Source organism: Pseudomonas sp. BP6 (genome assembly GCF_017875935.1).
Lineage (GTDB): Bacteria > Pseudomonadota > Gammaproteobacteria > Pseudomonadales > Pseudomonadaceae > Aquipseudomonas > Aquipseudomonas putida_Y.
In genome coordinates, this window is sequence record NZ_JAGINI010000001.1 from 4,941,763 (window position 1) to 5,057,105 (window position 115,343).

At 61.5% G+C, this 115,343-nt stretch carries 95 protein-coding genes, 1 tRNA gene and 7 pseudogenes (2 of these 103 only partly in view); 44 read left to right on the forward strand and 59 right to left on the reverse strand.

Features of this window, described 5'->3' with window-relative positions:
• The 7 genes from J3A98_RS22505 to bioB all read right to left on the reverse strand — a co-directional run.
• A protein-coding gene (locus J3A98_RS22505) for an acyl-CoA dehydrogenase C-terminal domain-containing protein (protein WP_209968558.1) crosses the window boundary here: on the reverse strand, positions 1 to 1,487 show its 5' portion. Its footprint begins 319 nt before the window's first position; 1,487 of the gene's 1,806 nt are visible here — the first part of the coding sequence; it begins with the start codon at positions 1,485 to 1,487; its stop codon lies off the left edge, out of view.
• Between the two features lie 288 nt (positions 1,488 to 1,775).
• Entirely contained in the window at positions 1,776 to 2,072 is a 297-nt protein-coding gene (locus J3A98_RS22510) for a hypothetical protein (protein WP_049587144.1), read from the reverse strand.
• Positions 2,073 to 2,284: 212 nt separating this feature from the next.
• Complete coding sequence (gene bioD, locus J3A98_RS22515; RefSeq protein WP_176683527.1) at positions 2,285 to 2,965, reverse strand: dethiobiotin synthase; 681 nt, start codon at positions 2,963 to 2,965, stop codon at positions 2,285 to 2,287.
• A 10-nt stretch (positions 2,966 to 2,975) separates the two neighbouring features.
• Entirely contained in the window at positions 2,976 to 3,794 is an 819-nt protein-coding gene (gene bioC / locus J3A98_RS22520) for a malonyl-ACP O-methyltransferase BioC (RefSeq protein ID WP_209968562.1), read from the reverse strand.
• Complete coding sequence (locus J3A98_RS22525) at positions 3,787 to 4,518, reverse strand: alpha/beta fold hydrolase (RefSeq protein ID WP_209968566.1); 732 nt, start codon at positions 4,516 to 4,518, stop codon at positions 3,787 to 3,789. Before J3A98_RS22525 ends, bioC begins: the two co-directional genes overlap by 8 nt.
• The gene (gene bioF, locus J3A98_RS22530) at positions 4,511 to 5,683 is read right to left on the reverse strand and encodes an 8-amino-7-oxononanoate synthase (RefSeq protein ID WP_014755112.1); all 1,173 of its coding nucleotides are present in this window, start codon (positions 5,681 to 5,683) and stop codon (positions 4,511 to 4,513) included. Before bioF ends, J3A98_RS22525 begins: the two co-directional genes overlap by 8 nt.
• Before the next feature lies 1 nt (position 5,684).
• Positions 5,685 to 6,743, reverse strand: coding sequence for a biotin synthase BioB (gene bioB, locus J3A98_RS22535; protein WP_014589423.1), 1,059 nt, complete (start codon positions 6,741 to 6,743; stop codon positions 5,685 to 5,687).
• 89 nt (positions 6,744 to 6,832) lie between these two features.
• Between bioB and J3A98_RS22540 the strand changes: the two genes are divergently transcribed.
• The 4 genes from J3A98_RS22540 to rarD all read left to right on the forward strand — a co-directional run bounded on the left by J3A98_RS22540 (position 6,833) and on the right by rarD (position 10,406).
• Entirely contained in the window at positions 6,833 to 7,564 is a 732-nt protein-coding gene (locus J3A98_RS22540; protein ID WP_209968569.1) for a ComF family protein, read from the forward strand.
• A 49-nt stretch (positions 7,565 to 7,613) separates the two neighbouring features.
• Positions 7,614 to 8,378, forward strand: a complete 765-nt coding sequence (locus J3A98_RS22545) for a TOBE domain-containing protein (RefSeq protein WP_209968572.1) — start codon at positions 7,614 to 7,616, stop codon at positions 8,376 to 8,378.
• Between the two features lie 101 nt (positions 8,379 to 8,479).
• Positions 8,480 to 9,454, forward strand: coding sequence for a serine/threonine protein kinase (locus tag J3A98_RS22550; protein WP_176683533.1), 975 nt, complete (start codon positions 8,480 to 8,482; stop codon positions 9,452 to 9,454).
• 64 nt (positions 9,455 to 9,518) lie between these two features.
• A complete protein-coding gene (gene rarD, locus J3A98_RS22555) occupies positions 9,519 to 10,406 on the forward strand; it encodes an EamA family transporter RarD (protein WP_209968575.1) in 888 nt (295 codons plus the stop codon).
• A gap of 248 nt (positions 10,407 to 10,654) precedes the next feature.
• Here the strand turns inward: rarD and J3A98_RS22560 are convergent, their stop codons facing one another.
• Positions 10,655 to 11,173: an ACT domain-containing protein gene (locus J3A98_RS22560; protein WP_010951709.1), complete on the reverse strand. Its 519-nt coding sequence runs from the start codon at positions 11,171 to 11,173 to the stop codon at positions 10,655 to 10,657.
• A 449-nt stretch (positions 11,174 to 11,622) separates the two neighbouring features.
• On the opposite strand from J3A98_RS22560, the gene J3A98_RS22565 reads away from it, so the two are divergent.
• On the forward strand, positions 11,623 to 13,800 hold the full coding sequence (locus J3A98_RS22565; RefSeq protein ID WP_209968580.1) for a malate synthase G: 2,178 nt from the start codon (positions 11,623 to 11,625) through the stop codon (positions 13,798 to 13,800).
• A gap of 44 nt (positions 13,801 to 13,844) precedes the next feature.
• On the opposite strand, the gene J3A98_RS22570 is transcribed toward J3A98_RS22565, so the two are convergent.
• On the reverse strand, positions 13,845 to 14,390 hold the full coding sequence (locus J3A98_RS22570; RefSeq protein ID WP_209968583.1) for a response regulator: 546 nt from the start codon (positions 14,388 to 14,390) through the stop codon (positions 13,845 to 13,847).
• Positions 14,391 to 14,506: 116 nt separating this feature from the next.
• On the opposite strand from J3A98_RS22570, the gene J3A98_RS22575 reads away from it, so the two are divergent.
• The 8 genes from J3A98_RS22575 (at position 14,507) to J3A98_RS22610 (ending at position 26,989) form a co-directional block, all read left to right on the forward strand.
• The gene (locus J3A98_RS22575) at positions 14,507 to 16,444 is read left to right on the forward strand and encodes a putative nucleotidyltransferase substrate binding domain-containing protein (RefSeq protein ID WP_209968586.1); all 1,938 of its coding nucleotides are present in this window, start codon (positions 14,507 to 14,509) and stop codon (positions 16,442 to 16,444) included.
• Complete coding sequence (locus J3A98_RS22580) at positions 16,441 to 17,151, forward strand: 3'-5' exonuclease (RefSeq protein ID WP_209968589.1); 711 nt, start codon at positions 16,441 to 16,443, stop codon at positions 17,149 to 17,151. The genes J3A98_RS22575 and J3A98_RS22580 overlap by 4 nt, the downstream gene beginning before the upstream one ends.
• A gap of 147 nt (positions 17,152 to 17,298) precedes the next feature.
• A complete protein-coding gene (locus J3A98_RS22585) occupies positions 17,299 to 17,817 on the forward strand; it encodes an RNA polymerase sigma factor (protein ID WP_209968592.1) in 519 nt (172 codons plus the stop codon).
• On the forward strand, positions 17,814 to 18,770 hold the full coding sequence (locus J3A98_RS22590) for a FecR family protein (RefSeq protein ID WP_176683540.1): 957 nt from the start codon (positions 17,814 to 17,816) through the stop codon (positions 18,768 to 18,770). The genes J3A98_RS22585 and J3A98_RS22590 overlap by 4 nt, the downstream gene beginning before the upstream one ends.
• Positions 18,771 to 20,352: 1,582 nt before the next feature.
• Positions 20,353 to 22,785: a TonB-dependent siderophore receptor gene (locus tag J3A98_RS22595; RefSeq protein ID WP_209968595.1), complete on the forward strand. Its 2,433-nt coding sequence runs from the start codon at positions 20,353 to 20,355 to the stop codon at positions 22,783 to 22,785.
• A gap of 56 nt (positions 22,786 to 22,841) precedes the next feature.
• On the forward strand, positions 22,842 to 23,954 hold the full coding sequence (locus tag J3A98_RS22600; RefSeq protein ID WP_209968599.1) for a PepSY-associated TM helix domain-containing protein: 1,113 nt from the start codon (positions 22,842 to 22,844) through the stop codon (positions 23,952 to 23,954).
• A complete protein-coding gene (locus tag J3A98_RS22605; protein WP_011953272.1) occupies positions 23,951 to 24,136 on the forward strand; it encodes a hypothetical protein in 186 nt (61 codons plus the stop codon). The genes J3A98_RS22600 and J3A98_RS22605 overlap by 4 nt, the downstream gene beginning before the upstream one ends.
• A 66-nt stretch (positions 24,137 to 24,202) precedes the next feature.
• Positions 24,203 to 26,989, forward strand: coding sequence for a DUF6543 domain-containing protein (locus J3A98_RS22610; RefSeq protein WP_209968603.1), 2,787 nt, complete (start codon positions 24,203 to 24,205; stop codon positions 26,987 to 26,989).
• An 18-nt stretch (positions 26,990 to 27,007) separates the two neighbouring features.
• Here the strand turns inward: J3A98_RS22610 and J3A98_RS22615 are convergent, their stop codons facing one another.
• The 8 genes from J3A98_RS22615 to glnE form a co-directional block, all read right to left on the reverse strand.
• The gene (locus J3A98_RS22615; protein ID WP_209968606.1) at positions 27,008 to 28,450 is read right to left on the reverse strand and encodes a lipopolysaccharide kinase InaA family protein; all 1,443 of its coding nucleotides are present in this window, start codon (positions 28,448 to 28,450) and stop codon (positions 27,008 to 27,010) included.
• Complete coding sequence (locus J3A98_RS22620) at positions 28,450 to 29,202, reverse strand: lipopolysaccharide kinase InaA family protein (protein ID WP_176683546.1); 753 nt, start codon at positions 29,200 to 29,202, stop codon at positions 28,450 to 28,452. Before J3A98_RS22620 ends, J3A98_RS22615 begins: the two co-directional genes overlap by 1 nt.
• Entirely contained in the window at positions 29,199 to 29,933 is a 735-nt protein-coding gene (locus J3A98_RS22625; RefSeq protein WP_176683547.1) for a lipopolysaccharide kinase InaA family protein, read from the reverse strand. Before J3A98_RS22625 ends, J3A98_RS22620 begins: the two co-directional genes overlap by 4 nt.
• On the reverse strand, positions 29,933 to 30,739 hold the full coding sequence (rfaP, locus tag J3A98_RS22630; RefSeq protein WP_176683548.1) for a lipopolysaccharide core heptose(I) kinase RfaP: 807 nt from the start codon (positions 30,737 to 30,739) through the stop codon (positions 29,933 to 29,935). Before rfaP ends, J3A98_RS22625 begins: the two co-directional genes overlap by 1 nt.
• Positions 30,736 to 31,860 carry a glycosyltransferase family 4 protein gene (locus J3A98_RS22635; protein ID WP_209968608.1) on the reverse strand — a complete coding sequence of 375 codons (1,125 nt, stop codon included), beginning with the start codon at positions 31,858 to 31,860 and terminating at the stop codon, positions 30,736 to 30,738. Before J3A98_RS22635 ends, rfaP begins: the two co-directional genes overlap by 4 nt.
• Complete coding sequence (gene waaC, locus J3A98_RS22640) at positions 31,860 to 32,918, reverse strand: lipopolysaccharide heptosyltransferase I (protein WP_176683550.1); 1,059 nt, start codon at positions 32,916 to 32,918, stop codon at positions 31,860 to 31,862. Before waaC ends, J3A98_RS22635 begins: the two co-directional genes overlap by 1 nt.
• A complete protein-coding gene (gene waaF / locus J3A98_RS22645) occupies positions 32,919 to 33,968 on the reverse strand; it encodes a lipopolysaccharide heptosyltransferase II (RefSeq protein ID WP_176683551.1) in 1,050 nt (349 codons plus the stop codon). It lies immediately after the preceding gene.
• Positions 33,969 to 34,170: 202 nt separating this feature from the next.
• Complete coding sequence (gene glnE, locus J3A98_RS22650) at positions 34,171 to 37,104, reverse strand: bifunctional [glutamate--ammonia ligase]-adenylyl-L-tyrosine phosphorylase/[glutamate--ammonia-ligase] adenylyltransferase (RefSeq protein ID WP_209968612.1); 2,934 nt, start codon at positions 37,102 to 37,104, stop codon at positions 34,171 to 34,173.
• 383 nt (positions 37,105 to 37,487) lie between these two features.
• Here glnE and aceE point away from each other — a divergent pair, with 383 nt between their 5' ends.
• The 5 genes from aceE (at position 37,488) to J3A98_RS22675 (ending at position 46,230) form a co-directional block, all read left to right on the forward strand.
• Entirely contained in the window at positions 37,488 to 40,133 is a 2,646-nt protein-coding gene (gene aceE / locus J3A98_RS22655; RefSeq protein WP_003255651.1) for a pyruvate dehydrogenase (acetyl-transferring), homodimeric type, read from the forward strand.
• A 13-nt stretch (positions 40,134 to 40,146) separates the two neighbouring features.
• A complete protein-coding gene (aceF, locus tag J3A98_RS22660) occupies positions 40,147 to 41,790 on the forward strand; it encodes a dihydrolipoyllysine-residue acetyltransferase (RefSeq protein ID WP_209968615.1) in 1,644 nt (547 codons plus the stop codon).
• A 285-nt stretch (positions 41,791 to 42,075) separates the two neighbouring features.
• A complete protein-coding gene (locus J3A98_RS22665; RefSeq protein ID WP_209968619.1) occupies positions 42,076 to 44,766 on the forward strand; it encodes an EAL domain-containing protein in 2,691 nt (896 codons plus the stop codon).
• Between the two features lie 168 nt (positions 44,767 to 44,934).
• Positions 44,935 to 45,603 (forward strand): peptide-methionine (S)-S-oxide reductase MsrA, encoded by a 669-nt coding sequence (gene msrA, locus J3A98_RS22670; protein WP_010951691.1) that lies wholly within the window; start codon positions 44,935 to 44,937, stop codon positions 45,601 to 45,603.
• A 3-nt stretch (positions 45,604 to 45,606) separates the two neighbouring features.
• A complete protein-coding gene (locus J3A98_RS22675) occupies positions 45,607 to 46,230 on the forward strand; it encodes a glutathione S-transferase (protein ID WP_176683555.1) in 624 nt (207 codons plus the stop codon).
• Positions 46,231 to 46,396: 166 nt separating this feature from the next.
• Here the strand turns inward: J3A98_RS22675 and creD are convergent, their stop codons facing one another.
• The 4 genes from creD to J3A98_RS22695 all read right to left on the reverse strand — a co-directional run bounded on the left by creD (position 46,397) and on the right by J3A98_RS22695 (position 50,597).
• Positions 46,397 to 47,725 (reverse strand): cell envelope integrity protein CreD, encoded by a 1,329-nt coding sequence (creD, locus tag J3A98_RS22680; RefSeq protein WP_209968622.1) that lies wholly within the window; start codon positions 47,723 to 47,725, stop codon positions 46,397 to 46,399.
• A 107-nt stretch (positions 47,726 to 47,832) separates the two neighbouring features.
• Complete coding sequence (gene creC, locus J3A98_RS22685) at positions 47,833 to 49,269, reverse strand: two-component system sensor histidine kinase CreC (RefSeq protein WP_209968625.1); 1,437 nt, start codon at positions 49,267 to 49,269, stop codon at positions 47,833 to 47,835.
• Positions 49,269 to 49,949: a two-component system response regulator CreB gene (creB, locus tag J3A98_RS22690; protein WP_209968628.1), complete on the reverse strand. Its 681-nt coding sequence runs from the start codon at positions 49,947 to 49,949 to the stop codon at positions 49,269 to 49,271. The genes creC and creB overlap by 1 nt, the downstream gene beginning before the upstream one ends.
• 147 nt (positions 49,950 to 50,096) lie before the next feature.
• Positions 50,097 to 50,597, reverse strand: coding sequence for an ATP-dependent zinc protease (locus J3A98_RS22695; RefSeq protein ID WP_176683559.1), 501 nt, complete (start codon positions 50,595 to 50,597; stop codon positions 50,097 to 50,099).
• Between the two features lie 182 nt (positions 50,598 to 50,779).
• Here J3A98_RS22695 and J3A98_RS22700 point away from each other — a divergent pair, with 182 nt between their 5' ends.
• Both J3A98_RS22700 and J3A98_RS22705 read left to right on the forward strand, forming a co-directional pair.
• Positions 50,780 to 51,667, forward strand: coding sequence for an acyltransferase (locus tag J3A98_RS22700; protein ID WP_076402456.1), 888 nt, complete (start codon positions 50,780 to 50,782; stop codon positions 51,665 to 51,667).
• A gap of 211 nt (positions 51,668 to 51,878) precedes the next feature.
• On the forward strand, positions 51,879 to 52,628 hold the full coding sequence (locus J3A98_RS22705; RefSeq protein WP_209969935.1) for an RHS repeat-associated core domain-containing protein: 750 nt from the start codon (positions 51,879 to 51,881) through the stop codon (positions 52,626 to 52,628).
• Between the two features lie 20 nt (positions 52,629 to 52,648).
• On the opposite strand, the gene J3A98_RS22710 is transcribed toward J3A98_RS22705, so the two are convergent.
• On the reverse strand, positions 52,649 to 53,224 hold the full coding sequence (locus J3A98_RS22710) for a DUF2780 domain-containing protein (protein WP_209968631.1): 576 nt from the start codon (positions 53,222 to 53,224) through the stop codon (positions 52,649 to 52,651).
• Positions 53,225 to 53,417: 193 nt separating this feature from the next.
• On the opposite strand from J3A98_RS22710, the gene J3A98_RS22715 reads away from it, so the two are divergent.
• Positions 53,418 to 54,341 carry an RHS repeat-associated core domain-containing protein gene (locus J3A98_RS22715; RefSeq protein ID WP_348635632.1) on the forward strand — a complete coding sequence of 308 codons (924 nt, stop codon included), beginning with the start codon at positions 53,418 to 53,420 and terminating at the stop codon, positions 54,339 to 54,341.
• A 209-nt stretch (positions 54,342 to 54,550) separates the two neighbouring features.
• On the opposite strand, the pseudogene J3A98_RS22720 reads toward J3A98_RS22715, so the two are convergent.
• Positions 54,551 to 54,817: pseudogene (locus tag J3A98_RS22720) on the reverse strand (formaldehyde dehydrogenase, glutathione-independent); the annotation flags it as partial.
• 237 nt (positions 54,818 to 55,054) lie between these two features.
• Between J3A98_RS22720 and J3A98_RS22725 the strand changes: the two are divergent.
• Entirely contained in the window at positions 55,055 to 56,029 is a 975-nt protein-coding gene (locus J3A98_RS22725; protein WP_209968634.1) for an RHS repeat-associated core domain-containing protein, read from the forward strand.
• Between the two features lie 53 nt (positions 56,030 to 56,082).
• On the opposite strand, the gene fdhA is transcribed toward J3A98_RS22725, so the two are convergent.
• The 7 genes from fdhA to J3A98_RS22760 form a co-directional block, all read right to left on the reverse strand.
• Positions 56,083 to 57,282, reverse strand: a complete 1,200-nt coding sequence (gene fdhA, locus J3A98_RS22730; RefSeq protein ID WP_011953256.1) for a formaldehyde dehydrogenase, glutathione-independent — start codon at positions 57,280 to 57,282, stop codon at positions 56,083 to 56,085.
• A gap of 301 nt (positions 57,283 to 57,583) precedes the next feature.
• On the reverse strand, positions 57,584 to 58,441 hold the full coding sequence (gene purU / locus J3A98_RS22735; RefSeq protein ID WP_016714526.1) for a formyltetrahydrofolate deformylase: 858 nt from the start codon (positions 58,439 to 58,441) through the stop codon (positions 57,584 to 57,586).
• Between the two features lie 12 nt (positions 58,442 to 58,453).
• Complete coding sequence (gene soxG / locus J3A98_RS22740) at positions 58,454 to 59,086, reverse strand: sarcosine oxidase subunit gamma family protein (RefSeq protein WP_014589391.1); 633 nt, start codon at positions 59,084 to 59,086, stop codon at positions 58,454 to 58,456.
• A gap of 170 nt (positions 59,087 to 59,256) precedes the next feature.
• Positions 59,257 to 62,271, reverse strand: coding sequence for a sarcosine oxidase subunit alpha (locus tag J3A98_RS22745; RefSeq protein ID WP_209968638.1), 3,015 nt, complete (start codon positions 62,269 to 62,271; stop codon positions 59,257 to 59,259).
• Complete coding sequence (locus tag J3A98_RS22750; protein ID WP_103443359.1) at positions 62,268 to 62,603, reverse strand: sarcosine oxidase subunit delta; 336 nt, start codon at positions 62,601 to 62,603, stop codon at positions 62,268 to 62,270. Before J3A98_RS22750 ends, J3A98_RS22745 begins: the two co-directional genes overlap by 4 nt.
• Before the next feature lie 14 nt (positions 62,604 to 62,617).
• Positions 62,618 to 63,868, reverse strand: a complete 1,251-nt coding sequence (locus J3A98_RS22755; protein ID WP_003255680.1) for a sarcosine oxidase subunit beta family protein — start codon at positions 63,866 to 63,868, stop codon at positions 62,618 to 62,620.
• A gap of 15 nt (positions 63,869 to 63,883) precedes the next feature.
• The gene (locus J3A98_RS22760; protein ID WP_021782655.1) at positions 63,884 to 65,137 is read right to left on the reverse strand and encodes a serine hydroxymethyltransferase; all 1,254 of its coding nucleotides are present in this window, start codon (positions 65,135 to 65,137) and stop codon (positions 63,884 to 63,886) included.
• Between the two features lie 324 nt (positions 65,138 to 65,461).
• On the opposite strand from J3A98_RS22760, the gene J3A98_RS22765 reads away from it, so the two are divergent.
• Positions 65,462 to 66,502, forward strand: a complete 1,041-nt coding sequence (locus J3A98_RS22765) for a low specificity L-threonine aldolase (RefSeq protein ID WP_176683563.1) — start codon at positions 65,462 to 65,464, stop codon at positions 66,500 to 66,502.
• A gap of 34 nt (positions 66,503 to 66,536) precedes the next feature.
• Here J3A98_RS22765 and mcpH read toward each other — a convergent pair whose 3' ends face one another.
• The 8 genes and pseudogenes from mcpH to J3A98_RS22805 all read right to left on the reverse strand — a co-directional run bounded on the left by mcpH (position 66,537) and on the right by J3A98_RS22805 (position 70,044).
• Positions 66,537 to 68,474 (reverse strand): methyl-accepting chemotaxis protein McpH, encoded by a 1,938-nt coding sequence (gene mcpH, locus J3A98_RS22770; protein ID WP_209968641.1) that lies wholly within the window; start codon positions 68,472 to 68,474, stop codon positions 66,537 to 66,539.
• A 180-nt stretch (positions 68,475 to 68,654) separates the two neighbouring features.
• Positions 68,655 to 68,735: pseudogene (locus J3A98_RS22775) on the reverse strand (cell division protein ZapA); the annotation flags it as partial.
• 91 nt (positions 68,736 to 68,826) lie between these two features.
• A pseudogene (locus tag J3A98_RS22780) lies at positions 68,827 to 68,907 on the reverse strand (cell division protein ZapA); the annotation flags it as partial.
• Between the two features lie 91 nt (positions 68,908 to 68,998).
• Positions 68,999 to 69,079: pseudogene (locus J3A98_RS22785) on the reverse strand (cell division protein ZapA); the annotation flags it as partial.
• Positions 69,080 to 69,170: 91 nt separating this feature from the next.
• A pseudogene (locus tag J3A98_RS22790) lies at positions 69,171 to 69,251 on the reverse strand (cell division protein ZapA); the annotation flags it as partial.
• A gap of 91 nt (positions 69,252 to 69,342) precedes the next feature.
• Positions 69,343 to 69,423: pseudogene (locus J3A98_RS22795) on the reverse strand (cell division protein ZapA); the annotation flags it as partial.
• A 91-nt stretch (positions 69,424 to 69,514) separates the two neighbouring features.
• Entirely contained in the window at positions 69,515 to 69,817 is a 303-nt protein-coding gene (locus J3A98_RS22800) for a cell division protein ZapA (RefSeq protein WP_003255684.1), read from the reverse strand.
• The gene (locus J3A98_RS22805; RefSeq protein ID WP_003255686.1) at positions 69,814 to 70,044 is read right to left on the reverse strand and encodes a hypothetical protein; all 231 of its coding nucleotides are present in this window, start codon (positions 70,042 to 70,044) and stop codon (positions 69,814 to 69,816) included. Before J3A98_RS22805 ends, J3A98_RS22800 begins: the two co-directional genes overlap by 4 nt.
• A gap of 266 nt (positions 70,045 to 70,310) precedes the next feature.
• On the opposite strand from J3A98_RS22805, the gene J3A98_RS22810 reads away from it, so the two are divergent.
• Positions 70,311 to 71,936, forward strand: coding sequence for a methyl-accepting chemotaxis protein (locus J3A98_RS22810; RefSeq protein WP_176683565.1), 1,626 nt, complete (start codon positions 70,311 to 70,313; stop codon positions 71,934 to 71,936).
• A 108-nt stretch (positions 71,937 to 72,044) separates the two neighbouring features.
• On the opposite strand, the gene gbcB is transcribed toward J3A98_RS22810, so the two are convergent.
• On the reverse strand, positions 72,045 to 73,145 hold the full coding sequence (gene gbcB, locus J3A98_RS22815) for a hybrid-cluster NAD(P)-dependent oxidoreductase (RefSeq protein WP_209968644.1): 1,101 nt from the start codon (positions 73,143 to 73,145) through the stop codon (positions 72,045 to 72,047).
• Between the two features lie 295 nt (positions 73,146 to 73,440).
• Here gbcB and gbcA point away from each other — a divergent pair, with 295 nt between their 5' ends.
• On the forward strand, positions 73,441 to 74,733 hold the full coding sequence (gbcA, locus tag J3A98_RS22820; protein ID WP_021782651.1) for a glycine-betaine demethylase subunit GbcA: 1,293 nt from the start codon (positions 73,441 to 73,443) through the stop codon (positions 74,731 to 74,733).
• A 62-nt stretch (positions 74,734 to 74,795) separates the two neighbouring features.
• Here gbcA and J3A98_RS27215 read toward each other — a convergent pair whose 3' ends face one another.
• From J3A98_RS27215 to J3A98_RS22855, 7 genes are all read right to left on the reverse strand, one after another.
• On the reverse strand, positions 74,796 to 75,572 hold the full coding sequence (locus tag J3A98_RS27215; protein ID WP_209968648.1) for an RHS repeat-associated core domain-containing protein: 777 nt from the start codon (positions 75,570 to 75,572) through the stop codon (positions 74,796 to 74,798).
• Positions 75,573 to 76,218: 646 nt separating this feature from the next.
• Positions 76,219 to 76,989 carry an electron transfer flavoprotein subunit beta gene (locus J3A98_RS22830; RefSeq protein WP_003255694.1) on the reverse strand — a complete coding sequence of 257 codons (771 nt, stop codon included), beginning with the start codon at positions 76,987 to 76,989 and terminating at the stop codon, positions 76,219 to 76,221.
• Between the two features lie 10 nt (positions 76,990 to 76,999).
• Positions 77,000 to 78,232, reverse strand: a complete 1,233-nt coding sequence (locus tag J3A98_RS22835) for an electron transfer flavoprotein subunit alpha/FixB family protein (protein ID WP_021782650.1) — start codon at positions 78,230 to 78,232, stop codon at positions 77,000 to 77,002.
• Positions 78,232 to 80,184, reverse strand: coding sequence for a dimethylglycine demethylation protein DgcB (gene dgcB, locus J3A98_RS22840; RefSeq protein WP_021782649.1), 1,953 nt, complete (start codon positions 80,182 to 80,184; stop codon positions 78,232 to 78,234). Before dgcB ends, J3A98_RS22835 begins: the two co-directional genes overlap by 1 nt.
• 179 nt (positions 80,185 to 80,363) lie before the next feature.
• Entirely contained in the window at positions 80,364 to 82,424 is a 2,061-nt protein-coding gene (dgcA, locus tag J3A98_RS22845) for an NADH:flavin oxidoreductase (RefSeq protein ID WP_209968652.1), read from the reverse strand.
• Between the two features lie 15 nt (positions 82,425 to 82,439).
• A complete protein-coding gene (locus tag J3A98_RS22850) occupies positions 82,440 to 82,970 on the reverse strand; it encodes a DUF5943 domain-containing protein (protein WP_003255698.1) in 531 nt (176 codons plus the stop codon).
• Between the two features lie 76 nt (positions 82,971 to 83,046).
• The gene (locus J3A98_RS22855; RefSeq protein ID WP_209968655.1) at positions 83,047 to 84,024 is read right to left on the reverse strand and encodes a dipeptidase; all 978 of its coding nucleotides are present in this window, start codon (positions 84,022 to 84,024) and stop codon (positions 83,047 to 83,049) included.
• 285 nt (positions 84,025 to 84,309) lie between these two features.
• Here J3A98_RS22855 and J3A98_RS22860 point away from each other — a divergent pair, with 285 nt between their 5' ends.
• The 3 genes from J3A98_RS22860 to J3A98_RS22870 all read left to right on the forward strand — a co-directional run bounded on the left by J3A98_RS22860 (position 84,310) and on the right by J3A98_RS22870 (position 86,248).
• A complete protein-coding gene (locus J3A98_RS22860) occupies positions 84,310 to 84,726 on the forward strand; it encodes a lysozyme inhibitor LprI family protein (RefSeq protein WP_209968659.1) in 417 nt (138 codons plus the stop codon).
• Between the two features lie 138 nt (positions 84,727 to 84,864).
• The gene (locus tag J3A98_RS22865) at positions 84,865 to 85,557 is read left to right on the forward strand and encodes a hypothetical protein (RefSeq protein WP_020193117.1); all 693 of its coding nucleotides are present in this window, start codon (positions 84,865 to 84,867) and stop codon (positions 85,555 to 85,557) included.
• Between the two features lie 73 nt (positions 85,558 to 85,630).
• Entirely contained in the window at positions 85,631 to 86,248 is a 618-nt protein-coding gene (locus J3A98_RS22870; RefSeq protein WP_176683572.1) for a hypothetical protein, read from the forward strand.
• A gap of 3 nt (positions 86,249 to 86,251) precedes the next feature.
• Here J3A98_RS22870 and J3A98_RS22875 read toward each other — a convergent pair whose 3' ends face one another.
• On the reverse strand, positions 86,252 to 87,199 hold the full coding sequence (locus J3A98_RS22875; protein WP_209968662.1) for a GlxA family transcriptional regulator: 948 nt from the start codon (positions 87,197 to 87,199) through the stop codon (positions 86,252 to 86,254).
• A gap of 145 nt (positions 87,200 to 87,344) precedes the next feature.
• Between J3A98_RS22875 and choX the strand changes: the two genes are divergently transcribed.
• The 4 genes from choX to J3A98_RS22895 all read left to right on the forward strand — a co-directional run bounded on the left by choX (position 87,345) and on the right by J3A98_RS22895 (position 90,910).
• A complete protein-coding gene (choX, locus tag J3A98_RS22880) occupies positions 87,345 to 88,289 on the forward strand; it encodes a choline ABC transporter substrate-binding protein (protein ID WP_209968666.1) in 945 nt (314 codons plus the stop codon).
• A 123-nt stretch (positions 88,290 to 88,412) separates the two neighbouring features.
• Positions 88,413 to 89,297: a 3-keto-5-aminohexanoate cleavage protein gene (locus J3A98_RS22885; RefSeq protein ID WP_209968670.1), complete on the forward strand. Its 885-nt coding sequence runs from the start codon at positions 88,413 to 88,415 to the stop codon at positions 89,295 to 89,297.
• Between the two features lie 166 nt (positions 89,298 to 89,463).
• The gene (locus J3A98_RS22890; protein WP_209968674.1) at positions 89,464 to 90,429 is read left to right on the forward strand and encodes an L-carnitine dehydrogenase; all 966 of its coding nucleotides are present in this window, start codon (positions 89,464 to 89,466) and stop codon (positions 90,427 to 90,429) included.
• A gap of 10 nt (positions 90,430 to 90,439) precedes the next feature.
• Positions 90,440 to 90,910, forward strand: coding sequence for a thioesterase family protein (locus J3A98_RS22895; protein WP_016497612.1), 471 nt, complete (start codon positions 90,440 to 90,442; stop codon positions 90,908 to 90,910).
• Positions 90,911 to 91,000: 90 nt separating this feature from the next.
• Here J3A98_RS22895 and J3A98_RS22900 read toward each other — a convergent pair whose 3' ends face one another.
• Positions 91,001 to 92,581, reverse strand: a complete 1,581-nt coding sequence (locus J3A98_RS22900) for a zinc-dependent metalloprotease family protein (RefSeq protein WP_209968678.1) — start codon at positions 92,579 to 92,581, stop codon at positions 91,001 to 91,003.
• Between the two features lie 301 nt (positions 92,582 to 92,882).
• The gene (locus J3A98_RS27025) at positions 92,883 to 94,817 is read right to left on the reverse strand and encodes a zinc-dependent metalloprotease family protein (protein WP_245354973.1); all 1,935 of its coding nucleotides are present in this window, start codon (positions 94,815 to 94,817) and stop codon (positions 92,883 to 92,885) included.
• Positions 94,818 to 95,156: 339 nt separating this feature from the next.
• Here J3A98_RS27025 and J3A98_RS22910 point away from each other — a divergent pair, with 339 nt between their 5' ends.
• Entirely contained in the window at positions 95,157 to 95,414 is a 258-nt protein-coding gene (locus J3A98_RS22910) for a hypothetical protein (protein ID WP_003255717.1), read from the forward strand.
• A 119-nt stretch (positions 95,415 to 95,533) separates the two neighbouring features.
• On the opposite strand, the gene J3A98_RS22915 is transcribed toward J3A98_RS22910, so the two are convergent.
• A complete protein-coding gene (locus J3A98_RS22915) occupies positions 95,534 to 96,640 on the reverse strand; it encodes a GlxA family transcriptional regulator (RefSeq protein ID WP_209968682.1) in 1,107 nt (368 codons plus the stop codon).
• Between the two features lie 501 nt (positions 96,641 to 97,141).
• The gene (locus tag J3A98_RS22920; protein ID WP_176683578.1) at positions 97,142 to 98,518 is read right to left on the reverse strand and encodes an L-serine ammonia-lyase; all 1,377 of its coding nucleotides are present in this window, start codon (positions 98,516 to 98,518) and stop codon (positions 97,142 to 97,144) included.
• A 453-nt stretch (positions 98,519 to 98,971) separates the two neighbouring features.
• Between J3A98_RS22920 and J3A98_RS22925 the strand changes: the two genes are divergently transcribed.
• From J3A98_RS22925 to choV, 3 genes are all read left to right on the forward strand, one after another.
• A complete protein-coding gene (locus J3A98_RS22925; protein ID WP_176683579.1) occupies positions 98,972 to 99,919 on the forward strand; it encodes a choline ABC transporter substrate-binding protein in 948 nt (315 codons plus the stop codon).
• A gap of 81 nt (positions 99,920 to 100,000) precedes the next feature.
• Positions 100,001 to 100,849 (forward strand): choline ABC transporter permease subunit, encoded by an 849-nt coding sequence (choW, locus tag J3A98_RS22930; RefSeq protein ID WP_176683648.1) that lies wholly within the window; start codon positions 100,001 to 100,003, stop codon positions 100,847 to 100,849.
• Positions 100,846 to 102,024 carry a choline ABC transporter ATP-binding protein gene (gene choV, locus J3A98_RS22935; RefSeq protein ID WP_209968686.1) on the forward strand — a complete coding sequence of 393 codons (1,179 nt, stop codon included), beginning with the start codon at positions 100,846 to 100,848 and terminating at the stop codon, positions 102,022 to 102,024. The genes choW and choV overlap by 4 nt, the downstream gene beginning before the upstream one ends.
• Positions 102,025 to 102,141: 117 nt before the next feature.
• On the opposite strand, the gene hisF is transcribed toward choV, so the two are convergent.
• From hisF to J3A98_RS22965, 6 genes and pseudogenes are all read right to left on the reverse strand, one after another.
• A complete protein-coding gene (gene hisF, locus J3A98_RS22940) occupies positions 102,142 to 102,912 on the reverse strand; it encodes an imidazole glycerol phosphate synthase subunit HisF (RefSeq protein ID WP_176683581.1) in 771 nt (256 codons plus the stop codon).
• Positions 102,913 to 102,922: 10 nt separating this feature from the next.
• Positions 102,923 to 103,660 (reverse strand): 1-(5-phosphoribosyl)-5-[(5-phosphoribosylamino)methylideneamino]imidazole-4-carboxamide isomerase, encoded by a 738-nt coding sequence (gene hisA / locus J3A98_RS22945; protein WP_003255731.1) that lies wholly within the window; start codon positions 103,658 to 103,660, stop codon positions 102,923 to 102,925.
• Positions 103,661 to 103,687: 27 nt separating this feature from the next.
• The gene (locus J3A98_RS22950) at positions 103,688 to 103,948 is read right to left on the reverse strand and encodes a DUF2164 domain-containing protein (RefSeq protein ID WP_021782634.1); all 261 of its coding nucleotides are present in this window, start codon (positions 103,946 to 103,948) and stop codon (positions 103,688 to 103,690) included.
• Positions 103,949 to 104,587: an imidazole glycerol phosphate synthase subunit HisH gene (hisH, locus tag J3A98_RS22955; protein WP_176683582.1), complete on the reverse strand. Its 639-nt coding sequence runs from the start codon at positions 104,585 to 104,587 to the stop codon at positions 103,949 to 103,951.
• Complete coding sequence (hisB, locus tag J3A98_RS22960; RefSeq protein WP_003255736.1) at positions 104,588 to 105,181, reverse strand: imidazoleglycerol-phosphate dehydratase HisB; 594 nt, start codon at positions 105,179 to 105,181, stop codon at positions 104,588 to 104,590. It lies immediately after the preceding gene.
• 185 nt (positions 105,182 to 105,366) lie between these two features.
• A pseudogene (locus J3A98_RS22965) lies at positions 105,367 to 107,027 on the reverse strand (OFA family MFS transporter).
• Between J3A98_RS22965 and J3A98_RS22970 the strand changes: the two are divergent.
• The 5 genes from J3A98_RS22970 to J3A98_RS22990 all read left to right on the forward strand — a co-directional run bounded on the left by J3A98_RS22970 (position 106,963) and on the right by J3A98_RS22990 (position 111,041).
• On the forward strand, positions 106,963 to 107,127 hold the full coding sequence (locus tag J3A98_RS22970; RefSeq protein ID WP_209969959.1) for a hypothetical protein: 165 nt from the start codon (positions 106,963 to 106,965) through the stop codon (positions 107,125 to 107,127). The pseudogene J3A98_RS22965 and the gene J3A98_RS22970 overlap by 65 nt on opposite strands.
• A 168-nt stretch (positions 107,128 to 107,295) precedes the next feature.
• Entirely contained in the window at positions 107,296 to 109,542 is a 2,247-nt protein-coding gene (locus tag J3A98_RS22975; RefSeq protein ID WP_209968690.1) for an AsmA family protein, read from the forward strand.
• Positions 109,539 to 110,606, forward strand: coding sequence for an A/G-specific adenine glycosylase (gene mutY, locus J3A98_RS22980; protein ID WP_209968693.1), 1,068 nt, complete (start codon positions 109,539 to 109,541; stop codon positions 110,604 to 110,606). The genes J3A98_RS22975 and mutY overlap by 4 nt, the downstream gene beginning before the upstream one ends.
• Complete coding sequence (locus J3A98_RS22985; protein WP_003255742.1) at positions 110,603 to 110,875, forward strand: oxidative damage protection protein; 273 nt, start codon at positions 110,603 to 110,605, stop codon at positions 110,873 to 110,875. The genes mutY and J3A98_RS22985 overlap by 4 nt, the downstream gene beginning before the upstream one ends.
• A gap of 90 nt (positions 110,876 to 110,965) precedes the next feature.
• Positions 110,966 to 111,041, forward strand: a tRNA-Phe gene (locus J3A98_RS22990).
• Positions 111,042 to 111,230: 189 nt separating this feature from the next.
• On the opposite strand, the gene J3A98_RS22995 is transcribed toward J3A98_RS22990, so the two are convergent.
• On the reverse strand, positions 111,231 to 111,458 hold the full coding sequence (locus tag J3A98_RS22995) for a hypothetical protein (RefSeq protein ID WP_176683584.1): 228 nt from the start codon (positions 111,456 to 111,458) through the stop codon (positions 111,231 to 111,233).
• 239 nt (positions 111,459 to 111,697) lie between these two features.
• Between J3A98_RS22995 and J3A98_RS23000 the strand changes: the two genes are divergently transcribed.
• Positions 111,698 to 112,141: a hypothetical protein gene (locus tag J3A98_RS23000; RefSeq protein ID WP_209968696.1), complete on the forward strand. Its 444-nt coding sequence runs from the start codon at positions 111,698 to 111,700 to the stop codon at positions 112,139 to 112,141.
• Between the two features lie 234 nt (positions 112,142 to 112,375).
• Here the strand turns inward: J3A98_RS23000 and gabP are convergent, their stop codons facing one another.
• Positions 112,376 to 113,761, reverse strand: a complete 1,386-nt coding sequence (gene gabP, locus J3A98_RS23005; protein WP_209968700.1) for a GABA permease — start codon at positions 113,759 to 113,761, stop codon at positions 112,376 to 112,378.
• A gap of 630 nt (positions 113,762 to 114,391) precedes the next feature.
• Between gabP and J3A98_RS23010 the strand changes: the two genes are divergently transcribed.
• Both J3A98_RS23010 and J3A98_RS23015 read left to right on the forward strand, forming a co-directional pair.
• A complete protein-coding gene (locus J3A98_RS23010) occupies positions 114,392 to 115,165 on the forward strand; it encodes an ABC transporter ATP-binding protein (protein WP_176683586.1) in 774 nt (257 codons plus the stop codon).
• Between the two features lie 11 nt (positions 115,166 to 115,176).
• Positions 115,177 to 115,343, forward strand: partial view of an ABC transporter substrate-binding protein gene (locus J3A98_RS23015; RefSeq protein ID WP_176683587.1) — the 5' end (the start) only. It continues 586 nt past the right edge of the window; 167 of the gene's 753 nt are visible here — the first part of the coding sequence; the start codon lies at positions 115,177 to 115,179; its stop codon lies off the right edge, out of view.

Below are 115,343 nucleotides of genomic sequence, written 5' to 3' on the forward strand. Positions count from 1 at the left end.
TTGTTGATGGCCGCCAGTGGTTCGATGAACTCCTTGACCGCTTCGTTACCTTCTTGCGCCTGGCAGAACTTGTGCACGATCTTGGTGAAGCCCTTCAGTGCTTCGCCCTGAGTCATCAGCACTTTACGACCGAGCAGGTCGAGGGCCTGAATACCGGTAGTGCCCTCGTACAGCATGGAGATACGGCTGTCGCGCACGTTCTGCTCCATGCCCCATTCGGCGATGAAGCCATGGCCGCCGTAGATCTGCACGCCGTGGTTGGCGGCTTCGAAACCGACTTCGGTCATGAATGCCTTGGCGATCGGGGTCAGGAACGCCAGCAGGGCGTCAGCCTTCTTGCGCTCTTCTTCGTCCTGGCTGTACTTGACGATGTCCACCTGCTTGGCGGTGAAGTAAACCATCGCGCGGTTGCCTTCGGCGAAGGCCTTCATGGTCAGCAGCATGCGACGCACGTCCGGGTGGACGATGATCGGGTCAGCGGCCTTGTCCGGTGCTTTCGGGCCGGTCAGGGAACGCATCTGCAGACGCTCGCGGGCGTACTTCAGGCCACCCTGGAACGCCACCTCGGCGTGGGCCAGGCCTTGCAGCGCAGTCCCCAGACGAGCAGTGTTCATGAAGGTGAACATGCAGTTCAGGCCTTTGTTGGCAGGGCCAATCAGGTAGCCGGTGGCAGCATCGAAGTTCATCACGCAGGTAGCGTTACCGTGGATGCCCATCTTGTGTTCGATCGAGCCACAGCTCACGCCGTTGCGTTCACCCACGCCACCCTCGGCATTGGGCAGGAACTTCGGCACGATAAACAGCGAAATACCCTTGGTACCGGCCGGTGCGTCCGGCAGGCGGGCCAGAACGATATGGACGATGTTGCCGGCCATGTCGTGCTCGCCGGCCGAAATGAAGATTTTGGTGCCCGACACCTTGTAGCTGCCGTCGGCCTGTGGCTCGGCCTTGGTGCGCAGCATGCCCAGGTCGGTACCGCAGTGCGGTTCGGTCAGGCACATGGTGCCGGTCCACTCGCCGGACACCAGCTTGGTCAGGTAGGTGTGCTGCTGCTCGGCAGTGCCATGCGCAGAAATAGTGTTCATCGCGCCATGCGACAAGCCTGGGTACATACCCCACGACCAGTTCGAACCACCGACCATTTCGCTCAGGGCCAGGCCCAGCGACTCTGGCAGGCCTTGACCGCCGTGCTCGACGTCATGCGCCAGGCTAGGCCAGCCGCCTTCGACGAACTGCTCGTAGGCTTCTTTGAAGCCGGTTGGGGTTTTCACCCCCGACTCGCTCCAGGTGCAGCCTTCCTGGTCACCCACACGGTTCAGCGGGGACAGCACCTGCTCACAGAACTTCGCGCCTTCTTCAAGGATCGCGTCGACCATGTCGGGCGTGGCGTCCTGGCAGCCCGGCAGGCTCTGATAGTGCGCTTCATAGCCAAGCAGCTCGTCGCGAACGAAGCGGATATCACGCAAGGGGGCTTTGTAGTCAGGCATGGCGATGAACCTCTAGGTGAGTTCTGTGGGGTGACCCGCGCTTGGCGGAAGCCGATCAAACAGTTGTTTGAAACTTACGTTTAGCTTAGCTTTCTGTCAAGGATGGACTATGGTGCCATTTACGCCACGGAGAATGGCAAATCAGTCATGCCATGGCACAAACCCTTGTAGGAGCGGGCTTGCCCGCGAAGAGGCCCGACCAGACAAAATTGTTGTCTGATCGGACGCATTCGCGGGCAAGCCCGCTCCTACATGGGCAGGCGCTGAAATAGGGGATGACGCAAGTGTTCAGGCGTAGGTGTCGATGATCCGGCCAAGCATTTCGTCGGATGCCTTGACGACCTTTGCGCCAAGCTCGACTTCGGTCTTGCCCACCGCCTGTTGCACGACACTGGTGGCCATGTCCATCTGCTGGCTGCGGTCGACCGCGCGCAAGCGTTCGGCTTGAAAATCGCTGGACTGGCTTGTGGCGGTGCGTTCGGCAGTGGTGTTGGCGATCTGGCTGGCAGCCTGATCGACGCGGTTCTGCCCGGTCTGGATTGCGCTCAGGCCCGCGTAGTAGGCGGAGCTACCGGTGATTTCCATGTCAGGACTCCATTGACGCTGGATGACGAACAGCCCCAATTAAAACAGGCTGGGGACAAAAAGGCCCGTTTAAATCCCTAATGGCTCAATGCCAGTTGATAGGCCTTGGGTATTCCTGCACTGGCCTAGTCGCGGGTAACCCCGCGCCTACAACGGTATGCGTTCCCTCGTAGGAGCGGGTTTACCCGCGAAGAGGCCGGGCCTGCAACACACTAATCCAGCAGATCCAGTTGCAGATGCTCAGCCACCATGTCGGCACTGGCCTGCTTGAGCTTGGGAACCCGCCCCAGGCAAGGCGCCGGCAGGCGCTCTGCAAGGCTGGCCAGGTTCTCTTCCAGGCGCGAGGTGCGCGGCTCGATGATGTTTGCCACCCAACCCGCCAACTGCAGCCCATCGCGCTCGATCGCCTCGGCGCTAAGCAAGGCATGGCTGATGCAACCCAACCGCACGCCTACCACCAGTATCACCGGCAACTGCAAGGCAACGGCAAGGTCGGACAGGTTATCCAGACCCGACAGCGGTACGCGCCAGCCACCGGCTCCCTCTATCAGGGTGAAGTCGGCATTTTGTTGCAGCACATTGCGCATCGCCGCGAGCAGGTCTGGCACTGCCAGCGTCACCCCTGCCTCGCGCGCCGCGACATGCGGGGCAATAGCAGGCTCGAAGGCAAACGGATTGACCTGCTCATAGGGCAGCTTGACCGTGCTTTCGTCGATCAGCGCCAGGGCATCGCTATTGCGCAAGCCTTTCGGCGTCATCGTGCAGCCTGAGGCAACCGGCTTGGCACCCAGCGTGCTCATGCCCTGCAAACGCGCCGCATGCAACAGGCCGGCGGCGATGGTGGTCTTGCCAACATCGGTGTCGGTACCCGCAATGAAAAAGGCCTGGCTCATCGTGCTCCCCTTACGCCTGTGGCTTGCGCAACACACCATAGACCACTTGATAGGTGGCTGGCAGCCCCGCGGGCTGGCGAAATGCCTCATAGGCCTGCAACAGGCCCTGCATTCGCGCCCTGCCGGTGAGACCGGAAGGTCGCCCAGGGTTCAGATTGTGCGCCCCCAACGCCTTCAGTTCGTGGGTCAGGCTGCGCACATCCGGGTAGTGAAGCACATGCGGGCACCGCTCCAGCTCAAGCTGTTCAAAACCGCTGGCTGCACACAGGCGCTGGTAGTCTTCGAAACGGCGGAAGCGGTTTACATGCACCAGGCCATCCACCGCCTGCCAGCTGGCGCGCAGTTCGTCGAGGGTGCCCACGCACAGGCTGCTGAAGGCCAGTACACCGCCTGGGCGCAGCACCCGCTGCGCCTCGGCCAGCACACTGGCGAACTGATCGCACCACTGCACCGCCAGACTGGAAAACACCAGATCGACGCTGCCATCGCGCAGCGGCAAACGCTCGGCGTCGCCAACCACGTGATACTGCGCCCCACCCTTTACATGACGGGCGTGAAGCAACATGCCTTCGGCAATATCCACCGCCAGGCCACAGGCCTGGGTGAAACGCTCAGCCAGCATGCGGCTGAAATGGCCGGTGCCACTGCCCAGGTCCAGCCAGTGTGACGGCTGCAGGCCTACCGGCAACTGCTCCATCAGGCTCAGACCAACAGCGCGCTGAAGGGCCGCCACGCTGTCATAGCTGGCTGCGGCGCGGGAGAACGAGGCCGCCACCTGGCGCTTGTCGGGCAATGCGCCGGGCAGGGTCGGACGGGAAAGGTCAGTCATCGCCACTCTCATGCAGGAAACTCTTGATGCCCGTCGCCAGTTCCTGCGGGTACTCCAGCAGGAACGCGTGGGAACTGTCTTCGACCAAGCCCACTTCCACATCGGGCAACAGCTCGCTTAACGCCTTTGCCGCCTCTGCCGGCACTAGCGCATCGCTGCCAGCAAACAGGTGCAGCTGCGGGCCTCCATAGGCTTGCAAGGCTACGCGGGTGTCCAGTTTGGCCAGCACTTCAAGGCCAGTGGCCAGGTACAACGGGTCGGTATCCGGCACGCCGACACCCAGTTGGCGCAACAGGGTGCGCGGCTGCAGGGCGCCGTCGCTGCACAAGGTACGGAAGCGCTTGAGGGTGACCTGGGTATGGCTGCGGCAGCCGTCGAGGAAGGTGCCGAAGGTGTCTTCGGCCATGCCGTGGGGCCAGTCTGGCCGGGCCAGGAAGCTGGGGTTGCTGGCCAAGGTCAGCAGCCCGCAGCAGTGGTCGCCACGCTTGTGCGCCAGCGCGCTGGCCAACATGCCACCCAGTGACCAGCCACCCAGCCAGACATTGTTGGGCAGCTTGCGGTCCAGATGGTCGATCCAGGCCTGCACATCGCTGTGAGCCAGTTCTGGCAGGGGCATCAGCTCTACCTGCAGGCGGGCGTCCTGGGCCCGCAGGCTAGCGGCCAGCGGCTCCAGCGCAGCAGTTCCCAAGCCCCAGCCAGGCAACAGAACAAGTCGATTACGCATCGGCGTTCTCCAACTGTGGATAACACTCGGCCAATGCATTCAACAATAGCTGCACCTGCGCCTCGCTGTGCGCGGCACTCAGGGTCACCCGCAGGCGTGCGCTGCCAGCCGGCACGGTGGGTGGGCGGATGGCCGTCACCAGCAAGCCGCGCTCACGCAGCAGGCGTGACAGGCGCAACGCCTGCGCACTGTCGCCGATCACGATGGGCTGGATTGGCGTCGGGCTGTCCATCAACTGAAGCCCCATCTGCTGCGCGCCTTCCCGGAACTGACGAATCAAGGCTGCCAGATGCTCACGACGCCAGGTTTCACGGCGCAGCAGCTCCAGGCTCTTGAGTGTGGCGCAGGCCAGCGCCGGTGGCTGGCTGGTGGTGTAGATGTAGGGGCGGGCGAACTGCACCAGCGCCTCGATCAGCGCTTCGCTGCCAGCCACAAAGGCGCCGGCAGTGCCGCAAGCCTTGCCCAGCGTGCCGATCAGCACCGGTACGTCATCCACACCCAGGCCAAAGTGCTCGACGATACCGCCGCCCTGTGCGCCCAAGGTACCCAGGCCATGGGCGTCATCAACCATCAACCATGCGCCGCGGGCACGCGCGACATCGGCCAGCGCCGGCAGGTCGGCCAGGTCACCGTCCATGCTGAATACGCCATCGGTCACCACCAAGGTATTGCCGACTGCCTTGTCCAGGCGGCTGGCCAGGCTGGCCGGGTCGTTGTGCAGGTATCGGTTGAAGCGGGCACCACTGAGCAGCCCGCCATCCAGCAACGAAGCATGGTTCAGGCGGTCTTGCAGCACCGTGTCGCCCTGCCCCACCAGCGCGGTGATGGCGCCCAGATTGGCCATATAGCCGGTAGAGAACAACAGGGCGCGCGGGCGGCCGGTGAGTTCAGCCAGTGCCTCTTCAACCTGATGGTGTGGGGTGCTGTGGCCAACCACCAGGTGCGAGGCACCACCCCCCACCCCCCAGCGCTCGGCGCCGGCCTGCCAGGCGGCGATCACCTCGGGGTGGTTGGCCAGGCCCAGGTAGTCATTGCTGCAGAAGGCCAGCAACCGTTGGCCGTCGACCACCACTTCCGGCCCCTGCGGGCTTTCCAGCAATGGCCGCTGCCGATACAGGTCTGCGGCGCGCCGTTCGGCCAGGCGCGCAGCCAGATCGAAAGCCATGTCAGGCTGTCGCGGCGTCGTAGAACATCTCGCTGCTGCGCTGCTCGACCAGCGCTTGCTCGATGGCTGCCTGGTGCACTTCGTCGGCGTGTTCTTCACGCGCTTCGGGCTTGATACCCAAGCGTGCGAACAGCTGCATGTCCTTGTCGGCCTGGGGGTTGGCGGTGGTCAGCAGTTTTTCGCCGTAGAAGATCGAGTTGGCGCCCGCCATGAAGGCCAAGGCCTGCATCTGCTCGTTCATCTGCTCGCGGCCGGCGGACAGGCGCACGTGAGACTTGGGCATGAGGATACGGGCCACGGCCAGCATACGGATAAAGTCGAACGGGTCGACGTCCTCTTCCTCAGCCAGAGGCGTGCCGGCCACCTTGACCAGCATGTTGATCGGCACCGACTCCGGGTGCTCCGGCAGGTTGGCCAACTGGATCAGCAGGCCGGCGCGGTCGTCCAGCGACTCACCCATGCCCAGAATGCCACCAGAGCAGATTTTCATCCCGGCATCGCGCACGTAGGCCAGGGTCTGCAGACGCTCGCTGTAGGTACGCGTAGTGATGATGCTGCCGTAGAACTCCGGCGAGGTGTCGAGGTTGTGGTTGTAGTAGTCCAGGCCAGCCTGGGCCAGGGCCTTGGTCTGCTCCTGGTCGAGCTTGCCGAGGGTCATGCAGGTTTCCAGGCCCATGGCCTTGACGCCTTTGACCATCTCCAGCACGTAGGGCATGTCTTTGGCCGACGGGTGCTTCCACGCCGCCCCCATGCAGAAACGGGTAGAACCGATGGCTTTGGCGCGGGCAGCTTCTTCCAGCACCTTCTGCACTTCCATCAGCTTCTGTTTTTCCAGCCCGGTGTTGTAGTGGCCGGACTGCGGACAATATTTGCAATCTTCCGGGCAGGCACCGGTCTTGATCGACAGCAAGGTCGAAACCTGCACGCGGTTGGGGTCGAAGTGCGCGCGGTGCACGGTCTGCGCCTGGAACAGCAAGTCATTGAACGGTTGCTGGAACAGCGCCTTGACCTCGGCCAGGGACCAGTCGTGACGTGTTGTTGCAGTTGTGCTGGCGCTCATCGGCGTTTCCTTGTTTAGGCTGTAGCTGGCGCCGGGACAGGAAAGCCCGCCAGCGCATCACGGATAGCTCGCATAGTCATGGAAGGCCTATGAACTGTCAACTGTACTGGAAGCGACTGGTTTACAAGTGCTCACTTATTAACCAGAAGTGCTTGTTATGCGATGAGCCTGCCGAGCAGCATTACCCGTTGTGCATCACCTGCGAACAGGCACTGCCCTGGCTGGGTGATCAGTGCCGGCATTGCGCCCTGCCCTTGCCCATGGCCGGCCTGACCTGCGCACTGTGCAGCCGCCGCTTGCCGGCCTTCGATCAGGTCATTGCCCTGTGGCAGTTCGGCTTTCCGGTGGACACGTTGATCAGCCGCTTCAAGCACAATCGCCAATGGCCTTTGGGGCGCCTGATGGCTGAGCTACTCGGGCAGGGGCTGCTGTATCGCTATGCCGAAGGGTTGCCTCGCCCTGACCTGCTGTTGCCTGTGCCTTTGGCCAGGCGTCGACTGCGCGAGCGGGGGTTCAACCAGGCGGGGATGCTTGGGCGGTGGTTGTCGTCGCACGTCGGGGTAACATGCAACGAGCGATTGCTGGCCCGCACCCGCGAGACACCGGCACAGCAGCATCTGGGCGCCAAGGCACGACGGCGCAATTTGCGCCAGGCGTTCGCGGTAACGGGGGAGCTGGAAGGCAAGCATGTCGCCATCGTCGATGATGTGTTGACCACCGGTGCCACTGCGCAGGCTATTGCCATGGCACTGCGCAAGGCCGGTGCACGGCGGGTGGATGTGTATTGCCTGGCACGTACGCCCAAACCGGGGTATGTATGACCAGGCGCGACCTGCCCATTTGTAAAGCACCCTTGTATACGGAATACCCATGTCCCTACCCCCCCTTCTCACCCAGCACATCGCCCGCCGCCCACAGCGCATCGCGCTGCTGCAGCACATTGCCGAACAAGGCTCGATCACCCGCGCAGCCAAGGCAGCGGGTATCAGCTACAAGGCGGCCTGGGATGCCATCGACGAGCTCAACAATCTGGCCAGCCAGCCTTTGGTCAAGCGCAGCACCGGTGGCCGTGGCGGCGGCGGTGCGCACTTGTCGCCGGAAGGCGAGCGGGTGCTGCGCCTGTACCAACGGCTGCAGGCCCTGCAGGCACAAATCCTTGAAGCCGCCGAAGAATCCAGCGACCTCGACCTGCTCGGGCGCCTGATGCTGCGCACCAGTGCGCGCAACCAGTTGCAGGGCCAGGTCAGCGGCCTGCGCCCAGAAGGCCGGTATGACCGCGTCAGCCTGGCATTGAGCGGCGGGCTGGAGATCGATGCGCTGATCACCCACGACAGCACGGCGCGCCTGGAGCTGAAAGCGGGAACGATGGTGGTGGCGCTGCTAAAGGCCGGGTGGGTGCAGTTGCTGGCGGAAGAGGAAGAAGCCGAGGAGGGCAGCAACTGTTTGAGCGCGACGGTGGAAGAAGTGCTGGCCGAGGATGACGGCCCCAGCGAGGTCAGGCTGGCGCTGGGGAATGGCCAGACGTTGTGTGCCATTGCAGAGGCGCAGTGGTTGGCTGGGCAGCAGGTGGCGGCCGGCAGCTCGGTGCGGGTGCAGTTCCATCCGTCCTATGTGCTGATCGGGATACCGGCATAGCCTGGCCACGCGGCGAGCGGATTGCGGGCCTGCCTGTGAAGAAGCCGGCACAGGCATAACGCGCTACCATGGCCCCACGCCGCTTACCCTCCGGAGCCACCATGTCCCACCCCTTCGACACCCTCACCCCCGACCTGGTCCTGGACGCAGTGGAAAGCCTGGGCTTTCTCAGCGATGCGCGGGTGCTGGCGCTGAACAGCTACGAGAACCGCGTGTACCAGGTGGGCATCGAAGACGCGCAGCCGTTGATTGCCAAGTTCTACCGCCCAGGCCGCTGGAGCGATGCGGCCATCCTCGAAGAACACGCCTTCACAGCCGAACTCGCCGACTGCGAGGTCCCGGTGGTTGCGCCCATGCAGCACGATGACCGCACCTTGTTCGAACACAAGGGCTTCCGCTTCACGCTGTTCCCACGTCGCGGCGGCCACGCCCCCGAACCTGGCAACCTCGACCAGTTGTATCGCCTGGGCCAGTTACTTGGCCGCCTGCATGCCGTGGGCGCCAGCAAGCCGTTCAAGCACCGTGAGGCACTGGCTGTGGACAACTTTGGCCACGCCTCGCTGAACACCTTGCTGGAAGGTAATTTTGTCCCGCGTGAACTGCTGCCGGCGTTCGAGTCCGTGGCCCGCGATCTGCTCAAGCGGGTGGAGGACATCTACGCTCGCACACCACACCAGCTCATCCGCCTGCACGGCGACCTGCACCCGGGCAACCTGATGCACCGTGACGAGGTGTACCACGTGGTCGACCTCGACGATTGCCGCATGGGCCCAGCGGTGCAAGACCTGTGGATGATGCTGGCCGGCAACCGCGAGGAGCGCCTGGGGCAACTGGCCGAGCTGATCGACGGCTATAACGAGTTCCACGACTTCGACCCGCGCGAGCTGGCCCTGATCGAGCCCCTGCGCGCCCTGCGCCAGCTGCACTATAGCGCCTGGCTGGCAAGGCGCTGGGACGACCCGGCGTTCCCGCCCAGCTTCCCTTGGTTCGGCCAGCCACGCTACTGGGGCGACCAGATTCTCGCCTTGCGCGAACAGATGGCTGCGCTGGATGAAACACCGCTGAAATTGTTCTAGAAGCACGCCCACCTCTGTCTACAATAGGCGTCGCTTTATTTAGCAACCTAAGCAAGGATTCTGCATGCACGCCGCAAACCCGCGTCGCGGGTACATACTGGGCTTGAGCGCCTACATCATCTGGGGCCTTTTCCCCCTCTACTTCAAGGCAATCCAGAGCGTCCCGGCGGTGGAGATCATTGTCCACCGGGTGCTCTGGTCAGCACTGTTCGGCTCGCTGCTGCTCCTGGTGTGGAAACACCCCGGCTGGTGGCGTGAACTGCGCAACAACCCGCGCCGGCTGGGCATCCTGGCACTGAGCGGGGCACTGATCGCCGGTAACTGGCTGACCTACGTGTGGTCGGTGAACAACGGCCGTATGCTCGAGGCCAGCCTGGGCTATTACATAAACCCGCTGATCAACGTCCTGCTGGGCATGCTGATTCTTGGTGAACGCCTGCGCCGCCTGCAATGGCTGGCGGTGGGTATGGCCGCCGTGGGTGTCGCGCAGCAGGTGTGGCAAGTGGGCAGCCTGCCGTGGGTATCACTGGTGCTGGCGTTGAGCTTCGGCTTCTATGGGCTGATCCGTAAGCAGGCGCCGGTAGCTGCACTGCCGGGCCTGGTGGTGGAGACCTGGATGCTGGTACCGCTGGCCCTTGGCTGGCTGCTGCTGCACCCGTCAGCGATGAGTGCCCAGGGCGCGTTCTATACCAGCAGCGAGGCGCTGTGGCTGATGGCCGCGGGGCCGGTAACGCTGGTGCCGCTGGTATGCTTCAACGCCGCCGCACGGCACCTGCCGTACACCACGCTGGGCTTCCTGCAGTACCTGGCACCGACCTTGGTGCTGTTGCAGGCCGTACTGCTGTTCGATGAGCATTTGTCGTCGAGCACCTTGGTGGCCTTCATGTTCATCTGGGCAGGTTTGGCGATTTACAGCGTGGATGCATGGCTGAGCTTGCGCAAACGCAACTGATCGAAAAACGATCAAAACTCTGCAGGCCATGTAGCTATTGGCCTGCAGAGACATCTCCATAGGTTATCCACACCCTCGTCCCCGTGCTTTGTGCACAAGCTGCTGATAATTGGGTGTTTTTTGAGCAAAGCTCTGCAAGGCACGTGATACCTGGGCTGGAGAGGTACACCCCCAGGTTATCCACAGGGCCTTCCCCGTGATATCGGGATAACGCGACTGGGTCGCAAAGCGGCCCCGGCAATCGCTGATCAATCCTCTGCCCGCAGCTTCAACTCCACCATCAAGTCATCCGCCAGGCTCTCCAGCCGCTGCTGCAGTTCTTCCAGCGGCAAGGTCAACGGCAGCGCCAGCAATGCGTCGGCGTGGAACAACGGCTCACTGCTCATCGGTGCCGGCCGCACTTCTGTGGAAAACCGCTCGACGTTTACCTGCAACTCGGCCAGCAAGCGGGTAATGTCCCGCACGATCCCCGGCCGGTCGTTACCCACCAGTTCCATGGCAATCGGCTTCCAGGTGCACGACGGCTCGATCCCGCTCTCGGCAATCAGCACGCGAATGTCATACCTGGCCAGCCCCTGCAGCGAGGCCACAAGCTCGGCGTAATTCTCTGCCGGCACCGCCACCCGCAGAATGCCAGCAAACTGCCCGGCCATCCGCGACATGCGGCTTTCCAGCCAGTTACCACTGTGGTCGGCGATGCACTGGGCAATTCGTTCGACCTGGCCGGCCTTGTCAGGGGCAATTACAGTCAGTACAAGATGATCCACAAGCCCTTCCTCGTGTCGGACCGCGCCGGGCGGCAGAAAATCAGGGGATCGAGTCAGTATAGGCAAGGCGCGGCAACCTGCCGCAGGGCAATCCGCACAGATAATCGTGTACTGTTTCAAGATTTATCTGGAACAATCCACCTGTTTTTTGCGAACATACCCACTCCCAGCGTGACCATACGCGACCAACGGGTCGCATAACGGCGCTTTTAGTCTGATTTTGCCCCGCCTACTGCTTCATGTAGTATCCCGTGGCGCGGACTACAAAACGTCGTTTGGATGTCTGCCAAGGCGCCTGTGAAAATACGCACACTGCCTGCCAGCCTGTCTGGCAGGCCGCACCCAGCCGCCCCCGAGCAAACCCGTGGGCATGCACTGGTGCCGTGTTTAGAGAAGCGCTACAGGCTTAATACAGAAGAGCGAAATAGCTGAGCAGAGTGAGGCAAGCAATGACTGGATACGTTCAAGTCGGTGGCCTTCAGGTCGCCAAGGTCCTGTACGACTTCGTGAACAACGAAGCCATCCCCGGGACCGGCATCGTCGCCGAGCAGTTCTGGGCGGGTGCAGAGAAGATCATCAATGACCTCGCTCCAAAGAACAAAGCCCTGCTCGCCAAGCGCGACGAGCTGCAAGCCAAGATCGACGCCTGGCACCAGGCACGCAAAGGCCAGGCCCACGACGCCGCAGCCTACAAAGCATTCCTCCAGGAAATCGGCTACCTGCTGCCACAAGCCGACGATTTCCAGGCCACCACCCAGAACGTGGACGAAGAAATCGCCCACATGGCCGGCCCGCAACTGGTCGTGCCGGTGATGAACGCCCGCTTCGCCCTGAACGCCGCCAACGCTCGCTGGGGTTCGCTGTACGACGCCCTGTACGGCACCGATGCCATCAGCGATGAAGGCGGCGCTGAAAAAGGCCAGGGTTACAACAAGGTGCGCGGCGACAAGGTCATCGCCTTCGCCCGCGCCTTCCTCGACGAAGCCGCGCCACTGGCAGCCGGCTCGCACGTTGACTCCACGGGCTACCGTATCGAAGGCGGCAAGCTGGTTGTTACCCTGAAAGGCGGCAGCAACACTGGCCTGCGCGACGATGCGCAACTGATCGGCTTCCACGGCGACGCCGCAGCACCCACTGCCGTACTGCTCAAGCACAACGGCCTGCACTTCGAAATCCAGGTCGATGCCAGCACCCCGGTCGGCAGTACCGACGCCGCTGGCGTCAAAGACATCCTGATGGAGTCGGCACTGACCACCATCATGGACTGCGAAGACTCGGTTGCAGCCGTAGACGCTGACGACAAGGTCATCGTCTACCGCAACTGGCTGGGCCTGATGAAAGGCGACCTGGCCGAAAGCGTGAGCAAGGGCGGCAAAACCTTCACCCGCACCATGAACCCGGACCGTGAGTACGCGGCGCCTAACGGCGGCAGCGTGACCCTGCACGGTCGTTCGTTGCTGTTCGTGCGCAACGTTGGCCACCTGATGACCAACCCGGCGATCCTCGATGCCCAAGGCAACGAAATCCCCGAAGGTATCCAGGACGGGCTGTTCACCAACCTGATCGCCCTGCACAACCTCAACGGCAACACCAGCCGCAAGAATACCCGCAGCGGCAGCGTGTACATCGTCAAGCCGAAGATGCACGGTCCTGAGGAAGTGGCCTTCGCCGCCGAGATCTTCAGCCAGGTCGAAGACCTGCTGGGCATGCCGCGCAACACCGTCAAGGTCGGCATCATGGACGAGGAACGCCGTACCACGGTCAACCTCAAGTCCTGCATCAAGGCAGCCGCCGAACGCGTGGCGTTCATCAACACCGGTTTCCTTGACCGCACTGGCGATGAAATCCACACCTCGATGGAAGCCGGCGCCGTGGTGCGCAAAGGTGCCATGAAGAACGAGAAGTGGATCGGCGCCTACGAAAACAACAACGTCGACGTTGGCCTGGCCACCGGCCTGCAAGGCCGGGCGCAGATCGGCAAAGGCATGTGGGCCATGCCAGACCTGATGGCAGCCATGCTCGAACAGAAGATCGCCCACCCGCTGGCCGGTGCCAACACCGCCTGGGTACCGTCGCCGACTGCCGCCACCCTGCACGCCCTGCACTACCACAAGGTGGACGTACAGGCGCGCCAGCGTGAACTGGCTTCACGTACCCCGGCGTCGGTGGACGACATTCTGGCCATTCCGCTGGCTGCGGACACCAACTGGTCGGCCGAAGAGATCCGCAACGAGCTGGACAACAACGCCCAGGGCATCCTCGGCTACGTGGTGCGCTGGATCGACCAGGGCGTGGGTTGCTCGAAGGTACCGGACATCAACAACGTCGGCCTGATGGAAGACCGTGCCACCCTGCGCATCTCCGCCCAGCTGCTGGCCAACTGGCTGCGCCACGGCGTGGTCAGCCAGGAGCAGGTGCTGGAAAGCCTCAAGCGCATGGCCGTGGTGGTCGATCAGCAGAACGCTGGCGACGCCCTGTACCGTCCGATGTCGCCGAACTTCGACGACAACGTGGCATTCCAGGCGGCTGTGGAGCTGGTGGTGGAAGGCGGCAAGCAACCGAACGGTTATACCGAGCCGGTACTGCACCGCCGTCGCCGCGAGTTCAAGGCGCGTAACGGGTTGTAAGTTACATCTTCGCCAGGGGGCCGTTTTGCGGCCCCCACTGCGCATCAATCCATTTTCAATTCTCTCTTCACCAGCTCCAACAGCTTGCCCAAATCCACCGGCTTGAGCAGGAAATCCACCACGCCCAGGTGCATCACATCCACTGCTTCTTCCACATCGGTGTCGCCCGACACCACAATGATCGACAACGCCGCCCGCTCCGACGCGCGAATTGTCCTGATCAAGTCCAGCCCACTTTCAGGCTGCATGCGCAAATCGGTAATCATCAACCCGATACGCTTCTGGTAGTGCAGGTACAACCTGGCTTCCTCGGCCCCATCCGCCCCCACCGCATCGATGCCCCGGCTTTTCAGGTACAGGATCAGCGCCTCCCGGTTAACCGCGTTGTCATCCACCACAAGCACCAACGGTCTGGCTGCCACAGGCGCACTCTGGTTTATCACGGCCAAGGCCTCGCGCTCGGCGTCGCTCAGGATGTCGGTGTGCTCGGGCATGCTTGTCTCGTCAAAATAATTCCGCTTCAGCATTAGGACCGCATTGCTTGCGTAACCCGTTTCTCCTTTTGTCGGGTCTCTGACAGGGGCGCTCATAGACTTACGTCCAATGGGCACCACCTCGCCGCAAGCCGACCATGGAGGCAGAGAACAACATGGCCGGTACCTATATATAGATATATATAGTTCGGCATAGCGATACGGTCAGTTTCATGAGCAAAAAGGACGCCTACAGCCAAGCGGGCAAGACGGCAGTACTGCAAAACATCCAGGGCACATTGCAGTTCCTGCAGCGCTTTCCGCCGTTCAACCAGATGGAGCACAGCCACCTGGCCTTCTTGGTCGAGCAGTGCCAGCTGCGTTTCTACGCCTGTGGTGAAAGCATCGTCAAACCTGCCGACGGGCCGGTCGAGCACTTCTACATCGTCAAACAGGGCCGCGTGGTTGGCGAGCGCCAGCATCTGGCCAAACCGGGTGTCGAGACCACGTTCGAGATCACCAGCGGCGAGTGCTTCCCGCTGGCAGCCCTGCTGGGTGAGCGGGCAACCCGCACCGAGCACCTGGCCGGTGAAGACACCTTCTGCCTGCAACTGAACAAGGCCGCATTCATCCGCGTGTTCTCGATGTCTGAAGTGTTTCGGGATTTTGCCCTGCGCGGTGTCAGCAGCCTGCTTGATCAGGTCAATCAGCAAGTACGCCAGCGCGCTGTGGAAACCCTCGGCACCCAATACTCGCTGAACACCCCCCTGGGGGAACTGGCCATGCGCCATCCGGTGGTGTGCAGCGCCGATACGCCCCTGCGCGAAGCCGTGCGGCTGATGCACGAGCAACAGGTGGGCAGCATCGTGGTGGTCGACCCGCAGCGCTACCCCATCGGTATCTTCACCTTGCGCGATCTGCGCCAGGTGGTGGCGACAATAGATACTGACCTGGGCGCCGCCATCGACCAGCACATGACAGCCAAACCGTTCTACCTCCCACCCCAGGCCAGCGCCTTCGATGCCGCCATGGCCATGACCGAGCGGCATATTGCCCATGTATGCCTGGTGGAAAACCGGCGCCTGTGTGGGGTGGTTTCCGAGCGCGACCTGTTTTCCTTGCAACGGGTCGATCTGGTTCACCTGGCGCGCACCATACGCCATGCGCCACGCCTGGATACGCTGGTTTCACTGCGCGGAGAAATCAGCCAGCTTGTGGAACGCATGCTGGCCCATGGCGCATCGTCGACGCAGATCACCCAGATCATTACCTTGCTCAACGACCATACCGTGTGCCGGGTCATCGAACTGGCCTTGGCCGAACGTGGCGACCCGGGCGTGCCGTTCAGCTGGCTGTGCTTTGGCAGCGAGGGGCGACGCGAGCAGACCCTGCACACCGACCAGGACAACGGCATCCTCTTCGAAGCGGTCGACAGCGCCGAGGCCGACGCCATCCGCGCTCGCCTGCTGCCGCTGGCGCAATACATCAACCAGTGCCTGGCCCAGTGCGGTTTCACCCTGTGCATGGGTAACGTCATGGCCGGCAACCCCGAACTGTGCCTGTCGCGCAGCGAGTGGGCGCGACGCTTTGCCGGGTTTGTTCGCGAAGCCAGCCCGGAGAACCTGCTGGGTTCGAGCATCTACTTCGACCTGCGTGTGGTGTGGGGCGACGAGCAAGGCTGCGAGCAACTGCGCCAGGGCCTGCTGGCACAGGTAGCCGACAACCGCATCTTCCAGCGCATGATGGCTGACAACGCCCTGCGCCAACGCCCGCCGGTGGGCCGGTTGCGCGAGTTCGTGCTGACCCGCCAGGGCAACGACAAGGCGGCGACCCTCGACCTCAAGGTCCAAGGCCTGACGCCCTTCGTCGACGGTGCCCGTTTGCTGGCCCTGGCCAATGGCATAGCTGCCTGCAATACCCTGGAGCGCCTGCGCCAACTAGTGGCCAAGGGCGTGATCGAGCCGTTGGACGGCGCCGCCTATGAAGAGGCCTACCACTTCATCCAGCAAACCCGCATGCAGCAGCACCAGCGCCAGATACGCGACAACCTGCCTTACTCCAACCGGCTCGACCCGGACAGCCTCAACCACCTGGACCGGCGCATCCTGCGCGAGTCCCTGCGCCAGGCCCAGCGCCTGCAAAGCAGCCTGGCCTTGCGGTACCAGTTGTGAGCCTGTTCGCCTGGCTGCGCCCCAGCGCGCCCGAGCTGGACCACACCACACGCCAACGCCTGGCCCGGTTGCCCAAGCCCGTGCCGCTAGGGGTATGCACCCTGCGCGAGCAGCGCTGGGTGGTGCTGGACCTGGAAACCAGCGGGCTCAACCCCAACCGGGACCAGGTACTGTCGATCGGGGCAGTGGCGATCGAAGACGGTGCCATCGACTTTGCCCAGCAGTTCGAACGCACGCTGCACCGGCCTTTGCAGAAGACCAACGCCAGCGTACTGATCCACGGCCTGGGCCCCAGCGCCCTGGCTGCCGGTTGCGACCCGGCCGAGGCCCTGCTGGATTTGCTCGATTTCATTGGTGACAGCCCGGTGCTGGCGTTTCACGCGCCATTCGACCAGCGCATGCTGGCCCGTGCGCTAAAGGAGAGCCTTGGGCATCGCTTGCAGTCACGGTTCCTCGACGTTGCCGAACTGGCACCGATGCTCAACCCTGACACGGTGCTTCGCGAGGCCGGGCTGGATGACTGGGTGGCGCGGTTTGGCTTGCAGGTAGAAGAGCGCCATCATGCCAGTGCTGATGCCCTGGTGACCGCAGAGCTGGCGTTGATCCTGTTCAGCCAGGCCCGGCGCCAGCAGCTGGACAGCCCGCTGCAGTTGGAGCAGCGGTTGCGCGGGTGGCGACGGCGCAAGATGCAGAGTCATGGTTTGTAGGGATAGGCACTGAAAATTCCAAGGCATACCCTTCAGCCTTTTCCATGATGGCAATCCGATAAGCGTCCATTGCACCCACCCCCTCCCCTCTGCAACAATCGCGAATAATTATCGTTAGTTAATGCATTCGTTCCGGGGGGACGCTGCTTGTCTTCTGCACAAAGCCCACACGCCGATCTGGTCGGTGCGCTGTACCGCGACCACCGCGGCTGGCTGCTCGCCTGGCTGCAACGCAGCATGGCCTGCCGCCAACGTGCTGAAGACCTGAGCCAGGACACCTTCGTGCGCCTGCTCGGTCGTGAGCAACTGGACACACCCCGCGAACCCCGCGCGTTTCTGGCCGCCGTGGCCAAGGGGCTGATGTTCGACCACTTCCGCCGCGCCGCACTGGAACAGGTCTACCTGGCCGAGCTGGCACTGATCCCTGAAGCCGAACAGCCCTCGCCAGAAATGCAGCACCTGATCCTTGAAGACCTCAAAGCCATCGACCGCCTGCTCGGCAAGCTGTCGAGCAAGGCTCGCACTGCGTTTCTGCACAGCCGTCTGGACGGCATGGGCCATGCCGAGATTGCCGAGCGCCTTGGCGTTTCGGTATCACGGGTGCGCCAGTACATCGCCCAAGGCATGCGCCAGTGCTACGTAGCCCTGTACGGGGAGCCGACGTGAGCAACGTCCCGGTTTCGTCCCGGGTTCTGGAAGCCGCGATTGCCTGGAAACTCAGCCTCGGCGACAGCAGCGGCACGCCTGATGAACGCAATGAATTCATGCGCTGGCATGCTGCCAGCGAAGAACACGCACGTGCCTGGCGCCAGCTCGGCGCCATGGACCAGCGCGTTAGCGCGGCGGCTGGCCCGGCACGCCAGGCGTTGCTGCAATCGCGCGTCAGCCTGCGACGACGCATTGGCAAGGTTGGCGGCGGGCTGGCCGGCACGTTTCTGCTCGGCGCGCTGCTGGCATGGGTCGGTGCGCCGTCGCTGGCACCCAGCTACTGGCTGGCCGACCAGCGCACCGCCACGGGTGAATTGCGTACCTTGCGCCTGGAAGACGGCACACTGCTGAGCCTGAACACCCACACCGCCGTGGACATCGACTATGCCGGCGCACAACGGGTGATCGTGCTGCATCAGGGCGAGATCTCGGTCGAAACCGGCCACCAGGACCCACGCCCGCTGCTGGTCCGCACTGAAGACGGTCGCTTGCGGCCACTGGGCACGCGCTTCCTGGTGCGCCGCGAAGCCGGCGGTACGCGCCTGGAAGTGCTGCAAGCCTCGGTCGCCGCCATGCCGCATGACAGCGGCGACGAACAGGTGCTGCGCGAAGGCCAGCAAGTGTTGATGAACGCCAACGGCCTCGGCCAGGTTGGCACGGTGCCCGCCGGTGCCGATGCCTGGACCCGCGGCATGCTGGTGGTCGACAACGTACGCCTGGGCGACCTGCTCGCCACATTGGGCCAGTATCGCAGCGGCTACCTCGGGGTGGATGCCAAGGTCGCCGACCTGCGCGTGACCGGCAGCTTCCCGCTGACCAACACCGACCTGGCGCTGGCCTCGCTGGTGCCGGCGTTGCCGGTGAAGATCGAGCGGCATACGCAGTGGTGGGTGAAGGTCACTTCCAAATAGGCCGGGTCTGCTGGCCAATCTCCACCTGCCGTTCACCGTTACCGCCGCCATCGTATTCGCGGGTAAACCCGCTCCTACCACGGTGGTGGGCACACATCGGGGTCGTCGTAGGAGCGGGTTCACCCGCGAAGAGGCCGGGCCTGCTGGCCAATTTCCACTAGCCGTTCACCGTTGCAGCCGCCACCGTATTCGCGGGTAAACCCGCTCCTACCACGGTGGTGGACACACATCGGGATCGTCGTAGGAGCGGGTTCACCCGCGAAGAGGCCGGGCCTGCTGGCCAATTTCCACTAGCCGTTCACCGTTGCAGCCGCCACCGTATTCGCGGGTAAACCCGCTCCTACCACGGTGGTGGGCACACATCGGGGTCGTCGTAGGAGCGGGTTCACCCGCGAAGAGGCCGGGCCTGCTGGCCAATTTCCACTAGCCGTTCACCGTTGCAGCCGCCACCGTATTCGCGGGTAAACCCGCTCCTACCACGGTGGTGGACACACATCGGGGTCGTCGTAGGAGCGGGTTCACCCGCGAAGAGGCCGGGCCTGCTGGCCAATTTCCACTAGCCGTTCACCGTTGCAGCCGCCACCGTATTCGCGGGTAAACCCGCTCCTACCACGGTGGTGGGCACACATCGGGGTCGTCGTAGGAGCGGGTTCACCCGCGAAGAGGCCGGGCCTGCTGGCCAATTTCCACTAGCCGTTCACCGTTGCAGCCGCCACCGTATTCGCGGGTAAACCCGCTCCTACCACGGTGGTGGACACACATCGGGGTCGTCGTAGGAGCGGGTTCACCCGCGAAGAGGCCGGGCCTGCTGGCCAATTTCCACTAGCCGTTCACCGTTGCCGCCGCCATCGTATTCGCGGGTAAACCCGCTCCTACCACGGTGGTGGGCACACATCGGGGTCGTCGTAGGAGCGGGTTCACCCGCGAAGAGGCCGGGCCTGCTGGCCAATTTCCACTAGCCGTTCACCGTTGCAGCCGCCACCGTATTCGCGGGTAAACCCGCTCCTACCACGGTGGTGGACACACATCGGGATCGTCGTAGGAGCGGGTTCACCCGCGAAGAGGCCGGGCCTGCTGGCCAATTTCCACTAGCCGTTCACCGTTGCAGCCGCCATCGTATTCGCGGGTAAACCCGCTCCTACCACGGTGGTGGACACACATCGGGATCGTCGTAGGAGCGGGTTCACCCGCGAAGAGGCCGGGCCTGCTGGCCAATTTCCACTAGCCGTTCACCGTTGCCGCCGCCATCGTATTCGCGGGTAAACCCGCTCCTACCACGGTGGTGGGCACACATCGGGGTCGTCGTAGGAGCGGGTTCACCCGCGAAGAGGCCGGGCCTGCTGGCCAATTTCCACTAGCCGTTCACCGTTGCCGCCGCCATCGTATTCGCGGGTAAACCCGCTCCTACCACGGTGGTGGGCACACATCGGGATCGTCGTAGGAGCGGGTTCACCCGCGAAGAGGCCGGTGCTGGCAAAACCCATTTTAAATAATTCTCAATATTTTTCAGATTCACCCTGTCACTTTTCAGATCTCGCTCGGCAAGGAAGCAGCAAGCACTTACCCGTCGAGGAACCGCCGCATGTCCCGTGCCGTTGATCATATCCTGCGCCCCAGCCTGATGGCCCTGGCCATCGGCCTGGCTGCCCCGCTGACCAGCCCTGCCTTGTTCGCCGCCGAGCAATCCACGTCGCGCGCCTACAACCTGCCCAGCGCACCACTGGCCACCACCCTCAACCAGATCGCCAGCCAGGCCGGCATTGCCTTGGCCATCGACCCGGCACTGGTCAGCGGCCGCACCTCGGCCCCGGTCAACGGCCAATACAACGGCCTGGGCGCCCTGCAAGCCGCCCTGAGCGGTACCGGCCTGCAGTTGCAGCAGAGCAGTGCGGGCAGCTACAGCCTGGTGGCCGTGCCGGATGGCACACTGGCCTTGCCGGAAACCACCGTGAATGCCACCAGCGCCAGCGAAAGCGCCTGGGGCCCGGTTGAAGGCTACGTGGCCAAGCGCACCGCTGCTGGCACCAAGACTGACACGGCACTTGTGGAAGTCCCCCGCTCCATCTCTGTCGCCACCCGCGAGCAAATGAAAGACCGCGGTGTACACAGCCTGGATGATGCAGTGCGCTACATGCCAGGCATCGTCTCCGCCAGCTTCGGCAGCGACACCCGTTATGACTGGATGCGCGTGCGCGGCTTCGAGCCAACGCAGTTCCTCGATGGGCTGCCGCTGCCACGCGGCGTGTATGCCAACCCGAAAGCCGAAACCTGGAACCTCGACCGCCTCGCCCTGCTGCGCGGCCCGGCCTCTTCGATCTACGGCCAGACCCCACCTGGTGGCCTGCTGGACATGGTCAGCCGCCGTCCGCAAGCCGAAAGCGCTCACGAAATCGAGCTTCAATACGGCAGCGACAACCATCGCCAGATCAACTTCGCCAGCACCGGCAAGATCGACGATGAAGGTCGCTTTCTCTATGGCCTCAGTGGCGTTATCCGTGACAGTGGCACCCAGATTGACCACATCGACAACAAGCGCTACAACATTGCCCCAAGCCTGACCTGGAACATTGACGAAGACACGACGCTGACCTTCCTCACCCAGTTCACCCGTGACGATACCGGCGCCACCAGCCAGTTCCGGCCCATCCAGGGCACCAAAATCGACATGCCATTCGGCAAGATCTCGCACCACAAGAACCTGGGTGACCCGGACTACGAGTTCTACGACCGTACTTACTACGCGCTGGGTTACGCCTTCGAACACCGCATCAATGACGTCTGGCAGTTCCGCCAGAACCTGCGCTACACCAAGTCGGACCTGTCGTTCCAGACCATCACCCCTGGCAGTTACAACAAGAGCTCGCCACCGGTGCAGGACGATGGCACTGTCAGCCGCATGTCCACCAACACCGATGAAGACATCAGCCAGTTCGCGGTGGACAACAACTTCCAGGCGGACTTCGCTACCGGGGACATCGACCACACGCTGTTGATCGGCCTGGACCACCAGCGCATCAACACCAACTACCTGTCGATCTTCGACTTCAACGTGCCGGACAGCAACGTCAACAACCCGGTATACGGGCTGCCGATCACTCGCCCGGATCGCTCGACCGCGTTTTACGACTACAACCAGAAAACCCGTCAGACCGGCCTGTATGTGCAGGACCAGATGGCGCTTGGTAACTGGCGCCTGACCCTGGGCGGTCGTGAAGACTGGGTGCATACCGGCACCAAGTTCTTCAACCAGGGTGATGCCACCAATACCCAGCGGGACAAGAAATTCAGCGGCAACGCAGCCATCAGCTACGTGTTCGACTCGGGCTTCGTGCCGTACCTGTCCTATGCCGAGTCGTTCCAGCCGTCCAGCAATGCCAGTGTGTCGGCCTCGGATTCGTTCAAGCCCACCGAAGGCAAGCAGTGGGAGCTGGGCGTGAAGTATCAGCCGCCGGGGTCCAACACCCTGTTGTCGGCAGCCGTGTACGACCTGACTCAGAAAAACGTCTCGGTCACCAACACGGTCGGTGGTGTGACCATCACCAGCCAGACCGGTGAAGTGAAAGTCCGCGGCCTTGAGCTGGAAGCGGTTTCCGATGTGACCGACAACCTGAAGGTCATTGCCGCCTACACCCTGGCCAAGTCCGAGGTTCAGGACGGCGATTTCAAAGGCAACCGTCTGCAACTGATGCCGAACCAGCAAGCGTCCATCTGGGGCGACTACACCTGGCACTCAGGCGTACTCGACGGCTTCGGCATCGGCCTGGGCACGCGTTATACCGGTAATACCTATGGTGACCAAGGCAATACCTACCTGGGCAAGGCCAAGGCCTACACCGTCTTCGATGGGTCGGTGCATTACGACCTGGGTCGCCTGAACGGCAGCCTGAAGGGCGCGTCGGTCGCGGTCACCGCCACCAACTTGCTGAACAAGGATTACCTCTCTACTTGTGACTCGTACTACTGCTATTACGGCGATGAGCGCAGCGTTGTCGCCAGCGCCACTTACAAGTTCTGAGTGAACTGGGGCCGCCTTGCGGCCCCGGGTTCCAACCGACAACAATCGGTACCGTGATGAAAAGCCCCACCATCCGCCGCTGGTCCTTGATCCACACCTGGAGCAGCCTGGTCTGTACCCTGTTCCTGCTGTTGCTGGCAGTCACCGGCCTGCCGCTGATCTTCCACCACGAACTCGAACACCTGCTAGGCGACGCCCCTGAACTGCGTGAAATGCCGGCAGGCACCCCGCACCTCGACCTGCAGCAACTGGTGCTCAAGGCCGAACAACATCGCCCCGGCGAGGTCATGCAGTACTTCGGCTACGATGAAGACGAGCCCAACGGCGTGGTCGCCATTACCGCCGCCACCGCCGGCACCGACCCCAACCTGTCGCATACCTTCATGCTCGATGCACGCACCGGCGAGGCGGTGGCCATGCCGGCCGCCAACGGCGGTTTCATGATGGTGATGCTGCGCCTGCATGTGGACATGTTCGCAGGCCTGCCGGGCAAGCTGCTGCTGGCCTTCATGGGCGTATTGTTCATCGTCGCGATTGTCTCCGGCACCGTGCTCTATGCGCCATTCATGCGCCGCCTGGAATTCGGCACCGTACGCCACAAGAAATCCCGCCGCCTGCGCTGGCTCGACCTGCATAACCTGATCGGCGTGGTCACCCTGGCCTGGGCATTGACGGTGAGCGTGACCGGGGTGATCAGTGCCCTGTCCGACCTGGTCATCGCGGCCTGGCGCAATGACAGCCTGGCTGCGATGGTTGCCCCCTACCGCGACGCCCCGCCGCTCGTCGAGCGCGCCCCAGCCACTCGCCTGCTGGACATTGCCGAACAGGCCGCGCCGGGCATGCGCCCGGATTTCATCGCGTTTCCAGGCACGCGTTTCTCCAGCGAGCACCACTATGCGGTGTTCATGAACGGTGCCACTCACCTGAGTTCGCACCTGTTCACGCCGGTACTGATCGATGCTCGCACCCTTGAAGTGACTGCCGTAGGCGACCGTCCCTGGTACATGGATGCCATGGGCCTGTCGCAGCCACTGCATTTCGGCGACTACGGCGGGCGACCGATGCAGATCCTCTGGGCGTTACTGGACGTGCTGACAATCATCGTGCTCGGCAGCGGCCTCTACCTGTGGTGGGGCAAGCAGCGTAAACCCAGGGAGGCGCGCGCATGAGCCACAGGTCACAAGCCACTGCACGCCTCTTCGCCTGGCCAGCGTTGATTGCCCTGCTTGGCTTCCTGGGCCTGTTCGCCGCACTGCTCGGCGACGGTGGCTGGGACGTTCTGGCCTGGGCCGGCCTGGGCCTGCCGGCCTTGCTGAGCCTGCGCGGGCTGCTCTGGCGTCGGGGGCGCTAGCCCGCTACCACCCCGCAACCGCAGCTATTGCCAAGCATGGGGTTTCCTCAACCAAGGACCCGCCCCATGCGCCCCCTCGAACAACTGGAACAGATCGACCGACAAATCGGTGACCTGCTCGACGGCCTCCCGACCCTCGACCTTCAACACCCCATCAACCCCGACACACGCACCTGGCTGCACGGCGAACTGGCCAGCTTCTGGACCACGGCCGATGAGCAAGGCGAAACCCCCAGACAAAAGCTGCTGGCACTGCGCAAGGCGCTGATGCTGGCCGAGGTTGAACTGCGCCTGGGCGACGAGACCTTGGGCTACCGCTCAGCCGATCAACTATGGGCCTGCCTGCAACAGCCACTACCCTCCCAACGCAGGCATATGCCCCTGGCCAAAAGGCCACAGGTCTACCGCGTTCTGCTGGAAGGCCTACGGCCCAACTGGCGAAGCTACCTGCCAGGCACACTGATCATCGTTGCCGGTACAGCCGAGGGCCACATGCTCACGCCTCAGGATGCCGCAGGCGCTGCCTTGCTGTGCAGCCTGTCACAAGGCATCGAGGCCTTCGACTCCCTTGCCGCACTGCACCTGGAGCTTTGCGAACGCCTGGAAGACCCACTCCAGAGCAGACCGCTGCTGCATCTGTACACTGACACGCAGGCGGACCGCGCTCGCCGGTCACAGCGCCTGCGCTATGAATGGTACGCCGACAGCCTGCTGGAGGCCCAGATCGACAGCGTGATAGAAGCCCAACGCCAACGCCTGAGTGACACCGGCTTGTGGAGCAACGGCTCACCCGACCAGCACACCCGAATACATGAAGCCCTCGCGCTATGGCACGAAGTCGGCGCCAAGCCCATCCTGCAAACACGCTACTCCCAATTGCTTGAGAAGCACCTGCCCAACTGGCTGCGCAATACATCTGCGCAAGGCCTGAGCCATATGATGCAGGCCATGCAAACGCTGGTGGCAATCGCCGAGCAGGCTGCTGCCCCGGGAGTGCTGAGCCTTGACGACTTCAAGCAACGCAATAGCCTGCTGGCCTGGGCCAACGCACGCCTTCGCGAGCGCCTGAGCCATGACCTGGGGTACGAAACAGATCCTCGCGAGATCAAGATCGTGGTCGTACGCGCCCGCCGCACGGGCGCAATCATGCATCCCTTCGCCCTCTCATCCTATGTCACCTATGTAGGCATGCGACGCGTGGGCCACGAGATGGTGGAGATGGTCGAGGAAATCAACACCCTCGAAGAGATCGCCCTCAAGAACTTGCCGTGGTTCGATACCGACTACTGGCTGACTGCCCGGGTGATCCATGCCCACGGCAAAGCCATGCCCGCCGGGCTCACACCGCAGTATGTCAAGCACATGGTCCGGGAACTGAACGTGGGTGACAGCTACGCAAAGTACCTGCACACCCAACTCATCAGTTCCAGAGCAGGCAAATGGCGCCTGACTGCGCACAGCAAGGTCAACCGTGCACGCATGCGCGCTGAAGCAGTCAAGGCGCACTACGCCGGACACTTTGGCGAAGACCCTTTCGAACATGGCTACAACTGGGTGCGCGCAGTGCTGAACCAACCACACAATGCCTTGCGTGCGCCAGTAGCAGGCTACCCGGTCACTGTTCGCCAGTTGAACATCATGGGCCATACCGTGCAGGGCGTGCTGCTGCTCAACAGCACCCCCTACAAGTCTCCGGCATGCGTGCTGTACACCCCGGATGCCCCGGACCGCAGGGCCTGGCGCCGTTTTCGCACGACCCGCGAACTGCTTCGCACATTGCGCCAGCAGCCCACGTTGAGAGCATATGTGGCCGAGCGCCTGCCATTGCTGCCTGCTGCTACAGTGCAGCAGCTGCTGGACAAGGGGCGCATGAGCACGCATTTGAGGACACCCGAGATCCAGGACGACCTGTTCTTCGTCTACTACATGGCCGAAGCCCGGGCGCTGATTGCTCAGGCCGATGCCGACAGCATGACGACCAGGGAAGTGAATGTGGAGTCGGTCATGGCGCTGAGCTGGCGCTTACTGGACTTCATCAGCCTGCTGCTGCCGAACCGCGCGTTGCTGGTACTGTCGATCGGCCGCATGGCAATCGACATCTGGGATGGCGCCGAGGCCTTCAAGCAAAAGGATGTGGAAGGGGTGATGCGGCATGCCTATCAGGCGCTTAGCCACCTCAACGATGCGGGTACCAGTTTTTTGGGTTCCAGAGTGCTACGCCGATCCCTGCGCGGGATCCCCAAACCACCGCCACTGCCGCTACCCGCACGCCTCCAGGTAAAACCGGGCAGCAGCAGCCTGCGCTATCGCATAGACGGTATCTACGATGAAGGTGTATACGAACAACGCTCGGCGTTTGGTGGGCTGTCGCTGTACTTCATCAAGGACAACGACAACCGCTACTATCAGGTCAGCTTCGACGGCTACCGCTGGCGGGCCATCGACCCTGGCCAGCCAGATGCCTATCTGCAGCAACCGCTCAAGCGCAAAGCCGACGGGCAATGGGTGATCGACTCACCGGTGCTCTGGTACGACGGGTTGCCCGACCTGAAGCAGTTGCTGCAGGACTGCTATCTGCAAGTGCCAATGGCTGGCCTGCCGGTAAACATCGAACAAGGGCTTTTTCAGGCTGACGATCAGCTGTACCTGGCGCTCAAGGACGGGCAGTTGCCTGTGCGCCGTCACCTGCTGCCGGATCATTACCACTTGCAGATTGCCGTTGCCAGCAACACCAGCGTGGTGCCGTGGGCGGTGCTGCGCCACGAAAACGGCCAGTGGCTGATACGCGTTCGCCAGGCAGGGCGCAGCAGTGACTGGCTGACACTGCCAGATCAACCACCGCCGGCCCACTGACAGCCGGAACCGGCGGCCTCAGTCGACCAGTTTTGGCAACAGCCGGTCCAGCCGCTGATGCAAGGCACTGCCATTGGGCCAGTTGCGCAGCAGCCGTGCCCGGTCACGGGCATAGGCCGGTGCGAAGCTGAGCTGGGTGGCATGCTGGCACATGGCATCGAGGTCGATCAGCGACCACTGGCCGTTGTGCCAGAACAGGTTATGGCCTTTGAAGTCGCCGTGGCTGATGCGCTCGCGAATCAGCTGCTGCATCACGTGCACCAAGGCCTCCACCTGCTCCTCGGGCGCATCGCCGCTTTCGACGTAGGGCGCGAAGCATGCCGTCAGATCCTGGCCGTCGACATACTCGGTGACCAGGTAGGCACGGCTGCGCAGGCCCAGCACCCGCTGTTCCAGCACCGCGAGGGGGCGTGGCGTGGCGATGTCGAGGAACTCCAGGCGGTGGCCTTCAATCCAGGAATGCCAAGCCCTGCTCGGGCGCCAGAAGCGCTTGAACCAATGCGCGGTGTTCTTGATGTTGTAGCGCTTGATCACCAACTGGCGACCGTTGACCTCAATGCGCGCCACGCTGGCAGCGCCACCGGTCTTGTACAAATGGCCGGTGTCGATCAGCGCATCGGCCTGCTCCAGTACAGGCTGCAGGGCCTCGACCTCACTGCGGCGGATCGCCTGCAAGCCCGAAAGGGTGCGCTGGACGCTGAACAAGCTGCACTCGCGGCCAGCCTTGTCCAGATAGTCCTTCTGGCGCCAGGTGCGCACCTTGTCCACCTGTTTCTGCAGCGCTTCCAGCGGCAACGCATGCTCGGCGTTGGCCAGCAGGTAATGCACCAGCAGCTCTTCGATGAACGGCTCCAGGCGCTTGGGCAACTGGGCGAAAAACACCCCGAGGTTTTCCAGCACGCGTGGACGCGACAACTGCTGACCGGGCGTTTCCGCCCTTATGCCCGCACCGTCGATCAGGTACAGCTTGCCGGCATGGCGCAGCAGGTTGTCCAGGTGCAGGTCTTCCTGCCAAAGGCCTTGGGCGTGCATGTGCGCCACGGCAGTGAGCGCTTCGCCCAGCACCAGGTGCTGCTCGTCCGCCAGCACTGGCAGGTTTTCCACTGCGGCCCAGGCATCGGCCAGGCTTTGGGCACCGTCAAGGAATTCGAACAGCAGCCAGCCACCCTCGCCTTCCTTGAGGCCGTCGGCCAGTAGCGTCGGCGTGGTCAGCCCTTGTTTGGCCAGCAATTTCACACCCTGCAGTTCGCGCTGGAAATGCCGTGCAGCGTTACCACCGACCAGCAACTTTGCCAGCACCGGTGTACCGCGCCAGACACCAGCGCCCACATAACGCTGGCCCGGCAGCACGCGCAGCAGGCTGAGCAATTGCAAGTCGGCGCTGCCAGCGGCATCAACCAACGTGATGCTCAGGGGCAGCGATGGGCTGCGCCCGGCATCCTTCAATTCAGACAAACGCATCAGCGGGCCTCTTTTTCACGACGGCGTTGCGTCAACCGTTGCAGCCAGCTATCGACCAGCGCGCCGTCGGCGGGCTGCCCCAGGTAGGTAGCCAGCAAAGTACGTACATCCTGCACGCTCCACGCCTGGGCGCGGCGCAGCAGCGGCTCCAGGTCCTTGAGGCGGTCACGCATGCCGAGCAGCAGGGGACGGGTCTTTTCCAGGTCGATCAGTTGCGCATCCCAGCCGTCGCGCCGTTGGCGCAAGAAAATGTGCTTGGGGTAGAAGCAGCCATGCACCTGGCCGGCGCTGTGCAGGGTACGCGCCAGCTGGCCGCAGGCCTGCAGGATGTCAGTGCGCTCGGCCTTACCCAACCGCGGCCATTGCGCCAGCAGGCTTTCGAGGTCGGCCCATTCGTCCAGAGCGCGGGTCATCAGGATGGCCCGGTGCTTGCCACCCTGCTTGCGCTCGCCGTAGAACACCGCCTGCAATGCCGGAATGCGCAGCTTCTGGTAGCGACTGATGTTGCGGAATTCCCGGGCGAAGGTGGGCTCGCCGAACGGCCGGTGCAGGGTACGGGTCAGGTAGTCGCTCTGGCGCTTGAGGTAGTAGCCCTTGCCTTCGAGTTCCAGACGGAAGACGCTGCTCCAGCCACCACGGCCGGTGTTGGGTTCGTCCACAGCATCAAGTTGCAGCGCCCACAGCGCCTCGAAGTCGTCCAGGCCATGGCGCTTGAGCAGCGCGAGGTCCGCGCTGGCCAGGTAATCGGTCATTCCCTTCCCTCGAAAAAGCCCAGTACCCGACGAATGCGCTTCTTGTCACGCACATTCAGCCGGTCACGGCCACGGTATTGCAGGTAGAAGCGCAGGCGCTGGGTAGCTGACAGGTGGTATTTGGCCACTTTGTCCAGGCATGCCAGGTCCTTGATCATCCGGTGGCGCCACATGAATCCGCGCCAGAAGTCGCCGGTGGGGCAGTCGATGAAGAATAGCGTGCCCTGGTCATCGACCAGCAGGTTGCGCCACTTCAAATCGTTATGGGCGAAGCGGTGCTCGTGCATGACCCGGGTATGGCGCGCCAGTTGACGGCTGATATGGTCGACCCAGGTGCGGTCGGCCAAGCGCGGATCGTTGTGTTCGGCCAGGGCCGACAGGTCTTCGGTGCGCGGCAGTTCACGGGTGATCATCGCGCCACGGCCAAAGGCCAGGCCGTTGCGCTCCAGGCCCCAGGCCACGACTTCGGCGGTGGGGATACCCCATTTGGCGAACTGCTTGAGGTTTTGCCATTCGGCCTTGATGCGTGGCCGCCCCAGATACCGGCGCATGTGCTTGCCGGCCCCGGTGTAGCGCTTGACATAGTAGTTGATCCCGTCACGCTCGATGCGTACCACCTCACTGAGCGGATCGCGGGTCAGCCGTTCGCCCTGGAGGGCGAATACCGCATCGAGGCTGCCGAAGTCCGCCGCCAGGTGTTCGTACCCCGGCGCCAGTGTCCAACTCGCCATCAGAGTGCATCCCCATAGCGTTGCTTGCGATCGTAGAGTTTCTGGGCCTTGCGCTCCAGCCAGGCGAGCAGCGCGGCTTCCTCCTTCAGCACCTGCCGCAGCGGACGCTGGAAGTAACCACGCAGGAAGCGCAGCTTGTCGCGTTGGGTCAGGCCGATGTCCAGGGCCGAAAAGTACAGCGCAGCCAGGTCCTTGTCACGCCAGCGGCGGCTGATCGTGGCACGGGTTTGCGCACGGTGCAGGTCGATCACCGACAGCTTGAAGTCATCCGCCGTCACCGGTCGGTCGGTGTGCAGCAGGAAATGGCAGATGTAGCAATCGCGGTGGTTGACCCCGGCGCGGTGCATGCCGCCGGTCATCTTCGCCACCTCGGCGATAAGTGCACGCTTCAGACGCGGCTCGGGAGGCTGCTTGACCCAGTCGATGCTGAAGTCTTCCAGGCTGATGGTGGGCGCCAGCTCTTCGGTGATGATGAACGAGTGCTGCGTGGCCGGGTTGCTGCCACGCTCGCCGTAGGCGACTGCGGTCATGGTCGGCACACCCACTTCGTGCAGGCGTTGGATCGCCCGCCATTCCTGGCCGGCACCGAGTACCGGCAGCTTGGCGGTGAACAGGTTCTTGAAGATCTCGCCCCAGCCGATGCCACGGTGGATCTTGACGAAAAAGCCCTCGCCAGCCACCTCGGTGCGCAGCGTGCGGCGCCCTTCCAGCTCGCGATAGACCTCGCCTTGCAGCGCCTCCACGGCGTCGAAGGCATCACGCCCGGCCCACAGGCGTTTGAAGGGCTCGGCCAATATCAGCTTCATGCGGTTTTTTGCCCCAGGATCACGTCGGCAGCATGCTGTGGCATGCTGTACAGATCGGCGCTATCAGCAAATGCCAGGCCATTGCGCGACCAGCTGGCACGCGCCTGCGGGTCTTCGAGCATGCGCTGCAGGTAGCCGTTGAGCTGCTCTTGTTCGAACGGCTCATCCAGCACCAGGCCGCTGTCGGCCTCGGCAATGTAGTGGGCATACCCGCACACCTTGGACACCAGCACCGGCAAGCCGGCGACCAACGCTTCGAGCAGCACCGTACCGGTATTCTCGTTGTAAGCCGGGTGAATCAGCAGGTCGGCGCCCAACAGGAAGCGCGGGATGTCGCTGCGACCCTTGAGGAACTGCACCTGGTCGCCCAGGCCCAGGGTAGCGCTTTGCAGCTGGAATACCTTGGGGTCGTCCTGGCCGATCACCATCAGCCTGGTGCGTTTGCGCAGGGCTGACGGCAGCGCGGCCAGTGCCTTGAGGCTGCGGTCCACGCCTTTGGTCTTGAAGCCTGAGCCAATCTGCACCAGCAGCAGGTCGTCATCCCCCAGGTTGAATTCCTTGCGGAACTCGGCGCGGATCTCGGCGGCATTGGCCGGCGCACGGCGATCCTGGGAAATGCCTGGCGGCAGCAGGTGGAAGCGTTCTACCGGGGTGCCGTAATGCTTGATGAACAGCGGCTGCTGCACTTCGGAAATCATCAGCACTTCGGTATGGGCGTCCTTGGCGAACACCGCATGCTCGTACTCGGCAAAGTGCCGGTAGCGGCCCCAGCGACGGTACAAGCCACCGCGCAGGGTCTGCGCCTTGTCTTCGAAGCAGCCGTCGGCGGCGTAGTACACGTCCAGCCCCGGCATCTTGTTGAAGCCGATCAGGCGGTCGACCGGGCGCTTGGCCAGGTCAGCGGCCATCCAGGCACTGAGCTTCTCGTTGCGGCGGTGGTTGAAAATCGCCTTCACCGGCGCCACCAGCACTTCGAAACCCGGTGGAATGTCACCCTCCCAGATCAGCGTGTACACGCGGATCTGGTGGCCCCGCTTCTGGCATTCCAGGGCAATGCGCATGAAATCGCGCTGCAGCCCGCCGAAGGGGAAATATTTGTAAAGCACGAAAGCCAGTTGCATCAACGGACATCCTCAGCCAGCAGCAACGCGCTCAAGCGGCTCGCCACATGCTCGGGATTCAGGCGAGTGAAGCACAGCGGCCACTCGCGTTTCAGATCGAACCGGGCCAGGTCATCGGCGCTCGGTTTGTAGGTGCACTTCTTCTGCAGGCAGGGAGCGCAAGGCCAGTCACTGGCCTGGTGAATCTGGGTCCGTCCGTAGGCGCCGGTCAGGCCCGGGTTGGTCGGGCCAAACAGCGAAAGGGTGGGCACATCGAGCGCCGCCGCCAGGTGGCCAAGGCCGGTGTCGACCGCCACGCAGGCCTTTGCCGCCGCCAGTACACGAGCGACGCCGGCAAGGTTCAATTTGGGAAGCACCTGGCAGTTGTTCAAGCCTAGGGCAATTCGCTCGGCCCGCGCCTTCTCGGCCGGATTACCCCAGGGCAGGCGCACTTCCAGCTTGCGCCGGCCCATGCGCTCGGCGAGTTCGCGCCAGTAGGCTTCGGGCCAGTGCTTGGTCGCCCAGGTGGTGCCATGCAGGAACACCACATAGGGCGCAGCCGGCGGCAGTTGCAGGCGGTCGAGGTCCAGGCCGTAGTTGCCGATGCCTTCTGGCAGGTCGTAGGCCAGGGCCATGGCAAACAGCTGGCGTACCCGCTCCACCGCATGCTGGCCGGTGGCGACCGACAGAGGCCGGTCGTAGAAGCGGCTGGCCCAGCCTTCGCGGGCCGAGTAGCGGTCCAGGCCGGCTACGGGTGCCTTCACGTAACGGGTCAACCAGGCCGACTTGACCAGGCCCTGAGCGTCGATCACAAGGTCATACTTGCGCTCGCGAACGCGCTGCTTGAACGCCTTCCACTCGCCACTCTTGATGGTTTGCCAGAGGTTCTTGCGCCAGCGACGGATCGCCACCGGGATGACCTGGTCGACCGCAGGGTGCCAACTGGGGATTTCGGCGAAGCCTTCTTCCACCACCCAATCGAAACGGATGCCTGGAATGGCATGGGCGGCATCGGTAAGCGCCGGCAGGGTGTGGATGACATCCCCCAGCGACGAGGTCTTGATGATCAGTACCCGCACTTAGTCGACCTCGGCCACGGTATCGATCAGGTCCGGTCCGCTTAGGCTGTGCAGGGCGGCGATCACTTTGCCCGGATCCAGCAGACGCAGGCAATTGTAATGGCCGAAGCGACAGGTGCGGTCAAAGCACGGGCTGCACTCGATACCGGTGCGCACCACTTCCACCTGTTCGGCCAGCGGCGGGGTGAAGCCGGGTGAAGTCGAGCCATACACCGCCACCAATGGACGGTTCAGCGCAGCGGCCACGTGCATCAGGCCGGAGTCGTTGGACACCACGGCATGGGCGCAGGACATCAGGTCGATGGCCTCGGCCAGCGAGGTCTCACCGGCCAGGTTGGACGACTCTTCACGGAACCCCGGAATAAGCCGGTCGCGGATCTGCTCACCGACCGGGTGATCGTTCTTGGAGCCGAACAGCCACACTTGCCAGCCTTGTCGAATCATCGCATCGGCCACAGCGGCATAGTGCTCTGCCGGCCAGCGCTTGGCTTCGCCAAACTCGGCGCCAGGGCACAGCGCCAGTACCGGACGGTCCAGTTCCAGGCCGAACTTGGCCAGGGCGGCGTCGCGGCTTTGCGCTTCGATCTGCAGGTTGGGACGCGGGTATGGCTGCGGCAGCTCGGCGCCGGGCGCGTAAGCCAGGGCCATGAAGCGCTCGATCATCAGCGGGTAGCGGGTCTTGTCCAGCTTGCGCACGTCGTTCAGCAGACCGAAGCGCATTTCACCGCGCCAGCCGGTGCGTTTTGGAATGCCGGCAAAAAAAGGCACCAGCGCCGACTTGAGCGAGTTGGGCAGCAGGATGGCCTGGTCGTACTGGCCGGCCAGGGACTTGCCGATGCGCCGCCGCGTGGCCAGTTCCAGCGCACCGTGGCCGAGCGGGAAGCTCAAGGCCTGACGCACTTCAGGCATGCGTTCGAGGATCGGCCGGCTCCACTCGGGGGCCAGCACGTCGATCACGCAGTCGGGGTGCTGCTGTTTCAGGCACTGGAACAGGGTCTGCGCCATCACCATGTCGCCAACCCAGCTGGGGCCAATGATCAGTATTCTCATGCTTAGTCCAGAAACGCTCGGGGAGGCTACAGGCTGCGGTCCAGCCTGGCCTCCCCTCTTTATATTCAGGCTATGTGGCGGACAGTGTACCACTCACATGGCCTATTCGCGGGCAAGCCCGCTCCCACAGGGATTGCACACTGCTCAGGGCCTGTGCAGTACCTGTGGGAGCGGGCTTGCCCGCGAACAAGCCAACACGGTATCAGCTTAAACCCAACTCACCCCAGATCCGCCGCACTTCACGGCGTTCATCGGCAAACTGCGCCGCATCGATCACCCCGGCCTGCTTCTGCAGGGCCTGGCGGTGCGAGGCCGAGCGGAACGCCTTGTACACTTCACGCAACAGCACCGCGTCACTGGCCGGCATCAAGTTCGCCTGCTCCAGCTCTTCCAGAATGCGGATGTTATCGGTCCATCGAAGTATGGCCGGATGGTCGTGGGACCAGGCCAAAGCGGCGTATTGCACCATAAATTCGATATCGACGATACCGCCGGCATCCTGCTTGATATCGAACGGCACGCCGGCGTCGAAGGCGTTCGCCCCCGTACCGGCAACCGTAGCCTTGGTACCGAGGTTGTCACGCATCTTGGCGCGCATTTCACTCACCTCGCTGCGCAGTTTTTCCAGGTCGCGCGCCTGGCCCAGTACCTTGGCGCGCACACCTTCGAATGCCGCCCCCACCTGCTTGCAACCCACCAGCACACGGGCCCGTACCAGCGCCTGGTGTTCCCAGGTCCAGGCTTCGTTCTGCTGGTAGCGTTCGAACGCACCCAGCGAGCTGACCAGCAGCCCCGAGGCGCCGGACGGGCGCAGGCGCATATCCACATCGTACAGTTGGCCCGAGTTGGTCTGGGTGGTCAGCAAGTGGATGATGCGCTGCCCCAGACGCGTGAAGAACTGCGCACTGTCGATAGGCTTCGCACCGTCGGTTTCCGCCTGCGGATCGCCGTCATGGATGAAGACCAGGTCCAGGTCCGAACCGTGGCCCAGTTCCAGGCCGCCCATCTTGCCGTAACCGATGATGATGAAACCCGGGTCGCACAGGCTGCCGTCGCTGCGCTTGGGTTGGCCATGACGGGCCACGGTCTGGCGCCAGGCCAGGGCCAGCACCTGGTCGAGGATGGCTTCAGCCAGCCAGGTCAGGTAGTCGCTGACTTTCATCAACGGCAGGTTGCCGCTGATTTCCGAGGCGGCCACGCGCAGGCTGTGGGCCAGCTTGAAATGGCGCAGCGCTTCCATCTGCTGCTCCAGGTCGTCCTCGGGGATGCGCGTCAGGCGCTCGCGCAGTTCGCTGGCCAGTTCTGGCGCCAAGGGCGGGCTGAACAAACGGCCCTCATTGAGCAGTTCGTCGAGCAGCAGCGGGTACAAGGCAATCTGCTCGGCAATCCACGGGCTGGCAGCGCACAGCGTCAGCAAACGGCGCAAGGCACCCGGGTTTTCGGTCAGCAGTACCAGGTAGGCAGAACGCCGCGCCACAGCCTCGACCAATGGCAGCACCCGCTCAAGCACCAGGTCGGGGTTGTCATGCTCCACCGCCTGGGCCAACAGCCGCGGGATGAATGCGTCTAGTCGCTCACGGCCGATGCGCTGCATCGAGCGCAACTGCGGGCTGGAACGCAGCCCGGCCAGGCGCCGCAAGGCTTCGGCGGGTTGCTTGAAGCCAGCCTCTTGCAATTGCCGGCCAGCGGCTTCTTCATCCTGCGCCTGCTCCCACAACGGCGACCACTCGCCACCCACCACCAGTTCGCCTTCGCCGTCTTCATCATCCGGGTCGGCAATGACCTGGCGGAAATGCCAGTCGATGCGGCCACGCCAGTACATCAACTGGTCATGGAAGCTATGCCAGTCGGCAAAGCCGAGCATGTAGGCCACTCGTGCCTGATCGGTCTCACCTTCCGGCAACATTTGCGTCTGGCGGTCGGCGATGGCCTGGATGGCGTGCTCGGTGTACCGCAGGAACTCATAGCCCTCGCGCAACTCGGCCACCACTGCTGGCGGCAGGTAGCCTTGGCCTTCGAGGGTGGCCAGCACCTTGAGCAACGGCCGCTGCTGCAGGCTGAGGTCACGCCCGCCGTGGATCAGTTGGAAGGCCTGGGCGATGAACTCCACTTCGCGAATACCACCGGCACCCAGCTTGATGTTCTCGGCCATGCCCTTGCGCCGCACTTCCTGCTGGATCAGCTGCTTCATGGTGCGCAGCGCTTCGATTGCGGAAAAGTCCAGGTAGCGGCGGTACACGAACGGGCGCAGCATCTCCTGCAACTGCGCGCCAGCCGCCTGGTCGCCGGCCACCACCCGCGCCTTGATCATCGCGTAACGTTCCCAGTCACGGCCCTGGTCCTGGTAGTACTGCTCCAGTGCATTGAAGCTGAGCACCAGGGCACCCGCCGAACCATAGGGACGCAGGCGCATGTCAACGCGGAATACAAAGCCGTCGACAGTAACCGGGTCAAGCGCCTTGATCAGCCTTTGGCCCAGGCGCGTGAAGAACTCCTGGTTGTCCAGCGAGCGCTTCACCCCTTCGGTTTCACCGCCCTCGGGGAAACCAAAGATCAGGTCGATGTCCGACGACAGGTTAAGCTCTACCGCTCCCAACTTGCCCATGCCCAGCACCACCATGTGCTGCGGCTGGCCGCTGCGGTTGCCGATGGGTGTCCCGAACTGCTGGCAATGGCGCGGGTACAGCCATTGGTAGGCTTCGTCGATGGCCGCATCGGCAAGGTCCGACAGGTCCCGGCAGGTTTCGCCAAGTTCCGCCTGACGGGTAATGTCGCGCCAGATAATGCGCAGTTGCTGGCGGTTGCGCGCGCGGCGCAGGTTGCGCGCCAGTTCGTCCTCGCTCTGTGCTGCCTGGGCCGTTGCGGCGATTTGCCCGCGCAGCTCACCGGGGGCGTAACGCCGCTCCAGCTCGCCACTGGCCAGCAGGGCGAACAGCATGGCCGGCTCGCGCTGGGCCAGGCTGAGCACGAATTCACTGGCAGCAGCCACCTGGTCGAACTGCTGCCGGTGCAGCGGGCTCCAGGCCTGCAGGTCGAGTTCGGGGTGGCCGGCCACGGCATCGCTGATGAACTGCTGGTTGCGAGTGACCAGCGGCTGCAAGGTGGCGGGCAGATCGGAGGGCAAAGGTAGGCGCATGGTCTATCCTTGATCGGCGTGAAATAGAGGGGAAAAAGCGGCCAAGGGGAAGCCGGACCACGGTTGGACTGTCGTACAAAAGTTGGAAATAGCTGAAAAAAACGAAATCTTGGCAATAAACATCAAGAACCACCCGTTCGCGACACAATGCCAACCAACATGAACGTTTTTCCTCACAAGCCAAGGTGCGACCAAACGTCGCACAAATGTAGTTTTACTACTACTCGTGTCGTGTAAAAGCATGAAATGCGAAAGCAAATGTAGTAAAACTACAACGCGCCGGAAGACACCCCGGTAATCCAAGAATTCACGACGTCTGCCCATAAGGCCAGTCGCAATCTCAGGCAATCGATTCTGGTTGCCTTTCCGCCCTGGAGCAAGCCATGCAAGACCTCGATCCAATCGAAACCCAGGAATGGCTGGATGCCCTGGAGTCGGTCCTCGACAAAGAAGGCGAAGACCGCGCTCATTACCTGATGACCCGTATGGGCGAGCTGGCCACCCGCAGTGGCTCCCAGCTGCCATATGCGATCACCACGCCATACCGCAACACCATCCCTGTCACCCACGAAGCACGCATGCCTGGCGACCTGTTCATGGAACGCCGCATTCGCTCGATGGTGCGTTGGAACGCGCTGGCCATGGTCATGCGCACCAACCTGAAAGACTCGGACCTGGGCGGACACATCTCTAGCTTCGCCTCCAGTGCCACCCTGTACGACATCGGCTTCAACTACTTCTTCCAGGCCCCTACCGAAGAACACGGCGGCGACCTGGTCTTCTTCCAGGGCCACGCATCGCCAGGCGTCTACGCCCGTGCCTTCATGGAAGGCCGTATCAGCGAAGACCAGATGAACAACTTCCGCCAGGAAGTGGACGGCAACGGCCTGTCTTCGTACCCGCACCCATGGTTGATGCCTGATTTCTGGCAGTTCCCGACCGTTTCGATGGGTCTGGGCCCGATCCAGGCGATCTACCAGGCACGCTTCATGAAGTACCTGGAAGCCCGTGGCTTCATCCCGGCCGGCAAGCAGAAGGTCTGGTGCTTCATGGGCGACGGTGAGTGCGACGAGCCGGAATCCCTGGGTGCAATCGCCCTGGCCGGCCGCGAGAAGCTGGACAACCTGATCTTCGTCATCAACTGCAACCTGCAGCGCCTCGACGGCCCGGTTCGCGGCAACGGCAAGATCATCCAGGAACTCGAAGGCGTGTTCCGTGGCGGTGGCTGGAACGTCAACAAAGTCGTCTGGGGCCGTTTCTGGGACCCACTGCTGGCCAAGGACACCAACGGTGCCCTGCAGCGCCGCATGGACGAAGTCATCGACGGCGAGTACCAGAACTACAAAGCCAAAGACGGCGCGTACGTTCGCGAGCACTTCTTCAACACCCCGGAACTCAAGGCCATGGTCGAAGACCTGTCCGACGAAGAGATCTGGAAGCTCAACCGTGGCGGTCACGACCCGTACAAGGTCTACGCGGCGTATCACCAGGCTGTGAACCACAAAGAGCAGCCGACCGTCATCCTGGCCAAGACCATCAAGGGTTACGGCACCGGTGCTGGCGAAGCCAAGAACACCGCGCACAACACCAAGAAGGTCGACGTCGACAGCCTGCGTCACTTCCGTGACCGCTTCGACATCCCGGTCAAGGATGCCGACCTGGAGAACCTGCCGTTCTTCAAGCCGGAAGAAGGTTCTGCCGAAGCCAAGTACCTGGCCGAGCGCCGTGCTGCCCTGGGCGGTTTCGTGCCACAGCGCCGTGCCAAGAGCTTCAGCGTGCCGACCCCGCCACTGGAAACGCTGAAAGCGATCCTGGACGGCTCGGGCGACCGCGAAATCTCCACCACCATGGCCTTCGTGCGTATTCTGGCGCAGCTGGTCAAGGACAAGGACATTGGCCAGCGCATCGTCCCGATCATCCCGGACGAAGCCCGTACCTTCGGTATGGAAGGCATGTTCCGTCAGTTGGGCATCTACTCGTCGGTCGGCCAGCTCTACGAGCCAGTCGATAAAGACCAGGTGATGTTCTACCGCGAAGACAAGAAGGGCCAGATCCTCGAGGAAGGCATCAACGAAGCCGGCGCCATGTCGTCGTTCATCGCTGCCGGTACCTCGTACAGCTGCCACAACCAGCCGATGCTGCCGTTCTACATCTTCTACTCGATGTTCGGTTTCCAGCGCATTGGCGACCTGGCCTGGGCCGCTGGCGACAGCCGCACCCGTGGCTTCCTGATCGGCGGTACCGCCGGCCGTACCACCCTCAACGGTGAAGGCCTGCAGCACGAAGACGGTCACAGCCACATGATGGCGGGCACCATCCCGAACTGCCGCACCTACGATCCGACCTACGGCTACGAGCTGGCGGTGATCATCCAGGACGGCATGAAGAAGATGACCGAAGAGCAGCAGGACATCTTCTACTACATCACCGTGATGAACGAATCCTACCAGCAACCAGCCATGCCGGCCGGTGTCGAGGAAGGCATCATCAAGGGCATGTACCTGCTGGAAGAGGACACCCGCGAAGCCGCACACCACGTACAACTGATGGGCTCCGGCACCATCCTGCGCGAAGTCCGCGAAGCCGCGAAGATCCTGCGTGAAGAGTTCAACGTCGGTGCCGACGTGTGGAGCGTCACCAGCTTCAACGAACTGCGCCGCGACGGCCTGGCCGTGGAACGCGCCAACCGCCTGAAGCCTGGCCAGAAGCCACAGCAGACCTACGTCGAGCAGTGCCTGAACGGTCGCAAAGGCCCGGTCATCGCCTCTACCGACTACATGAAGCTGTTCGCCGAGCAGATTCGCCAGTGGGTACCGAGCAAAGAGTTCAAAGTCCTGGGTACCGACGGTTACGGTCGCAGCGACAGCCGCAAGAAGCTGCGTCACTTCTTCGAAGTCGACCGCCACTTCGTGGTGCTGGCTGCCCTGGAAGCCCTGGCTGACCGTGGCGAGATCGAACCCAAGGTTGTTGCAGACGCTATCGTCAAGTTCGGTATCGACCCGGACAAGCGCAACCCACTGGACTGCTGAGGAGTATTTTTAAGTGAGCGAACTCATTCGCGTACCTGACATCGGCAGCGGTGAAGGTGAAATCATCGAGCTGTTCGTCAAGGTCGGTGACCGTATCGAGGCTGACCAGAGCCTGCTGACCCTGGAGTCCGACAAGGCCTCCATGGAAATCCCGGCGCCCAAGGCCGGCGTCATCAAGGAGCTGAAGGTCAAGCTGGGCGACCGCCTGAAAGAAGGCGACGAGCTGCTGGTCCTGGAAGCCGAGGGCGCCGCTGCTGCGGCCCCTGAGGCACCGGCTGCTGCCGCTCCGGCTCAGGCAGCTGCGCCGGCTCCAGCCGCCGAAGCCACCCCTGCTCCGGCCGCAGCCCCGGCTGCCGCCAGCGTGCAGGACATCCATGTGCCGGACATCGGTTCGTCGGGCAAGGCCAAGATCATCGAAGTACTGGTCAAAGTCGGCGACACCGTCGAAACCGACCAGTCGCTGATCACCCTGGAGTCCGACAAGGCCTCCATGGAAATCCCGTCGCCGGCCGCCGGCGTGGTCGAAGAAGTACTGTGCAAGCTGGAAGACGAAGTCGGCACTGGCGACCTGATCTTCAAGTTGAAAGTGGCGGGTGCCGCCCCGGCTGCCGCGCTGGCACCGGCTGCTGCTGCTCCTGCACCAGCCAAGGCTGAGGCTGCTCCGGCTGCCGCACCTGCCGCTGCCGCCCCGGCTGCTGCCCCTGCACCGGCTGCTACCGCACCGGCCGCTGGCAGCAATGCCAAGGTTCACGCAGGCCCTGCTGTTCGTCAGCTGGCCCGTGAATTCGGTGTCGAGCTGGGTGCAGTTGCTGCCACCGGCCCGCACGGTCGCATCCTGAAAGAAGACGTGCAGGTTTACGTCAAGGCCATGATGCAGAAGGCCAAGGAAGCGCCGGCAGCCGCCGGTGCGACCGGTGGCGCCGGCATCCCGCCAATCCCTGCCGTGGACTTCAGCAAGTTCGGTGAAGTGGAAGAAGTGGCCCTGACCCGCCTGATGCAGGTCGGTGCTGCCAACCTGCACCGCAGCTGGTTGAACGTACCGCACGTCACCCAGTTCGACTCTGCCGACATCACCGAGCTGGAAGCCTTCCGCGTGGCGCAGAAGGCCGTGGCCGAGAAGGCTGGGGTGAAGCTGACCGTGCTGCCACTGCTGCTCAAGGCCTGCGCCTTCCTGCTCAAGGAACTGCCGGACTTCAACAGCTCGCTGGCGCCAAGCGGCAAGGCCATCATCCGCAAGAAGTACGTGCACATCGGCTTCGCCGTGGACACCCCGGACGGCCTGCTGGTCCCTGTGATCAAGAACGTCGACCAGAAAAGCCTGCTGCAACTGGCTGCCGAAGCCGCTGCACTGGCCGAGAAGGCGCGCACCAAGAAGCTGTCGGCTGACGAGATGCAAGGCGCTTGCTTCACCATCTCCAGCCTCGGCCATATTGGCGGCACCGGCTTCACGCCGATCGTCAATGCGCCGGAAGTGGCTATCCTGGGCGTCTCCAAGGCGACCATGCAGCCAGTCTGGGATGGCAAGGCCTTCCAGCCAAAGCTGATGCTGCCGCTGTCGCTGTCCTACGATCACCGTGTGATCAACGGCGCTGCCGCCGCGCGCTTCACCAAGCGCCTGGGCGACGTGCTGGGCGATATCCGCACCATGCTGCTGTAAGGCAGCACTCTGCCCCTCCTTGCGAGGGGCAGTTCCCTTTTCGAGCTGCCACGCTCGTACCTCAACCCCGTCGATTGGCGGGGCTTTTTTTTGCCCGACGACAAGGTTCTTGCGCCAGAGGGATCGAGCGGCGAAAAAGCAAGGCGAACTACAGATTCCCGCCCACCAGCCGATAACCCGTCTACAGCATCGCGCATGGCCGCTTGCCAGCCCTCGGGACATGATGCAACCTTGCCAAATCCGCCGCAGCCAAAAGGCAGCGTTCCCTCTTCAAGCGAGTCTTCGATGAAAAGCCAACCCGATGCCGCCAGCCGTGTGGCGGCCGAGGTCGTGACGCAGTTACCCGTGCCCTCGCGGCTCGGCATGCTGCGTTTCGAAAGGCTCAACGAAGCCACCTGGGCCATGCTCTACCTAGACCCGGCCTGTGAGCGCCAGTTCGGCATGCAAACCGGCGAGCTGTGTGCCCTGATTGACGCGCCCTACGCTAGCCTGATGGAACCCGAAGCACGCTACCGGCTGCACGACGAAATCCAGCTGCAACTGGCCCAGCGCGGTTACTACCGCGTGCGCTACACCCTGCACACGCCGAGCACCTCGCTGCGCCTGCTGGAAGCGGGTGAGGCCTACAAGCAACACAACCGCCAGCTGTTGCGCGGCTACCTGAGCGTGCTCGACGACCAGCTGGAAGATAGCGGCGAACTAGGCGCCAGTGACCTGGAGTCACGCAACAATCGCCTGCAGCTGGCCCTGCAACTGAACCAGCGCACGCAGCAAGAACAGCTGGAGCACCTGGAGCGCGTGCGCGGCCAGCAGGACCTTATCCTGCGCCTTGCCCGCCAGCGCTATAGCGCGGGCAACTCGCTGCTTGAAGCGGCCCAGCTGATTACCCAGAGCGCCTGCGAAATCTACAAGGTCGACAGCGCCAGCATCTGGCACCTGGAAGACCAACGCCTGGAACCGATCATCGCCTGGTACCGCGACGCACAGGAGCACCGCCAGCCCGAAGCCATCGATGCCAGCCGCTTCCCCGACTACCTGGATGCGCTGCACGCTAGCCGCGCCATCGACGCTCACAACGCCGGCCACGACCCGCGTACCCGTGCTCTGGCGCAAAGCATGCGCCCGGAAAACAAGGCCATGCTCGACGCCAGCATCCGCGTCGATGGCCAGGTGATCGGCGTGTTGTGCCTGGAGCAAAGCGGCCAGCCAAGGGCCTGGCAGTCGGACGAGATTGCCTTTGCCGGCGAGCTGGCCGACCAGTTCGCCCAAGTGATCACAAACCACAAACGGCGGGCCGCGGCCAGTGCCCTGCATCTGTTCCAGCGCGCGGTCGAGCAGAGCGCCAGCGCCTTTCTGCTGGTGAACCGCGACGGCCGGGTGGAGTACGTCAACCCCAGCTTCACCGCCATCACCCAGTACAGTACCGACGAAGTGCAGGGCCGCCAGCTGGGTGAGCTGCCGGCACTGGAGAACCTCAGCGAACTGCTGTTCGACTCGCCGTCGAGCCTGGCCATGGGCAACAGTTGGCAGGGCGAGTTCAAGAGCCGGCGCAAGAACCTGGAGCCCTACTGGGGCCAGTTGTCGATTTCCAAGGTGTACGGTGACAACCGTGAGCTGACCCACTACATCGGCATCTACGAAGACGTCACCCAGACCAAGCTGGCCCAGCAACGCATCGAGCGCCTGGCTTACACCGACAACCTCACCAACCTGGGCAACCGCCCGGCGTTCATCCGCAGCCTGGACGAGCGCTTCGCCCGGGACGGCGAAAGCTCGATGTGCCTGCTGCTGGTGGACATCGACAACTTCAAGCGCATCAACGACAGCCTTGGCCACCAGACCGGCGACAAGCTGCTGATCAGCCTGGCCAGGCGTCTGCGCAACAGCCTGCACAGCGGTGGCATCCTCGCGCGCTTTGCCAGTAACGAGTTCGCCGTGCTGCTCGACGACACCAGCCTTGAAGATGGCCAAGGCGTTGCCCAGCAGTTGCTGTGCACCCTCGACAAGCCGATGTTCGTCGACAACCAGCTGATCAACGTCACCGCCTCGGTAGGCCTGGCCTGTGCACCGTTGCACGGCGTCGACCCGGCCAGCCTGATGAAGAATGCCGGCCTTGCATTGCACAAGGCCAAGGCCAACGGTAAACACCAGGTACAGGTGTTTACCGAAGTGCTCAACGCCGAAGCCAGCTACAAGCTGTTCGTCGAGAACAACCTGCGTCGTGCCCTGACCCAGAATGAGCTGGACGTGTTCTACCAGCCCAAGCTGTGCCTGCGCAGCGGTCGCCTGCTGGGCCTGGAAGCGCTGCTGCGCTGGAACCACCCCGAACGCGGCATGATCCGCCCGGACCAGTTCATCAGCGTGGCCGAGGAAACCGGCCTGATCATCCCTATCGGCAAATGGGTAGTGCGCCAGGCGTGCTGCATGAGCCAGCAACTGCGCAAGGCCGGCCTGGGCAACCTGCATGTAGCCATCAACCTGTCGCCCAAACAGTTCTCCGACCCGGACCTGGTGGCGTCGATCAGCACCATCCTCAAGGAAGAAGCCCTGCCCCCGCACCTGCTGGAGCTGGAGCTGACCGAAGGCCTGCTGCTGGAAGCCAGCGAAGACACCCACCGCCAGCTGGACGAACTGAAGGCCCTGGGCCTGACCTTGGCCATGGACGACTTCGGCACCGGTTATTCGTCGCTGAGCTACCTGAAGAAGTTTCCGATCGACATCCTCAAGATCGACCGCAGCTTCATCAACGAGATCCCCGACAACCAGGACGACATGGAAATCACCTCGGCGGTGGTGGCCATGGCCCACAACCTGAAGCTGAAGGTGGTGGCCGAAGGGATCGAAACGCCGGAGCAGCTGGCGTTCCTGCGCCGTCACCGCTGCGACGTGGGCCAGGGTTACCTGTTCGACCGGCCGATTCCCGGGCGCGAGCTGGCCGAGCGGCTGAAGCGCTATCCGCGTGGCCCGGTGGCCTGACAGCTGCGTAATCCTCGGGCACTATAGAAGCCATTCGGGCCCTTTCGCGGGCACGCCCGCTCCCACAGGAACACCACAACCTTTGAAACCTGTGCTGTACCTGTGGGAGCGGGCATGCCCGCGAAGGCCCAAACCACTCCCCCACTGAATAAACACAGAGGAACGGCCATGGTCCTGCGTTCGGAAATCCTGGTGAACAAAAACGTCATGCCAACTGCGGAACAGGCCCTGCCTGGCCGCGACACGCCAATGAGCCTGCCCGAGTTCCACTACGTCTTCAAAGACACCCCGCTGCTCGGCCCGTTCTTCGAAGGCGCCATCGACTTCGCCATCTTCGGCCTGGGCTGCTTCTGGGGCGCGGAGCGCCGCTTCTGGCAGCGTGAAGGTGTGGTCAGCACCGTGGTCGGCTACGCCGGCGGCTTCACCCCGCACCCTACCTACGAAGAAGTCTGCTCGGGCCTGACCGGCCACACCGAAGTGGTGCTGGTGGTGTTCGACAAGGACAAGGTCAGCTACCGCGAACTGCTGGCGATGTTCTGGGAGCTGCACAACCCGACCCAAGGCATGCGCCAGGGCAACGACATCGGCACCCAATACCGCTCGGCCATCTACTGCACCAGCCCGGAACAGCTGGAACAGGCCAAGGCCAGCCGCGACGCCTTCCAGGCCGAGCTGAGCAAGGCCGGCTTCGGTGAAATCACCACCGAAATCGACCAGGCACCGACCGTATATTTCGCCGAGGCCTACCACCAGCAGTACCTGGCCAAGAATCCGGACGGCTACTGCGGCATCGGCGGCACCGGCGTGTGCCTGCCACCCAGCCTGCAAGGTAACTGAAGCATGAGCACGATGACCCTGTTCCACTCGCCGTTGTCGCCTTTCGTGCGCAAGGTCATGGTGGTGTTGCACGAGACCGGCCAGCTTGAGCGTGTGCAACTGCAGCCGGTGAACATCAGCCCGGTGAGCGGCGACCCGCAGCTCAACCTGGACAACCCGATCGGCAAGATCCCGGCCCTGCGCCTGGAAGACGGCACCGTGCTGCATGACAGCCGGGTAATCTGCGAGTACCTCGACATGCAGCACGTAGGCCTGCCGCTGCTGCCGCGAGAAGGCTCGGCGCGCTGGCGGCGCATGACCTTGGTATCACAGGCCGATGCGATCATGGATGCGGCGGTGTCGAGCCGTTATGAGAGCTTCCTGCGGCCAGAAGACAAGCGCTGGGAGGGCTGGCTGCAGGCGCAGGGTGACAAGATCCGCCGGAGCCTGGCCAACCTGGAGCAGGAGCACTTGCCTGAGCTGATGTCCGGCTTCGACCTGGCGGCGATTGGCGTGGCCTGTGCGCTGGGCTATCTGGATCTGCGCCAGCCCGGGTTCGGTTGGCGCGAGCACCAGCCGGGGTTGGCGGCGTGGTATGCCGAGGTGGTCAAGCGGCCGTCGATGGTCGCTACAGCACCAGTGGCCTGACAGGGCCCCTTCGCGGGTAAACCCGCTCCTACAGGTTCTCCACAGTGTTCGCTATCTGTGGTGGGCTTGTGGGAGCGGGCTTGCCCGCGAAAGCTTCACCTAGGTATCACAGGAAACAACAGCCCGATCCTGAGCGCCAACCAGCTCCCGATCTCTCTATCCTCCCTCATGCCGCCCTCCCCACACGCGCCCAGTCCAGCCGCCGGGTCAGCACCATGAACACCCCAAGCAAACCGAAACACAGCAGCGCCCCCATCAGCAGCGCATAGTCTTCGGCACTCAGCAGCCCGAAGAGCAGCGCGTACAACGCCGCCAAACCCGCGGCAAAGCCCACCCCTCGCCCCAGGCTGCGCAACACATGGCTCAGGTAGAAGCCGATCAGCAGCACACAGGCTGAAGCCGACAGCCCATACGCCAAACCAAAACCGATGTGCTCGGACAACGACAGCAGCAGCAGATAGAAGAACGCCAGCGCCACGCCCACCAGGATGTACTGCACCGGGTGCACACTCAGGTTCTTCATTACCTCGAACAGGAAGAAACCGGCAAAGGTCAGGGCAATGAACAACAACGCATATTTGATCGCCCGCTCGCTTTTCAGGTACTGATCCACCGGGTCTATAAAACTCACGCCAAAGCTGCGCTCACTGAAATCTGCACACTGCCCGGCGTTAGCGCACTGGCGTATCGCGTCCTCAAGGTTGGTAGCGAAGAACGAGGTTTGCCAGTGGGCACTGAAGCCTTGAGCATCGATATCGCGGCGGTTGGGCAAGTAGTTGCCGACGAAGCTCGGGTGCGGCCAGTTGGCGCGCATGTCCACGCTGCTGGTACGGCCCACGGGCACCACATGCAACTGGCCGGTACCTTGCAGCGCCAGGTCAAAGCCATAGCTGAACGCTCGCGCCTGTAGCCCGTCCAGCCCAGGCAGGCTGGCGTGCACGCCGCCACGCATCCAGTCGAGCTGGGTGCCGGCCTCGAAAGGTACTTTCTGCTCGTCAACACTCAGCTCCAGAGCACTTTCGATACCGCGGATATCACTGATGCCCACCACCAGGAACGGCGTGTCGAAGCGGTAGTCGTCTAAGTCCTTGTCGATCCCCCAATGCTCCGGGAGCTTGAAGCGGCCGCTGATACGGCCTTTGGCGTGGAACAACCGCGCCTGGTAGATGCCTCGGGCGCGCAGTTCGGTGTCCACACCCAGGTCGGCGTCGAAGGTTTCCGGCAGAAAGTACAGGTGGCCGGCGATGGTGCTGGTCTCCTGGGTACGCTCACCGTCCTTTTCGATCCAGCGGCGCTGGTACTTGCGGTAAGGCACCACCAGCAGCGGGCCGCTGAGTTGCTGATCGAAGCTGGTGCTCTGGGCGATATCGCGCAGCACGCCGTCGCGCATGGCCTGGCGTTCGTCGATCAGGCCGTTGATCAGCAGTAGTGGGATGAGCAACAGCAACATCAGCATGGCGATCATGCCGAGTTTGAAACCTAGGGTCTTGTTCATGTGGCCTCCTGTGGCAGTGGGCGCAGTGTCTGCGCCTTGCATGGAGGCTTTGTGGAGAGCGTGTGTGATTTACGTGTATTTGGGGCTGCTGTGCAGCCCCGGCTATCTCAGCTAATGCGCCGCACCGGCAGCCACAACCGCACCCGCACCCCGCCATCGACGTTGTCCACCGCCAAGGCCCCGCCATGCAGCTGCATCACCTCGGCCACGAAATTCAGCCCCAGCCCGGTGCTCTTGCGCCCGCTCCCGGGCCGCGGCAGCGAGTAGAACCGCTCGCTGACCCGCCCGATGGCATACGCCGGTATCGCTTGCCCCTGGTTGAACAAACTCAACGCTACCCGTTCGCCATCGCGCTCCAGGTCGAACAGCAGCGTGCCACCTTCCGGGGTGAAGTCCAGTGCGTTGTCGAGCAGGTTGGCCAACGCCTGGCGCATCAGGAACGGATCGCAGCGCAAACGCAAAGTGGCAGGCACCCGCTGACGTACCTGCAAACTGGCGCCTTCGATACGCGCCGCATGGGCCAGCAACAACTCATCGACCAACGCCGCCAGCGCCACCTGCTGCTCGTCCTCCAGCGCCTGCATCTGCTCGACCCTGGCCAGGTTGAGCAGCCGCTCGATCATCTGCTGCAAACGCTCGCTCTCGCGCTCGATATTGCCGGCAAAGCGTGCCCGCTGATCAGCGGGCATATCCTCGCCCTGCAACAGCTCGGAAGCACCACGGATGGCCGCCAGCGGGCTTTTCAGCTCGTGAGTCAGGGTGTGCACGTAGCGCTCGACATAGGCCTTGCCTTCCAGCTGGGTGCGCATGCGCTCCACTGCCTGTGCCAGGTTCGCCAGCTCGCCGCCCTTGTAATGCGGAAGCTCCGCACGCTCACCTTCGCTGACCGCCTGCGCATAACCTGCCAACTTGCGCAGTGAGCGCGCAAGCCACCACGACAGAGCCGCGCCGATCAGCAAGCCCAGGCCGATCAGGCCCAGCCCCAGGGTGAGCAGGCGCCGCTCGGAGCGGTCAATGTAGGGTTGCAATGAGCTATTGGGCTTGGCGACAGTGACAACGCCGATGATCTTGCCGTCGTCGATGATCGGTGCGCCAACGTGCATCACCGAGGTGCTTTCATCGTTGGGATCGCTGCGGGTGGAGCGGGCGCCATATTGGCCACGCAGGGTCAGCAGCACGTCATTCCACTGCGAGTAATCCTTGCCCAGGGCCTCGCCACTGGAGTCCAGCAACACGATGCCCTTGGCGTCAGTGACGTAGATGCGGTGGCTGACCTGGTTCTTGGCCAGCCCCCAGATCTGTGCGCCCGGGCTGCGCGAGCCGTAGGCCTTGAGCACCTCGGGCAGGCGGCCCTGGTTCAGGGTGCCGGCCTTGACCTCATCCCGCAGGATTTCTGCCAGCAGGTTGGCAGTGTCTACCAATGTTTCTTCAGAGGATTGGCGTACCACCGGGCGAATCTGTTCGCGTACGGTATTGAGCAAGAAGTAACCGGCCAAGCCGACGAACAGGAAGTACACCAGGAAGATGCGAATGCCCAAGCGCATCAGGCGTGGTCCGGGCTATAGCTGTAACCGAGGCCGCGATGGGTCTGGATCGGCTCGGCATCACCCGCTACCTGGCGCAGCTTGGCGCGCAGGCTCTTGATATGGCTGTCGATGGTGCGCTCATAGCCCACGTCGGAGGCCACGCCCAAAGCGTCGAGCAGCTGTTCGCGGCTGAACACCCGCTGCGGTTGTTCGAGCAGGCATTGCAGCAGGCGGAACTCATGCCGGGTCAGCGTGAGCGGCTGGCTGCGGTAGGTGATCTGCATGCGCAGGGTGTCGAGCTGGAACAAGGAGGTTCCGCCGGCAGCCTCGGCCCTCGGGGCCATGCGTTTGAGGATCGCCCGAACGCGCGCTGCCACTTCACGAGGGCTGAAAGGTTTTACCACGTAGTCATCGGCGCCGATTTCCAGGCCTACTACGCGGTCGATTTCACCGTCCCGGGCGCTGAGAAACATCACCGGCACCTCGGTGAACCGGCGCAGCTGGCGACAGGTTTCGAAGCCACTGATGTCGGGCAGGCCGATGTCGAGGATGACCAGGTCGGCCGGGCGCTGGCGCTGCTGGTCGAGGGCGGCACTGCCCAGGGTTACCCACTCGGTGCTGTGACCGTCGGCCTGCAGGGCGTAGACCAGGGTGTCGGCGATGGCGGCTTCGTCTTCGACGATGAGGATATGGGGCATGGCGTCCGGCCTTGCGATTTTGAAGGTTGGCACATCTCAGTGTAGGAGCGGGCTTGCCCGCGAACACCGGCGAAGCCGGTGCCTGACACCACATTATGTGTGTTCGCGGGCAAGCCCGCTCCTACATTGTATGGCGCACGCTTCAGATCAACAGCCTGGCTTGCCAGCAGTGAACTTCTTCGCCGGGTTTACCGCCGCCTTGAACTCGCGCAGCGCCTTGGAACCCACCAGCAGCGGGTAGTTGAAGTTGCTGCGGTCCACCAGATTCACCTCGACGGTGCGCTTCACATCCCCCAGGCACAACGCCAGGTCGACCACCGGGCGCTTGGAGACCTCTGGCGCATCCCCTTCGTCCTCTTCATCGGCACGGCCCTTGATCTTGCTGATGCGCGAGACCTTGTGCTCATACACCTTGCCGTCCGAGTCCTTGGTCGCCAGGCGGAAGCGCACCCACTCGTCCCCATCGCGGGTGAACAGCTCGATATCCTTGGCCGACAGCGACGCGGTGAAGGCGCCCGTGTCCATCTTGGCTTTCAGGGTTTCACCCAGCTCGGGCAGGGCGATGTTCTCGTAACGGCCGTAGAGGGTGGGCTCGGCGGCCATTACCGGCAGCGCCAACATCGACAACAGGGCTAGCAGTGGTTTCACAGGCAGGCTTCCTTGAAAAGGGTCAGTGCTTAGACTGCACTGGCAAGATAGGTTCGCTTTCACAAGACTAAACAACATAACGTGAAACATTTGTTCGCGCCGCCGGGCATTGGACATTTGGCGTAGACGACCGCCCTGCTTATCATTGCCAACCGTTTATCTCCCACAACAAGAGTCTCTTTATGCGTCGCCTGCTGACCGGCATTCTCACTACCACCCTGCTGCTGCTCAATACTGTGGTATTGATCTGCCCGCTGCTGGTCTTCGCCCTGCTCAAGCTGGTGTTGCCAGGCCGTGGCCGCGACTACGCGTCGTGGGCGGTGATGTGGGTGGCCGAAACCTGGTCGGAAATCGACAAAGCCATCTTCGCCCTGTGCATCCCTACCCAGTGGGACATCCGTGGCGTGGAAAACCTGCGCAAGGACACCTCGTACCTGGCCGTGAGTAACCACCAGACCTGGGTCGACATCCCGGCGTTGATCGAAAGCCTCAACCGCCGTACACCGTTCTTCAAGTTCTTCCTGAAAAAGGAACTGATCTGGGTACCGTTGCTGGGCCTGGCCTGGTGGGGGCTGGATTACCCGTTCATGAAGCGCTACAGCAAGGCGTTTCTGGAAAAGCACCCGGAGCTCAAGGGCAAGGACCTGGAAATCACCAAGGCGGCCTGCGAGCTGTTCAAGCGCCAGCCGGTGACCGTGGTCAATTACCTGGAGGGCACCCGGTTTACCGAAGCCAAGCGCCAGGAGCAGCAGTCGCCGTATCGCTACCTGCTCAAGCCCAAGGCGGGTGGTGTGGCGTTTGTGCTCGCGGCATTGGGCGAGCAGCTGGATGCCCTGCTGGATGTGACCATCGTGTACCCCGGTAATAAGGCGCCGGGGTTCTGGGACTTGCTCAATGGCAGCATCAGCCGGGTGATTATCGACATTCAGGTGCGGGAACTGGACCCTGCGTTGTGGGCGGGGGATTACGAGAATGATCCCGAGTTTCGTCAGGCGGTGCAGGCTTGGGTGAACCAGCTGTGGGTGGCGAAGGACCAGCGGATCGAGCAGCTGCGGGCGGAGATGGGCTGAGACCTCTGCCGCCTGAGCTGGCCTCTTCGCGGGTAAACCCGCTCCTACGCGGATTACCACATCCCCAAGGATAGGCTCTACCTGTGTAGGAGCGGGTTTACCCGCGAAGAGGCCGAAGCAGGCAGCCGGTTGACATCAGCACGGTTACATTGCGCCCCCTGATAATTCTGCTAGTTGTGCGCGGCCTCGCAAAGACGAAGACTTGAGCAGCATGTCTCTTGCGAGCCGCTCTCAAGTGAAAATCACCGCCCTGGTCTACAGCCCTTACGGGCACATCGGCAGCCAAGCAGGTAGAGCCACGATAATAGGCTTCAAGGATGAACGATTTGATCCGCTCCTTGGCACCTATGCATTGGGGCGAGGATACCGAAGCTATAGTCCAGCCTTGATGCGCTTCCTCAAGCCCGATGATCTCAGCCCGTTCAGTGACGGTGGCTATAACGCCTACGCATACTGTGCCTGTGACCCCATCAATTACCGTGATGATACAGGGCAACAGCGGGAATTCGCCAATTTACAAAAATTTTGGGAGCAAAAGTCTAACCCGAAACCTCAACGAACAGCACCGCTGACAAAAATGCCTGCGGCGCAGGCAATAGAGCCTCCTCTGTTGAACGCCAGGCACTCCGCTTCACACCATTTGGCGAAAAAGAAGACTGTTGCCTTTAACAAAGACATAACGATCAAGACGTACCCGAAAGAACAGGTCACTTACAAAAGCCGCCTTCTCGAAGAAAGGCGATCGTTAGCCATCTATATAAAAAATCTCACTAAACGCGCAGCGCAAAAACAGCGAGAGTACACCGAACTTTCGGAACCTTCTTCGAAAGCCTTCGCCAAAAGCCAAGGGATCAGTGACCAACGATATCGTACAGAAATGGAATCACGCGAAGTCTGGCTGACTGAAGCACAATATCGAATCAGAGCCCTGGAAGTGACGCTCAAGAGCTTCGATGTATGACGTCTGGCCTTGTGATAATCTCAAACCGATGGCGTGCTCACTGGCGCCGGCGTGGTCCACAGGCTACCCAAGTTCTGCAGCAACGACCCGGCGATGCCCTGCTGGCCGAGGTACTGCAGGATCAGCGGGGCGAACTGGCCGATCATTCCAGTGTCCATGCCCAGTGCCTTGAACGCATTGTCCAGGTCATTACGGTTCTCCACGTCGTTGCCCAACGCGTTGCTCAATGCCGACTGGCTTTCGCTGTTCTTGCCCAGCAAATCGCCCAGCCCGCTCAACCCACCCAGCATATTGGCACCGGACAACAGGTCCAGACCCGGCACGGCCTTGGTCAATTGGCCATAGTCCTCACTGCTAAGGTTGTTGCGCGCCAACCCCAACATCGCCCCTGCGCCGCCCACGGCCTGTTCGGGGGTGATATTCAATTCGCTGCCCAAGGTGTTGAGCAGATTGGCCTGCGCCTCGGGGGCCTGCACCTGGCCTTGCTGTTGCGGGTTCTGCATGGCGGACACGGCATTGGCGGCGTCGCTGAGGTTGAAGGCGAACACCGGGCTGGCGGCCAGGGTCATCAGGGTTGCCAAGGTGAGTGCTTTCATCGGAAGGGACCTCGTCGGCCGGGATGGCCTGGAAAACGAAGGGTTTGACTGGAAATCTGAGGGATTGTTCCGGGCCCCAGCAGGCGCACACCTGATATTTCTGCCAGTAGTCAATTGCTCAAGACACTCCAGATAATCGTAGTGCCCACGCCATCCATTTCCGGGGCCAACTGCAGACAACGGGAGCACGTCGGTGAAAAACAGTCCTGATACCCCCAAATATTTCTACCAGACCAACAAACTGACCACTGTCATTGGAAACGATCAGAAGCGTTCAATCCTGCGGATTGGAACGCTCCCTCTTGCTGAATCCGCTGGCAAAGAAGCAAGAAGCTCCCAGCTTCTCGCAACGGATGAGATGGACTCAGTGCTTGTCGTGAGCACGCCTGACGGAAAGCAAAACAATCACAACTATACCCCCTTTGGATACAACGACAAACTGCCATCAGGATCCACAGCGTTGGGATTCAACGGCGAGTTCATATTGGAAAACATGCACCTTTATCTTCTAGGCCAGGGACACCGTGGCTTTAGCACCGAGATGAGACGGTTCATCGGACCGGACAACGCTGAAAGCCCATTCGCCCGAGGCGGGGTCAATGCTTTCGCGTACTGTGTGAATGACCCAGTCAATCGGAAAGACGAAACGGGGATGTGGAGCCTTCTCAAGCCTAGAACGTGGTTTCGTAGTAACCAAAAAAAAGTTGAGCAGCGCCTGAAAAGCATAGAGGTTATTAATGCAGAACTTGAAAAGCAAACCGCCGAGCTCACTAGTTTAGTCAAGAAAAGAAAACACGAAGGAAAAACAGTCGAGAAACAAATTAAGGCCACTGCAAAAACCGTAAAAAAAATGCTTAAAAGCAGCAAAAGAAAGGCACACGGCATAAATAAATACGTAGAAAGTGAAGATCATGCATACATTTACTCCGAACATTACTACGCCGAAAAAGCTATAACAAATTCAGAACCTGATCCTTACCTCCCAACGAGCGGGCACACCGATAGTGGAAACATGTTCTACGCGCAAAAAAAACATGACGATCCTAATGACGACAGAAACTACCAATTCGGGGTAACCGACGCAAACAATGAGACGCGCCGGCCACAATCGAAGTAATTAACTGTCTGTATGAAAATGACTGTGCAGTGGCCCTTCGCTCCAGGGCCACTCACCAGGCTTCGGAACTGATGAGGTATGTGCGGGCGGCGCTCGATTTCAAAAGCGATGAAAGGCTTATGACAAGCACCTCCGGCCGAGATGCCTTATCAGAATGGACAAAAAAAAAAAGCCCCTCGATGCGAGGGGCTCTTTTTACTCGACGCTGATTACGCCGCACCCCACATTTTGTGCGGGTCGATAACGAATTTCTTCGGCACACCCGCATCAAACTCGCCATACCCTTCCGGCGCCTGATCCAGGTTGATCACCTGCACCCCCACCACTTCAGCAATGTTGATCCGATCCCACATCATCGCCTGCATCAGCTGGCGGTTGTAATGCTTGGTCGCTATCTGGCCGGTGTGGGAGCTGTGCAATTTGCTCCGGCTCAGGCCGAAGCGGATGCTCAGCGCGCGAATTTTGCTAAGACTTTCAGGTTTTTACATCGGGCGATCGCTGCGAAATCAGCGACCAGTTTTGACAGGCTGCCTTGGTATGAATCACAAGGCTTCGCCTTCTTGGCAGCTGTGCATGGGGCACTTCGTGTGCGCCGGGTTTTGGTTCACCTACCGATCTAAGACTGTTATTTCTGCCAGTATCCAAACTCCTGTGGCAGTTCAGAATGGGTTGCAAGCCGCGTTCATTCATCCAGCACGGTAGGGATTCGAATCATGAGCAAAGCATCGAACAGTTCCCTTTTCTTCTATTACGACAACAAGCTCGTAACCGTGAAACACGGGGACCAGCATCGCGCCATCTTGCGAAATGCAGAAAAACCGCTGGCAGAGCTGAGCACAGGCGACACCCAAACCTGCGGCTTGCTGGCCACCGATGACAAAGGCTCGGTGCTGTCGGTGCAACAAGCCGATGAAGACGAGCAGCACACTTATTCGGCGTATGGACACGATCCAGGATTACCTTCCTCGCGTACGCAGCTGGGCTTCAATGGCGAGGTTTTGCTTGCGGCGCCGAACAGCTATCTGCTGGGCAACGGCTATCGGGCCTACCACCCAGCCTTGAGGCGGTTTGGTTCCCCTGACAGCTGGAGCCCCTTTGAAGGTGGTGGCGTAAACGCTTATGCCTATTGCAGCGGGGATCCGATCAACCGCATCGACCCAAGCGGACATGTAGTGGCGCTTGTTCAACCTGCTAGCCAGCAGCTACTCATCCCTAAGCCTAAGCTACCCGCACACGTCTTCACCACGCAAAAGTCGCCCATCGTACGGCGTTATGAGGTCGAACACTATGAAACCGCAAGCAATACCGTCATCCAGACTGTGGGAACACAGCGCAACAGCAAAACCATGGCCGTCACCTCGACGCGCCGAACGTTGCGCACAACCGAGCTTATTGAGGTAGTTGCTGATCCGCACAAGGGACCAGCAACGGTGCATGTCACTCGTACCAGCCTAGATAGCTATCTGGAGGCCAGCAGGGAATTGCATGCCGCCGAAGCGGCGAACGCGCTCGGGGATCCAACGTTCGCAGCGAGCCCGGCTATTATCAACAATCTGCAAAACCGTCGCGAGGGGCTGGTAATGATAGGTGAGTGGTTGGCCCGCAGGGCGGCAGATCCGTCCGACCTGACTGCTTACGATAAAGGCACGTTTCGGGTGAGCAGTGGGGCATCGGCAGTGCGCCGCTAGCCCCACAGCCCCAAAAAAACGCCCCTCTCAGCGAGGGGCATCATGGGCTGCGATCAAGCCGCGCCCCACATCTTGTGCGGGTCGATCACAAACTTCTTAGGCACACCCGCATCAAACTCGCCATACCCTTCCGGCGCCTGATCCAGGTTGATCACCTGCACCCCCACCACTTCAGCAATGTTGATGCGGTCCCACATGATCGCCTGCATCAGCTGGCGGTTGTATTTCATGGTCGGGGTCTGGCCGGTGTGGAAGCTGTGCGATTTCGCCCAGCCCAGGCCGAAGCGGATGCTCAGCGCGCCGATCTTGGCAGCGGCATCGACTGCGCCCGGGTCCTCGGTCACGTACAGGCCCGGGATACCGATGTTGCCGGCTACGCGGGTCACTTGCATCAGCGAGTTCAGCACGGTGGCCGGAGCCTCGTGCTTGGCACCTTCGTGGCCATGGCCACGGGCCTCGAAGCCGACCGCGTCGACGGCGCAGTCCACTTCCGGCTCGCCGAGGATGTCGACGATCTGCTCGTGCAGCGGGGTGTCCTTGGACAGGTCGACCACTTCGAAGCCTTGCGACTTGGCATGGGCCAGACGGGCCGGGTTGAGGTCACCGACGATCACGCAGGCGGCGCCCAGCAGGCGCGCCGAGGCCGCGGCGGCCAGGCCGACCGGGCCGGCACCGGCAACGTAGACAGTGCTGCCTGGGCCTACGCCAGCAGTCACGGCACCGTGGTAGCCGGTGGGCAGGATATCGGACAGGCAGGTCAGGTCACGGATCTTTTCCATGGCCTTGTCACGCTCAGGCAGCTTCAGCAGGTTGAAGTCAGCGTACGGCACCAGCACGTATTCGGCCTGGCCGCCGGTCCAGTCGCCCATGTCGACGTAGCCGTAGGCACCGCCGGCGCGGGCCGGGTTTACAGTGAGGCAGACACCGGTGTGCATCTCTTTGCAGGAGCGGCAGCGACCGCAGGCGACGTTGAACGGGACCGATACCAGGTCGCCGATCTGCATGCGCTCGACGTCGCGGCCCTTCTCGACGATTTCACCGGTGATTTCGTGGCCCAGGACCAGGCCGACCTGGGCAGTGGTGCGGCCACGGACCATGTGCTGGTCAGAACCGCAGATGTTGGTGGAGACCACCTTCAGGATGACGCCGTGTTCGATTTTCTTGCCGCGCGGGTCCTGCATTTTCGGGTAGTCGATGTGTTGCACTTCGACCTTGCCGGCGCCGAGATATACCACTCCACGATTGCCAGACATTGCTTGTACCTCGCTTGATTATTATTTATGCAGCGTTGGTTGAAGCGCCGCCATCCGTGGGCGGCATGTACTACTGGAATGCAGGGAATTGTGGGCCGGATGGGGCCGGACGCACTGACTGGAAACGACAGGGAGATGCCTTTTAGCGGCAGGGTTGTCGTTGGGAAATATGGGCGGACAGAGGGGCGGCCGGCGCGGGCCTCTTCGCGGCTAAAGCCGCTCCTACGGGGACCGCACCAACCCGAGGGCTGTGCTGTACCTGTAGGAGCGGCTTTAGCCGCGAAGAGGCCGGTACCGGTTATTACAGAACGACAGTCCGGTTGGCGTTGAGGAACACCCGCCGCTCGATGTGATAACCCACAGCCCGCGCCAGGGTCAGGCATTCAATATCCCGCCCTTTGGCAATCAGGTCTTCGGGATAGTGACTGTGATCCACCACCTCGACGCCCTGGGCAATGATCGGCCCTTCGTCCAGGTCGTTGTTGATGTAGTGCGCCGTGGCACCAACCATTTTCACGCCCTTGTTGTACGCCTGGTGATAAGGCTTGGCGCCTTTGAAACCCGGCAACAGCGAGTGGTGAATATTGATCGCCCAGCCATCCAGACGGCGGCACAGCTCAGGCGACAGTACCTGCATATAGCGCGCGAGGATCACCAGCTCGGCGCCGGTTTCCTCGATCACCTGCAGCACCTTGCGTTCTTGCCCAGGCTTGTCCTTGGGGTCGAGGGCGAAGTGGTAGTAAGGGATCTTGTGCCACTGCGCCAGCGGTTCGAGATCAGGGTGGTTGGACACCACCGCGACCACATCCATGCCCAGTTGGCCAATACGCTGGCGATACAGCAGATCATTCAAGCAATGGTCAGCCTTGGATACCATGATCACCACCTTGGGGCGGTGGTTGGGTGCGGTCAGCTCGAAAGCCATGCCGAACGCTTCGCTGCGCTCGGCGAGGCCGGCCCGGAAGCCAGCCTCGTCGAAATCGTCCGGCTGACGGAACTCGACGCGAATGAAGAAGCGCCCCGACTGCCGGTCATCGAAGGAGTGGTGCTCCGTCACGTAGCAGCGCTGCTCGAAGAGGTAACGCGTCACCACGTCGACGGTACCGAGCATGCTCGGGCAGTCGGCGGTGAGAATCCAGGTATCCGGTGCCCGACTCATGTTCTGGTCTCCTTAAGCTTCGATGCTCAAGCCGTATTCGGCAGAAGCGTCCTGCAGCCACAGCCACCAGTAGTCGGCAAAGCTGCGGCGAATCACCAGCTCCCAGGTGTCTTCTGCAGTGCGGCGGATCACCAGTTGCGACTTGGCGAACACGGTGCCCACAGCCTTGCCCACCGGGAAGTTGTTCGGGTGAACATCATAGCTGGTGGACTTCATCAGCACGTCGCGCACGTTCGGGCCGCGCAGTTCCAGCAGGCTTTGCCCGCCACTGACATTGACGACCTGAATGTGCTGGCCTTCAAGGGCCGCGCGCAGCTTTTGCTCGACTGCCAGCTCCTGACCGCCGGGTACGATCAGCAACCACTCGTCGGGGCCGACCCATTGCAGCGACATATCCTTGTTGGCGACCACGGTCAGCGCCACGGGCAGCTCCAGGCCAAGGGCCTTGTGCACGCCGGCGGCGAATTCCGGGTTGTGGCCATCACCGCGCAGGGTGAGGTGGCCGAGGAACTTGCGTTCACGCAGGGTCACGCCTGCGTTCTTGCGGCCTTTGCCTACCAGGCTGGCCAGGTCGGCATGGTGCAGTGGCGACTGGGCTTTGGCCTCGGCGCCGGGGTTTTGCTGGAAGACGTTGATAGCGCTCATTTCTTACCTGCCTTGAATTCTGGATTCGACCACGATGCCTGCGGGAGACGGCCATCCTGTGGGAGCGGGCATGCCCGCGAATGCGATGTTGAATTCACCGCCCTCTTCGCGGGCACGCCCGCTCCCACAGAGACCTCATTCCACGCCTGGCACCGGTTGGACCGGGGGCCTTAGACGTTCTGCCGCTCACCCTTCGGATCGAAGAACACCGAAGACACGATTTCCGCCTCGATCACGCTGCCATCCGCCTGCGGCGAGTAGACACGCTCGCCCATGCGCTTGAGGCCGCCTTTGACCACACCCATGGCGAACGAGTAGCCCAGGGAGTTGGACGCATAGCTGGAGGTGACGTGGCCGACCATGTCCATCGGGATTGGCTGTTTCGGGTCGAACACCAGTTGGGCGCCTTCCGGCAGCCACTTGGTCGGGTCGACCGGCTTCAGGCCCACCAGCTGCTTGCGGTTCTCACGTACGCAGTCTTCGCGGTTCATGCCACGCAGGCCGATCCACGAGAACGGCTTGTTGCGGCCAACGCACCAGCTCATGTTCAGGTCGTCCGGGTTCATCGAACCATCGGTGTCCTGGCCCACGATGATGAAGCCCTTCTCTGCACGCAGTACGTGCATGGTTTCGGTGCCGTACGGGGTCAGGTTGTACTTCTTGCCGGCCTCGATGATCTGTTCCAGCACGCCCATCGCGTAGTTGGCCTGCACGTTCACTTCGTACGACAGCTCGCCGGTGAACGAGATACGGAACACACGGGCCGGCACGCCACCGACGTTGCCTTCCTTCCAGGTCATGAACGGGAAGGCTTCCTTGTCCATGTCGATGTCGGTCAGCTCGCTCAGCAGCTTGCGGCTGTTAGGGCCGGACAGGGTCATGGTGGCCCAGTGGTCGGTGACCGAAGTGAAGTACACCTTCAGCTCTGGCCATTCGGTCTGGTGATACAGCTCCATCCACTGCAGCACGCGGGCAGCGCCGCCGGTGGTGGTGGTCATGATGAAGTGGTTGTCGCCGACGCAGGCGGTTACGCCGTCGTCGAAGACCATGCCGTCTTCCTTGCACATCAGGCCGTAGCGGGCCTTGCCCACGTCGAGCTTGGTCCAGGCGTTGGTGTAGATGCGGTTGAGGAACTCGCGCGCGTCCGGGCCCTGGATGTCGATCTTGCCCAGGGTCGAGGCGTCCAGCAGGCCCACGCTGTCGCGCACGGCCTTGCATTCGCGAGTCACGGCAGCATGGATGTCTTCACCGGCTTTCGGGAAGTACCACGGGCGCTTCCACTGGCCGACGTCTTCGAACTCGGCGCCGTTCTTCACGTGCCAGGCATGCAGGGCAGTGAAGCGCACGGGCTCGAACAGGTGACCACAGTGACGGCCCGCTACCGCGCCGAACGTCACCGGCGTGTAGTTGGGGCGGAACATGGTGGTACCCATTTCCGGGATGGTGATGCCGATCGAACGGGCGGCGATGGCCAGGCCGTTGATGTTGCCCAGTTTGCCCTGGTCGGTACCGAAGCCCAGCGCGGTGTAGCGCTTGACGTGCTCGACCGACTCGAAGCCTTCACGGGTGGCCAGTTCGATACCGGCCGCGGTCACGTCGTTCTGCTGGTCGACGAACTGCTTCGGCCCCTTGGTGCCTTTATCGTGCGGCACCAGGAACAGTGCCACAGTGGCCTCTTCCTTGCGCGCCACGGTTTTTGGCAGGGTGCCGACAGTGGCCTTGAAACCAGCCTCGGTGGCTGCGCGAACGCCGCCTTCAAAGCCATCGGCAATCACATCGCCCAAGGCATACACGCCGTTGATACCACCGACGCACTCACGCTTCTGCGGCGCATCGCCCGGCACGAAGCCAAGGATATCGTCACGCCATACCGGGCGACCGCCCAGGTGCGAAGCCAGGTGCACGATCGGGCTGTAACCGCCCGAGGACGCGATCAGGTCGCACTCAAGGACTTCGCCTGGGCTGGTGACTTTGTGCGCCTGCACATCGATGGCCGCCACACGGGCACCAGTGACGTGCTTGCAGCCTTTGGCCTCGACCACGGCGCTGGAGGTGAGGATGCGAATGCCTTTGGCACGCGCTTCTTCAACCAGCGAACCACGTGGGTTGTGGCGGGCGTCGGCGATGGCGACCACTTGCAGGCCTGCGTCGTGCCAGTCCAGCGCGGCGCGATAGGCGTGGTCGTTGTTGGTCGACAGTACCAGCTTGCGACCCGGGGCCACGCCATAGCGGCGAACATAGGTGGAAACAGCACCGGCCAGCATGTTGCCCGGCACGTCGTTGTTGCCGTACACCAGCGGGCGCTCGTGGGCGCCGGCAGCCAGTACCACGCGCTTGGCGCGAACGCGGTGTACGCGGTGGCGAACCTGACCGATCGGGGCGCGATCGCCGAGGTGGTCGGTGAGGCGCTCGTGAATGGTCAGGAAGTTATGGTCGTGGTAGCCGTTGACCGTGGCACGTGGCAGCAGGGTCACTTCCGGCAGGCTTTCCAGCTCTTTGACCACGGCGTTGACCCAGTCGGCGGCAGGCTTGCCGTCGAGGGTTTCGCGGGTGTCGAGCAGGCTGCCGCCGAACTCTTCCTGCTCATCAGCCAGGATCACGCGGGCACCGCTGCGCGCAGCGGCCAATGCCGCAGCCAGGCCAGCAGGGCCGGCGCCGACGATCAGCACGTCGCAGTGCCGGCTCATGTAGTCGTAGCTGTCAGGGTCGTTCTGCAGCGGCGCACGGCCCAGACCGGCGGCTTTACGGATGTACTTCTCGTAAGTCATCCAGAACGATTTGGGGTACATGAAGGTTTTGTAGTAGAAGCCCGGCGGCATCATGCTGCCGCCAACCTTGCCGAGGATGCCCATGACGTCGTTGTTGACGTTCGGCCAGCCGTTGGTGCTGGTGGCGACAAGACCTGCGTACAGCGCCTGCTGGGTGGCGCGCACGTTGGGGATCTGGGTAGCTTCGCTGGAGCCGATCTGCAGGATGGCGTTCGGCTCTTCGGTACCGGCGGCGATGATGCCGCGCGGGCGCGAGTACTTGAAGCTACGGCCGACGATGTCGACGCCGTTGGCCAGCAACGCGGCGGCCAGGCTGTCACCGGCATAACCTTGGTAGGTTTTGCCGTTGAAGGTGAAGTTCAGGACCTTGCTGCGGTCGATACGGCCGCCGCTGGCGAGGCGATAGGTCTGGCTCATACTTTTTCCCCTTGGCCTTTGACGGTCGACGCTGCGCCGGTGGCTTTGCCGTTGGCGGTCACTTGCGGCTTCTCGCCAATCTTGTAGGTTTCCAGAATTTCGTAGGTCACGGTGTCACGGGTGACGTTGAAGTACTGGCGGCAGCCGGCAACGTGGTCCCACAGTTCATGGTGAATACCGCGTGGGTTGTCACGGTAGAACATGTAGGTACCCCACTCCTCGTCGGAGCAGGCGTTAGGGTCCAGCGGGCGGGCGATGTGCGCCTGGCCAGAGGCGTGGAACTCTTCTTCGGAGCGCAGCTCGCCGCAGTGGGGACAGAAAATATGCAACATGACGGTGTCTCCGGTTAGTGGGCGACGGCGGCAGCGCCGTGTTCGTCGATCAGTGCGCCGTTGTAGAAACGGTCCATGGAGAACGGCGCGGCCAGTGGGTGCATTTCGCCCTTGGCCAGGCTCGCGGCGAAGACGTTGCCCGAACCGGGGGTCGCCTTGAAGCCGCCAGTACCCCAACCGCAGTTGAAGAACATGTTCTTGACCGGGGTTTTGGTGATGATCGGGCAAGCGTCCGGCGAGGTGTCTACGATGCCGCCCCACTGGCGGTTCATGCGAACACGCGAAAGGTTGGGGAACATCTCGACGATGGCCTGCAGGGTGTGCTCGATCACCGGGTACGAACCGCGCTGGCCGTAGCCGACCCAGCCGTCGATACCGGCACCGATCACCAGGTCGCCCTTGTCGGACTGGCTGATGTAGCCGTGTACGGCGTTGGACATGATCACGCTGTCGATGATCGGCTTGATCGGTTCGGATACCAGCGCTTGCAGCGGGTGCGATTCCAGCGGCAGGCGGAAGCCGGCCAGCTTGGCCATGTGCCCCGAGTTACCGGCGGTGACCACGCCGACGCGCTTGGCGCCGATGAAGCCCTTGTTGGTTTCCACACCGATGACCGCGCCGTTTTCCTTGCGGAAGCCGATCACTTCGGTTTGCTGGATCAGATCGACGCCCAGGGCGTCGGCAGCGCGGGCGAAGCCCCAGGCCACGGCATCGTGACGGGCAACGCCGCCACGGCGCTGTACGGTGGCACCGAGGATCGGGTAGCGGGTGTTCTTGGAGCAGTCCAGGTACGGGATTTCGGCCGCAACCTGAGCAGTGTTCAGCAGCTCGCCATCCACGCCGTTGAGGCGGTTGGCACTGACCCGACGCTCGGAGTCACGCATGTCCTGCAGGGTGTGGCACAGGTTGTAAACACCGCGCTGGGAGAACATCACGTTGTAGTTGAGGTCCTGGGACAGGCCCTCCCACAGCTTCATGGCGTGCTCGTACAGGTGCGCCGACTCGTCCCACAGGTAGTTGGAACGCACGATGGTGGTGTTACGGGCGGTGTTGCCGCCGCCCAGGTAGCCCTTCTCGATCACGGCAACGTTGGTGATGCCGTGCTCTTTGGCCAGGTAGTAGGCCGTGGCCAGGCCATGGCCGCCACCGCCGACGATGACTACGTCGTAAACCTTTTTAGGGGTTGGCGTGCGCCACATCCGCTGCCAGTTTTCGTGGTGGCTGAGGGAGTGCTTGAAAAGGCCGAAGCCCGAGTAACGTTGCATGGTGTGTGACTCCACTCAGCGGTAGACAGGGAAATCTGCGCACAGGGCCGCGACGTTCTTCGCCACATCGGCTTCGACGTCTGCGTCACCGAGGTTGTCGAGGATGTCGCAAATCCAGCCAGCCAATGCCACACACTGAGCGACCTTGAAGCCGCGGGTGGTGACGGCCGGGGTGCCAATACGCAGGCCCGAAGTGACGAACGGCGACTGCGGGTCGTTCGGCACGGCGTTCTTGTTGACGGTGATATGCGCACGACCCAGGGCGGCGTCGGCGTCTTTGCCAGTCAGGCCCTGACGGATCAGGCTGACCAGGAACAGGTGGTTGTCGGTACCACCGGAAACCACATCGTAGCCACGGTCGATGAACACCTTGGCCATGGCCTGGGCGTTTTCGATCACTTGCTGCTGGTAGGCCTTGAATTCAGGCTCCAGCGCTTCCTTGAAGCACACCGCCTTGGCAGCGATCACGTGCATCAGCGGGCCACCCTGGGCGCCCGGGAATACAGCGGCGTTCAGCTTTTTCTCGATCTCTTCGTTCGACTTGGCCAGAATCAGGCCGCCACGCGGACCGCGCAGGGTCTTGTGGGTGGTGGTGGTGACCACATCGGCGAACGGGATCGGGTTCGGGTACAGACCAGCGGCAACCAGGCCGGCAACGTGGGCCATGTCGACGAACAGCAGTGCGCCCACTTTGTCGGCGATGGCGCGGAAGCGTGGGAAGTCGAGGGTCTTGGAGTAGGCCGAGAAACCGGCAACGATCATTTTCGGCTTGTGCTCGACCGCCAGGCGCTCGACTTCATCATAGTCGATCAGGCCGGTGTTGGTGTCGATACCGTACTGGACAGCGTTGTACAGCTTGCCCGAGGACGACACTTTGGCGCCGTGGGTCAGGTGGCCACCGTGGGCCAGGCTCATGCCCAGGATGGTGTCACCGGCTTGCAGCAGGGCCAGGTAGACCGCGCCGTTGGCCGACGAGCCGGAGTGCGGCTGGACGTTTGCGTAGTCGGCACCGAACAGCTGCTTGGCGCGCTCGATGGCCAGGGCTTCTACCTTGTCTACGTGCTCGCAGCCACCGTAGTAACGCTTGCCCGGGTAGCCTTCGGCGTACTTGTTGGTCAGGCCGCTGCCTTGGGCCTGCATGACGCGCTTGCTGGTGTAGTTCTCCGAGGCGATCAGCTCGATGTGATCTTCCTGGCGCTGTTCTTCGGCATTCATCGCCGCCAGCAGTGCATCGTCGTAACCCTGGATCTGGTCTTGCTTGCTGAACATTGTGTATCTCCCGGCAGCGATCGTTTTTTGTCGTGGGGCACTGTGGCCCTTTGTGGCGATGTTATGACTGGCGGGGTCGGGTCAGATGCCTGCGCACGCCTTGCAATGGCGCGTTTACGACATTCTCTTTGTGCCGCCCATGCGGGCCCCTTCGCGGGCGCGCCCGCTCCCACAGTGATTGGCGTGTGCAGGACCATTGTGGGAGCGGGCGCGCCCGCGAAGAGGCCGGCACAGTAATGAACAGAAATCGCTGCACGGGTTGTATAGGCAAGTGCTGAATCGATGGTTTAGAGTGCTGTTCTGCGTCGTTCACAGGACCGTGCCATGACAGACAAGAGCCAACAATTCGCCAGCGACAACTATTCCGGTATCTGCCCCGAAGCCTGGGCGGCGATGGAAAAAGCCAACCGCGGCCACGACCGCGCCTACGGCGACGACCAGTGGACCGAGCGTGCATCGGAGTACTTCCGCAATCTGTTCGAAACCGACTGCGAAGTGTTCTTCGCCTTCAACGGCACCGCGGCCAACTCCCTGGCCCTGGCGTCTCTGTGCCAGAGCTACCACAGCGTGATCTGCTCCGAGACCGCCCACGTCGAAACCGACGAATGCGGTGCACCGGAGTTTTTCTCCAACGGCTCCAAGCTGCTGACGGCGGCCAGCGTCAACGGCAAGCTGACGCCACAGTCGATCCGCGAAGTGGCGCTCAAACGCCAGGATATCCACTACCCCAAGCCGCGCGTGGTGACCATTACCCAGGCTACCGAAGTAGGCACGGTGTACCGCCCCGACGAGCTGAAGGCGATCAGCGCCACCTGCAAGGAGCTGGGCCTGAACCTGCACATGGACGGCGCACGCTTTACCAATGCCTGCGCATTCCTGGGCTGCAGCCCGGCCGAACTGACCTGGAAGGCCGGCGTGGATGTGCTGTGCTTTGGCGGCACCAAGAACGGCATGGCGGTAGGCGAGGCAATTCTGTTCTTCAACCGCCAACTGGCCGAAGACTTCGATTATCGCTGCAAGCAGGCAGGGCAACTGGCGTCGAAAATGCGCTTCTTGTCGGCGCCCTGGGTCGGGCTGCTGGAAGATGGCGCCTGGTTACGCCATGGCAACCACGCCAATCATTGCGCGCAGCTGCTGGCATCGTTGGTCAGTGACCTGCCGGGAGTAGAGCTGATGTTCCCGGTTGAGGCCAACGGGGTGTTCCTGCAGATGCCGGAGCACGCCATCGAGGCGCTGCGGGGCAAGGGCTGGCGCTTCTATACCTTTATCGGCAACGGTGGCGCGCGCTTCATGTGCTCGTGGGATACCGAAGAAGCGCGGGTGCGTGAGCTGGCCGCGGATATCCGCACGATCATTGGTGGCTGAGCAAGTGCCGGGGCCGTCTTGCGGCCCCGGCGATCTAGAGCCTGAACCCACCCATCTGCCGCGCCAGGTCATCAGCCAACCCACGCAACGCCTGGCACTCCTCGCGGCACCCTTGCACCTCAGCCGCCGTCTCACGCGCCAAATCGGAAATCCCCTGCACTGTCCGGTTGATTTCCTCGGTCACCGCCGACTGCTCCTCGGTAGCCGTGGCCACCTGATGGTTCATGTCACTGATGTGCTCTACCTGGTCGGTAATCGCGCTCAGCGATGCCCCGGTGCGCTGGCTCGACTCCACACCACTGCCGGTTGCCTGCTGCCCTGCCTGCATTGAACTCACCGCCGAACCTGCACCCAACTTCAGCCGCTGGATCATCTGCTGCACTTCATCGGTGGACAGTTGTGTGCGCCTGGCCAGCGTACGAACTTCATCGGCCACCACAGCGAACCCGCGCCCCATCTCCCCTGCCCGCGCGGCCTCGATCGCAGCGTTCAGCGCGAGCAGGTTGGTCTGCTCGGAAATGCTGCGGATTACCGCGAGCACTTCATCGACCGAGGCGACTTCGTCGGCCAGTTGGCTGACCGCATCGGCCGCTTTGCCGATGTCGCCCGACATCCCCTCGATGCCACGAATGGATCGTTGCACCACCTCGCGGGCCTGCAACGCCTCGTCTCGTGCCGACTGCGACGCCTGGGCCGCATCGCCGGCATTGCGGGCAATGTCCTGCACGGTCAGGCCCATCTCGTGTACAGCAGTGGCGACCATTTCGGTCATCTCTTGCTGGCGCCCGGAGCGCTCGGCGGTGTTGTCCACCACCTGGGTTACCTGCTCCACGGCCCGCCGCAGCCGCTCGGAGGTACTCAGCACCTCGCCGATCAGGCTGCGCTGGCTGTCCAGGAAGCGGTTGAAACCACGGGCCAGGTCACCCAGTTCATCCTGGCGCGAATCGTCCAGGCGGTGGCTGAGATCACCCGCTCCACCGCCAATCTGAACCAATGCGGCGGTAACGCGGCGGATCGGCCGCACCAGGCCTCGCGCCAGCAGTACCACCAACAGCAGTGACACCAACGCTACGGCGCCACCGATCAGGCTGGTCAGCCAGACGGCCTGATGCATTTGCGCGTAAATTTCCGACTCTGGCACTTCAGCCACAAGGGTCCAGTTGAGGTCGCGCAGCGGCAGGCCCAGCGCCAGGTAGCGCTCACCGTCACGGCTGAAGCGGCTGCTACGCAGGCTCCCGCCTCCGGTCATGACGCCTTTGGCTGCGTCCGCGCCAAGCTGCTCGGCAAGCTGACGCTTGCCACTGAAGGCAGCATCGGGATGCACCTGGATCAAACCATCGTTGCGTACCAGAAACACTTTGCCGTGCTCGCCAAAGCTGAAGTCGTGAATCAGCTTCGATAACTCGGTCATGCGCAGGCCCATGCCGGCCACACCCACCAGCTTGCCTTCCTTTTCCACACGATAATCGATGAACAGTGCCAGCTCGCCGGTGGCACCATCGATGTCTATGTTGATGAACCGCTCGGCGCCGCTGTCGATATAACCGTAAAACCACTTGTCCTTGGGGTTGCTGCGGCTGAGGGTACGGTCCAGGCCGTTCTCGTTGTAGTAGTGGCCGGTTTCGGTCGAGGCGAACAGCGCAGTGAAGGCCTGATTGCGCTGCTTGGCGGCGGCCAGGTATTCGATGAATTGGGGTGCCTGCGCGGGATCTTCACCGGCAGCAAGCCAGTCGCGCAGCAGGGTGTTACCGGCAACGTCCGCTGCAGCGACCAGCGGCTGGCCCAGCATGCGCTCGATGTCGTTGCGGATGGCTTCGATGCTGGCAGGCAGGGCAGTGTCGACCAGGTAGCGGTCGGTGAGGCGGTTGAGCGCCACGGTGAAGATAATGACTACAACCAAGATGCTCGCCAGCAAGGCAGCGCCCATGCTGGTGATCAATTGCCACTGAATGCTCTTACGCCAGATACGCATGCTCCTACCCCCCGCACATTATTGTTCTGCGAAAATTGTATACACTTGCGTATCCAGTTAATCCAGTGATCTGAAGCAATCAGATGCCCCCTGTAGGAGCGGGTTCACCCGCGAATGCGGTGTTGAAGCCACTGACGCATTCGCGGGTGAACCCGCTCCTACGGGGGACGGTGTACGGCCTTATTGCTCAGCGATGGTACGCACGATGGCATCCACTGTGGCATCGATCTGCGCTTGAGTACGCGCAAGGGTCTGCTGATGCCTGTAGGAGCGGGTTTACCCGCGAATGCGATGTTGAAGCCACTGACGCATTCGCGGGTGAACCCGCTCCTACGGGGGACGGTGTACGGCCTTATTGCTCAGCAATGGTCCGCACGATGGCATCCACTGTGGCATCGATCTGCGCTTGAGTACGCGCAAGGGTCTGCTGATGCCTGTAGGAGCGGGTTTACCCGCGAATGCGATGTTGAAGCCACTGACGCATTCGCGGGTGAACCCGCTCCTACGGGGGACGGTGTACGGCCTTATTGCTCAGCAATGGTCCGCACGATGGCATCCACTGTGGCATCGATCTGCGCTTGAGTACGCGCAAGGGTCTGCTGATGCCTGTAGGAGCGGGTTTACCCGCGAATGCGATGTTGAAGCCACTGACGCATTCGCGGGTGAACCCGCTCCTACGGGGGACGGTGTACGGCCTTATTGCTCAGCGATGGTACGCACGATGGCATCCACTGTGGCGTCGATCTGCGCTTGAGTACGCGCAAGGGTCTGCTGATGCCTGTAGGAGCGGGTTTACCCGCGAATGCGATGTTGAAGCCACTGACGCATTCGCGGGTGAACCCGCTCCTACGGGGGACGATGTACGGCCTTATTGCTCAGCGATGGTACGCACGATGGCATCCACTGTGGCATCGATCTGCGCTTGAGTACGCGCAAGGGTCTGCTGATGCCTGTAGGAGCGGGTTTACCCGCGAATGCGATGTTGAAGCCACTGACGCATTCGCGGGTGAACCCGCTCCTACGGGGGACGGTGTACGGCCTTATTGCTCAGCGATGGTACGCACGATGGCATCCACTGTGGCATCGATCTGCGCTTGAGTACGCGCAAGGGTCTGCTGATGCTCTTTCTGCAGTTCGACCTGTTTGGAGCACAGGTTAAGGGCAGCCAGCACCAGCAGTTTGTCACCGATCAAGGTCGGGTACTGACGCTTGGTCTCGTTAAGGGCTTTGTTGAGCATCCGTACCGCCTGGGCCAGGGTTTCTTCCTGGCCTTCGGGCGCCTTGATCGAATAGTCGATGCCGAGAATCGACACGACATTGATCGGCTGCTCCTGCAGTCTCATGCGCCAACAACGCCCGCGCTGGCGCGCTCGACCAGGGCCTGGATGCGTGCTGCGGTAGCGCCGTTCTTCTCTTCCTGCTCCATCAGCGACAGCTGCAGGGTTTCGTTCTCTTCCTTGGCCTGGGCCAGTTCCTGGCCAAGGGCGGTGTTCTGCTCGATGAGTTGAGCGTTTTTCTGCATCAGGTCGCTGACCAGTTGCTCGATTTGATTCAGGGAAGCTTCCAGCATGGGTCTATCTCAGGTTGTTGCGAGGGGCACACACGATAAAGAAAAGTGCGCCCTATCGCCATTAAATATCGGATTCATAAGGTGTCTGACCCGCAGATTGACAGGGTAATCGACCCCTTGTTCCGACCTGGATCAACCGCCGGTCAGGAAAAGGCCAGCGGTTGCACAATTTTCCCCGAACGCATTCAAGACTGGCCAGTCACGACCGATAGCCCGGCAAGTCATGTTTTGTCGCTCTTTTCCCACTTGCCTGGATCCTCCTCTCCATGTCCCTACGCAACATGAATATCGCCCCGCGCGCGCTTCTCGGCTTCGCGCTCATCGGCCTGCTGATGCTCGGCCTTGGTATCTTCTCCCTGGTGCAGATGGGCAACATCCGCCAGGCGGGCGTTGCCATCGAGCAAGTCAGCGTGCCCAGCATCAAGATCCTCGACGAACTCACCGCGCTGAACCTGCGCATGCGCACGCTTTCCTATCGCCTGCTGCTCAACCGCGAGCCGGCAACCCAACGCGATACCCTCAATCTTCTGGACCAGCGCAACAGCCAGATCGACCGGGCACGCCAGGCCTACCTGCCAATGATCATCGCCGCCGACGAACAGGCAGCATTCGACCAGTACGGTCAGTTGCTCAACCAGTACCGCCAACTGGAATCACGCATGCGCACACTGAGCCAGGCCGACCGCCTGGATGAACTGCAGGACCTGCTCAACCGCGACCTGCTGGCCAACTCCGAGCAGATCAACAAGGTCATGGACACCTTGGTACGCATCAACACTGATCAGACTCGCGCCACCAACGAGAAAGCCGCCAGCCAGTATGCCAGCGCTTTCGCCCTGGTGATCGGCCTGCTGGTTGCCGCCACCGTACTGACCTTCGCCTGCGCCTTCCTGCTGACCCGCAGCATCGTCAAACCGATCGAAGAAGCGCTCAAAAGCGCCGAACAAGTCGCCGACGGCGACCTGACCCACGTCATCCGCGCAGAGGGCACCGACGAAGCCGCCCGGTTGTTGCGCGCCATGGCGCGCATGCAGGACAAGCTGCGCGACACCTTGCAGCAGATCGCCGGCTCCGCCACCCAGCTGGCCTCGGCAGCAGAAGAGTTGAATTCCGTCACCGACGAAAGTGCCCGTGGCCTGCAGCAGCAGAACAATGAGATTGAACAGGCCGCCACTGCAGTCACCGAAATGACCAGCGCAGTGGAAGAAGTGGCGCGCAATGCCGTGAGCACCTCAGAAGCGTCCAGTGAAGCCAGCCGCTCCACCGGTGATGGTCGTGACCTGGTGATGGAAACCGTGGGTGCAATCGAGCGCATGAGCGGTGATGTGCAAGCTACCGCCAAGCTGATCACCCACCTGGCCGAGCAGTCGCGCGACATTGGCAAGGTGCTCGACGTGATCCGTGGCCTGGCCGACCAGACCAACCTGCTGGCGCTCAACGCAGCCATCGAAGCGGCGCGCGCCGGTGAAGCGGGCCGTGGTTTTGCCGTGGTGGCGGATGAGGTGCGGGCACTGGCTCACCGTACCCAACAGTCGACCAGCGAAATCGAGCGCATGATCGGCAGCATCCAAGGCGGCACGGAAGAGGCGGTAGAATCGATGCGCACCAGCACCGAGCGTGCCGAGTCGACATTGAACATCGCCCGTGGCGCGGGCATGGCACTGGACACCATCGCCGGCGCGGTGGCGCAGATCAACGAGCGCAACCTGGTGATTGCCAGTGCGGCGGAAGAGCAGGCTCAGGTAGCGCGGGAAGTGGACCGCAACCTGGTGAACATCAACGACCTGTCGGTGCAGAGCGCTACTGGGGCGCATCAGACCAGCGCGGCGAGTGCCGAGCTGTCGCGCCTGGCGGTAGACCTCAATGGCCTGGTAGCCCGGTTCCGCACCTAGAAGCATTCGCGGGCACGCCCGCTCCCGCAAGGTTCACCGCAGTCCTGAAGATAGCGATGACCCTGTGGGAGCGGGCGTGCCCGCGAAGAATCCAGACTGGCCACTGGATCAGTAATCGATCCGCACATCCCCTTTCGGCACGCTGCAGCACGACAGGATGTAACCCTCGGCTTCGTCCTCTTCGGTGATGCCGCCGTTGTGCTCCATCTCCACCTCGCCGCCCAGCTTGAGCACCTTGCAGGTGCCGCAGATACCCATGCCGCAGGCTTTCGGGATCATCAGGCCAACCTTGGCTGCCGCCGCATGCACGGTCTCGCCCGGGGCGATGCGGATGCTCTTCTCGCTGCCGATGAACTCCACCAGATTGAGGTCGGACACGTCCAGTTCCGGTGCATCGGCCGCCTGCTCGGCGTGCTCCACGGCATCGGCCTTGGCTTCTGCCGGCGTCGCGCCGAACGATTCCTCATGGTAATTCGCCATGTCGAAGCCGACCGCTTCGAGCAGGCGCTTGACCGCTGTCATGTACGGCGTCGGGCCGCAGCAGAACACCACGCGCTCCATGTAGTCCGGCGCGATCAGCTCCATCAGCCGCTGGTTCAGGTAACCGCGGTACCCCGCCCACGGCTCGCCCAGGCCATGCTTTTCGCAAATGATGTGCAGGCTGAAGTTGGGGATGCGCGAAGCCATCTGCTCCAGCTCGCGGTGGTAGATGATGTCCTTCGGCGAACGGGCGCTGTGCACGAACACCATGTCGACATTGGCGTTGGTGTCGTAGAACCAGCGCGCCATCGACATCACCGGGGTAATACCCACACCGCCCGACAGGTACAGCACCTTGCTCGACGGGAAGTCGATGGCGTTGAACAGGCCCACAGGGCCGTGCACCGGCAGCTCGAGGCCTTCGTACATGGTGTCGTGCAGGAAGTTGGAGACCAGGCCGCCCGGCACACGCTTGACGGTGATCGAGAAGCTGTAGGGCACTGACGGCGAACTGGAGATGGTGTAGGACCGCATCACGGGCTTGCCTTCGATCTCCAGCTCCAGGGTGACGAACTGCCCCGGCTTGAAGAAGAACATGATCGGCTGGTCGGCCATGAAGCAGAAGGTGCGCACGTCCCAGGTCTCCTGGATGACCTTGACGCAGCGCACGATGTGGCGGCCGTTGGCCCAGGTCTGGGTAGTGACCGGATTGAGGAAGGTATCGGACATGTTCATCTCCAGCGGCCGACTATGGCCCTTTTCATGGCTGCGATAATGCGCAAGCTGAAGACGACGTACATTCCTGCCTGCGACATCGACGTGCTTATCGCGACCAGCCCCGTGGCACAAGGGCTGGCGCGTCGTTATTCAAATCGGCCATGTCGCCCGTGGATACGGTTCGCGGCGTCTTCGGACGCACACTCCACGGCAAAAGAACTCGCTGTTTTGTCTGAAACAGCCTTGCGGCACCACAACAACGATTAGCCACCTTTTGCCGGCCGCATACGGCCCCGAGGAATACACGATGGACGTCACCGCAACCCTGAGCCTGGGCGATCCACTTGAACCTGCACGCAAGGCCACCGCCGAGATGTTGCAGACCCGCGAGCGCACCTACTCGCTACCCCAGCCTTTCTACACCGACGAGCGTCTGTTCCAGATCGACATGCAGGAAATCTTCCATAAAGAATGGTTGATCGCCGGCATGACCTGCGAGATCCCGGCCAAGGGCAACTACATCACCCTGCAGATCGGCAAGAACCCGATCATTGTAGTGCGCGGTGCCGAAGGCAAGGTACATGCGTTCCACAACGTCTGCCGCCACCGCGGTTCGCGCCTGTGCGTCAGCGAGAAAGGCAAGGTGGCCAAACTGGTGTGCCCATATCACCAGTGGACTTACGAGCTGGACGGCCGCCTGCTGTTCGCCGGCACCGAGATGGGTGCTGACTTCGATATGAACCAGTATGGCCTCAAGCCCGTGAACGTGAAGGTTGCCGGCGGCTACATCTTCATCAGCCTGGCGGAAAACCCGCCTGCCATCGACGAGTTCCTGGCCACGCTGGACCATTACATGGAACCGTACGACATGGAGAACACCAAGGTGGCGGTGCAAACCACCTTGATGGAAAAGGCAAACTGGAAGCTGGTGCTGGAAAACAACCGCGAGTGCTACCACTGCAACGGTTCGCACCCGGAACTGCTGCAAACCCTGCTGGAGTGGGACGACACCAACGACCCGCGCGCCAGCCAGGAATTCAAGGACCACGTGGCCGCCTCCGCTGCAGCCTGGGAAGCCGAGAAGATCCCTTACCTGCACAAGAGCCACGGCCTGCGTAACCGTATCGTGCGCATGCCGCTGCTCAAGGGCACTGTGTCGATGACCATGGACGGCAAGCAGGCCTGCCAGAAGCTGATGGGTCGCATCAAGAACCCGGACCTTGGCTCGATGCGCATCCTGCACCTGCCGCACTCGTGGAACCACTGCATGGGCGACCACATGATCGTGTTCACCGTGTGGCCGATCAGTGCGCAGGAAACCATGGTCACCACCAAGTGGCTGGTGCACAAGGATGCTGTGGAAGGCGTGGACTACAACCCCGAGAACATGCGCAAGGTGTGGGACGCCACCAACGACCAGGACCGTCGTCTGGCGGAAGAGAACCAGCGTGGGATCAACTCCACCGCGTACCAACCCGGCCCGTATTCGAAGACTTACGAGTTTGGTGTGGTGAACTTCATTGACTGGTACAGCGGGCGGATGCTCAACAACCTGGGAGCAGAGCCGGCGGCCTACCTGAAAGAAGTGCAGGCTCAGTAAACAAAAAAGCCCTGCCGCAAAAGATGCACTTTGCGGCAGGGCGTAACCTCATAGCAATCGGCTCACTTTGACTGACTACGCGGTCGCCGTATATCCAACGCTTGTGAAGGCGGCGAAGCACCAGCAATTCTCCGCTGCCGTATTCTTTCATTGATGTCATACACGACATTCTGATTCGAAGGGGTCACGGGTGGCCTACCAGTTGGAGTGACAACTTCCAGCACGAACTCGTGCGGCATTGGCGCCTCGGGTAAGCCTCCCGTCATCAAATTCCAATTCGTCTTGATCTGATTCAATGGGCGGCTCCCCGGCCCAATCGCTGCGTTGATCGCTCGCGTGAGCGTTGCTGCAGCACTGATTGCCGTACCCACGTTCGCGCCAAAAATAGCGCTCGGCACCCCTGCGTACAATGCCGCGGAGCTTCCTAAGCTCAGTATGGAACCGAAGGTGCTCACTCGTGTGGCATTAAGGCCTATCCAGGTTTCAGGCGTAGGTCCGAGAAAGTTATAAGCAATCGTCGCTCCGTTCGACAGCATACCTAAACCACGCAGCAGCAAGCCCCCAACATCAAAACTATGGCCACTGGGATCGACTCGGTTAACCGGATCGCCAGCGCAATATGCATAACCGTTCAACCCCCCTGCCCCAAAAGGACTGAAGGAGTCTTGGGCTTGAAACCGCATCAATGCCGGATTGTAGGCACGATAACCGTTACCCAAGTGATAGCAACCCGTGAACGGGTCTCGCCGCTCGCCGTTGAACGCAAGTACACAAGCTCCGCGATGCGTTCGATAGCCATAGGGTGAGTATCCGTTGACAACTGCAGGCATGAGGGTCATGTGGATAACTCCTGGAATGGTTCTATGGAGGATATCCAGCCGCCGCGTACTCAAACACTGGCAATTCTGTCAGTGCCCACAGGTATCAATCGGATTCAAGCAGATGATCAATTTTTGATCAAAACAACGGAGCCCTTGTTTTTAAAGGGCTACAGTGCACTCCGTACAACTTGTCCACAGAGACACTAACAGACTTTGTGAGCAAAACACGGAGCCGACAACTGTAGTTCTGTGGATAAGCGGTTCAAAGCTCTGATAATCAAGAATTCGAGACTTCTGACCCACCTTGATCGTTTTTTAATCATTTCTTCGCAAGCCACGCCCTACGCGTACTCCAGCTAGTGCCCAACAGATTATCCACAGAGCAGCTAACAGCGATTGTGGGCAATACGAGCTGGAGGCATGCATATCCGTGCCTGACGAGCAGTGTGATGGGTCCGGCAGGGACTTATGCACAGATAGAATGTGCGTCTGGCAGATCGGGACGCCCTTGTGGAAGCGGGCTTGTCCCGTGGAGCAGGAGACCCAGTGCCTGGCACCGGCTGCGCCGGTGTTGGCGGGGCATGCCCGCCCGCACTCGGTCACTGGAAAATCAGTAATTTAGCGTTGCTCCAGGAGAACGCCTTGCCGGGGAGTGCATGAGCCTTTAGCGCAGCACGCCCTCTTCCACCAACAGCTTGAGGATGGCTTCGGCGCCTTCCTGTGGCGAAACGTCCTTCAACACCTTACCCCCACCGCCGCTGGCCTTGGCCGTTGCGGCCTTCATCCGGTCGGCGCCACTCTTGGCCTTGATCACCTTCAAGCGCTTGGGCCTTGGACGGGCCGGTTGCAACTCGGCTTCAGCCAACAGCTCATCTTCGACAATGGCCACATTACGCGCCGCCAATACCCCCCGGCGCGCAGGCCCAAAAGCGCTCTGGCGCGGCTTGGGCGCCGCGTTATCCACAGTCGCCAGCAATGGCAAACGCACCTTCAAGCGACGCCGCTGACCACGCGGCAAAGCCTGCAACACCTGCGCGGTGCCGTTGTCGATCGACTCCACCTCAGCCAACCCGACAATCAGCGGCCAGCCGAGCTTTTCGGCCAGCAGGAACGGCAACATGCCCGAACCCTCGCCAGTCTCGGCCTGGCTGCCGGTCAGCACCAGTTGGGCTCCGGCGTCGCGCAGATAATCGCCCAGCACGCCCAGCACATCGGCCCCGGCCGGTTGCTCCAGCACGTCGAGGTGGTCCAGGCCCATGCCCAGGTAAGCGCGCAAGGCCTCTTCCTGTGGATCGCCAGCATGCACCACCTGCAAGTTATCCCCAGCCAGCTGCAAACCCAGCTCCACGGCGCGGGCATCCTGCTCGGCGCGGCGGGCGCGGCCGGAGCTGGGGTGGGCACCAATGGAAACCAGGCTGATCACTTTCGTACTCATGCTCGTGCCCTTATGCCGCGTCGCGTTGGCCGCCGCTGCGGAAGTTTTCCACAGCCTCGATCAACGCCTTGAGAATCGCCGAGCTGTCGCCAATCACCGACAGGTCAGCCCGTTTGATCATGTCGCAGCCCGGATCCATGTTGATCGCCACCACCTTGTCGCAGGCACCGATACCCTGCAGGTGCTGGATCGCACCCGAGATACCCACAGCCACGTAGACACGCGCGGTAACCCAGGTGCCGGTAGCCCCCACTTGGCGGTTACGCGGCATGAAGCCGTCGTCCACTGCCACCCGCGAGGCACCTTCGGTAGCGCCGAGGGCTGCGGTGGCCTTGTGGTACAGGTCCCAGTCCTTGACACCGTTGCCGCCCGAGACGATGAACTCGGCTTCAGCCATGGCAATGGTGGCCGGGTCGACGGCCACCGAGCCAAGGTCTTCGATGCGCGGCAGGCTGCGCACCACACTTGTGGACAACTCCACCGGCAGCGCTTCGTGACGAGTCTCGCTGACCGGCTCGGCGCACTCGGCTGCCGCCAGGATCAGGCGCGGCACGGCGCGTTGCAGGTCTTGCTGGCCGGCACCGGCGCGGCCAATGCACTGGCCGTCCTTGACCTGCCATACCCGCGTTGCCGGGCGCTCGCCCAGCGCTGCGCCCAGGCGCCGACCCAGTTCACCGCCACCGGTGCGGCTGTCGGGCAGCAACCAGTGGCGCGGCGTGAACTGGTTATCCACAGTCCGCAGGCCTTGCACCAGTTGCTCCGGTGCATAACCTTCAAAGGCCTCGCCTTCGATAACCAGCAGGCGGTCGACACCGGCTGTGGAAAAGTTGCTTTCCTTGTGCTCGTTGAACACCACTGCCAACACTGCCCCGTCGCTGCCGGCCAGGCTGTGGGCCAGGCCGAGCAGGTCGCGGTCGTGGCTGCTCAGGCGGCCACCAACCATGTCCGGCACGACGGCAATGTAGAACGCCGGCTCCGGCACCTGGTGCAGTGGCAACTTGACCTCGACCGCCGCCGTGCGTCGCCCACCCGCACCGGTACCCTGCTGGGCGCCGCTGCGGTCGATACGCTTGATGCCGGCCGGGCCGACAAAGCCTGCGGCAATCGCATGCGGGTTTTTGCGGATAATGCCGTTAGGCCCCATCCAGCTGGTCTGTTGCGTCTGCATCGCGGCATGCAGCGGGTGCAGACGGTTACGGGCGATCCACTCGGCGCGTGGGTCGCGGCGGATAATGTCGCTCATCAGTGCACCTCCGCAGGTTCACGTTTAGCCGTTTGCGGCTTTGGGACAGTGGAGCCGTCCTCCTCGATCAGCACGTCGGCTACCAGTTCAGCCAAGTCCTTGATCTGCGGGCGCGGTTCGACCACGCCTTCAAGCATGGCGGTGCACTGTGGGCAACCCACAGCTACCAGCTCGGCCTCGGTCTCACGGATGTCGTCCATGCGCATATCGGGAATACGCTGCTTGCCAGGGATGTCAGTGATCGGCGCACCGCCACCACCACCGCAGCAACGGGAACGGAAGCCCGAGCGCTGCATCTCGCGCACCTCGATCCCCAGCGCCTTGAGCACTTCGCGCGGGGCTTCGTACTCGCCGTTGTAGCGACCCAGGTAGCACGGATCGTGGTAGGTGACGCTGCCGCCCTTGTGCTGGCCGAGGTTGAGCTTCTTGGCCGCGATCAGTTCGGCGATGTAGGTGCTGTGGTGCTGCACCTGGTAATCACCGCCCAAGGCGCCGTATTCGTTCTTCAGCACATGGAAGCTGTGCGGATCGCAGGTGACGATGCGCTGGAACTTGTACTTGGCCAAGGTCTGGATGTTGCGTTTGGCCAGTTGCTGGAAGGTAGCCTCATCGCCCAGACGGCGCGCCACGTCGCCGCTGTCGCGCTCTTCCAGGCCGAGTACGGCGAAGTCCACACCCGAGGCTTTCAACACTTTGACAAACGAACGCAAAGTGCGCTGGTTACGCATGTCGAAGGCACCATCGCCAACCCAGAACAACACTTCGGTCGCTTTGACTTCAGACAGCAGTTGCAGGTTAAGGTCGGCAGCCCAGTTCATGCGCCCGCCAGGGGCGAAGCCGCCGGGGTTGTCGGTAGCGATCAGGTTGTCCAGCACCTCGGCGCCCTTGTTCGGGGTAGCGCCCTTTTCCAGGGTGAGGTGGCGGCGCATGTCGACGATGGCATCGACGTGCTCGATCATCATCGGGCACTCTTCGACGCAGGCACGGCAGGTGGTGCAGGACCACAGCGTTTCGGCGTCGACCAGGCCATTGACGATCGGCTGGTGCGGATTGCCGCCGTGTTCGCCGATCGGTTTGCCAGGGTACGGGCTGCCGGCGAATTGCGCGTCAGTGCCACCGGCAAGGCCGATAACCATGTCCTGGATGAGTTTTTTCGGGTTCAGCGGCTGGCCAGCGGCAAAGGCCGGGCACATGGCTTCACATTTACCGCACTGCACGCAGGCATCAAAGCCAAGCAGCTGGTTCCAGGTGAAGTCCACCGGTTTTTCCACACCCAGAGGGGCGTTCGGGTCTTCCAGATCCAGCGGCTTTAGGCCGGTGGAGCGGCCGCCGCCGAAGCGATCGGCACGGCGGTGCCAGGCCAGGTGCAAGGCACCGGCGAAGGCGTGCTTCATCGGGCCGCCCCAGGTCATGCCAAAGAACAGCTCCGACACACCCCACAGCACGCCCAGGCCCAGAATGGCGACCATCACCCAGCCACCGGTGTTGGCCGGCAGGATACCGGCGACCGGCAGGGTGGCAATGAAGAAGCTCACGGCGAACGCCAGCAAACTCTTCGGCAGGCGCATCCACGGGCCCTTGGACAGGCGAGAGGGCGGGTTGAGGCGGCGTTTGAAGACAAAGATGGCACCGGTGAACATGATCACCGTGGCTACCAGCAGTGCGTAGCCGAGGATCTTGCTCTGCAGGCCAAAACCATGCACCAGAATGGCCAGGGCGGCAGACAGCACAAAGCCGCCCGCAGTGGCCACGTGGGTCTTGGACATGTATTTGTCGCGCTCAACCACATGGTGCAGGTCCACCAGGTAGCGGCGCGGCATGGCCAGCAGGCCGCCGATCAGGTTGACCTTGGACGGCCGGCCACGGCGCCACATGCGCACCCGGCGCAAGGCACCGAGCACTGCCAGGCCAAGGGCAGCGAACAGCAGGATGGGTAGAAGGGTGTTCAACATGGGAGACTCCCCACAAACAGCTGGATTCTTGCGCCGACCAGAGGGCGAGACTGGCCCCATGTAGGAGCGGGTCCACCCGCGAATGCATCCGGTCAGGCAACAGTGTTGTCAGTGCTGACGCATTCGCGGGTGAACCCGCTCCTACAGGGATCGCGCCCGATGGCGGCGACTGTTAACGATCAGAAGTCCTTGCAGAGGCGCAAGGCGTCGTAGATCGCCGCATGCACGTTGCGCTGGGCCACGCAGTCGCCGATGCGGTACAGCAGGTAGCCTTCGCCCGGCTGGCTCAGGATCGGCTGTGGCTTGATGGCGAACAGCGCCTCCACGTCGATCTGACCCTTGTTGCGCGAACCTTCCTTGAGCGCGTAGTACAGCTCTTCGTCAGGGCGCACGCCGTTCTCGACCACTACCTGATCGACCACGCGCTCTTCCTTGGCGCCGGTGTATTCGTTCTCCAGTACCGCCACCAGCTTGTCGCCTTCGCGGTAGACCTTTTCCAGCATCATGTCGCCGGTCATGATCACTTCTTTGGGGTACATGCTGCGGTAGTAGGTGGGGAAAGTGGTACCACCCATGGCCACGCCTGGCTTGATGTCGTCGGTGACGATCTCGACCTGGCTGCCTTTGTCGGCGATGAAGTCGGCCACCGACATACCGGTGAATTCGCAGATGGTGTCATACACCAGCACGTTCTTGCCCGGCGCGACCTTGCCATCGAGCACATCCCAGCTGCTGACCACCAGCCCTTCAGCGGCGCCCCAGTGCTCGTTCTGCTCCAGGTACGAGTGCCCACCTACCGCCAGCACGATGACGTCCGGGCGCAGGTCCTGAATGGCGGCCACATCCGCGGCAGTGCCCAGGCGCAAGTCGACTTTCAGGCGAGCCAGTTCAAGCTGGTACCAGCGGGTGATACCGGCAATCTGGTCACGCTGCGGGGCCTTGGCGGCGATGGTGATCTGCCCGCCGATCTGGTCCCTCTTCTCGAACAGGGTCACGTCGTGGCCGCGTTCGGCAGCCACGCGGGCCGCCTCCATACCGGCAGGGCCGGCACCAACCACCACCACCTTGCGCTTGACGCCGGTGGTCTTCTCGATGATGTGCGGCACACCCATGTATTCACGGGAGGTCGCGGCGTTCTGGATGCACAGCACATCCAGGCCCTGGTACTGGCGGTCGATGCAGTAGTTGGCACCGACGCACTGCTTGATCTGGTCGATCTGGCCCATCTTGATCTTGGCGATCAGGTGCGGGTCTGCGATGTGTGCACGGGTCATGCCGACCATGTCCACGTAGCCGCCTTCAAGGATGCGCGTGGCCTGGTTCGGGTCTTTGATGTTCTGCGCGTGCAGTACCGGGACCTTGACCACTTCCTTGATACCGGCCGCCAGGTGCAGGAACGGCTCCGGCGGGTAGCTCATGTTGGGGATGACGTTGGCCAGGGTGTTGTGAGTATCGCAACCCGAGCCGACCACGCCGATGAAGTCGAGCATGCCGGTGGCGTCGTAGTAGGCGGCGATCTGCTTCATGTCCTCGTGGCTGAGGCCATCGGGGTGGAACTCGTCACCACAGATACGCATGCCCACGCAGAAGTCGTCACCCACTTCGGCGCGTACGGCTTTCAGTACTTCCAGGCCAAATTTCATGCGGCCTTCAAAGGTGCCGCCCCATTCGTCGGTACGCTTGTTGACCCGCGGGCTCCAGAACTGGTCGATCATGTGCTGGTGCACCGCCGACAATTCCACGCCGTCCAGGCCGCCCTCTTTGGCGCGACGCGCAGCCTGCGCGTAGTTGCCGATTACCCGCCAGATCTCTTCCACCTCGATGGTTTTGCAGGTGGCGCGGTGCACAGGTTCGCGAATACCCGATGGCGACATCAGCGTCGGCCAGTTGAAGCCGTCCCAACGCGAGCGACGGCCCATGTGGGTAATCTGGATCATGATCTTGGCGCCATGCTTGTGCATGGCGTCGGCAAGGTTCTGGAAGTGCGGGATGATGCGGTCGGTCGACAGGTTGACCGATGCCCACCATTCCTGCGGGCTGTCGATGGCCACCACCGACGAGCCGCCACAGATGGCCAGGCCGATGCCGCCCTTGGCCTTCTCTTCGTAGTATTTCACATAGCGGTCGGTCGTCATGCCGCCGTCAGTGGCGTAGACCTCGGCGTGCGCGGTGCTGAGCACACGGTTGCGGATGGTCAGTTTGCCGATCTGGATCGGCTGGAACATTGCTTCGAATGCCATGACGCTATCTCCGGCTTACAACGGCTTTGTAACGAACAGGCCATCTTCGTGGCCTTCTTCCGACCCACCATAAACCTGTTCGGCCACGGTGCGGATCTTGCTGCCGCGGGCAGCGAGAATCTGGTCCATCGCGCCAGCGAACCAGCCGGTGAACATGTAGTCGACCTTGCGGCCGCACTTGCCATAGACGTACACGAACGCAGAGTGCTTGAGCTTTACGCTGCAGGTACCTTTATCCAGGTCGATATCCTGAATCTCGAACAGGCCCCAGCCACGCTGGCTCAGACGCTTCATGTAGTGCTCGAACACCGCTACGCCTTCCAGACCATGGCACTCGGCCTCTTTTTCACACCAGTGCCAGGCGGACTTGTAGCCAGCCTTGTAGAGGATTTCGGCATAGGCATCGGCACCCAGCACTTCCTCGATGCCCATATGGTTATTGACGAAGAAATGCCGAGGCACATACAGCATCGGCAAGGCGTCGCTGGTCCAGACACCGGTCTCGCTGTCGACTTCGATTGGCAATTGCGGGGCGATTTTGGCCATGGAAACTCAACTCCATAAAAATTTTTTGTGGGTGCCCCGGCGTTGCTGGCAGGGGCTATCAGGCTTGGAGAGCGGCTTACTCGCCCCAGACATCCTTGAGGACGTTTACCCAGTTCTCGCCCATGATCTTGCGTACCACACGCTCGGAGTGGCCGCGCTTGAGCAAGGTCTCGGTGAGGTTGGGGAATTCGCCGACGGTGCGAATTCCCAGTGGGTTGATGATCTTGCCGAAGTTGGTCAGACGGCGGGCGTAGCCCTTGTCATGGGTCAGGTATTCGAAGAAGTCCTGGCCGTGACCCTGGGTGAAGTCGGTACCGATACCGATGGCGTCTTCACCGACGATATTCATGGTGTACTCGATGGCTTCGGCGTAGTCATCGATAGTCGAGTCAATGCCTTTGGCCAGGAACGGCGCGAACATGGTGACGCCAACGAAACCGCCGTGATCAGCGATGAACTTCAGCTCTTCGTCCGACTTGTTGCGCGGGTGCTCTTTCAGGCCCGAGGGCAGGCAGTGCGAGTAGCACACCGGCTTTTTCGATTCGAGGATGACTTCTTCGGAAGTCTTGGAGCCAACATGGGACAGGTCGCACATGATGCCGACACGGTTCATCTCGGCAACGATCTCGCGGCCGAAGCCGGACAGCCCGCCGTCACGCTCGTAGCAGCCGGTGCCAACCAGGTTCTGGGTGTTGTAGCACATCTGCACGATGCCCACGCCCAGCTGCTTGAACACGTCCACATAAGCGATCTGGTCCTCGAACGCATGGGCGTTCTGGAAGCCGAAGAGGATGCCGGTCTTGCCCAACTCCTTGGCCTTGCGGATGTCGGCGGTGGTGCGCACCGGCATCACCAGGTCGCTGTTGTCGCGGATCAGTTTCTGGCTGGACGCAATGTTGTCGACGGTAGCCTTGAACCCTTCCCAGACCGACACCGTGCAGTTGGCAGCAGTGAGGCCGCCTTTGCGCATGTCTTCGAACAGCTCGCGGTTCCATTTGGCGATGATCAGGCCATCAATGACGATGCTGTCGGAGTGTAATTCGGCTGGGCTCATCAGGCTGTCCCCTTTTATAGAGTTGGGTCGCGCCAAACCTTCTGCCGGCGCTTTGAGGCCAGCATATGCCTGTGCCCCGAGGCGCCCCGGTGCAAAAACGACAGGGGGTTTGCCGAAAGCGTCAATGCGCGACAAGAGCGCGTCTGGCGCGTGTTCCGGGGATGAGAGACAGTCTCGATAACGCCATTTGCGGCCGGTACATGAACATTTGACCAGGGAGCTACCACCGGACCTCAGGCTGAGCGAGAATCCCTGCGATTCGACAGCCTGTTGAGGAGAAAACGGATGAAATCAATGGCATGGCTGGTGCTGCTGGCCATCGTGAGCGGAGCCCAGGCCAGCGAGGAAGAAAGCACACCTTGCGACAATGTGGAGACCGACCAGCAGACCTTCGCCTGCGCAGCATTCAACAAGCAGATCGCCGAGCGTGAACTGCAGTCGGCCTACGACGACCTGATCGAGCGCATGCGTGATCAGTTTGGCGACGAGGCTGGCCTGATGTCGCGAATTGACGCAGCCGAGCAAGTCTGGAGCCAACTGCGCGATGCAGACTGCAAGGTCGAAACCCATGCTGAACAACCAGGCAGCAAGACCTACCAGATCGCCTGGAACAGCTGCATTGCACAGCGCAGCGATGAGCGAGCGGAGTACTTGCGCAGCCTGGGCCTGCAAAACAGTGACGAGCTGGCACCCGAAGATTGATCAGCTCGCGCGAGTGAAGGATCAGCTCCAGAGGAACAACATGCCGCTGATGCCCCCTGCTTGATTGCTCGATAGTGCCCTCAGACCACGTGCTCCCCATGTGCGTCTTGGAACTCACAACTATCAAGGAATTACAAAGTGGCTGACATCAAAGTTGAAATGGAAAAAATCCGCAAAGAGGGTCAAGAGCGCGTAGCCGCTACCGGCCAGACCATCTGCATCTTCGCTGACAATGTGCCTGCCAACATTGCGGAAGACATCCTGGCCGGCATGCGCTTGATGACCGAACTGGCCAACAAGAAGTTCGACAAGGAAACCCAGCAGCGCGAGTGGTACAACTTCTACAACGATGGCCTGATCAAGTTCGGCTGGACCATGACGGGCGCAGCACATGCCGAAGATGCCATTGATGAGGACAACCTGACCCTGGCAGAGCTGATTACCAAGTCCGTCACCATCAGCGTCTCCGCGGACCCTCGTCGCGCCGCCTGCGCCCGGCGTGTTCTGCAAATTGTCGTGCAGAAACCGGAAGTCAAGGCGCACCTGGAAAAGCACAGCCATAGCGAAACCGGCAAATCGAGCAACTTCGTGGTCGCCCAGTGCGAAATGACGCCACAAGGCCTGCCTGCGATGCACATGACCAGCTTCCAGGCCAGCTACGACTCGAAAGTCGAGCGTGAAGGCGCCCTGACCCGCAAGGTCGACAAAACCTCTACCCGCGTTTATCGCGCTTCGCAACAAGGCACGTTCAGCGTTCGTCACTTCGACGCTGCACGTGATCTTGTGAATGAGAAGATCAAAGGCGACCTCGGCGCGTTTCTCGCTATCTGATTAGCGAGGCCGGGTACCAGCGCGCGCTGGTACCCGGTTCTGGTCATCTGCATCCATCAAGGAGCAATGCCACATGGACGATACGAGCCTGGACACCCGAATATTCGAGGAGCGGCTAAGCATCAAGCCTGCGCCCTGGCTGACACTCGATACATGGGAAGATTTGCAGCTATGCCTGCGTTATTCACAAGCAGTGGCCAATGAAAAATACTCGATGGAAACCCAGCCTCAGCAATGGTTCACTGTCGCTCTCGCCACCTTGCAATCACTGAAATTCACCCTGTTCGAACATACTCATAAAACCATCGTGTATGAGCCGCACTTGCTTGCATTAAGCGATGTTTACAGTGGCTATCTACCCCCACCCCGCGAGAAAGGGCCTTGGTTCAAGAGCCTCGACGAAAATGTTCAAGCCGCTCTGCAGTCGGCAGGTACGCGTACCTTCACCGTCATGAACGCCTCTTCACATCTCAGTATCGAAATGGACCATGAAGGGGACCAAGTCCCGGTTGCGATCCTGTTTTATGCCTACTGCATTACCGACCCGATCGAGCCCACCAGAAAGTTGAACCTGATATTCGACCATCTGGGTGCACGCTTCAATGCAGCGGGCTTCGCCCCGCTTCGCAAGGACCTGCAAGCGAGGAACCGCGAAAAACTGAGGGCGATTCTCGAGCGCGAGCTGGATTGAAGCTCACTTTGCACCGCCAGGCCTACGTTCCTCCCGCGGGCACCGCCCAAACCTCAGCTTGTAGCGCCGCGTGAAATACGAAGGCAGTTCAAACCCACACGCAAGGCTGATCTCAGTCACCGACATGTCGGTCTGAGCCAGCAACTGGCGCGCCTTGTCCAGCCGTAACGCGAGATAGAAACTGCTCGGTGTTGCATCAAGGTGCATGCGAAACAAACGCTCCAGTTGACGCCTGGTCACCTTGATCGCGGCAGCCAGATCCAGCGTGCTCAGCGGTGGTTCGATGTGTTTTTCCATTTCGCCAATGGCATGGATCAGCTTCTTGTTGCTGATGCCATAACGCGCACCGATCTGCATGCGCTGGTGGTCCTGGCGCTGACGGATACGACCCAGCACGAACTGCTCGGACACCTTGACCGCCAGTTCGCTGCCGTGGGACTGGGCAATCAAGTACAGCATCAGATCGATCGAGGCCGTTCCGCCGGCACAGGTGATGCGGCTGCGGTCGATCTCGAACAGCTCCTGGGTGGCTTGAAGGCCTGGATAGCGCTCCTTGAATGCCTCAAGGGCCTCCCAATGCAGTGTCGCCCGGTAGCCCTCGAGCAGCCCTGCCTCGGCCAGCACCATCGCGCCCGTATCGATGCCACCGAGCATGACCGCTTCGTGGTTGAGCCGGCGCAGCGCATGCAGCAGTTTGGGTGCGACATTGGCCAGCGGTTCGAAGCCTGCAACCACCAGCAGAATGTTGGCTGGCTCCCCCTCCCCCAGGGCGGCATCGGCATTGATCGACATGCCATTGCTCGCCAGCACCGCCTCACCGTCCAGGCTAAGCACCTGCCACCGATACAACTGCCCACCAAAACGATTGGCAACCCGCAGTGGCTCCACCGCCGAAATGAACCCCATGGCGGAAAAGCCGGGCACCAACAGAAAGGCTATCGTCTCCATCATCCCCTCCTCCACAGAAAACTGGTCGCCCCGGTGCTAATTCCTGTCGCTAGCGTGCGCTTGGGCAAGGTGGCGCCAGCGTAGCGTATTCACACGGTCCGCAGAGGCCGCCCTCAATAACAATATGCACTGCCGATGGAGAGCCACCATGCACAGCTTGATCCGCCGCAGCCTGTTGCCCCTTGCCCTGAGCAGCATCGTCGCCACCCCGCTTTTCGCCGCCGAGCCCGCCGCCTGCAAAAACGTGCGCCTTGGCGTGGTCAACTGGACCGACGTCATTGCCACCAGCGCCATGGCCCAGGTACTGCTCGACGGCCTGGGGTACCAGACCAAACAGACCAGTGCCTCGCAACAGATCATCTTCGCCGGCATACGCGACAAACGCCTGGACATGTTCCTGGGTTACTGGAACCCGATCATGACCCAGACCATCACCCCGTTCGTCGATGCCAACCAGGTCAAAGTGCTGGACAAGCCAAGCCTGGAGGACGCGCGCGCCACCTTGGCCGTGCCGAAATACCTCTACGACAAGGGCTTGAAGACCTTCGCCGACATCCACAAGTTCGAGAAAGAGCTGGGCGGCAAGATCTATGGCATCGAACCGGGTTCCGGCGCCAACACGCAGATCAAGGCAATGATCACCAAGAACCAGTTCGACCTGGGCAAGTTCCAGCTGGTCGAGTCCAGCGAGGCCGGCATGCTCGCCGCCGTCGACCGCGCGGTGCGGCGCAAGGAGGCCGTGGTGTTCTTCGGTTGGGCGCCGCACCCGATGAACGTGAACATCGACATGGCCTACCTGGGTGACAGCCGGGATGCGCTCGGCCCTGACGAAGGCCGTGCGACGGTGTGGACAGTGACGGCGCCGGACTACGCCGAACGCTGCCCCAATGCCCACCGCCTGCTGGCCAACCTTAAGTTCAGCGCCGAGGACGAGAGCCGCATGATGCAGCCACTGCTCGACCACAAGGACGCGCTGGAATCAGCCCGCCAGTGGCTCAAGGACCACCCAGAGGACAAGGCCCGCTGGCTTGAGGGTGTGACCACCTTCGATGGCAAGCCGGCCGCGGACAACCTCAAGCTTACCGCCAACTGACAGGGCCCTTTCGCGGGCACGCCCGCTCCCACAGGTACAGCGCCACACTCGGGATCACATTGATCCTGTGGGAGCGGGCATGCCCGCGAAAAAGCCAACACCGACATTACAAGGAACTGCACCATGAACCACGACGTCATCATCACCTGCGCCCTCACCGGCGCCGGCGACACCGCCTCGAAAAGCCACCTGGTCCCGGTTACCCCCAAGCAGATCGCCGAAGCCGCCGTGGAAGCCGCCAAAGCAGGTGCCACCGTGGTCCACTGCCACGTCCGCGACCCGCAGACCGGCCGTTTCAGCCGCGATGTGGCGCTGTACCGCGAAGTCATGGAGCGTATCCGCGAAGCCGACGTGGACATCATCGTCAACCTCACCGCCGGCATGGGCGGCGACCTGGAAATCGGCCCGGGTGAAACGCCGCTGGCGTTCGGCCCGGGCACCGACCTGATCGGCCCGCTGGAGCGCCTGGCCCATGTCGAAGCACTGTTGCCGGAAATCTGCACCCTCGATTGCGGCACCCTCAATTTCGGTGACGGCAACTCGATCTACGTGTCCACCCCGGTCCAACTGCGCGCCGGCGCCAAGCGCATTACCGAACTGGGGGTGAAGGCCGAGCTGGAAATCTTCGACACCGGCCACCTGTGGTTCGCCAAGCAAATGATGAAGGAAGGCCTGCTCGAAGACCCGTTGTTCCAGCTGTGCCTGGGCATCCCGTGGGGCGCACCGGCCGACACCACCACCATGAAGGCCATGGTCGACAACCTGCCGGCCAACGTCACTTGGGCCGGCTTCGGCATCGGCCGCATGCAGATGCCCATGGCCGCGCAGGCCGTGTTGCTCGGCGGCAATGTGCGGGTGGGCCTGGAAGACAACTTGTATCTGGACCGTGGCGTGCTGGCCAGCAATGGCCAACTGGTGGAACGCGCCAGCGAGATCATCACCCGCATGGGTGGCCGCGTGCTCAGCCCGGCAGAAGGCCGGGAAAAAATGAACCTCAAGCGCCGCTGATCCTTTCAACGATGGCAAATGCGCCGAAGACCCTGTGGGAGCGGGCGTGCCCGCGAAGCAGGCAACGCGATGGATGGCACCGGCCGCGCCGGTGTTCGCGGGCATGCCCGCTCCCACAGGGTTAGCCATGAACCCTGATGACTGTGTTTTACCCTGAGGACTAGCTATGCCCTTTATCACTGAAATCAGAACCTTCGCCGCCTTGGGTAGCGGCGTGATCGGCAGCGGCTGGGTCGCCCGCGCCCTGGCCCATGGCCTGGACGTGGTGGCCTGGGACCCGGCGCCCGGCGCCGAACAGGCACTGCGCAAACGTGTCGCCAACGCCTGGCCGGCACTGGAAAAACAAGGCCTGGCCCCTGGCGCATCGCAAGACCGCCTGAAGTTCGTGGCAACCATCGAGGAATGCGTGCGCAACGCCGATTTCATCCAGGAAAGCGCACCAGAGCGTCTGGACCTCAAGCTCGACCTGCACGCAAAAATCAGCGCCGCAGCCAAGCCTGATGCACTCATCGGCTCAAGCACTTCGGGCCTGTTGCCCAGCGAGTTCTACGAGTCGTCGACTCACCCTGAACGCTGCGTCGTCGGCCACCCGTTCAACCCGGTTTACCTGCTGCCGCTGGTGGAGATCGTCGGCGGTAGCCGCACCTCACCCGAGGCCATTGAAGCTGCCAAAACCATCTACACCGCGCTCGGCATGCGCCCGCTGCATGTGCGCAAGGAAGTGCCAGGCTTCATCGCCGACCGCCTGCTCGAAGCGCTATGGCGCGAGGCCCTGCACCTGGTCAACGACGGGGTTGCCACCACGGGCGAAATCGACGACGCGATTCGCTTCGGCGCAGGCTTGCGCTGGTCGTTCATGGGCACGTTTCTGACCTATACCCTGGCCGGTGGCGATGCCGGCATGCGCCACTTCATGTCACAGTTCGGCCCTGCCCTGAAGCTGCCCTGGACGTACCTGCCAGCACCGGAACTGACCGACAAGCTGATCGACGATGTGGTGAGCGGCACCGCTGAGCAACAGGGCGAGCGCAGCATCGCTGCACTGGAGCGCTACCGTGACGACACCCTGCTGGCGGTACTGGAAGCGGTGAAAACCAGCAAGGCCAGCCACGGCCTGTCATTCAGCGATTAAGGAGGCCACGATGCCCGCTCTGATCACCTACCGCACCACGGTCCAGGAGGACTGGGTCGATTACAACGGGCACCTGCGCGATGCCTTCTACCTGCTGATCTTCAGCTACGCGACCGATGCCCTGATGGAGCGCATTGGCCTGGACGCCGACAGCCGCGGGCAAAGCGGTAATTCACTGTTCACGCTGGAGGCGCATATCAATTATCTGCACGAGGTGAAGCTGGGCACCGAGGTGTGGGTGCAGACGCAGATCATCGGCTTTGATCGCAAGCGTCTTCACGTGTATCACAGCCTGCACCGGGCAGGGTTCGACGAGGCGCTGGCGGCGAGCGAGCAGATGTTACTGCACGTGGACCTAGCGGGGCCGAAGTCAGCGCCTTTTGGGCACACGACTGTTTGCCGATTGAATCACTTGGTAGAGCAACAGGAGGGGGCGCAGGCGCCGCAATATATGGGGCGTACGATAAAACTTCCTTCTTGAATAACCAGAGAACCGGCGCCAAGATCTCCATAGAGCTTGGCGCCTTCACTCGCAACAATCAGACAGAGTAGAAGCGGACAATCATAACGATCACTCGTATGACACCCTATAGACTCGCCCTATCAGTCTTCTTGTAAATTCAAACCCCTCTGGTTTACCACCGCCAGAATGAACACTCGTGATGACAAAATCCCCAGAAAAGTTACTTCCTGTATAGCAGCTCTTTACTGTGTAAAAAATGTTGGAGAAGCATAATTTTCTCGGGGTCGAACCGCTGTAGAAGTCTTTTACCTGTGCCCCTACGGGATCGACATCATTATCCTTGCATTCCGTATACCATGAGAGCAGCACTTCTTCACCCGGTTTCATTCCAATGGAGCAACCCCGGTTCGACCCGTACAACTGCAAACGAACTCGATGATCAGGGTCCGGATAAAAATTGGCAACAGTGTCCCGATTTTCGTTGAAAGTCCGCGCCACATCATTTTTATCTACCGTACCTATAGAAACCCCTTGATACTGCAACCGCGGGTTTGAGTGATAGGGAATGGCGCCATGCGACGTTCGCATCTGTGTATGAAAATTTGGCGCTGTATGCTTGTAGCCATAAGCGTAAGGGGGTAGGGACTCACCTGGATCCTCATCGTTATGAGAGGCCCCCATGTTATGTCCTAATTCGTGGCCTAACGCACCAAAGCAACTAAAGGACGAGAAAGCGGTCTCCTTGGACGCTGGCGTTTTCGCTATACCACAGTAAATACTAAATGTCGAAAGCATTGATACCAGATCGGCGCGCCATTTTTCACGTTCAATGTGGATTTTAGCCCCTAACGGTCTATCAGCTATCATATCGTTGAGCTGAGTCTGTGGAGACTTGCCTGTCTCATCGTAGTCAGAATCGTAAATTCCAGACAGCTCGTACACGGCATCGACTTTGCTATTGATCAAGTATTGGTTGGCGTTCTGTAAAGCTTGAACCAATTCGATCTTGTAACTCGGAAACATGGCCCTCGACTGCTGCGTTGTAACGAATAGCACCCTAATAGTGCTTTTTGGCGACTGAAACGTACTGAGTGACTTGGTTTTTGCCTGCGCTTGCACAGGAACAGCTATCGGCGCTGCTTCTGGTGGTAGTTTTGATTCATCAACCTTGACCAAGACTTGCTGGCCTTTGCCAACCGCCGTTAACCGGTAGAGCTGCCCCTCCACTCGGATATCCCCAACGACCAGATTACCGTCGCTCACCAATGAAACCCAGTTGAGCGGATCCATTTCGATTTCCGCAGGTGAGGGGTAGAGTTGTCTACGATTGGAGGGCATATCGCCAACCCACCCTACCATTCCCGAAGCAACACTATCGCTTCTTGACAACTTGAAACTCACCGTTCTGCCGTCAGTCAGAGGCATTGATAGCATCGTCGTGTCTTTCGATACAAGCCCAGGCTTGACCTGCACTTCTTTAACTTCAGCGTCTTCTGCCACATTCAACAAAAGTTTCAAATACTGGTCAGTACCCGATTGCCTCTCAAGGGCGGCGCGGTTCTGGTCTGGCTTGATCTGAAACAGCGTATCCGCCGAACTGTCGAGATAGTTTGTAGGGTCCGAAGCTGTGCATCCTGCAAAAAGAAACACAGCACCAAGCAAGCAGAATTTCAATTGTTTCCGGTTCATGTCCATGCTCCTGCTATGGGAGCCTTACTTGACCATGGACATCGACTCCCCAACAACTGACATAAATAACAGTTGCAAAAAATGATGCCTAAAAGCCGTGAGCTACCGAGGCCAAGAGCGAGCACCTCCACTGTGCGTGTGCGTGAGCGAGGGTGACCAAACCCTCTCCACCACGCCCGGCATGCGCCCGCTGCATGTGCGCAAGGCACTGCCCGATTTCATCTCCGACAGCTTTCTTGACGGTAATTGGGTGAGTAATGGAATCCGGGGCGCATATTACGCCCCGAATTTACGGTAACACTCAAGGTGCGGGAGGCCGTCTCGCTGGACCAAACCCATAGAAGCTGTGATGCACGGAACCGTTCATAGAACCGCCACCACCCGGAGTCCTGACCAGCCCCGCGGGCAACCCGCTACCCTCGTCCCAATTTTTGATCGAGAAATTACCTTGGTAGGCTCCGGTGAAACAGAGGCTTTGAAGAAAATCCGCATTGTAAAAGCAGAGTTTGCTGTCGCGCCCCCCAAAAGCAAATACCTTAGCGGAGCGTGACTTTCCGTCACTGAGCGCTGCACACTGCGGCCAGTCGGACAGGCTGCCTCCAGAACCCCTGCCCAGACGAAACTCGCAAGATGCTCCCTGATGGTCCGGAAGCGAATGCAACTGAATGGTCAACATATAATCATTTTTATATTCAACATGTTGAACATCACCGTTAAATGCGTCATCGCCAACCTTCCCCTCGCGATACAACCCCGACGGTAGCGCACCTGCTGCTTTAAGATCAGGCACCTCAAAGCTACCAGCAAACGAACCGCCATAACAAACTTCTCTATAGTTCTCCGATCGGAAGCAAAGTCTCATACCCGGGACAAAATTAAAAACTTTTACAGACTTTGGCTGGTAGCAGGGCGACTCACCCACACCTGACTCGAGAGACATGGCACACATATCACCCTGAAAATTTAAATCAGTGAACGCCTGCATCCTCAAAGTGGGGTAAAAATTCTCGACGACGTCCCTGCGCTCATTAAAGGTACGCGCCACATCATTTTTATCGACCGTACCTATAGGAACCCCTTGATACTGCAACCGCGGGTTGGAGAAATAGGGTATAGCACCATGCGAGGTCTTCATATGCGTATGAAAATTTGGCGCTGTATGCTTGTAGCCGTAGGCGTAGCTTGGTAACTCCGGTCTTTCCTCCTCGTGGTTATGCGTAGCCCCCATGTTATGCCCTAATTCATGAGCTAACGCACCAAAGCAACTAATAGTCGAAACAGCCGTCTCCTTTTTCGCGGGCGTATAAGCTAAACCACAGTAATTGCTGAACGTCGAAAGCATTGAAACCAGATCGGCGCGCGCCTTCTGACGCTCGATATCTATCTTGGCCCCTAGTGGTTTATCAGCCATCATACTCCTAAGCTGAGTTTCGGCATCTATACCTGCTTCACTGTAGTCAGAATCGTAAATTCCAGACAGCTCGTAGACGGCATCGACTTTACTATTGATCATGTATTGGTTCGCGTTCTGTAACGCCTGAGCCAACTCGATCTTATAATTCGGAAATAGCGACCTGGACTGCTGGGTTGTCACGAGTAGCACCCTAATCGTACTTTTTGACGACAGAGGCGCAGTGAGTGACGTGGTATTGCCCTGTGGTTGCACCGGAGCAGCTATCGGCGCTGCTTCTGGTGGTAGTTTTGATTCATCAACCTTGACCAAGACTTGCTGGCCTTTGCCAACCGCCGTTAACCGGTAGAGCCGCCCCTCCACCCAGATATCCCCAACGACCAGGTTGCCGTCGCTCACCAACGAAACCCAGTTTAGCGGATCCATATCTATTTCCGCAGGTGAGGGGTAGAGTTGTCTACGGTTTGAAGGCATATCGCCAACCCACCCTACCATTCCCGAAGCAACATTATCGCTTCTTGACAACTTGAAACTCACCGTTCTGCCGTCAGTCAGAGGCATTGATAGCATCGTCGTATCTTTCGATACAAGCCCAGGCTTGACCTGCACTTCTTTCACTTCAGCGTCTTCTGCCACATTCAACAAAAGTTTCAAATACTGGTCAGTACCCGATTGCCTCTCAAGGGCGGCGAGGTTCTGGTCTGGCTTGATCTGAAACAGCGTATCCGCCGAACTGTCGAGATAGTTTGTAGGGTCCGAAGCTGTGCATCCTGCAAAAAGAAACACAGCACCAAGCAAGCAGAATTTCAATTGTTTCCGGTTCATGTCCATGCTCCAGCTATCGGAGCCTTACTTGACCACGGGCATCGACCCCCAACAACTGACATAAATAACAGTTGCAAAAAAATAACCCCGGAAAGCCGTGAGCTACCGGGGCCAAGAGCGAGCAACATCCACTGTGCGTGAGCGAGGGTGACCAAACCCTCGGGTACCGTGAATGGCTTCAGTGTGCGTGCTTGCCGGGCGGGGGATTTAGCCGTAAACGACCTGTTCTTAGCCAAAGCAGCCATGGCGACATTCTGTCCTTGCGAGGCTGTTGCGCACGTCACAGAATCGGTCCTGGATCACAGCAGCACTCTCTTAGCGATAAAAGGGACAACAGCCATGATGCATGCGGATTTGATTGACCAGGACGACCTCGCCGGCCACCTGCGCGCCCGCGGTTTCGATATTCCTGCCGGGGCCAGTGCCGAACAGGCGTGTGAAGCGGTGGTGCGTGGGCTGACCGAGCCCAATGCGCGGGCGCTGAAGGGGATGGTGGAGCAGATGTACACCGGTAGTGCGACGATCCTGCCTGCGGTGCGCCAAGCCATCGACAAGCAACTGTTGCCAGCGTTGGCGCAGTTCAACAAACGCGCGTAATTCTTTTACCCAGGCCCGGCCCCTTCGCGGGACAAGCCCGCCCCCACAGATCACCGCTGGCTCAGGTTCAGCAGGTGACCTGTGGGAGCGGGCGTGCCCGCGAAGAGGCCGGCGCGGTATCAGAGCCTTACACTGGCAAATGTCGACTCGTTGCGCGCCTGGCTCAGGGCCGCCATCGGCCCGCTGTGCGGCGACAGGGTCATGGCCTGCGGAATCGGCATCATGGCCACCTGCTGCGCGGTGTTGGAGCCCACGCGCTCGTCACGCGGCGGAATGCCAAAGTACTCGCGATAGCACTTGGAGAAGTGCGGGGTCGACACGAAGCCGCACACCGATGCCACTTCGATGATCGACATCGGCGTCTGCTTCAGCAACTGCCGCGCACGGATCAGGCGCAACTTCAGGTAGTAGCGCGACGGCGAGCAGTGCAGGTACTTCTGGAACAGGCGCTCCAGCTGGCGTCGCGAAACCGACACATACACCGCCAGTTCGTCCAGGTCGATCGGTTCCTCCAGATTGGCCTCCATCAGCGCGACGATTTCCTGCAACTTCGGCTGGTTGGTGCCAAGCATGTGCTTGAGCGGCACACGCTGGTGGTCCTGCTCGTTGCGAATACGCTCGTAGACGAACATCTCGGAGATCGCCGCCGACAGCTCGCGGCCGTGATCACGGCTGATCAGGTGCAGCATCATGTCCAGCGGCGCGGTGCCACCGGAGCTGGTGAAGCGGTTGCGGTCAAGGGTGAACAGACGGGTGCTCATGTTCACCCGCGGGAAGGCTTCCTGCATTGCGGCCAGGCATTCCCAGTGCACGCTGCAATCGAAGCCGTCGAGCAGGCCAGCGCAGGCCAGCGCCCAACTGCCGGTGCACACCGCGCCCAACCTGCGCGACTGACGGGCCTGGGCTTGCAACCAGGTGACGTGCTCACGGGTGACGGAACGCTGGATGCCAACACCCCCACAGACAATCACGGTATCGATGGGCGGAGCATTGCTGATTGCGGCATCCGGTGTGATTTGCAGACCATCGCTGGCCCACACCTGACCGCCATCGACCGTCAGCGTGTGCCAGCGATACAGCTCACGGCCAGACAGCTGGTTGGCCATGCGCAGCGGCTCGACCGCCGATGCCAGGGAAATCAGGGTGAAATTGTCCAATAGAAGAAACCCGATGGACTGGGGTGTTGTGCGGTTCCGGGTTGGATTCCCGGAGTTGTACGACGTCATCGCGATTTCTCCTCACACAAATGCAGGGTGTGCCTCAGGCGGGCACTTACTTCTTGTTATGACCCCTCGGTCATTTTCCGGGGGTAGGCTTGCCAATCTCAACGCAAACGCCGTGCCTAAACTTGAACGGCCATCCAAAAAAACCTGAAAACGACGCCTTTATTGGGCATTTCAAGTACTTGCATCGTGTTGGCCAGTCGTCCAAAACAGGCGAGCTAGCGCGTTGCCTGTAACGGTTGAGCAGTTTAGTGACACGCGCCGCGTGAGTTTCCCAGAAGCGACACCCTTAAGTGTCACCGACAACGCCAACACTGATCGCGACATCCGACGAACGGTAGACGGGGCGCTCATCACTGCACCATAAAGAGGCATTGGCGGTTGTGTTGCACCCGCATCAGCCTCAAGGGCGTCTTCGCGGGCAAGCCCGCTCCTACAGGGATTGCACAGTTCCTGTAGGAGCGGGCTTGCTCGCGAAGACGCACTGGAGGTCAGATCAGCAAATCAGCACTCGATAGCGCTGACCGCGAGGCCGCCGCGCGAGGTCTCTTTGTACTTGTCGTGCATATCGGCCCCGGTATCGCGCATGGTGCGGATTACCTGGTCGAGGGAAATGAAGTGCTCACCATCACCGCGTAACGCCATCTGCACTGCGTTGATGGCCTTCACCGCAGCAATTGCGTTGCGCTCGATGCAGGGCACTTGCACCAACCCGCCAACCGGGTCGCAGGTCAGGCCAAGGTTGTGTTCCAGGGCAATTTCAGCGGCGTTCTCAACCTGTGGCGGGGTGGCACCAAGCACTTCGGCAAGACCCGCTGCTGCCATCGCGCAGGCCGAGCCGACTTCCCCCTGGCAGCCCACTTCGGCACCAGAGATCGAGGCGTTCTTCTTGCACAGGATGCCCACGGCGGCGGCGGCCAGGAAGTAATCGACAACGCTGGATTCATCAACCGCATCGCTGAATCGCATGTAGTAATGCAGCACCGCCGGGATGATACCCGCCGCGCCGTTGGTAGGCGCGGTCACCATGCGCCCACCGGCGGCGTTTTCTTCATTGACCGCCAAGGCGAACAGGTTGACCCATTCCATGGCACTCATGGTCGAGCCGATCACGTTGGGCTTGCCGATTTCCTGCAAGCTGCGGTGCAGCTTGGCGGCGCGGCGGCGCACGTTCAGCCCGCCGGGTAGCGTGCCCTCGTACTTGAGGCCGTTGTTGACGCATTCCTGCATGGCCTCCCAGAGCTTGTGCAGGCCAGCGCGAATTTCTTCCTCGCTGCGCCAGACCTTCTCGTTGGCCATCATCAATTGCGACACGCTGAGGTCGTTTTGTTTGCACAGGCGCAGCAGTTCGGCGGCGCTGTTGAAGTCGTACGGCAGCACTGTCTGGTCAGCATCCAGCACACCGCTGGCGGCTTGGGCTGCATCGACCACAAAGCCGCCACCCACCGAGTAATAGGTGTCGCGGTGCAACTCGCCCTGCTCGCCTTCGGCAATCAGGGTCATGGCGTTGGGGTGATACGGCAGGTTCTCGTCCAGCAGCAGCATGTCGCGGGCCCAGACGAACTCGATGGGCAAGCGGCTATCCAGCTGCAGGGTGTTGGTTTCGCGCAGGTCGGCGATACGCGGCACGATCTGGGTCGGGTCAATGGCGTCAGGCCACTCGCCCATCAGGCCCATGATGGTGGCGTTGTCGGTGCCATGACCGATACCGGTGGCCGACAGCGAGCCATACAGGCGCACTTCGATCCGTTTTACACGTTCCAGCTCGCCGCGTTCGCGCAGGCCCTGAACGAACAGGGCGCCAGCACGCATGGGGCCGACGGTGTGGGAGCTGGAGGGCCCGACACCGATCTTGAACAGGTCGAACACGCTGATGGCCATTGTCGAATCACCTCTTGCTGGGCTTGTCTCTGCGCGCCATGCGCAGGGCGGGGTAGCTGCTAGGCTCAAACAGCGGGCCGCCTTGAATGCCAGCATCATCGGGCTTTTACCGCCCACCTCGCCGTCTGCAACCGACGTACTTTTGTCCAGCAGCGCCGCACTGTTTTCAGCCAAGGCACTGTGCCCACCACGCCGTTTTCCAGCGGCCTGGTGACGCAAAAATGCGTGTGAGGGGGTGGAAAAATCCATAAGCGACATCGCCCATACTGGATACGACCCGTTCCGTACTGGATACGACCCCACCAGTAGGCGATTGCCCGGCGCTGGAGGATTATCGAAAGCGACTCGTAAAGCACGGCCACGCATCCTGCCCTCTGCAGGCCTGGTCGACCGGACCCTCAGAAAGCCCGGCGACCCACGCGAACCCGAAGACAATATCTCAGGAGTCCATCCATGAAAGGTTCACCCTCGCTGTTGCTGGTTGCGCTGCTGTCCGCGCCATTGCTGGCCCAGGCAGCCGAACCCGAGCAGTGTCAGACTGTACGCTTCTCCGATGTCGGCTGGACCGACATCACAGTCACGACCGCGACCACCAGCGTTGTGCTCGAAGCCCTGGGTTACAAGACCCACACCACCATGATCTCGGTACCGGTGACCTACAAGTCGCTGGCCACCGGCAAGGACCTGGACGTGTTTCTCGGCAACTGGATGCCGACCATGGAAAACGACATCAAGCAGTACCGCGATGCCGGCACGGTAGAAACCGTGCGCGCCAACCTGGAAAACGCCAAGTACACCCTGGCAGTCCCCCAGGCGCTGTATGACAAGGGCCTGAAGGATTTCAGCGACATCCCCAAGTTCAAGAAGGAACTGAACGGCAAGATCTACGGCATAGAACCTGGTAACGACGGCAACCGCACCATCCAGAGCATGATCGACAAGAACGCCTTTGGCTTGAAGGACGCCGGTTTCAAGATCGTGCAGTCCAGCGAGGCGGGCATGCTGTCGCAGGTTGACCGCGCGCAGAAACGCGGCGAGGCAATGGTGTTCCTGGGCTGGGAACCACACCCGATGAACACCCGCTTCAAGATGCAGTACCTGACCGGCGGGGACGAATTCTTCGGCCCTGACTTCGGCAAGGCCACCGTGCTGACGAACACCCGCAAGGGGTATACGCAGGAATGCAGCAACGTTGGCCAACTGCTTAAAAACCTGTCGTTCGAGCTCAAGGATGAAAGCACCATGATGGGCTATGTCCTGGACGACAAGATGAAACCCGAAGCCGCCGCCAGGAAATGGATCAAGGACAACCCAGGCAAGCTGGATGCCTGGCTGGCCGGCGTTACCACCTTTGATGGCAAACCCGGCCTGGAGGCGGCCAAGGCCAAGCTTACGCAATAACGAACTACGCAGTAGCGCTACCTCGGGGCAGGACCGTGCCTGCCTCGGGTTGATTTCAATCTATGCAGGTGGAAGCTCGCTATCATGCTTATCGATCAGAAAATACCCTTGGGCCAGTACATCGCGTCGTTCGTCGAATGGCTGACCCAGCATGGCGCGAATTACTTCGACGCCATCGCGCAAGGCCTGGAGTTCATGATCTACGGGGTCACCAATACCCTTACCTGGTTCAACCCGCTCGTTCTCATCGCCCTGTTCGCCGCCCTGGCGCACCTGATCCAGCGCAAGTGGGCGCTGACCGCGTTCGTTGCCCTGTCGTTCCTGCTGATCCTCAACCTGGGTTACTGGCAGGAAACCATGGAAACCCTGGCGCAGGTCACCTTCGCCACGGTGGTGTGTGTGTTGATCGGCGTGCCACTGGGCATCCTCGCCGCGCACAAACCGATGTTCTATACCGCCATGCGCCCAGTGCTCGACCTGATGCAGACGGTACCCACCTTCGTTTACCTGATCCCTACCCTGACCCTGTTCGGCCTGGGCGTGGTACCGGGGCTGATCTCCACCGTGGTGTTCGCCATTGCCGCGCCCATCCGCCTGACCTACCTGGGTATCTGCGACGTGCCGCAAGAATTGATGGACGCCGGCAAGGCCTTTGGCTGCTCGCGTCGCCAGCTTCTTACCCGTATCGAACTGCCGCACGCGATGCCAAGCATCGCCGCCGGTGTCACTCAATGCATCATGCTGTCGCTGTCGATGGTGGTAATTGCCGCTCTGGTCGGCGCTGACGGCCTGGGCAAACCTGTGGTCAACGCACTGAACACCGCCGATATCTCCCTGGGCTTCGAAGCGGGCCTGGCGATCGTGCTGCTGGCAATCATGCTCGACCGTATCTGCAAGCAACCGGAACTGCCGGTAAGGGGTGAGGCATGAGCATCATTCGTTTCGAAGACGTCGACGTCATCTTCTCCAACAAGCCGCGCGAGGCACTGTCGCTGCTGGACCAAGGCCAGACCCGCGAGCAGATCCTCAAGCAGACCGGCCTGGTGGTGGGTGTCGAGAAGGCCAATCTCGATATCAACAAAGGCGAGATCTGCGTGCTGATGGGCTTGTCCGGCTCGGGCAAGTCGAGCCTGCTGCGCTGCATCAACGGCCTCAACACCGTCAGCCGCGGCAAGTTGTTCGTCGAGCACGAAGGCAAGCACATCGACATTGCCAACTGCTCCGCGGCCGAGCTGAAGATGATGCGTACCAAGCGCATTGCCATGGTGTTCCAGAAATTTGCCCTGATGCCCTGGCTGACGGTGCGCGAGAACATCAGCTTTGGCCTGGAAATGCAGGGTCGTCCGGAAAAGGAACGGCGCAAGCTGGTCGACGAGAAGCTCGAGCTGGTGGGCCTGACCCAGTGGCGCAACAAGAGGCCGGATGAGCTTTCTGGCGGCATGCAACAGCGCGTGGGCCTGGCACGGGCGCTGGCGATGGATGCCGACATCTTGCTGATGGACGAACCGTTCTCGGCCCTGGATCCACTGATCCGCCAAGGCCTGCAAGATGAGCTGCTTGGCCTGCAGGCCAAGTTGAGCAAAACCATCGTGTTCGTCAGCCACGACCTGGACGAGGCGCTGAAACTGGGTACCCGCATTGCGATCATGAAAGACGGGCGGATCATCCAGTACAGCAAGCCGGAGGAGATCGTGCTGAACCCGGCCGACGAATACGTGCGCACCTTCGTCGCCCATACCAACCCGCTGAACGTGCTGTGCGGCCGCAGCCTGATGCGCAGCCTGGACAACTGCAAACGGGTCAATGGCTCGGTGTGCCTGGATCCAGGTATCGATTCGTGGCTGGACCTTGGCGAAGGCGGCGCGCTCAAGCGTGCACGCCAGGGCCAGAACGGTCTGGACATGCAGAAATGGGCACCGGGGCAAGACGTGGAGCTGCTGGAACGCAGGCCGACCGTGGTGCACGCCGACATCGGCATGCGTGATGCGCTGCAGATTCGTTATCAAACCGGCAACAAGCTGGTGTTGCAGGATAACGACAAGGTAGTGGGGATTCTCGGGGATACCGAGCTTTACCACGCGCTGCTCGGCAAGACCCTCGGCTGAGGCAGTTGGGGCCGCTTCGCGGCCCTTCGCGGGCACGCCCGCTCCCACAGGTTTGCTGAGATCTCTGTGGGAGCGGGCGTGCCCGCGAAGGGCTGCAAAGCAGCCCCGATCAATGGATCAGCGAACGACGATTCCGCGCGAAGCCATATAGGCCTTGGCCTCAGGCACGGTGTATTCGCCAAAGTGGAAGATGCTGGCTGCCAGCACCGCGCTGGCGTGCCCTTCCAGAATGCCGTCTGCCAGGTGCTGCAGGTTACCCACACCCCCCGAGGCAATCACCGGAATGCCCAGCGCATCACTGATAGCGCGGGTGACCCCTAGGTCGAAGCCGTTCTTCATGCCGTCCTGGTCCATGCTGGTCAGCAGGATCTCGCCAGCGCCCAGGCCTTCCATCTTCTTCGCCCACTCGACTGCATCCAGCCCGGTCGGCTTGCGCCCGCCGTGAGTGAAAATCTCCCAGCGCGGCACTTCACCTGGCCCGGACACTTTCTTGGCATCGATGGCGACAACGATGCACTGCGAACCGAATCGGTCCGCCGCCTCGCCGACAAACTCTGGGTTGAACACCGCGGCGGTGTTGATCGAGACCTTGTCGGCACCGGCGTTGAGCAGGTTGCGGATGTCCTGCACGGTACGCACGCCACCCCCTACCGTCAGCGGGATGAACACCTGGCTGGCCATGCGCTCGACGGTATGCAGTGTGGTGTCGCGGCCATCGACACTGGCGGTGATGTCGAGAAAGGTGATTTCGTCGGCACCTTGCTCGTCGTAGCGACGGGCGATTTCCACCGGGTCGCCGGCGTCACGGATGTTCTCGAACTTGACGCCCTTGACCACCCGGCCGTTGTCCACGTCCAGGCAAGGGATAATGCGCTTGGCCAGTGCCATGGTTCAGTCCTCAGCCTTGGTAGTTGTCACAGAAGGCCTGGGCCTCAGCGACATCCAGGGTGCCTTCGTAGATGGCACGGCCAGTGATGGCGCCGATGATGCCCGGGGCCTTGGCGTCCAGCAGGGCCTTGATGTCGCCCAGGTTGTGAATGCCACCCGAGGCGATCACCGGGATACGGGTGGCTTCAGCCAGTGCCTTGGTGAAGGGCACGTTGCAGCCCTGCATCATGCCGTCCTTGGCGATGTCGGTGTAGACGATCGCCGAGACGCCATCGGCCTCGAAACGCTTGGCCAGGTCGATGACCTGCACCGAGCTGACTTCGGCCCAACCGTCGGTGGCGACGAAGCCGTCCTTGGCGTCCAGGCCGACGATGACCTTGCCCGGAAAGGCTTTGCACGCTTCAGCGACGAACTCGGGCTGCTTGACGGCCTTGGTGCCGATGATCACGTAGCTGACGCCAGCCTTGACGTAGTGTTCGATGGTTTCCAGCGAACGGATACCGCCGCCGATCTGGATCGGCAGGTTCGGGTAGCGTTTGGCGATGGCGGTAACCACTTCACCATTGACCGGCTGGCCTTCGAAGGCGCCGTTGAGGTCGACCAGGTGCAGGCGGCGGCAACCACCCTCGACCCACTTGGCAGCCATGCTCACCGGGTCGTCGGAAAATACCGTAGAGTCTTCCATGCGGCCCTGGCGCAGGCGCACGCAAGCACCGTCCTTCAGATCGATAGCGGGGATAATCAGCATCTTGGGAACCTGTCTATTTGTTGGGTTTCAGGGCTTCTCGAGTGCCCACAGGTCGCTTTCGATGCTCTCGAACCGCTCCTTGAGGTGCAGCTGAACATCGGCAATCGCCCTGTTGTAGTAATGGGGTGCAATTTCTTTGCTGAACAGCTCGAGGACCTCGGCCACCTCGAACGACCCCAACTGCAGCTCGAAGCGGTCTTCGAGGAAGCGCTTCAAGGTGTCGAGCGCTTCGCGCTCCTGTTCGGGAGCCAGGGTGATGCTCGGGGCCTTGGTCTTCGACCTGCTCATTTACCAGCGCCCGTCCCAGGCAATGAAGTTCTGCAGCAGCTGCAGGCCATGGGTATGGCTCTTCTCCGGGTGGAACTGCACGGCAAAACGCGAACCGTCGGCCAGCGCTGCGGCAAAGTCGACGCCATAGTGACCGCGCCCCACCACCTGGCCCGGTTTGCCGGCATTGATGTAGTAGCTGTGCACGAAGTAGAAACGTGCGCGGTCAGGGATGTCGTGCCACAGCGGGTGATCGATGGTCTGGGCGACTTCGTTCCAGCCCATGTGCGGCACCTTAAGGTGCTCGCCGTCTTCTTGCAGGTCTTTGCCGAAAAAACGCACCTGGCCAGGGAACAGGCCGATGCAGTCGACGCCGGTGTTTTCCTCACTGTGCTCGAGCAGCGCCTGCATACCGACGCAGATGCCGAGGAACGGGCGGTCTTGGCTGACTTCGCGCACCAGGCTGTCGAAGCCCAGGCGGCGGATCTCGGCCATGCAGTCGCGAATCGCGCCCACGCCCGGGAACACCACACGGTCGGCTTCGCGGATCACTGAGGCATCGCTGGTAACCAGCACTTTACCGGCACCTACGTGCTCAAGTGCCTTGGCCACCGAGTGCAGGTTACCCATGCCATAGTCGATTACGGCTACCGTTTGCATTTACAGGCACCCTTTGGTGGAAGGCATCTGCCCGGCCATACGCTCGTCGAGGGTGATGGCCATGCGCAGGGCGCGGCCGAAAGCCTTGAATACGGTTTCGATCTGGTGGTGGGTGTTGTGACCACGCAGGTTGTCGATGTGCAGGGTTACCAGGGCGTGGTTGACGAAGCCCTGGAAAAACTCCTGGAACAGGTCGACATCGAAGCCGCCAACGCTGGCACGGGTATACGGCACGTGCATCTGCAGGCCTGGGCGGCCAGAGAAGTCGATGACCACGCGTGACAGCGCTTCGTCCAGCGGCACGTAGGCGTGGCCGTAGCGGAAGATACCTTTCTTGTCACCGATGGCTTGGGCGAATGCCATGCCCAGGGTGATGCCGACGTCTTCGACGGTATGGTGATCGTCGATATGCGTGTCACCCTTGCACTCGATATCCAGATCGATCAGCCCATGGCGGGCGATCTGGTCCAGCATGTGTTCAAGGAAGGGCACACCGATATCGAATCGGGCCTTGCCACTGCCATCGAGGTTGATCGAGCACTTGACCTGGGTTTCCAGGGTATTGCGCTCGACGGAAGCCTTACGTTCAACCATCACCAGCTCCGCAAAATCATTGGGCGAAAAGGGGTTCATTATAGGCCCAGAACGCGCCAGCTTGAAACGCGGATGACATATGGCAAAGCCAGGATTTATGCGGACTGGATACCGCTACAGGTCTATACAACCACAACGGCCCGCTCCTGCATCTGCGAAAGGGGCGCAACGCGCGCCCCTGCTGATCAATGGAACAGCACAGCGGTCTTTTGCAAGGTCACCCAGACACCCCAGGCCAACGGCACAACCACCACCGCCCAAGCCAGCAGCACCAGTGGCAGGCTGCCTGGCGCCGCTTTCCACTCCAGCGACCGCGCCCCATCGGCGCCCTTGTCATGGCTCAACGCGCGCTCGGCCGCCAGTTCGGCATCACTCATGAAGTGCTTGTCGGCCACCGGGCGCACCAGCATGTTGCAGATAAAGCCCAGCACCAGCAGACCCGCGAGAATGTACAAGGTCATGTCATAAGCCGCTGCCCGCTCCACACCTGCCGCCAGTTGATACTCGCGCAGGTAGGTGATCAGCACCGGCCCCAGCACCCCCGCTGCCGCCCAAGCGGTCAGCAGGCGACCATGGATGGCACCCACCATCTGCGTGCCGAACAGGTCAGCCAGGTAGGCCGGCACCGTTGCAAAGCCACCGCCATACATCGACAGAATGATGCAGAACGCGGCCACGAAAAGTGCCACGTTGCCCAGGTGCCCCATGTTCGGCACCAGGCTGTACAAGCCCACACCCAAGGCGAAGAAGGCAAAGTAGGTGTTCTTGCGGCCTATGTAGTCGGAGAACGATGCCCAGAAGAACCGGCCGCCAATGTTGAACAGGCTCAGCAGGCCGGTAAAGCCGGCGGCGATCGCGGCAATTTGCGCCAACTGCGCAGTGCTCAGCTGGCTGAAGGTCAGTTCGTTGCCCAGTAATTTACCGGCGAACACTTCCTGCAGCAGCGGCGAAGCCATACCGATAATGCCGATGCCCGCCGACACGTTCAGGCACAGCACCAGCCAGATCAGTGCGAACTGCGGAGTCTTCCAGGCCACACTGACGTGCACGTGGCGGTCGGTGACCATGGCGTTACTGGCATTCTTCAACGGTGCAGCCCAACCTTCAGGCTTCCAGCCGGTCGGAGGTACGCGATACGCCAGTGCGCCAGCGGTCATGAACACGAAGTAGATCGCCGCCATGGCGACAAAACTCTGCCATACGCCAACTTCGTGCTCATTGCCAAAATGCCCCATAAGCGCGGTGGCCAGCGGCGCCCCTACCATGGCCCCGCCGCCGAAGCCCATGATCGCCATACCGGTGGCCATGCCGCGTTTGTCCGGGAACCACTTGATCAAGGTCGATACCGGCGAGATGTAGCCCAGGCCCAGGCCGATACCGCCGATTACGCCGGAGCCAAGCCACATCAGCCACAGCTGATGGGTTTTCACACCTATCGCCGAAAGCAGCATGCCACCGCACCAGCACAAGGCCGAGACCAGGCCAGCCTTGCGCGGGCCGGCGTGCTCCAGCCAACCGCCCAGCACCGCCGCCGAGCAGCCGAGGAATACGAAGAACAGGGTGTAGATCCAGCTCAGCATCGAGATTGGCCAGTCGCATTCGGCGCTGAACATTCGGGCCATGAAGCCCATGTTGCCGCACAGGCGACGGGGGCGGTGATCCCAAGGGCTTGCGACAAAGGCAGCCAGAATACCGAAAAGCCGTAGGCCATACCGATGCACAGATGAATGGCCAGGGCGGCTGGCGGAACCAGCCAGCGGTTGAAGCCTGGGCGGGCGATTATGCGTTCCTTCGACAGAAAGCCTGGCGCACTGGCCGAGGTTCCCGTCGCGACAGTACTGGTCATGGATCTGATCCTTGTTATTGGGAGGGTGCTCGCGAAGCGGCGCAAGGGTAGCAGCATCAAGCAGCATGAAAGCAATCTGCCATCGTTCAATTTTGCCTGACTGAAACGGTCATGTTCCCGGCACCCGCTCAATACTAGGCTGTCGAAAGCCGTACGATCTGATACAGGCGTAGGAATTTCCTACATCTCTAGTCGTACAAGCAGGGGTAACCGCTACAGCGTTATACTCTGCCGCCTGAACTCACTAACGGACTAAAAGGACTCGCCCATGAAAGCGTTCGGCAAAATCCTGGGACTGGGGCTTCTCGGGTTACTGCTGATCATCGTGGCGCTGGGCTTCGCCCTGACCCACCTCTTTGATCCCAACGACTACAAAGACGAGATTCGCCAGCTGGCACGCGACAAGGCTCACATCGAACTGACCCTCAACGGTGACATCGGCTGGAGCCTGTTCCCATGGCTGGGCCTGGAGCTGCACGAAGCCAGCATCGCTACCTTGAACAACCCCAAGGAGCCGTTCGCCGACCTGCAGATGCTTGGGCTTTCGGTCCGTGTGCTGCCGCTGCTGCGCCGCGAAGTGCAAATGAGCGACGTACGTGTCGAAGGCCTGAACCTGACCCTGACGCGTGACGAACAGGGCCATGGCAACTGGGAAGACATCGGCAAGCCGCTGCCCGCGCAGAACGGCGCAAGCACCGATGCATCCGCACAGGCTCCTGCCGAGCAGAAGCCTGCGACCGCCGAAAGCAACGACCGCGCCATCAAGCTGGACATCGACAGCCTGACCGTGAACAACGCCCGCGTGCAGTACACCGATGCCAAGACCGGCCACAGCTACAGCGCCGAAAGCATCCAGCTGAGCACCGGCCCGATCCATGAAGGCGCAAACATCCCGCTCAAGGCCAGTGCCTTCATCAGCGCCAGCCAGCCGAGCATCAAGGCCCGTACCGAGTTGGCCGGCGAATTGCGCTTCGACCGCAAACTCAAGCGCTACAACTTCGAAGACATGCGCCTGTCGGGCGAAACCTCGGGGGAGCCTACCGGCGGCAAGACCGTGACCTTCGCCGCCCAAGGCCAATTGCTGGTCGACCTGGCCGCCAATGTCGCCTCGTGGAACGGCCTGAAAGTCTCGGCCAACCAACTGCGCGCCCTCGGGGAGCTGAACCTGCGCGATCTGGACAAGGCACCCCAGCTGAGCGGCGGCCTGTCCATCGCCCAGTTCAACCTGCGCGCCTTCCTTGAAAGCATTGGTCGCCCGCTGCCGGCCACCAACGATCCGGCCGCCTTCGCCAAGCTGGAGTTGGTCACTCGCCTGCAGGGCACGCCCAGCAGCCTGGCCCTGGAAGACCTGGCAGTGAAGCTGGACGACAGCACCTTCAGCGGCCGCGTGGCCGTCGAAGATTTCGCCAAACAAGCCCTGCGCCTGCAGCTTAAGGGCGACACCTTCGACGCCGACCGCTACCTGCCGGCCAAGAGCGAAGAGGCCAAGGGCGCCACCGCTGCGCGCCAGGCCGAGGTCAAGCAACAAGAGGCCAGCGCCGTAGCCAGTGCCGGCACCACACCACTGCCCAACGCACCAACGCAAGTGGCCTGGAGCGACGACAAACTGCTGCCGATCGACCGGCTGCGCGCCCTCGACCTGCAGGCTGACCTGGCCTTCGGCTCGTTGACCCTGGACAAGCTGCCGATCGAAAGCGCCCAGCTCAAGGCCGTTGGCCAAGGCGGCCTGCTGACCCTGCAAACCCTGCGCGGAGAGCTGTACAACGGCACCTTCGAAGCCAAGGGCACGGTCGACGTACGCCCTGCCGTGCCACAGCTGGGTGTGAGCACCAACATCCAGCGGGTGCCGGTGGAGCACTTCATCAAGACCGAAGGCAAGGAACAGACACCACCGGTCAAGGGCCTGCTGACCCTGACCAGTGACATGACAGCCACCGGTAACAGCCAGAAGGCACTGGTCGACACCCTGAACGGCAGCGCAAACTTCACCATCAACGACGGCGTGCTGGTCAATGCCAACCTGGAACAGCAGCTGTGCCAGGCCATCGCCACGCTCAATCGCAAGACGCTGAACAGCGAGCCACGTGGCAAGGACACCCCGTTCCAGGAACTGCGCGGCAGCCTGGTGGTGCGCAATGGCGTCGCCAGCAACCCGGACCTCAAGGCGCGCATCCCTGGCCTGACCGTCAACGGCCATGGTGACCTCGACCTGCGCGTGCTGGGCATGGACTACAACATCGGCGTAATCGTCGAAGGCGACCAGCGTGCCATGCCGGACCCGGCTTGCCAGGTCAACGAACGTTATGTGGGTGTTGAAGTGCCCCTGCGCTGCCGTGGCCCGCTGGAACTCGGCGCGAAGGCCTGCCGCCTGGACCAGAACGGCCTGGGCAAGGTTGCCGCCAAGCTGGCCGGCAACCGCCTGAAAGACAAGATCGATGAAAAACTTGATGAAAAACTTGGAGACAAAGTGAGCCCGGAACTGAAAGACGCGCTCAAGGGGCTGTTCAACCGATGAGCCCCGAGCAGTTCTCCAGCGCTGTGCTGGACTGGTATGACGAGCACGGCCGGCACGACCTGCCCTGGCAACAGGGCATCACGCCGTACCGCGTGTGGGTGTCGGAAATCATGTTGCAGCAGACTCAGGTCAGCACCGTGCTCAACTACTTCGACCGCTTCATGCAGGCCCTGCCAACCGTGCAAGCCCTGGCCGAGGCACCGGAGGACGAAGTGCTGCACCTGTGGACGGGCCTGGGCTACTACACCCGCGCACGCAACCTGCAAAAAGCCGCCAAGGTCGTCGTCGAGCAACATGGCGGCGAATTCCCGCGCAGTGTCGAGCAGCTTACCGAGCTGCCCGGCATCGGCCGCTCGACTGCCGGCGCGATCGCCAGCATCAGCATGGGCATCCGCGCACCGATCCTCGACGGCAACGTCAAGCGCGTGCTGGCACGCTACACCGCCCAGGCCGGCTACCCCGGCGAACCCAAGGTTGCCAACCAGCTATGGGCCACCGCCGAGCGTTTCACCCCGCAACAACGCGCCAACCACTACACCCAGGCGATGATGGACATGGGCGCCACGCTGTGCACGCGCAGCAAGCCCAGCTGCCTGATCTGCCCGTTGCAGCACGGCTGCGAAGCGCACCTGCACGGCGAAGAAACCCGCTACCCCGAGCCCAAACCGCGCAAGGCGCTGCCGCAACGGCGCACACTGATGCCACTGCTGGCCAACCACGAAGGCGCCATCCTGCTTTACCGCCGTCCTTCCAGCGGCCTGTGGGGTGGTTTGTGGAGCCTCCCGGAACTGGACGACATCGCCCAGCTCGACGACCTGGCCTACCAGCATGGCCTGCGCCTGGCTGGCCGCCACGCCATGGACGGCCTGACCCATACCTTCAGCCACTTCCAGCTGGCAATCGAACCCTGGCTAGTACGCGTCGACCCGGTCGGCGAGCACGTGGCCGAGGCCGACTGGCTCTGGTATAACCTCGCCACCCCGCCGCGTCTGGGCCTCGCCGCCCCGGTGAAAAAGCTGCTTGAACGCGCGACCGACGAACTGATTGCAGGAGACGCCCGATGACTCGCACCGTGATGTGCCGCAAGTACCAAGAAGAACTACCCGGCCTGGAACGCCCGCCCTACCCCGGCGCCAAGGGCCAGGACATCTTCGAACACATCTCGCAGAAAGCCTGGGCCGACTGGCAGAAGCACCAGACCATGCTGATCAACGAAAAGCGCCTGAACATGATGAACGCCGAGGACCGCAAATTCCTCCAGGCCGAAATGGACAAGTTTTTCGCCGGCGAAGAATACGCCCAGGCCGAAGGCTACGTTCCACCGGCCGAATGACCCCAAAAATCGTAAGCGACGGAATTAATTTAAAATTTTTTCAAAAAGTCGTTGACGAGCGGTCCGGAAATCTATTTAATTCACCTCGTCGCCCAGATAGCTCAGTCGGTAGAGCAGAGGATTGAAAATCCTCGTGTCGGCGGTTCGACTCCGTCTCTGGGCACCACCTTCAAGCTTCTGGTGGTTGCAAAGTTACCCGAAGCGACAACAAGAAACCCGCCTAGTGCGGGTTTTTTGTTGCCTGTGATTTTTTAACTTCACGCGACTTCGAAGAACACCCGATTTCACAACGCAACCTGAAGGCTCGCCATGCAATCGAGAAACCCGCAGCCATAAGCAGACTGCGGGTCGAACCTTACTCGTCCGACATGGAACGAAGATGCTCGAATGCATCCTCGGTCATGTGCCCGAGGTAGGAGATGCTGTGCAACCGAAGGTGGCCGTGTTGCTTGCCTTTTTCGATGACGGCAGCGATGTCAGCCTTTGTAATCCTCTGTTCGTCGCAACCGGCGAAACCGGTTGGATAGTAAACCCTGCCATCGTCCGTGTAGCCGTACAGGGTGACCAGATAAAAGTGCTTCATGACTCCTCCTTTGCAGCGCAAACGTGCGCATCACTCACAGACGCCGAATTGGCGCGGTGACAGGCTGCCAGCCAGCATGGCTGGCAGCGGGAGAGAAGCTACGCAGGGCCCACGGTTCGCATAATCTGGATATGTATCCCACAGACATCTCAAGCGGCAGCGCCCGGGAGCACTGCTTGGGTTTATCGGGCAATTGCGCTTCAATACGCGCACTTTCAGACACACCCAAGGATTTGCCCATGGCCACCCCTACCAAGCAACAGAAACGCGCCAAGCGCGCCGCCAGCAAGGCCAAGCAGAACCGCATGGTACGCAGCGGCCAAGCGGTCAAGGCCAGCGCCGGCGACAGCGCAAGCGTCGAGCAGGTGTACAACAAGGCCATGGAGTCGGGCAGCTACGACGCGATGTTCAACAAGATGAAGGAAGCCCAGGAAGGCGGCCTGGTGCCAATGATCTCGGTGTTCCTGGTAGATCCGCTGCTCGCCCTGGTGCTCAAGGGACACAAGGAAGAACACGCTACCGACTACATCGTGCTGGTGTTCAACGCCTACCGCAAATGGCTGGACGGCGCTGACGAAGAGACCACCATGGCCTGGCTGGAGAGTGATGAGTTCCAGGAAGCCTATATCGCCGCTTCCGAACTCGTGGCCAGACAGCAGCAACAGCAGAAGCAGTTTGGCTGACAGGGCCATGTAACCTGTTGCGCCCCCTGAAGGAGCGGGTTTACCCGCGAATACGATGGCGGCTGCAACGGTGATTAGCCAAGGAAATTGGCCAGCCGCCCCGGCCCTTTCGCGGGTAAACCCGCTCCTACGGGCCTGTGGTGAACCTGCGGGCTTGCCCGCGAAAGGGCCGGTACAGGCAAAAAAGGCCGCACCCTTCACTGGGCGCGGCCTTTTCATTTCAGCCAGCGCAGATCAGCTGTCCAGCGCCGCCCGCCCGGCAGCCTCGCGCTTGCGGTGCACCAGCAAGCCAGCCGCCACCACAGCAATACTCAGCAGCGCAGTCGCAATGATCTCTACACGATGATCCTCACGCAGCGCCATTACCACAAGAATGGCAACGATGAATGCAATGGTCGCCCAGGTCAGCCCCGGGAACAGCCACATCTTGAAGGTAATCTTTTCGCCACGGGCTTCACGCTGGGCGCGCATGCGCAGTTGCGACACGGCGATCACCAGGTACACCAGCAGCGCAATGGCGCCAGAGCTGGCCAGCAGGAACTCGAATACCTGGGCCGGTGCCACGAAGTTGGCGAACACGCAAAGGAATGCCGCTGCGGTGGACAGCAGTACCGCCACATGCGGGGTCGCCGCCTTGGTGGTGCGCTGGGCGATGGCCGGGGCGTCGCCACGCTTGCTCAGCGAGAACAACATGCGCGAAGACGTGTACAGCGCCGAGTTCAGGCAGCTGGTCACGGCAATCAGCACGACGATGTCGACGATCAACTTGGCATTCGGCACACCGATACGGCTCAGCACGGTCTGGTAAGAGCCAGCCTCGGCCAGGGCCGGGTCGTTCCACGGCACCAGGGCCACAACCAGGAAGATCGACACCAGGTAGAACAGGCAGATACGCCAGATTACCGAGTTGGTGGCACGGCTGATCTGCTTGCCCGGGTCCTTCGACTCGGCAGCGGCAATGGTGACGATTTCAGTACCCATGAACGAGAACATCGTGGTCAGCATGGCTGCCAGCACTGCGCCCAGGCCGTTGGGCATGAAGCCCTGGGTATCGAACAGGTGGCTGGCACCGCTCACCTGGCTGTTCGGAACAAAGCCGAACAAGGCAGCACAGCCCACGGCGATGAAGCCGATGATCGCCAGCACCTTGAGCAGGGCAAACCAGAATTCGAACTCACCGTAGTTCTTCACACTGCACAGGTTGGTAAGCGTCAGTGCCAGGGTAATGATGAGGGAGAACGCCCACAGGTCAACCGCCGGGAACCAGGCATGCAGAATGGCCGCGGCGGCGTTGGCCTCCAGCGGAATCACCAGCACCCAGAACCACCAGTACAGCCAGCCAATGGTGAAACCGGCCCAGCGCCCGATGGCGCGGTCGGCATACGTAGAGAACGAACCAGTGTCAGGCGAGGCGACTGCCATTTCACCCAGCATACGCATCACCAGCACGACCAGCGTACCGGCGGCAGCGTAAGCCAGCAGCACGGCAGGGCCGGCAGCTGCGATGGCGTGGCCGGAGCCTACGAACAGGCCTGCACCGATGACGCCAGCGATGGACAGCATGGTCACATGCCGTTGCTTGAGCCCCTGAGCGAGGTCATTGGAATTGTTACCGCTCATTGAAACTACCTTTGTAAGGAGTGGACCACGCCGACTGCGAATACAGAGCGCGCCAGGGGTTGACCTAGGCGTCGCTGCAATCGGCGGTTTCCTGCTGGCAATAAACGCGCCAGGTGCTAAATGCATTCGTCAGAAAATTCTACAGGCCTTTCAGGAGAGGGCTTGGAGGGCTTTCGGCCAATGCCTGACCGAAAGGGCATCAAATCAGCGGATTACTGAAATACCCACTTACAAACGCACCAAAGGTGCTCCTCGGTAACACCTTTGCACCAGCGCAATACAAAAAGTGCAACCCATGGGTACAACCTCATGATCTCAAAGAGGCATTCGCGGGATAACCCGTTCCTACGGCCAAAAGGTCGGGTTTACCCCTCCAATGGGCCAAAACAGCTTCCATGAGCCGGCCAAAGCTGGCACCATCGCGCCTTTTTTCATCAAGGCTCTGGTGCTGGGCGACACCTTCGCGGACATCTGCGCGACGTTACGCTGTAGCGATGCGACAAACTGCCCCACCAGTGCCCCCAGTCCCCGGCGACCCTGTTGGCCGTCATAATGCCGCTATGCTAGCTTGGCGCACGCCAGGAAGGCCGCCAACAGCTGGGAACGCACCCGAACACATGAGGACCGCACATGGCTCAGGCCACGCCCGCGCTGGAAATCCGCAATTTGCACAAACGCTACGGCGAGCAGGAAATTCTCAAGGGCATTTCGCTGACCGCTCGCGACGGTGACGTGATCTCCATCCTGGGGTCGTCCGGCTCCGGCAAGTCCACCCTGCTGCGCTGCATCAACCTGCTCGAGAACCCGCACCAGGGCGAAATCCTGGTCGCCGGCGAAGCCCTCAAGCTCAAGGCCTCCAAGAATGGCGACCTGATCGCTGCCGACAACCGCCAGATCAATCGCCTGCGCAGCGAAATCGGCTTTGTCTTCCAGAATTTCAACCTGTGGCCACACATGTCGATCCTCGACAACATCATCGAGGCGCCACGCCGCGTGCTCGGCCAAAGCAAGGCCGAGGCCATCGAAGCCGCCGAAGCGCTGCTGAACAAGGTCGGCATCTACGACAAACGCCACAGCTACCCCGCCCAGCTTTCCGGTGGCCAGCAACAGCGCGCCGCCATTGCCCGTACCCTGGCCATGAAGCCCAAGGTCATCCTGTTCGACGAGCCCACTTCGGCCCTCGATCCGGAAATGGTCCAGGAAGTGCTTAACGTTATCCGCGCATTGGCCGAAGAAGGCCGTACCATGCTGCTGGTGACGCACGAGATGAGCTTTGCCCGCCATGTGTCCAGTGAAGTCGTCTTCCTGCACCAGGGCCTGGTCGAAGAGCAGGGATCGCCGCAGCAGGTCTTCGAAAACCCGACCTCGGCGCGTTGCAAGCAATTCATGTCCAGCCACCGCTAACGGAGCAATACATGCACACCTACAAGAAGTTTCTCCTGGCAGCTGCTGCCACGCTGGTGATGTCGGCAAACGCCATGGCCGCAGAAAAACTGCGCATGGGCATCGAAGCCGCCTACCCACCGTTCAACAACAAGGATGCCAGCGGTAACGTGGTTGGCTTCGACAAAGACATCGGCGA

What these genes read in the sequence shown, in the direction of transcription:
- bioD (WP_176683527.1), bottom strand. Translation starts at nt 2,965, where the DNA reads ATGAGCCAGGCCTTTTTCATTGCGGGTACCGACACCGATGTTGGCAAG.
- J3A98_RS22510 (WP_049587144.1), bottom strand. Translation starts at nt 2,072, where the DNA reads ATGGAAATCACCGGTAGCTCCGCCTACTACGCGGGCCTGAGCGCAATC.
- J3A98_RS23010 (WP_176683586.1), top strand. Translation starts at nt 114,392, where the DNA reads ATGGCTCAGGCCACGCCCGCGCTGGAAATCCGCAATTTGCACAAACGC.
- J3A98_RS22745 (WP_209968638.1), bottom strand. Translation starts at nt 62,271, where the DNA reads ATGAGCCAGACCTATCGCCTCGCCAGCGGCGGCCGTATCGACCGCAGC.
- mutY (WP_209968693.1), top strand. Translation starts at nt 109,539, where the DNA reads ATGAGCCCCGAGCAGTTCTCCAGCGCTGTGCTGGACTGGTATGACGAG.
- J3A98_RS22950 (WP_021782634.1), bottom strand. Translation starts at nt 103,948, where the DNA reads ATGAGCAGGTCGAAGACCAAGGCCCCGAGCATCACCCTGGCTCCCGAA.
- J3A98_RS22615 (WP_209968606.1), bottom strand. Translation starts at nt 28,450, where the DNA reads ATGCGTTTGTCTGAATTGAAGGATGCCGGGCGCAGCCCATCGCTGCCC.
- J3A98_RS22755 (WP_003255680.1), bottom strand. Translation starts at nt 63,868, where the DNA reads ATGCAACGTTACTCGGGCTTCGGCCTTTTCAAGCACTCCCTCAGCCAC.
- J3A98_RS22570 (WP_209968583.1), bottom strand. Translation starts at nt 14,390, where the DNA reads ATGAGCGCCCCTGTCAGAGACCCGACAAAAGGAGAAACGGGTTACGCA.
- J3A98_RS22985 (WP_003255742.1), top strand. Translation starts at nt 110,603, where the DNA reads ATGACTCGCACCGTGATGTGCCGCAAGTACCAAGAAGAACTACCCGGC.
- J3A98_RS22895 (WP_016497612.1), top strand. Translation starts at nt 90,440, where the DNA reads ATGCCCGCTCTGATCACCTACCGCACCACGGTCCAGGAGGACTGGGTC.
- J3A98_RS22600 (WP_209968599.1), top strand. Translation starts at nt 22,842, where the DNA reads ATGAAAAGCCCCACCATCCGCCGCTGGTCCTTGATCCACACCTGGAGC.
- creC (WP_209968625.1), bottom strand. Translation starts at nt 49,269, where the DNA reads ATGCGCTTGGGCATTCGCATCTTCCTGGTGTACTTCCTGTTCGTCGGC.
- creB (WP_209968628.1), bottom strand. Translation starts at nt 49,949, where the DNA reads ATGCCCCATATCCTCATCGTCGAAGACGAAGCCGCCATCGCCGACACC.
- J3A98_RS22850 (WP_003255698.1), bottom strand. Translation starts at nt 82,970, where the DNA reads ATGGCCAAAATCGCCCCGCAATTGCCAATCGAAGTCGACAGCGAGACC.
- bioB (WP_014589423.1), bottom strand. Translation starts at nt 6,743, where the DNA reads ATGAGCGCCAGCACAACTGCAACAACACGTCACGACTGGTCCCTGGCC.
- J3A98_RS22565 (WP_209968580.1), top strand. Translation starts at nt 11,623, where the DNA reads ATGACTGGATACGTTCAAGTCGGTGGCCTTCAGGTCGCCAAGGTCCTG.
- J3A98_RS22870 (WP_176683572.1), top strand. Translation starts at nt 85,631, where the DNA reads ATGGACGATACGAGCCTGGACACCCGAATATTCGAGGAGCGGCTAAGC.
- J3A98_RS22540 (WP_209968569.1), top strand. Translation starts at nt 6,833, where the DNA reads ATGAACTGTCAACTGTACTGGAAGCGACTGGTTTACAAGTGCTCACTT.
- J3A98_RS22705 (WP_209969935.1), top strand. Translation starts at nt 51,879, where the DNA reads ATGTCTCTTGCGAGCCGCTCTCAAGTGAAAATCACCGCCCTGGTCTAC.
- aceE (WP_003255651.1), top strand. Translation starts at nt 37,488, where the DNA reads ATGCAAGACCTCGATCCAATCGAAACCCAGGAATGGCTGGATGCCCTG.
- fdhA (WP_011953256.1), bottom strand. Translation starts at nt 57,282, where the DNA reads ATGTCTGGCAATCGTGGAGTGGTATATCTCGGCGCCGGCAAGGTCGAA.
- waaF (WP_176683551.1), bottom strand. Translation starts at nt 33,968, where the DNA reads ATGAGAATACTGATCATTGGCCCCAGCTGGGTTGGCGACATGGTGATG.
- J3A98_RS22915 (WP_209968682.1), bottom strand. Translation starts at nt 96,640, where the DNA reads ATGACGTCGTACAACTCCGGGAATCCAACCCGGAACCGCACAACACCC.
- gabP (WP_209968700.1), bottom strand. Translation starts at nt 113,761, where the DNA reads ATGAGCGGTAACAATTCCAATGACCTCGCTCAGGGGCTCAAGCAACGG.
- J3A98_RS22995 (WP_176683584.1), bottom strand. Translation starts at nt 111,458, where the DNA reads ATGAAGCACTTTTATCTGGTCACCCTGTACGGCTACACGGACGATGGC.
- J3A98_RS22805 (WP_003255686.1), bottom strand. Translation starts at nt 70,044, where the DNA reads ATGCTGGAAGCTTCCCTGAATCAAATCGAGCAACTGGTCAGCGACCTG.
- J3A98_RS22860 (WP_209968659.1), top strand. Translation starts at nt 84,310, where the DNA reads ATGAAATCAATGGCATGGCTGGTGCTGCTGGCCATCGTGAGCGGAGCC.
- J3A98_RS22890 (WP_209968674.1), top strand. Translation starts at nt 89,464, where the DNA reads ATGCCCTTTATCACTGAAATCAGAACCTTCGCCGCCTTGGGTAGCGGC.
- J3A98_RS22975 (WP_209968690.1), top strand. Translation starts at nt 107,296, where the DNA reads ATGAAAGCGTTCGGCAAAATCCTGGGACTGGGGCTTCTCGGGTTACTG.
- J3A98_RS22760 (WP_021782655.1), bottom strand. Translation starts at nt 65,137, where the DNA reads ATGTTCAGCAAGCAAGACCAGATCCAGGGTTACGACGATGCACTGCTG.
- J3A98_RS22835 (WP_021782650.1), bottom strand. Translation starts at nt 78,232, where the DNA reads ATGAGCGACATTATCCGCCGCGACCCACGCGCCGAGTGGATCGCCCGT.
- J3A98_RS22635 (WP_209968608.1), bottom strand. Translation starts at nt 31,860, where the DNA reads ATGCAACTGGCTTTCGTGCTTTACAAATATTTCCCCTTCGGCGGGCTG.
- J3A98_RS22550 (WP_176683533.1), top strand. Translation starts at nt 8,480, where the DNA reads ATGTCCCACCCCTTCGACACCCTCACCCCCGACCTGGTCCTGGACGCA.
- J3A98_RS22545 (WP_209968572.1), top strand. Translation starts at nt 7,614, where the DNA reads ATGTCCCTACCCCCCCTTCTCACCCAGCACATCGCCCGCCGCCCACAG.
- J3A98_RS23000 (WP_209968696.1), top strand. Translation starts at nt 111,698, where the DNA reads ATGGCCACCCCTACCAAGCAACAGAAACGCGCCAAGCGCGCCGCCAGC.
- J3A98_RS22900 (WP_209968678.1), bottom strand. Translation starts at nt 92,581, where the DNA reads ATGAACCGGAAACAATTGAAATTCTGCTTGCTTGGTGCTGTGTTTCTT.
- J3A98_RS22970 (WP_209969959.1), top strand. Translation starts at nt 106,963, where the DNA reads ATGCGTTCCTTCGACAGAAAGCCTGGCGCACTGGCCGAGGTTCCCGTC.
- glnE (WP_209968612.1), bottom strand. Translation starts at nt 37,104, where the DNA reads ATGCGCCTACCTTTGCCCTCCGATCTGCCCGCCACCTTGCAGCCGCTG.
- J3A98_RS22675 (WP_176683555.1), top strand. Translation starts at nt 45,607, where the DNA reads ATGAGCACGATGACCCTGTTCCACTCGCCGTTGTCGCCTTTCGTGCGC.
- bioC (WP_209968562.1), bottom strand. Translation starts at nt 3,794, where the DNA reads ATGACTGACCTTTCCCGTCCGACCCTGCCCGGCGCATTGCCCGACAAG.
- rfaP (WP_176683548.1), bottom strand. Translation starts at nt 30,739, where the DNA reads ATGAAGCTGATATTGGCCGAGCCCTTCAAACGCCTGTGGGCCGGGCGT.
- hisA (WP_003255731.1), bottom strand. Translation starts at nt 103,660, where the DNA reads ATGCTGATTATCCCCGCTATCGATCTGAAGGACGGTGCTTGCGTGCGC.
- J3A98_RS22595 (WP_209968595.1), top strand. Translation starts at nt 20,353, where the DNA reads ATGTCCCGTGCCGTTGATCATATCCTGCGCCCCAGCCTGATGGCCCTG.
- hisB (WP_003255736.1), bottom strand. Translation starts at nt 105,181, where the DNA reads ATGGTTGAACGTAAGGCTTCCGTCGAGCGCAATACCCTGGAAACCCAG.
- J3A98_RS27025 (WP_245354973.1), bottom strand. Translation starts at nt 94,817, where the DNA reads ATGAACCGGAAACAATTGAAATTCTGCTTGCTTGGTGCTGTGTTTCTT.
- choV (WP_209968686.1), top strand. Translation starts at nt 100,846, where the DNA reads ATGAGCATCATTCGTTTCGAAGACGTCGACGTCATCTTCTCCAACAAG.
- J3A98_RS22875 (WP_209968662.1), bottom strand. Translation starts at nt 87,199, where the DNA reads ATGATGGAGACGATAGCCTTTCTGTTGGTGCCCGGCTTTTCCGCCATG.
- gbcA (WP_021782651.1), top strand. Translation starts at nt 73,441, where the DNA reads ATGGACGTCACCGCAACCCTGAGCCTGGGCGATCCACTTGAACCTGCA.
- J3A98_RS22765 (WP_176683563.1), top strand. Translation starts at nt 65,462, where the DNA reads ATGACAGACAAGAGCCAACAATTCGCCAGCGACAACTATTCCGGTATC.
- J3A98_RS22750 (WP_103443359.1), bottom strand. Translation starts at nt 62,603, where the DNA reads ATGTTGCATATTTTCTGTCCCCACTGCGGCGAGCTGCGCTCCGAAGAA.
- J3A98_RS22610 (WP_209968603.1), top strand. Translation starts at nt 24,203, where the DNA reads ATGCGCCCCCTCGAACAACTGGAACAGATCGACCGACAAATCGGTGAC.
- J3A98_RS22725 (WP_209968634.1), top strand. Translation starts at nt 55,055, where the DNA reads ATGAGCAAAGCATCGAACAGTTCCCTTTTCTTCTATTACGACAACAAG.
- rarD (WP_209968575.1), top strand. Translation starts at nt 9,519, where the DNA reads ATGCACGCCGCAAACCCGCGTCGCGGGTACATACTGGGCTTGAGCGCC.
- J3A98_RS22575 (WP_209968586.1), top strand. Translation starts at nt 14,507, where the DNA reads ATGAGCAAAAAGGACGCCTACAGCCAAGCGGGCAAGACGGCAGTACTG.
- J3A98_RS22620 (WP_176683546.1), bottom strand. Translation starts at nt 29,202, where the DNA reads ATGACCGATTACCTGGCCAGCGCGGACCTCGCGCTGCTCAAGCGCCAT.
- bioF (WP_014755112.1), bottom strand. Translation starts at nt 5,683, where the DNA reads ATGGCTTTCGATCTGGCTGCGCGCCTGGCCGAACGGCGCGCCGCAGAC.
- soxG (WP_014589391.1), bottom strand. Translation starts at nt 59,086, where the DNA reads ATGAGCGCTATCAACGTCTTCCAGCAAAACCCCGGCGCCGAGGCCAAA.
- J3A98_RS22525 (WP_209968566.1), bottom strand. Translation starts at nt 4,518, where the DNA reads ATGCGTAATCGACTTGTTCTGTTGCCTGGCTGGGGCTTGGGAACTGCT.
- J3A98_RS22810 (WP_176683565.1), top strand. Translation starts at nt 70,311, where the DNA reads ATGTCCCTACGCAACATGAATATCGCCCCGCGCGCGCTTCTCGGCTTC.
- J3A98_RS27215 (WP_209968648.1), bottom strand. Translation starts at nt 75,572, where the DNA reads ATGACCCTCATGCCTGCAGTTGTCAACGGATACTCACCCTATGGCTAT.
- J3A98_RS22700 (WP_076402456.1), top strand. Translation starts at nt 50,780, where the DNA reads ATGCGTCGCCTGCTGACCGGCATTCTCACTACCACCCTGCTGCTGCTC.
- dgcA (WP_209968652.1), bottom strand. Translation starts at nt 82,424, where the DNA reads ATGGCATTCGAAGCAATGTTCCAGCCGATCCAGATCGGCAAACTGACC.
- msrA (WP_010951691.1), top strand. Translation starts at nt 44,935, where the DNA reads ATGGTCCTGCGTTCGGAAATCCTGGTGAACAAAAACGTCATGCCAACT.
- creD (WP_209968622.1), bottom strand. Translation starts at nt 47,725, where the DNA reads ATGAACAAGACCCTAGGTTTCAAACTCGGCATGATCGCCATGCTGATG.
- hisF (WP_176683581.1), bottom strand. Translation starts at nt 102,912, where the DNA reads ATGGCACTGGCCAAGCGCATTATCCCTTGCCTGGACGTGGACAACGGC.
- J3A98_RS22885 (WP_209968670.1), top strand. Translation starts at nt 88,413, where the DNA reads ATGAACCACGACGTCATCATCACCTGCGCCCTCACCGGCGCCGGCGAC.
- J3A98_RS22910 (WP_003255717.1), top strand. Translation starts at nt 95,157, where the DNA reads ATGATGCATGCGGATTTGATTGACCAGGACGACCTCGCCGGCCACCTG.
- gbcB (WP_209968644.1), bottom strand. Translation starts at nt 73,145, where the DNA reads ATGTCCGATACCTTCCTCAATCCGGTCACTACCCAGACCTGGGCCAAC.
- J3A98_RS22920 (WP_176683578.1), bottom strand. Translation starts at nt 98,518, where the DNA reads ATGGCCATCAGCGTGTTCGACCTGTTCAAGATCGGTGTCGGGCCCTCC.
- J3A98_RS22800 (WP_003255684.1), bottom strand. Translation starts at nt 69,817, where the DNA reads ATGAGACTGCAGGAGCAGCCGATCAATGTCGTGTCGATTCTCGGCATC.
- J3A98_RS22710 (WP_209968631.1), bottom strand. Translation starts at nt 53,224, where the DNA reads ATGAAAGCACTCACCTTGGCAACCCTGATGACCCTGGCCGCCAGCCCG.
- J3A98_RS22625 (WP_176683547.1), bottom strand. Translation starts at nt 29,933, where the DNA reads ATGGCGAGTTGGACACTGGCGCCGGGGTACGAACACCTGGCGGCGGAC.
- J3A98_RS22665 (WP_209968619.1), top strand. Translation starts at nt 42,076, where the DNA reads ATGAAAAGCCAACCCGATGCCGCCAGCCGTGTGGCGGCCGAGGTCGTG.
- J3A98_RS22925 (WP_176683579.1), top strand. Translation starts at nt 98,972, where the DNA reads ATGAAAGGTTCACCCTCGCTGTTGCTGGTTGCGCTGCTGTCCGCGCCA.
- mcpH (WP_209968641.1), bottom strand. Translation starts at nt 68,474, where the DNA reads ATGCGTATCTGGCGTAAGAGCATTCAGTGGCAATTGATCACCAGCATG.
- purU (WP_016714526.1), bottom strand. Translation starts at nt 58,441, where the DNA reads ATGAGTCGGGCACCGGATACCTGGATTCTCACCGCCGACTGCCCGAGC.
- J3A98_RS22830 (WP_003255694.1), bottom strand. Translation starts at nt 76,989, where the DNA reads ATGAGTACGAAAGTGATCAGCCTGGTTTCCATTGGTGCCCACCCCAGC.
- choX (WP_209968666.1), top strand. Translation starts at nt 87,345, where the DNA reads ATGCACAGCTTGATCCGCCGCAGCCTGTTGCCCCTTGCCCTGAGCAGC.
- J3A98_RS22605 (WP_011953272.1), top strand. Translation starts at nt 23,951, where the DNA reads ATGAGCCACAGGTCACAAGCCACTGCACGCCTCTTCGCCTGGCCAGCG.
- dgcB (WP_021782649.1), bottom strand. Translation starts at nt 80,184, where the DNA reads ATGTTGAACACCCTTCTACCCATCCTGCTGTTCGCTGCCCTTGGCCTG.
- J3A98_RS22855 (WP_209968655.1), bottom strand. Translation starts at nt 84,024, where the DNA reads ATGAGCCCAGCCGAATTACACTCCGACAGCATCGTCATTGATGGCCTG.
- hisH (WP_176683582.1), bottom strand. Translation starts at nt 104,587, where the DNA reads ATGCAAACGGTAGCCGTAATCGACTATGGCATGGGTAACCTGCACTCG.